The 113,848-nt window shown below is 67.5% G+C and carries 109 protein-coding genes, 2 tRNA genes and 2 pseudogenes (2 of these 113 cut by a window edge); 46 read left to right on the top strand and 67 right to left on the bottom strand.

The features are described 5' to 3' along the window. Positions 1–253, bottom strand: the 5' portion of a protein-coding gene (locus tag TY25_RS18940) for a hypothetical protein (RefSeq protein WP_146154138.1). 185 nt of this gene lie to the left of the window's left edge; 253 of the gene's 438 nt are visible here — the first part of the coding sequence; its start codon is at positions 251–253; the stop codon falls past the left edge of the window. Positions 254–356: 103 nt separating this feature from the next. Beyond that, complete coding sequence (locus tag TY25_RS18935; RefSeq protein ID WP_042258074.1) at positions 357–1,946, bottom strand: FAD-dependent monooxygenase; 1,590 nt, start codon at positions 1,944–1,946, stop codon at positions 357–359. A gap of 50 nt (positions 1,947–1,996) precedes the next feature. Here TY25_RS18935 and TY25_RS18930 point away from each other — a divergent pair, with 50 nt between their 5' ends. Continuing rightward, positions 1,997–2,713, top strand: a complete 717-nt coding sequence (locus tag TY25_RS18930; RefSeq protein ID WP_042257952.1) for a TetR/AcrR family transcriptional regulator C-terminal domain-containing protein — start codon at positions 1,997–1,999, stop codon at positions 2,711–2,713. Here the strand turns inward: TY25_RS18930 and TY25_RS18925 are convergent. Further along, positions 2,704–3,795, bottom strand: coding sequence for a hypothetical protein (locus TY25_RS18925; protein ID WP_042257950.1), 1,092 nt, complete (start codon positions 3,793–3,795; stop codon positions 2,704–2,706). The two genes, TY25_RS18930 and TY25_RS18925, sit on opposite strands and share 10 nt — an antisense overlap. A gap of 18 nt (positions 3,796–3,813) precedes the next feature. Further along, the gene (locus TY25_RS44135; RefSeq protein WP_226887173.1) at positions 3,814–4,131 is read right to left on the bottom strand and encodes a three-helix bundle dimerization domain-containing protein; all 318 of its coding nucleotides are present in this window, start codon (positions 4,129–4,131) and stop codon (positions 3,814–3,816) included. A 245-nt stretch (positions 4,132–4,376) separates the two neighbouring features. Here TY25_RS44135 and TY25_RS18915 point away from each other — a divergent pair, with 245 nt between their 5' ends. Beyond that, complete coding sequence (locus tag TY25_RS18915) at positions 4,377–5,180, top strand: SDR family oxidoreductase (protein WP_042258072.1); 804 nt, start codon at positions 4,377–4,379, stop codon at positions 5,178–5,180. Between the two features lie 10 nt (positions 5,181–5,190). On the opposite strand, the gene TY25_RS18910 is transcribed toward TY25_RS18915, so the two are convergent. Next, entirely contained in the window at positions 5,191–5,667 is a 477-nt protein-coding gene (locus tag TY25_RS18910; RefSeq protein WP_029903964.1) for a Dps family protein, read from the bottom strand. Between the two features lie 70 nt (positions 5,668–5,737). Next, a complete protein-coding gene (locus TY25_RS18905; protein WP_042257947.1) occupies positions 5,738–6,667 on the bottom strand; it encodes a LysR substrate-binding domain-containing protein in 930 nt (309 codons plus the stop codon). Between the two features lie 145 nt (positions 6,668–6,812). Here TY25_RS18905 and TY25_RS18900 point away from each other — a divergent pair, with 145 nt between their 5' ends. Continuing rightward, positions 6,813–7,817 carry a YeiH family protein gene (locus TY25_RS18900; protein ID WP_042257945.1) on the top strand — a complete coding sequence of 335 codons (1,005 nt, stop codon included), beginning with the start codon at positions 6,813–6,815 and terminating at the stop codon, positions 7,815–7,817. 53 nt (positions 7,818–7,870) lie between these two features. Here the strand turns inward: TY25_RS18900 and TY25_RS18895 are convergent, their stop codons facing one another. Beyond that, positions 7,871–9,526: a DUF885 family protein gene (locus tag TY25_RS18895; protein ID WP_042257943.1), complete on the bottom strand. Its 1,656-nt coding sequence runs from the start codon at positions 9,524–9,526 to the stop codon at positions 7,871–7,873. A 50-nt stretch (positions 9,527–9,576) separates the two neighbouring features. Next, a complete protein-coding gene (locus tag TY25_RS18890) occupies positions 9,577–10,152 on the bottom strand; it encodes a TetR/AcrR family transcriptional regulator (protein ID WP_052383059.1) in 576 nt (191 codons plus the stop codon). Between the two features lie 130 nt (positions 10,153–10,282). Here TY25_RS18890 and TY25_RS18885 point away from each other — a divergent pair, with 130 nt between their 5' ends. Beyond that, entirely contained in the window at positions 10,283–11,605 is a 1,323-nt protein-coding gene (locus TY25_RS18885; RefSeq protein ID WP_042257941.1) for a family 1 glycosylhydrolase, read from the top strand. 56 nt (positions 11,606–11,661) lie between these two features. Beyond that, entirely contained in the window at positions 11,662–12,576 is a 915-nt protein-coding gene (locus tag TY25_RS18880) for an esterase/lipase family protein (protein WP_042258069.1), read from the top strand. 63 nt (positions 12,577–12,639) lie between these two features. Here TY25_RS18880 and TY25_RS18875 read toward each other — a convergent pair whose 3' ends face one another. The 4 genes from TY25_RS18875 to TY25_RS44125 all read right to left on the bottom strand — a co-directional run bounded on the left by TY25_RS18875 (position 12,640) and on the right by TY25_RS44125 (position 16,302). Beyond that, positions 12,640–14,241, bottom strand: coding sequence for an MDR family MFS transporter (locus TY25_RS18875; protein WP_236639127.1), 1,602 nt, complete (start codon positions 14,239–14,241; stop codon positions 12,640–12,642). A gap of 35 nt (positions 14,242–14,276) precedes the next feature. Then, complete coding sequence (locus tag TY25_RS18870) at positions 14,277–14,918, bottom strand: TetR/AcrR family transcriptional regulator (RefSeq protein WP_052383058.1); 642 nt, start codon at positions 14,916–14,918, stop codon at positions 14,277–14,279. A 74-nt stretch (positions 14,919–14,992) separates the two neighbouring features. Further along, complete coding sequence (locus tag TY25_RS44130; protein WP_226887172.1) at positions 14,993–15,583, bottom strand: hypothetical protein; 591 nt, start codon at positions 15,581–15,583, stop codon at positions 14,993–14,995. Between the two features lie 2 nt (positions 15,584–15,585). Further along, entirely contained in the window at positions 15,586–16,302 is a 717-nt protein-coding gene (locus TY25_RS44125) for a serine hydrolase domain-containing protein (protein ID WP_226887171.1), read from the bottom strand. A 274-nt stretch (positions 16,303–16,576) separates the two neighbouring features. Between TY25_RS44125 and TY25_RS18860 the strand changes: the two genes are divergently transcribed. Both TY25_RS18860 and TY25_RS18855 read left to right on the top strand, forming a co-directional pair. Then, positions 16,577–16,954 carry a hypothetical protein gene (locus TY25_RS18860; protein ID WP_042257937.1) on the top strand — a complete coding sequence of 126 codons (378 nt, stop codon included), beginning with the start codon at positions 16,577–16,579 and terminating at the stop codon, positions 16,952–16,954. Positions 16,955–17,037: 83 nt separating this feature from the next. Next, complete coding sequence (locus TY25_RS18855) at positions 17,038–17,571, top strand: hypothetical protein (RefSeq protein ID WP_042257935.1); 534 nt, start codon at positions 17,038–17,040, stop codon at positions 17,569–17,571. A 9-nt stretch (positions 17,572–17,580) separates the two neighbouring features. Here the strand turns inward: TY25_RS18855 and TY25_RS18850 are convergent, their stop codons facing one another. Beyond that, the gene (locus TY25_RS18850; protein ID WP_042257934.1) at positions 17,581–18,915 is read right to left on the bottom strand and encodes an aspartate aminotransferase family protein; all 1,335 of its coding nucleotides are present in this window, start codon (positions 18,913–18,915) and stop codon (positions 17,581–17,583) included. Between the two features lie 85 nt (positions 18,916–19,000). Here TY25_RS18850 and TY25_RS18845 point away from each other — a divergent pair, with 85 nt between their 5' ends. Together TY25_RS18845 and TY25_RS41755 are read left to right on the top strand one after the other, a co-directional pair. Further along, positions 19,001–19,933, top strand: a complete 933-nt coding sequence (locus TY25_RS18845) for a LysR family transcriptional regulator (protein ID WP_042257932.1) — start codon at positions 19,001–19,003, stop codon at positions 19,931–19,933. A gap of 228 nt (positions 19,934–20,161) precedes the next feature. After that, the gene (locus TY25_RS41755; protein ID WP_081868955.1) at positions 20,162–20,890 is read left to right on the top strand and encodes a C40 family peptidase; all 729 of its coding nucleotides are present in this window, start codon (positions 20,162–20,164) and stop codon (positions 20,888–20,890) included. Between the two features lie 17 nt (positions 20,891–20,907). Here the strand turns inward: TY25_RS41755 and TY25_RS18835 are convergent, their stop codons facing one another. The 3 genes from TY25_RS18835 to TY25_RS18830 all read right to left on the bottom strand — a co-directional run bounded on the left by TY25_RS18835 (position 20,908) and on the right by TY25_RS18830 (position 22,946). After that, positions 20,908–21,774, bottom strand: coding sequence for an SDR family NAD(P)-dependent oxidoreductase (locus TY25_RS18835; protein WP_081868954.1), 867 nt, complete (start codon positions 21,772–21,774; stop codon positions 20,908–20,910). A gap of 93 nt (positions 21,775–21,867) precedes the next feature. Further along, positions 21,868–22,038, bottom strand: a complete 171-nt coding sequence (locus tag TY25_RS42755) for a hypothetical protein (RefSeq protein ID WP_156055112.1) — start codon at positions 22,036–22,038, stop codon at positions 21,868–21,870. Between the two features lie 17 nt (positions 22,039–22,055). Beyond that, positions 22,056–22,946, bottom strand: coding sequence for a LysR family transcriptional regulator (locus TY25_RS18830; protein WP_042257930.1), 891 nt, complete (start codon positions 22,944–22,946; stop codon positions 22,056–22,058). 82 nt (positions 22,947–23,028) lie between these two features. Here TY25_RS18830 and TY25_RS41750 point away from each other — a divergent pair, with 82 nt between their 5' ends. Further along, positions 23,029–24,231, top strand: coding sequence for an MFS transporter (locus tag TY25_RS41750; protein ID WP_081868953.1), 1,203 nt, complete (start codon positions 23,029–23,031; stop codon positions 24,229–24,231). 224 nt (positions 24,232–24,455) lie between these two features. Here the strand turns inward: TY25_RS41750 and TY25_RS44120 are convergent. Then, positions 24,456–25,247, bottom strand: a pseudogene (locus tag TY25_RS44120) (glycosyltransferase 87 family protein); the annotation flags it as partial. 308 nt (positions 25,248–25,555) lie between these two features. Between TY25_RS44120 and TY25_RS18810 the strand changes: the two are divergent. Both TY25_RS18810 and TY25_RS18805 read left to right on the top strand, forming a co-directional pair. After that, positions 25,556–26,383, top strand: coding sequence for a helix-turn-helix domain-containing protein (locus tag TY25_RS18810; RefSeq protein ID WP_042257925.1), 828 nt, complete (start codon positions 25,556–25,558; stop codon positions 26,381–26,383). 84 nt (positions 26,384–26,467) lie between these two features. Continuing rightward, positions 26,468–27,532 (top strand): methyltransferase, encoded by a 1,065-nt coding sequence (locus TY25_RS18805; protein ID WP_042257923.1) that lies wholly within the window; start codon positions 26,468–26,470, stop codon positions 27,530–27,532. Positions 27,533–27,539: 7 nt separating this feature from the next. Here the strand turns inward: TY25_RS18805 and TY25_RS18800 are convergent, their stop codons facing one another. Then, the gene (locus TY25_RS18800; protein WP_014988125.1) at positions 27,540–27,836 is read right to left on the bottom strand and encodes a hypothetical protein; all 297 of its coding nucleotides are present in this window, start codon (positions 27,834–27,836) and stop codon (positions 27,540–27,542) included. 247 nt (positions 27,837–28,083) lie between these two features. Then, on the bottom strand, positions 28,084–28,443 hold the full coding sequence (locus TY25_RS18795; protein ID WP_029903918.1) for a YybH family protein: 360 nt from the start codon (positions 28,441–28,443) through the stop codon (positions 28,084–28,086). A 187-nt stretch (positions 28,444–28,630) separates the two neighbouring features. Here TY25_RS18795 and TY25_RS18790 point away from each other — a divergent pair, with 187 nt between their 5' ends. Further along, positions 28,631–29,125, top strand: a complete 495-nt coding sequence (locus TY25_RS18790; RefSeq protein WP_042257920.1) for a hypothetical protein — start codon at positions 28,631–28,633, stop codon at positions 29,123–29,125. 76 nt (positions 29,126–29,201) lie between these two features. Beyond that, a complete protein-coding gene (locus TY25_RS18785) occupies positions 29,202–29,780 on the top strand; it encodes a TetR/AcrR family transcriptional regulator (RefSeq protein WP_042257918.1) in 579 nt (192 codons plus the stop codon). Here TY25_RS18785 and TY25_RS18780 read toward each other — a convergent pair. Next, positions 29,773–31,242, bottom strand: a complete 1,470-nt coding sequence (locus TY25_RS18780) for a xylulokinase (RefSeq protein ID WP_042257916.1) — start codon at positions 31,240–31,242, stop codon at positions 29,773–29,775. The two genes, TY25_RS18785 and TY25_RS18780, sit on opposite strands and share 8 nt — an antisense overlap. A gap of 206 nt (positions 31,243–31,448) precedes the next feature. On the opposite strand from TY25_RS18780, the gene TY25_RS18775 reads away from it, so the two are divergent. Next, positions 31,449–36,005 carry a cation-translocating P-type ATPase gene (locus tag TY25_RS18775; RefSeq protein WP_052383057.1) on the top strand — a complete coding sequence of 1,519 codons (4,557 nt, stop codon included), beginning with the start codon at positions 31,449–31,451 and terminating at the stop codon, positions 36,003–36,005. Positions 36,006–36,080: 75 nt separating this feature from the next. Further along, positions 36,081–36,596 carry a hypothetical protein gene (locus tag TY25_RS18770; RefSeq protein WP_042257914.1) on the top strand — a complete coding sequence of 172 codons (516 nt, stop codon included), beginning with the start codon at positions 36,081–36,083 and terminating at the stop codon, positions 36,594–36,596. A gap of 374 nt (positions 36,597–36,970) precedes the next feature. On the opposite strand, the gene TY25_RS18765 is transcribed toward TY25_RS18770, so the two are convergent. Next, positions 36,971–37,660 (bottom strand): DUF8020 domain-containing protein, encoded by a 690-nt coding sequence (locus TY25_RS18765; RefSeq protein WP_042257912.1) that lies wholly within the window; start codon positions 37,658–37,660, stop codon positions 36,971–36,973. 414 nt (positions 37,661–38,074) lie between these two features. On the opposite strand from TY25_RS18765, the gene TY25_RS18760 reads away from it, so the two are divergent. Next, on the top strand, positions 38,075–38,278 hold the full coding sequence (locus tag TY25_RS18760) for a hypothetical protein (protein WP_042258058.1): 204 nt from the start codon (positions 38,075–38,077) through the stop codon (positions 38,276–38,278). A 286-nt stretch (positions 38,279–38,564) separates the two neighbouring features. Beyond that, a complete protein-coding gene (locus TY25_RS18755) occupies positions 38,565–39,323 on the top strand; it encodes a ZIP family metal transporter (RefSeq protein WP_226887170.1) in 759 nt (252 codons plus the stop codon). Positions 39,324–39,812: 489 nt separating this feature from the next. Here the strand turns inward: TY25_RS18755 and rpmB are convergent, their stop codons facing one another. Together rpmB and TY25_RS18745 are read right to left on the bottom strand one after the other, a co-directional pair. Next, positions 39,813–40,037, bottom strand: coding sequence for a 50S ribosomal protein L28 (gene rpmB / locus TY25_RS18750; RefSeq protein ID WP_042257908.1), 225 nt, complete (start codon positions 40,035–40,037; stop codon positions 39,813–39,815). A 210-nt stretch (positions 40,038–40,247) separates the two neighbouring features. Continuing rightward, the gene (locus tag TY25_RS18745) at positions 40,248–40,853 is read right to left on the bottom strand and encodes a response regulator transcription factor (protein ID WP_042257907.1); all 606 of its coding nucleotides are present in this window, start codon (positions 40,851–40,853) and stop codon (positions 40,248–40,250) included. A 547-nt stretch (positions 40,854–41,400) separates the two neighbouring features. On the opposite strand from TY25_RS18745, the gene TY25_RS18740 reads away from it, so the two are divergent. Then, on the top strand, positions 41,401–41,688 hold the full coding sequence (locus TY25_RS18740; RefSeq protein WP_052383056.1) for a TetR/AcrR family transcriptional regulator: 288 nt from the start codon (positions 41,401–41,403) through the stop codon (positions 41,686–41,688). A gap of 50 nt (positions 41,689–41,738) precedes the next feature. Here the strand turns inward: TY25_RS18740 and TY25_RS18735 are convergent, their stop codons facing one another. Genes TY25_RS18735 through TY25_RS18715 form a run of 5 tightly spaced genes read right to left on the bottom strand, consistent with a single transcriptional unit; the run spans position 41,739 to position 44,577 of the window. Then, a complete protein-coding gene (locus TY25_RS18735; RefSeq protein WP_042257905.1) occupies positions 41,739–42,173 on the bottom strand; it encodes a YbaB/EbfC family nucleoid-associated protein in 435 nt (144 codons plus the stop codon). Further along, positions 42,170–42,646, bottom strand: a complete 477-nt coding sequence (locus TY25_RS18730; protein WP_042257902.1) for a DUF7674 family protein — start codon at positions 42,644–42,646, stop codon at positions 42,170–42,172. Before TY25_RS18730 ends, TY25_RS18735 begins: the two co-directional genes overlap by 4 nt. Before the next feature lie 9 nt (positions 42,647–42,655). After that, positions 42,656–44,080 carry a WXG100-like domain-containing protein gene (locus TY25_RS18725; protein WP_162184211.1) on the bottom strand — a complete coding sequence of 475 codons (1,425 nt, stop codon included), beginning with the start codon at positions 44,078–44,080 and terminating at the stop codon, positions 42,656–42,658. Further along, entirely contained in the window at positions 43,963–44,259 is a 297-nt protein-coding gene (locus TY25_RS18720) for a WXG100 family type VII secretion target (RefSeq protein ID WP_042257901.1), read from the bottom strand. Before TY25_RS18720 ends, TY25_RS18725 begins: the two co-directional genes overlap by 118 nt. Positions 44,260–44,262: 3 nt before the next feature. Further along, positions 44,263–44,577 (bottom strand): WXG100 family type VII secretion target, encoded by a 315-nt coding sequence (locus TY25_RS18715; protein ID WP_042257899.1) that lies wholly within the window; start codon positions 44,575–44,577, stop codon positions 44,263–44,265. Between the two features lie 466 nt (positions 44,578–45,043). Here TY25_RS18715 and TY25_RS18710 point away from each other — a divergent pair, with 466 nt between their 5' ends. Both TY25_RS18710 and TY25_RS18705 read left to right on the top strand, forming a co-directional pair. Next, entirely contained in the window at positions 45,044–45,838 is a 795-nt protein-coding gene (locus TY25_RS18710; RefSeq protein ID WP_226887169.1) for a hypothetical protein, read from the top strand. Between the two features lie 217 nt (positions 45,839–46,055). After that, positions 46,056–46,445, top strand: coding sequence for an immunity 7 family protein (locus tag TY25_RS18705; protein ID WP_042257895.1), 390 nt, complete (start codon positions 46,056–46,058; stop codon positions 46,443–46,445). A 397-nt stretch (positions 46,446–46,842) separates the two neighbouring features. Here TY25_RS18705 and TY25_RS18700 read toward each other — a convergent pair whose 3' ends face one another. The 3 genes from TY25_RS18700 to TY25_RS18690 form a co-directional block, all read right to left on the bottom strand. Then, positions 46,843–47,022 carry a hypothetical protein gene (locus TY25_RS18700; RefSeq protein ID WP_146154136.1) on the bottom strand — a complete coding sequence of 60 codons (180 nt, stop codon included), beginning with the start codon at positions 47,020–47,022 and terminating at the stop codon, positions 46,843–46,845. Positions 47,023–47,385: 363 nt separating this feature from the next. Further along, positions 47,386–48,066: a hypothetical protein gene (locus TY25_RS18695; protein WP_052383054.1), complete on the bottom strand. Its 681-nt coding sequence runs from the start codon at positions 48,064–48,066 to the stop codon at positions 47,386–47,388. Positions 48,067–48,327: 261 nt separating this feature from the next. After that, positions 48,328–48,990, bottom strand: coding sequence for a winged helix-turn-helix transcriptional regulator (locus TY25_RS18690; RefSeq protein ID WP_042257892.1), 663 nt, complete (start codon positions 48,988–48,990; stop codon positions 48,328–48,330). Between the two features lie 137 nt (positions 48,991–49,127). Between TY25_RS18690 and TY25_RS18685 the strand changes: the two genes are divergently transcribed. From TY25_RS18685 to TY25_RS18680, 3 genes and pseudogenes are all read left to right on the top strand, one after another. After that, on the top strand, positions 49,128–50,042 hold the full coding sequence (locus TY25_RS18685) for a PLP-dependent cysteine synthase family protein (RefSeq protein WP_226887168.1): 915 nt from the start codon (positions 49,128–49,130) through the stop codon (positions 50,040–50,042). Positions 50,043–50,114: 72 nt separating this feature from the next. Continuing rightward, positions 50,115–50,225: pseudogene (locus TY25_RS44680) on the top strand (integrase core domain-containing protein); the annotation flags it as partial. Positions 50,226–50,382: 157 nt separating this feature from the next. Next, a complete protein-coding gene (locus TY25_RS18680) occupies positions 50,383–51,093 on the top strand; it encodes a GAP family protein (RefSeq protein ID WP_042257889.1) in 711 nt (236 codons plus the stop codon). A gap of 118 nt (positions 51,094–51,211) precedes the next feature. Here the strand turns inward: TY25_RS18680 and TY25_RS18675 are convergent, their stop codons facing one another. Continuing rightward, positions 51,212–51,490 (bottom strand): hypothetical protein, encoded by a 279-nt coding sequence (locus tag TY25_RS18675; protein ID WP_146154135.1) that lies wholly within the window; start codon positions 51,488–51,490, stop codon positions 51,212–51,214. A gap of 551 nt (positions 51,491–52,041) precedes the next feature. Here TY25_RS18675 and TY25_RS18670 point away from each other — a divergent pair. Continuing rightward, entirely contained in the window at positions 52,042–52,497 is a 456-nt protein-coding gene (locus tag TY25_RS18670; protein WP_226887167.1) for a DUF4189 domain-containing protein, read from the top strand. 239 nt (positions 52,498–52,736) lie between these two features. Here the strand turns inward: TY25_RS18670 and TY25_RS18665 are convergent, their stop codons facing one another. Next, on the bottom strand, positions 52,737–53,222 hold the full coding sequence (locus tag TY25_RS18665; protein ID WP_146154134.1) for a hypothetical protein: 486 nt from the start codon (positions 53,220–53,222) through the stop codon (positions 52,737–52,739). A 360-nt stretch (positions 53,223–53,582) separates the two neighbouring features. On the opposite strand from TY25_RS18665, the gene TY25_RS18660 reads away from it, so the two are divergent. Together TY25_RS18660 and TY25_RS18655 are read left to right on the top strand one after the other, a co-directional pair. Further along, the gene (locus tag TY25_RS18660) at positions 53,583–53,789 is read left to right on the top strand and encodes a hypothetical protein (protein WP_042257880.1); all 207 of its coding nucleotides are present in this window, start codon (positions 53,583–53,585) and stop codon (positions 53,787–53,789) included. A 68-nt stretch (positions 53,790–53,857) separates the two neighbouring features. Further along, complete coding sequence (locus TY25_RS18655) at positions 53,858–54,424, top strand: SMI1/KNR4 family protein (RefSeq protein ID WP_052383052.1); 567 nt, start codon at positions 53,858–53,860, stop codon at positions 54,422–54,424. A 431-nt stretch (positions 54,425–54,855) separates the two neighbouring features. On the opposite strand, the gene TY25_RS18650 is transcribed toward TY25_RS18655, so the two are convergent. Further along, positions 54,856–55,461: a TetR/AcrR family transcriptional regulator gene (locus TY25_RS18650; protein ID WP_042257879.1), complete on the bottom strand. Its 606-nt coding sequence runs from the start codon at positions 55,459–55,461 to the stop codon at positions 54,856–54,858. Between the two features lie 116 nt (positions 55,462–55,577). Here TY25_RS18650 and TY25_RS18645 point away from each other — a divergent pair, with 116 nt between their 5' ends. Further along, a complete protein-coding gene (locus TY25_RS18645; protein ID WP_042257876.1) occupies positions 55,578–57,089 on the top strand; it encodes an amidase in 1,512 nt (503 codons plus the stop codon). A 32-nt stretch (positions 57,090–57,121) separates the two neighbouring features. Continuing rightward, positions 57,122–57,784 (top strand): carboxymuconolactone decarboxylase family protein, encoded by a 663-nt coding sequence (locus TY25_RS18640; protein ID WP_115347005.1) that lies wholly within the window; start codon positions 57,122–57,124, stop codon positions 57,782–57,784. 313 nt (positions 57,785–58,097) lie between these two features. Here the strand turns inward: TY25_RS18640 and TY25_RS18635 are convergent, their stop codons facing one another. The 8 genes from TY25_RS18635 to TY25_RS18595 all read right to left on the bottom strand — a co-directional run bounded on the left by TY25_RS18635 (position 58,098) and on the right by TY25_RS18595 (position 68,702). Then, positions 58,098–60,482, bottom strand: a complete 2,385-nt coding sequence (locus TY25_RS18635) for an MMPL family transporter (RefSeq protein WP_081868950.1) — start codon at positions 60,480–60,482, stop codon at positions 58,098–58,100. A gap of 259 nt (positions 60,483–60,741) precedes the next feature. After that, positions 60,742–61,005 carry an LGFP repeat-containing protein gene (locus TY25_RS40625; RefSeq protein WP_052383051.1) on the bottom strand — a complete coding sequence of 88 codons (264 nt, stop codon included), beginning with the start codon at positions 61,003–61,005 and terminating at the stop codon, positions 60,742–60,744. Positions 61,006–62,113: 1,108 nt separating this feature from the next. Then, positions 62,114–63,388: an MFS transporter gene (locus TY25_RS18620; RefSeq protein WP_146154133.1), complete on the bottom strand. Its 1,275-nt coding sequence runs from the start codon at positions 63,386–63,388 to the stop codon at positions 62,114–62,116. After that, positions 63,370–64,275, bottom strand: a complete 906-nt coding sequence (locus TY25_RS18615) for a JmjC domain-containing protein (protein WP_042257870.1) — start codon at positions 64,273–64,275, stop codon at positions 63,370–63,372. Before TY25_RS18615 ends, TY25_RS18620 begins: the two co-directional genes overlap by 19 nt. Next, entirely contained in the window at positions 64,272–65,312 is a 1,041-nt protein-coding gene (locus tag TY25_RS18610; RefSeq protein WP_042257869.1) for an ATP-grasp domain-containing protein, read from the bottom strand. The genes TY25_RS18615 and TY25_RS18610 overlap by 4 nt, the downstream gene beginning before the upstream one ends. 278 nt (positions 65,313–65,590) lie before the next feature. Further along, the gene (locus TY25_RS18605; RefSeq protein WP_146154132.1) at positions 65,591–66,757 is read right to left on the bottom strand and encodes a cupin domain-containing protein; all 1,167 of its coding nucleotides are present in this window, start codon (positions 66,755–66,757) and stop codon (positions 65,591–65,593) included. Between the two features lie 139 nt (positions 66,758–66,896). Next, on the bottom strand, positions 66,897–67,646 hold the full coding sequence (locus tag TY25_RS18600) for a class I SAM-dependent methyltransferase (protein WP_042257865.1): 750 nt from the start codon (positions 67,644–67,646) through the stop codon (positions 66,897–66,899). Between the two features lie 27 nt (positions 67,647–67,673). Further along, positions 67,674–68,702: a hypothetical protein gene (locus TY25_RS18595; protein WP_106387023.1), complete on the bottom strand. Its 1,029-nt coding sequence runs from the start codon at positions 68,700–68,702 to the stop codon at positions 67,674–67,676. Between the two features lie 554 nt (positions 68,703–69,256). Between TY25_RS18595 and TY25_RS18590 the strand changes: the two genes are divergently transcribed. The 4 genes from TY25_RS18590 to TY25_RS18575 are packed head-to-tail and all read left to right on the top strand — an operon-like array spanning position 69,257 to position 71,675. Then, complete coding sequence (locus TY25_RS18590) at positions 69,257–69,586, top strand: WXG100 family type VII secretion target (protein ID WP_042257861.1); 330 nt, start codon at positions 69,257–69,259, stop codon at positions 69,584–69,586. After that, on the top strand, positions 69,583–69,882 hold the full coding sequence (locus tag TY25_RS43240) for a WXG100 family type VII secretion target (RefSeq protein ID WP_042257860.1): 300 nt from the start codon (positions 69,583–69,585) through the stop codon (positions 69,880–69,882). The genes TY25_RS18590 and TY25_RS43240 overlap by 4 nt, the downstream gene beginning before the upstream one ends. 10 nt (positions 69,883–69,892) lie before the next feature. Beyond that, a complete protein-coding gene (locus tag TY25_RS18580) occupies positions 69,893–71,368 on the top strand; it encodes an ADP-ribosyltransferase family protein (RefSeq protein WP_042257859.1) in 1,476 nt (491 codons plus the stop codon). Positions 71,369–71,384: 16 nt separating this feature from the next. Further along, positions 71,385–71,675 carry a hypothetical protein gene (locus TY25_RS18575; RefSeq protein WP_042257858.1) on the top strand — a complete coding sequence of 97 codons (291 nt, stop codon included), beginning with the start codon at positions 71,385–71,387 and terminating at the stop codon, positions 71,673–71,675. A gap of 1,524 nt (positions 71,676–73,199) precedes the next feature. Here TY25_RS18575 and TY25_RS18565 read toward each other — a convergent pair. From TY25_RS18565 to TY25_RS18550, 4 genes are all read right to left on the bottom strand, one after another. Next, positions 73,200–73,273, bottom strand: a tRNA-Leu gene (locus tag TY25_RS18565). A 212-nt stretch (positions 73,274–73,485) separates the two neighbouring features. Continuing rightward, on the bottom strand, positions 73,486–74,403 hold the full coding sequence (locus tag TY25_RS18560; protein ID WP_042257856.1) for a ribonuclease Z: 918 nt from the start codon (positions 74,401–74,403) through the stop codon (positions 73,486–73,488). 67 nt (positions 74,404–74,470) lie between these two features. Further along, positions 74,471–75,967: an amino acid permease gene (locus tag TY25_RS18555; protein WP_081868947.1), complete on the bottom strand. Its 1,497-nt coding sequence runs from the start codon at positions 75,965–75,967 to the stop codon at positions 74,471–74,473. Positions 75,968–76,022: 55 nt separating this feature from the next. Further along, positions 76,023–77,489 (bottom strand): peptide MFS transporter, encoded by a 1,467-nt coding sequence (locus tag TY25_RS18550; protein ID WP_042257855.1) that lies wholly within the window; start codon positions 77,487–77,489, stop codon positions 76,023–76,025. Between the two features lie 277 nt (positions 77,490–77,766). On the opposite strand from TY25_RS18550, the gene TY25_RS18545 reads away from it, so the two are divergent. Continuing rightward, the gene (locus tag TY25_RS18545) at positions 77,767–78,225 is read left to right on the top strand and encodes an SRPBCC family protein (protein ID WP_042257854.1); all 459 of its coding nucleotides are present in this window, start codon (positions 77,767–77,769) and stop codon (positions 78,223–78,225) included. Positions 78,226–78,232: 7 nt separating this feature from the next. Here the strand turns inward: TY25_RS18545 and TY25_RS18540 are convergent, their stop codons facing one another. The 9 genes from TY25_RS18540 to TY25_RS18500 form a co-directional block, all read right to left on the bottom strand. Next, positions 78,233–79,180 carry a Ppx/GppA phosphatase family protein gene (locus TY25_RS18540; RefSeq protein ID WP_042257853.1) on the bottom strand — a complete coding sequence of 316 codons (948 nt, stop codon included), beginning with the start codon at positions 79,178–79,180 and terminating at the stop codon, positions 78,233–78,235. Further along, a complete protein-coding gene (locus TY25_RS18535) occupies positions 79,177–79,713 on the bottom strand; it encodes a DUF501 domain-containing protein (RefSeq protein WP_042257851.1) in 537 nt (178 codons plus the stop codon). The genes TY25_RS18540 and TY25_RS18535 overlap by 4 nt, the downstream gene beginning before the upstream one ends. Then, positions 79,710–80,378 carry an FtsB family cell division protein gene (locus tag TY25_RS18530; RefSeq protein ID WP_042257849.1) on the bottom strand — a complete coding sequence of 223 codons (669 nt, stop codon included), beginning with the start codon at positions 80,376–80,378 and terminating at the stop codon, positions 79,710–79,712. The genes TY25_RS18535 and TY25_RS18530 overlap by 4 nt, the downstream gene beginning before the upstream one ends. 17 nt (positions 80,379–80,395) lie before the next feature. Continuing rightward, a complete protein-coding gene (gene eno, locus TY25_RS18525) occupies positions 80,396–81,682 on the bottom strand; it encodes a phosphopyruvate hydratase (protein ID WP_029893876.1) in 1,287 nt (428 codons plus the stop codon). A 112-nt stretch (positions 81,683–81,794) separates the two neighbouring features. After that, entirely contained in the window at positions 81,795–82,571 is a 777-nt protein-coding gene (locus TY25_RS18520; protein WP_052383050.1) for a lytic transglycosylase domain-containing protein, read from the bottom strand. A 56-nt stretch (positions 82,572–82,627) separates the two neighbouring features. Beyond that, the gene (locus TY25_RS18515; RefSeq protein WP_052383049.1) at positions 82,628–84,250 is read right to left on the bottom strand and encodes an ABC transporter ATP-binding protein; all 1,623 of its coding nucleotides are present in this window, start codon (positions 84,248–84,250) and stop codon (positions 82,628–82,630) included. A 66-nt stretch (positions 84,251–84,316) separates the two neighbouring features. Beyond that, complete coding sequence (locus tag TY25_RS18510; protein WP_042257847.1) at positions 84,317–85,156, bottom strand: ABC transporter permease; 840 nt, start codon at positions 85,154–85,156, stop codon at positions 84,317–84,319. Then, positions 85,153–86,241: an ABC transporter permease gene (locus tag TY25_RS18505; protein ID WP_042257845.1), complete on the bottom strand. Its 1,089-nt coding sequence runs from the start codon at positions 86,239–86,241 to the stop codon at positions 85,153–85,155. The genes TY25_RS18510 and TY25_RS18505 overlap by 4 nt, the downstream gene beginning before the upstream one ends. Further along, positions 86,241–87,758, bottom strand: a complete 1,518-nt coding sequence (locus tag TY25_RS18500; protein ID WP_042257843.1) for an ABC transporter substrate-binding protein — start codon at positions 87,756–87,758, stop codon at positions 86,241–86,243. Before TY25_RS18500 ends, TY25_RS18505 begins: the two co-directional genes overlap by 1 nt. A 296-nt stretch (positions 87,759–88,054) precedes the next feature. On the opposite strand from TY25_RS18500, the gene TY25_RS18495 reads away from it, so the two are divergent. The 5 genes from TY25_RS18495 to TY25_RS18475 are packed head-to-tail and all read left to right on the top strand — an operon-like array spanning position 88,055 to position 94,052. Continuing rightward, on the top strand, positions 88,055–89,257 hold the full coding sequence (locus TY25_RS18495; RefSeq protein WP_052383048.1) for a TauD/TfdA family dioxygenase: 1,203 nt from the start codon (positions 88,055–88,057) through the stop codon (positions 89,255–89,257). 19 nt (positions 89,258–89,276) lie between these two features. After that, complete coding sequence (locus tag TY25_RS18490; RefSeq protein ID WP_042257841.1) at positions 89,277–90,239, top strand: ornithine cyclodeaminase; 963 nt, start codon at positions 89,277–89,279, stop codon at positions 90,237–90,239. Then, on the top strand, positions 90,230–91,570 hold the full coding sequence (locus tag TY25_RS18485; protein WP_042257839.1) for an alanine racemase: 1,341 nt from the start codon (positions 90,230–90,232) through the stop codon (positions 91,568–91,570). The genes TY25_RS18490 and TY25_RS18485 overlap by 10 nt, the downstream gene beginning before the upstream one ends. Before the next feature lie 35 nt (positions 91,571–91,605). Further along, a complete protein-coding gene (locus TY25_RS18480) occupies positions 91,606–92,640 on the top strand; it encodes a PLP-dependent cysteine synthase family protein (protein WP_042257837.1) in 1,035 nt (344 codons plus the stop codon). Next, complete coding sequence (locus TY25_RS18475) at positions 92,640–94,052, top strand: MATE family efflux transporter (protein WP_042257835.1); 1,413 nt, start codon at positions 92,640–92,642, stop codon at positions 94,050–94,052. Before TY25_RS18480 ends, TY25_RS18475 begins: the two co-directional genes overlap by 1 nt. Positions 94,053–94,113: 61 nt before the next feature. Here TY25_RS18475 and TY25_RS18470 read toward each other — a convergent pair whose 3' ends face one another. The 3 genes from TY25_RS18470 to TY25_RS18460 form a co-directional block, all read right to left on the bottom strand. Beyond that, positions 94,114–94,689, bottom strand: a complete 576-nt coding sequence (locus TY25_RS18470) for a TerD family protein (protein ID WP_014988179.1) — start codon at positions 94,687–94,689, stop codon at positions 94,114–94,116. A gap of 50 nt (positions 94,690–94,739) precedes the next feature. Next, on the bottom strand, positions 94,740–95,126 hold the full coding sequence (locus TY25_RS18465; protein WP_226887165.1) for a hypothetical protein: 387 nt from the start codon (positions 95,124–95,126) through the stop codon (positions 94,740–94,742). Between the two features lie 227 nt (positions 95,127–95,353). Then, the gene (locus tag TY25_RS18460) at positions 95,354–95,806 is read right to left on the bottom strand and encodes a flavodoxin domain-containing protein (RefSeq protein ID WP_042257833.1); all 453 of its coding nucleotides are present in this window, start codon (positions 95,804–95,806) and stop codon (positions 95,354–95,356) included. Positions 95,807–96,454: 648 nt separating this feature from the next. Between TY25_RS18460 and TY25_RS18455 the strand changes: the two genes are divergently transcribed. Beyond that, complete coding sequence (locus TY25_RS18455) at positions 96,455–97,909, top strand: stealth family protein (protein ID WP_370466207.1); 1,455 nt, start codon at positions 96,455–96,457, stop codon at positions 97,907–97,909. On the opposite strand, the gene TY25_RS18450 is transcribed toward TY25_RS18455, so the two are convergent. From TY25_RS18450 to TY25_RS18425, 6 genes are all read right to left on the bottom strand, one after another. Beyond that, the gene (locus tag TY25_RS18450; protein ID WP_042257831.1) at positions 97,857–98,810 is read right to left on the bottom strand and encodes a phosphodiesterase; all 954 of its coding nucleotides are present in this window, start codon (positions 98,808–98,810) and stop codon (positions 97,857–97,859) included. The genes TY25_RS18455 and TY25_RS18450 overlap by 53 nt on opposite strands. A 183-nt stretch (positions 98,811–98,993) precedes the next feature. Further along, on the bottom strand, positions 98,994–100,085 hold the full coding sequence (locus TY25_RS18445) for a glycerol dehydrogenase (RefSeq protein WP_042257829.1): 1,092 nt from the start codon (positions 100,083–100,085) through the stop codon (positions 98,994–98,996). A 131-nt stretch (positions 100,086–100,216) separates the two neighbouring features. Then, complete coding sequence (locus TY25_RS18440; protein ID WP_088607121.1) at positions 100,217–100,987, bottom strand: nucleoside triphosphate pyrophosphohydrolase; 771 nt, start codon at positions 100,985–100,987, stop codon at positions 100,217–100,219. Further along, positions 100,984–104,598 carry a transcription-repair coupling factor gene (gene mfd / locus TY25_RS18435; RefSeq protein WP_042257827.1) on the bottom strand — a complete coding sequence of 1,205 codons (3,615 nt, stop codon included), beginning with the start codon at positions 104,596–104,598 and terminating at the stop codon, positions 100,984–100,986. Before mfd ends, TY25_RS18440 begins: the two co-directional genes overlap by 4 nt. A 224-nt stretch (positions 104,599–104,822) precedes the next feature. Then, a complete protein-coding gene (locus TY25_RS18430; RefSeq protein ID WP_014988187.1) occupies positions 104,823–105,470 on the bottom strand; it encodes a TetR family transcriptional regulator in 648 nt (215 codons plus the stop codon). Positions 105,471–105,703: 233 nt separating this feature from the next. Beyond that, complete coding sequence (locus tag TY25_RS18425; RefSeq protein ID WP_042257826.1) at positions 105,704–106,318, bottom strand: TetR/AcrR family transcriptional regulator; 615 nt, start codon at positions 106,316–106,318, stop codon at positions 105,704–105,706. 329 nt (positions 106,319–106,647) lie between these two features. On the opposite strand from TY25_RS18425, the gene TY25_RS18420 reads away from it, so the two are divergent. The 6 genes from TY25_RS18420 to TY25_RS18395 all read left to right on the top strand — a co-directional run bounded on the left by TY25_RS18420 (position 106,648) and on the right by TY25_RS18395 (position 111,566). Beyond that, positions 106,648–106,718, top strand: a tRNA-Gln gene (locus TY25_RS18420). A 125-nt stretch (positions 106,719–106,843) separates the two neighbouring features. Beyond that, on the top strand, positions 106,844–108,334 hold the full coding sequence (glmU, locus tag TY25_RS18415; protein ID WP_042257824.1) for a bifunctional UDP-N-acetylglucosamine diphosphorylase/glucosamine-1-phosphate N-acetyltransferase GlmU: 1,491 nt from the start codon (positions 106,844–106,846) through the stop codon (positions 108,332–108,334). Further along, on the top strand, positions 108,331–109,311 hold the full coding sequence (locus TY25_RS18410; RefSeq protein ID WP_042257822.1) for a ribose-phosphate diphosphokinase: 981 nt from the start codon (positions 108,331–108,333) through the stop codon (positions 109,309–109,311). Before glmU ends, TY25_RS18410 begins: the two co-directional genes overlap by 4 nt. A gap of 228 nt (positions 109,312–109,539) precedes the next feature. Further along, the gene (locus TY25_RS18405) at positions 109,540–109,800 is read left to right on the top strand and encodes a hypothetical protein (RefSeq protein WP_042257819.1); all 261 of its coding nucleotides are present in this window, start codon (positions 109,540–109,542) and stop codon (positions 109,798–109,800) included. A gap of 185 nt (positions 109,801–109,985) precedes the next feature. Beyond that, positions 109,986–110,876 carry a DUF4190 domain-containing protein gene (locus TY25_RS43490; RefSeq protein WP_088607120.1) on the top strand — a complete coding sequence of 297 codons (891 nt, stop codon included), beginning with the start codon at positions 109,986–109,988 and terminating at the stop codon, positions 110,874–110,876. Between the two features lie 27 nt (positions 110,877–110,903). Next, positions 110,904–111,566: a DUF2461 domain-containing protein gene (locus TY25_RS18395; protein ID WP_042257817.1), complete on the top strand. Its 663-nt coding sequence runs from the start codon at positions 110,904–110,906 to the stop codon at positions 111,564–111,566. On the opposite strand, the gene egtD is transcribed toward TY25_RS18395, so the two are convergent. The 3 genes in view from egtD to egtB are tightly spaced (at most 31 nt apart) and all read right to left on the bottom strand, a layout consistent with a single transcriptional unit that may run on beyond the window. Further along, a complete protein-coding gene (egtD, locus tag TY25_RS18390) occupies positions 111,567–112,538 on the bottom strand; it encodes an L-histidine N(alpha)-methyltransferase (protein WP_042257815.1) in 972 nt (323 codons plus the stop codon). It abuts the gene before it with no gap. Next, the gene (egtC, locus tag TY25_RS18385; RefSeq protein WP_042257814.1) at positions 112,535–113,368 is read right to left on the bottom strand and encodes an ergothioneine biosynthesis protein EgtC; all 834 of its coding nucleotides are present in this window, start codon (positions 113,366–113,368) and stop codon (positions 112,535–112,537) included. Before egtC ends, egtD begins: the two co-directional genes overlap by 4 nt. A 31-nt stretch (positions 113,369–113,399) precedes the next feature. Continuing rightward, positions 113,400–113,848: the 3' end of an ergothioneine biosynthesis protein EgtB gene (egtB, locus tag TY25_RS18380; protein ID WP_042257812.1), read on the bottom strand. 898 nt of this gene lie beyond the right edge of the window; the window shows 449 of its 1,347 coding nt (coding positions 899–1,347); its start codon lies off the right edge, out of view; it ends in the stop codon at positions 113,400–113,402.

Raw genomic sequence — 113,848 nt, 5'->3', positions numbered from 1 at the left:
ATTGGTCGGCGGCCCTGGCGTATTCCTCCGGCTCGAGCTCCGCCTTTGTGCTCAGCTCCCGGGTGCTGCGCGACAGCTCCACTGTCGCCTGGCAGTAGTCGCCGGGCAGCGCACCCGCGGATGCCGCTGCGGCGCTGGTGGTTCCGGCGACCGTGCCGGGGCTCGCGGCGCTGCCGCTGTCGTCGGAGCAACCCGCGCCCGCCGCCAGGACGAGTGCGGCCAATGCGAGAGGGCAGAGTGTGCGGCGGTTCATGGACGGTTCCTCCGGGAGTGGACAGCGGATGCTGTCACCGATACTTCGGGCCGGACGTCTCACCGGCCTTTCACTCGCATCTCAGCAGATGCACCGTCGCGGCTCAGCACCGGTCGAGTAGCTGCCGCAGCACCGCCGCGAGGCGCTCGGCCGGTTGCACCACCAATTCCCTGCTGCGCCAGGCGATGATCTGGTCGGGACGGACGAGGACCGCGCCGGTAGCGTCGATGCCTGCCCGCGACGGCCACTCCGGCACTTCGATCACGGTGGCCGGCAACGGGATTCCCAAATCTTCCGCAGCGCGCTCGGCTGCCTGCGCCCACACCCCGCCCTCGGGGCCGGCGAGCAGCACGAAATTCGCGCCGACGAGGTCCAGCGTCGAGCGTTGTGCGCCGATCCAGAGATGCGGGAGTCGCGAACCCGGGGTGCCGTCCAGCACCAGCGCCACGTCCTCGGTGTCCGGCAGACGCGGATCGGGGTCGATCACGGCCGACGAAGCGTAGCGGTAACCGAGCTGCACCACCGGAGCGGCGGCCATGCCGACGGCGGTCCGCGCTGGTCCGGCCGTGGGGCTGGTATCCCAGTGCAATCGCGGGTGAGCCACCCGCAGCAGCGCCTGCGTCAAGGTGTCGGACGCGATCGATCGGCGCTCGGTCGCGTAGGTCGCCAGCAGGCCGGGTCCGGCTTGCCCGCGCAGCACCGCGGCCAGCTTCCATGCGAGATTGTGCGCGTCGGCCGCGCCGGTGTTCAACCCGAACGCGCCCTGCGGCGGCACCGCGTGCGCCGCATCGCCGACGAGGAAGATCCGGCCCACCTGGAACTCGTCGGCGAGTAGACCCCGTGCGCGCCAAGGTAACCGGCTCAGTAGCTCGAGTTCCAACGCCGGGTCGCCGACGGCCGTGCGGATCAGCGCCCGGCAGTGTTCCTCGGTGAAATCTTCGGCCGACTGACCGTCCTCCGGGCGGTAATCGGTATGGAAGATCCAGTCTTTCGCGCCGTCGACCGTGACGAACATGCCCGGCGCCGGACCGGTGACGTCGCAGGTGGTGAAGTGCCGACCGCGCGTGTAGGGCGCCAAATCGGCCCGGAAAAGCATGCTCATCTTCGGATTGCCCAGCGCCCCGGGGCCGGTCGTGCCGATACCGAGTGCGTCGCGGATGCCGCTGCGGACGCCGTCGGCGGCGATCAAGTACTCGGCCCGGACAGTCGTGCCGTCGTCCAGCTGTGCGGTGACGCCGGACTCGTCCTGCTCAACCGACCCCACCCGGGTCGAATACCGCAGGGCGGCGCCGTATTCCATCGCGGCGGGGGCGAGCACCGAGTCCAGCCGATCCTGCGCGCAGATGCCGCGGATCATCGCCGGACCGATCTGACCGGGGCCCCACCCGGTCCAGGTGGGCGGAGCAGCCGGGCCGTCCGGCAGTTGCACCTCGGCAAGCGTCGGACCGGAGAGCTTGCCGAGGCTGCCGCCCGACATGTCCACCGCGAGCGCGTCGACGGCATCGGCGAGCCCCGCCTGACGCAAAAACTCCATGGTGCGCGGCCCGAGCCCGGTGGCGCGGGGATGGATCGATAGTTCCGCGGCCTGCTCGACCACGAGGGCGGCGATGCCACGCTGTGCCAGGAACAACGCCGCGAACAGCCCGACCGATCCACCACCCACGATCAGCACAGGAACTCTAGTGTCAGGCATCCGCATTCCTTCTGGCTACATCGTTCTCATTATGGCTACACTGTAGCCATATGATGAATCCCCCGCCGCCGCCCGCTCTGGTCTGGACCAAGGAGCAGCGTGCCCCCAGCCGCCGCGCCCCGAGCGTGGACCGCATCGTGCACACCGCCGTCGACATCGCCGATCGCGAGGGCCTCGACGCGGTGTCCATGCGCCGGGTCGCCACCGCGCTCGCCTCCGGCACCGCGTCGCTGTACCGCTATGTGGCGGGGCGCGACGATCTGCTCGACCTGATGATCGACGCGGCGCACGGCGCGGCGCCGATGCCCGCGCTCACCGGCGACTGGCGCACCGACCTGCGCGCCGTGGCCGAGCACACCCGCGCGACCCTGATCCGGCATCCGTGGCTCGGCACCGAACTCACCGGCAGGCCCGCACTCGGCGCGAATTCGCTACGCCTGCACGACATCGCACTCACGGCGGCCGGGTCGTTCACCCGCGACATCACCCTCGCGTCGGCCGTCGTCGACACCGTCCAGGCCTACGTCTTCGGTGCGGTGGCCCAGCAGCTGGCGGAGGAAAAGGCCCAGCGCCGCACGGGACTCACCGAGGCGCAGTGGCAGCAGTCGGTCGCGCCCTATATTCGCGGTGTGCTCGACAGCGGCGACTACCCCGAGTTCGCCAGACGGGTGCGCGAGGCGGCCGATCCCGATGCGGCGCAGCGCTTCGCGTTCGGGCTGGAGTGCGTGCTGGACGGGATCGCCGCCCGCCGACCGGATCAGTTGTAGGACTTGCCGACTCCGTCGAGCAGCCGCTCCAACGTGTCGAAGGTGGGCGTGGTGATCACATCGGCCAGGTCCGGCGCGACCCGCACATTGTGCTCCGCGGCTACCGCGGCGAACTGGTCGCCGGCACCGGTACGGAAGCCGTGTTCGGCGGCCAGTCGCTGCAAGTCGGGATCGGTGGCCAGCAGGCGCCCGATCCGGTCGCCCGGCTCGCCGAAGGGCACCAGCGTGTGCCGGGACAGGATGGTCGGCGTCGGGTACAGCATCGTCATCTCGGGCTTCAGCAGCCCGCGCACCGCGGCGTCGACGAACTGCGCCTCGTACATCCAGACCAGCGGTGTCGGCCCCATCCCGGTCGCGAGATAGGTCTCGAACGGCCCCTCGCTACTGCTCTGGGTGTACCCCTGGCCGACGAAAAGCCTTGCCACCGTGGGCAAGATGTTCTCCTCGGCGGTGCTGCCCTGCACGATGGTGTTGTTGTTCGCGACGTAGCCCGCGATGGCGAGGTACATCGCGGCCGAGTTGGAGCTGCGCGGATCGGTCGTGGAGATGAGCACGTTCTTGCTCGTGGGGTAGACGTCGTTCGCGGCGAGCTGATCCCACCGCGTGTTGTTGCCGACCATCCGCAGGTAGGGACCCATGTCGAAGGTCGGTACCGGACCCTGATGCACCACACCGGATTTCGCCAGCAGGTCGGCGATCGGCGTGAACGTCGCGACGGCCAGCGGCGAGGCGAACGGGATGTACTTCGTGTTCACGTTGCGCTGCCGCTGGATTCGCTCGGCGGCCTGCTCGCTGGACGGAAAGGCGAAGTCGTACTGCGCCAGATCCACCGACGTGGCGATCTGGCGCGACCCCGCCGAATCCACCTCCGCCTTCAGTCCGTGGCGTGCGAGCGCGTCGATCACCTTCGGGTCCTGGAAGAACGACATCTTCTCCGATCCGACCACGCCGCGCACCACCGCGAGCGGGGCCGCCGGCGTGGCGGTCGTCGACGGCGAGTTCGGCTGCCGCACTGCCAATGCCACGGCGACGACGGTCACCACGACCAGCGCGGCCACCACCGCGCCGACCACGGCGGGCACGAAACGTTTACTCGCCGATTACGGTTCACGCAGGTCGCCGGATTCCCCGACCTCGGGCGAAACGGCGCGGTGCGCGGCAGTTCCCTTGCGCATCTTCACTTTTCCCGCCGACGGGGCCGGTGTCGGCGCGCCCGTCTCGGGCACCAGCTGCCGGCGCGCGAACCGCTCGACCAGAATCGGCACGAACTGGCGTACCGGATGTCCGTCGAACCGCCTCCGTCCCGCCCCGACCACGGCTTCGATGTGCTCGGCCGAGTATGTGCCACCGAAGTTTTCGACCAACCGCTCCGTCATCTGACGGATCGCCTGTTCCTCCCGAACAGTGTCGGCAACCACCACAAATCTCCTCGGCCCGTCCATCGGATCACGTCTCGCGACGGCCCGCCCGGTCTGTCGCGCCGGCCAACCCTAGCCGCAACCGCGCCATGGAAAAGGCGGCCGAACGGGCCCGCCCGCAGAAATTCAGGACAACCTCGCCGGGCCGCCATCCCCCGTTGCACTCGCGTTTGCCGAGTCGGCCCGCGCGCGAGCATGCGCCGAACGGCTATCGTCGGCAGCAGTCGCGGAACAAGGAGATGCTCATGGGTCGGACCGCAGTTGTCACCGGTGCTTCGTCCGGAATCGGGAAGGCGACCGCCGCGGCGTTGGTGACGCGCGGCTATCGCGTGATCGGGACCAGTCGCAAGCCCGAAGGGATCGAGCCCGACGCGCAGGTGCCGGGGGTGGAGTATCGCGCCCTCGACCTCACCGACAACGCCTCGATCGAGGCGTTCGTCGCGGGGCTCGGCGAGGTCGACGTCCTGGTCAACAATGCGGGCGAGAGCCAGGCGGGGCCGCTGGCCGAGCTGCCGGCGGACGCGGTGGAGCGACTGTTCCGGTTGAACGTGCTGGGGCCGGTCGCACTCACCCAGGCCGTGCTGCCCGGTATGCGCGAGCGCCGCTACGGCCGGGTGGTGATGGTCGGTTCGATGATCGCCAGCTTCCCGATGCCGTACCGCTCGTCCTACGGCGCGACCAAAGCGGCGCTGAAGGGCTTCGCGGTGGCGGCGCGCTTCGAGGAGTCACCGTTCGGCGTGTGGCTCACCACCGTCGAGCCGGGCCAGATCAACACCGGGCTGCGTGAACGACGGACCAAATACCTCGACGAGGGGTCGCCGCATACCGCCGACTTCACCCGTTTCATCGCGAAACTCGATGAGGCCCAAGGGAAAGGGATCACCGCGGACAAGGTCGCGGACACCATTGTGCGGGCGATCGAAGCCGATCGCCCGCAACCGCTCTACGCCGTGGGCAGCAACGCGCCCGTCATGTTCGGGGTCCGGCGACTGCTACCGCGCACGGTGCTGGAGCGACTGATCGCCCGCGTGCACGGCCTGTCGCGGTAACCCGCCGCGCTCAGTCCGCCAGCTGCGCCTGCCACATCCAGTGCAGTTGCTCCAGCCGGGCGGCGAAGCCGATGAACAGATCCTGGGTCACCGGGTCGGCCTTCTCGGTCGTTTCGATCCGCTCGCGCAGCCGGGTGATCACCGCCGCGAGGTTCGCCACGACCTGGTTGATGACCTCGGTGTCCTGCTGCCAGCCGTCGGGGAAGCCCGCCGCGCCCGACTCCTTGGCGACGGTCTCGGCCCGGCCGTCCGGGCTGACGCCGATCGCGGTGGCCCGCTCGGCCGCGGCGTCGGTGAAGTCGCGCGCCGCCGTCACCAATTCGTCCAGCGCCAAGTGCACCGACCGGAAGTTTCGCCCGACCACGTTCCAGTGCGCCTGCTTCGCGATCAGGGACAGATCGATCAGATCGACCACCGTGGCGCGCAGCGTCTCTCCCGTGATCTTCTGCTGTTCCGGGTCGAGGGTGCTGGTGATGGGCTGAGTCATCGTTCACGCCTTTCTTGTCGGAGCCATGTCACCGACTGCCTACCCCGATCCGCGGCGCTGAATCCCCCGTTCACCAGTGACGCGCGCCATGTGACTCGAGTCGCGCGGCGTGCTCGGCGAGGATCCCGGCCGCGCCGGCCGGTGGCGTCTGTTTGCGCCAGATCGCCCGGAACTTCCTGCTCAGCACCACCGGCCCGGCCACGCACACCTCGACGAGGGCCCCGCTGGCCAGATCACCGGCCGCGATCAACCGGCTCAGCACCGCGGGCGCGACGGCCGAGCGCGCGGCGGCGCAGATCGCGACCGCCGACCCCAGTTCCGCCGCGGGCCGGGCGGGCTGGCACTCCGCGCCGAGGATCTCCCACACCGTGTCTCTGGTGCCCGAGCCCTGTTCGCGCCACAGCAGCGGCGTCGTCGCCAGCTCGCGCAGCGTCACCGGTTTCCGGCGGCGCGCCCACGGGTGCGACTGCCCCACGACGACCACCAGTTCGTCCGCGCCGAGCACCCGGCTGCCGAGACCGGGCGGCGGATGCGGCCCCTCCACGAAGCCGATATCGGCCACCCCGTCACGAACCAGCGCCTCGACGTGCCTGGTGTTGTCCACCTCCAGCGATACCGCCACCTCGGGGCAGCTGACACGTAACGCGTTGAGCCACTGCGGAATCCGATGATCCGCGATGGTCTTCGAGGCGGCGACCCGCAAACGCGGCACCTCCGCCGCATGCAGCGCCGCCACCCCCGCGTTGAAGGACCGCGCGGCCTCCAGCACCAGCCGGGCGTGCGCCACCACCGAGCGCCCGGCCTCGGTCAGCTCCGACCCGGTGGGTCCGCGATCCAGCAGCCGCAACCGCAACCGCCGCTCCAACGCGCTGACCCGCATACTCGCCGCGGGCTGACTGATCCCGTGCTGCCGCGCCGCGGCCCCCAGACTGCCCAGTTCCGCCACGGACACCAGCAGATCCAGCACGTCCAACTCTGGTGTCCCCGGCGGTAGCCTCATAACCATCGATTATGTGTGACGACGACCACTCCGACATCCCCACAACCGCCCACACCCCCATCAGCCGCGCTTATCAGCTCCGGTTATGAGGTAGTGCCGGATCGGTGGGTACTGCGAATTCCCGGGCGGATCGAATGTTGTAGGGGTGACGCGCTTTAGACGGTTCGGGCCGGGTTTGCTGCTGGCGGCGGGGATAGCGACGGTGGCCACCCTGCTCGGCCGGCTGGTGCCGGTGATCGGCGCTCCCGTGCTCGCGCTGGTCATCGGCGCGGTGGTCAGCGCCCTCGGCCGGGAGTCGGTTTCGGATACGGGCCGGTTCGGAGCGGGCTTGATCGCGACCAGGAAGCGGCTGCTCGGGGCCGCGATCGTACTACTGGGCCTTGGGCTGCCGGTGGGATCGGTGCTGACGGTCGGGCGGGACACCGCAGTGGTCCTGATCGGTACCCTGGTGGTGGGTGCCGTGGCGGCCGCCGTCATCGGGAGAATGCTTGCGCTGGAACGGGAATCGGCGACGCTGGTGGCGGTCGGCACGACGATCTGCGGCGCTTCGGCGATCGCGGCGGCGACAGCGGTGCTGAAACCACACCGGGATCGGGTGGCGTACGCGCTCGGCACCATCTTCGTCTTCAATGTCGTTGCCGTGCTGGCCTATCCGCCGCTGGGCCGCTTGCTCGGCCTGTCCCAGGAAGCGTTCGGGCTGTGGGCGGGCACCGCGATCAACGACACCTCGTCGGTGCTGGCGGCCGGGGTGATGTTCGGACCCGCCGCCGCGCACTTCGCGGTGATCGTGAAGCTCGTCCGCAGCCTGATGATCGTGCCGATGTGCCTGGGGCTGTATTTCACCAAGCGCCGCACCGATACCGACGCGAGTGCCAAAAGCACCGTCCTGCACTCTTTTCCACTGTTCGTGCTGCTGTTCCTCGTCGCTTCCGTGGTCGCCGGACTCGGCGTGCTGCCCGGCGTGGCGGCTCCGGCGCTCGCCCACCTCAGCGCGTGGCTGATCGCCGCGGTCCTCGCCTCGATCGGCACCTCGCTCACCTGGCGGCAGCTGCGCAGCGCCGGAACACGTCCACTGCTGTTCGGCGGGCTGCTCGCGGTGATCCTCGGCGTCTCCAGCCTCGCCCTGCAACTCGCCACCGGGTGGTGGTGAGTGCGTTCGTGGACAGACATTCCGGCGCAAGGCGCCGACCTCCCGGCGAACGCCTAGCCCGCCTGCCGACCGTCCACGGCGGCAACGCTTTCGGCCAGTCGATCGGCCTCGTCGAGATGATCGCGCAGGCCGAGGTATTCCCAGCGCTGCAAGGCCAGCGGCACGTTCCCTTCACGCCACAGCCTGTCGTGGAAGGCCTTCAGCTCGAATTCATCGCCCAGCTCGCGCACCGCAGTGCTGAGCAGATCCTGGATCTGCAATTTGCCGATCTGGTAGCTGAGCGCCTGTCCCGGGAATCCGGCGAAGAACACGGCTTCGTCCCACGCGGTCTCGCGGTCCACCGGCACATCGATCGCGAGGCGGTCGGCCGTCTCCTCGATGGACAGCTCGCCCAGCGCGAGGGCGATATCCACTTCGACCCGTAAAGCCCGCAGCCGCATGGCATTCACCACGAAGATCGCGCTGGCCGGCGCCTCGTCGAACAGGCCGGACTGCAGCATCAGTTCTTCGTAGTAGAACGCGATGCCCTCGTTGGGCACCGAGTCGTAGAACCAGCGCCGAGCCGGATTGTCGTGCCGCCAGCCGAACGCGACCTGCTGCGCGTGCGCCCCCTCGTGCACGATCGCGGTGCGGGCGTCGAAGGCCGCGGCCTGATCGAAGTAAGGCAGATCCGGTGCCGGGTCGGGGATGTAGCGCAGGGCGTCCTCGTCCCGGCGGGACGGCCCGGTCAGGTCGTCGGTGACACCGAGCCAGGTGAGCGGTGCGAGATACGGCGGCAACGGGGCGAATCGATAGTGCCGCAACGACTCCGGCTGACCGAGCAGGCCAAGTCCGTCCGCGAACTCGCGCACCGCCAGTTCATCCCTGTGCTGCCGTTCGACGTGCTCGTGCGCGTCGGCGGGCAGCGGCGGACTCGGCGCATCCCGGTAGCGGGTGCGCAGCGCCGTCTCGGTCGCGACCGCCCGGTGCCATTCCTGGCGACCCATCGCCCGCAGCTGCTGCGCCGAATACGGCAGCAGCGCCACATTGTGCAGGTAGTACGCCAGCGCCGCCGGCCCGACCGGCTCGGTCTCGCCCAGCTCGGGCAGCCGCTCCGCCAGCCAATCACGATAGGCCGCAACGGCATCGGTGGCGACGCGGGTCGCGGCGGGCAGTTCGGCGGCGTACTCGGCGGGCAGGAACGGAATCAGCGCGGTCAGCGCCGCTTCGACCGAACCGGCCGACTCGTCGAGCAGGCGCACCGCGCTGCGGGCGAAGGGAGCGCTCGCATGCTCGGCGAGATTCGCTCTGGCCTGTTCGAGCACCAGCGGCACGTGCCGCAGCAACGCGCTGATCGAGGCGGCCCGCGCGCCGTCGAACGGCGGCGGCGCCAGCAGGGCCGCATAGACGGCGCCGAGACTCTGTTGTACATAGAAACCGGGATTGCGTTCCCAGCCGCGGATCAGATCCAGCTCCCAGTGCACCTTCGCCAGTGCCGAACCGAGCAGCCTGCCGTCGACCTGCACCGCGACCGGCTCGTCGGACAGGTCGAGCGCGGCATGCCTGCGGGCGAACTCGGCGAGCACCGTCCGGCGTTCCGCGACGGCCGCCGCGGACCAGTCGGGCAACCAGCCCGCGGGACGTTCCACCCGGGGCAGGTCGTCGCTCGAATCGGGCGCCGTCGCGGTCCGCCAGTTCCAGAACTCTTCGGCAAGCTTCGCTAGACCCATATCCGCACAATACAATTCGGCTCCGACAGGTGGCGCCGAAGCGGACTCCGCTACCGCGCGGCATCCCCCACATAGCGACGCCAGCACGACTCGAGCTCAGCGACCATATCGATCGTCGGGTCGATCAACCAGCGCGCCTGCAAACCGTCGGCAAGCGCGAAGAACATGGTGGCCGCGGCCTCGGTGTCGATCTCGGTGGACAGGGTGCCCGCCTGCTGCATCGCGCGCAGCGCCCCCGCGAACCCCGCGGTGCCGAAGCGGTACCGCTCGAGCATGTAGTCGTGCGCCGGGTGGCGCGGGTCCGCGGCGGCGGCCTGCATGTGGGTGAACAGCTCGATCAGACCCGGCACCTGTGTGTTCCGCCGGATCACCGCCACGAAGGCCTCCGGCGCGGCGCCGCTCATCGCCAGCAGATCGAGTTCGTCGCGCTTGCGCAACACCGCAACGAACAACTCCTCTTTCGAGCCGAAATAGTGCAGCAGGCCACCCTGGCTCAACCCGACCGCGTCGGCCAATTCGGCGACGGAGGTGGCCAGGTAGCCCCGCTCGGCGATGGTGCGCAGCGCGGCGTCGAGGATCTGCTCGCGCCGTTCGATACCTTTGCCGTAGGGGCCCCGTTTCGCCACCGAGCCAGTGTAGTCAGCCGCCGGGCAATCTTGTCATCCAAAACCGAGCGCTGTACGGTTTTCGTAACGGACCGTCCGCGACCACCGAAAAGGGCGGCGGTCACCTCTACGAACGGGAGCACACCACCCGATGCGACTCCGTCTGCGCAGCCTCGGCTTGGCCGCCGTCGCCGCCGCCACGCTCATCCAGGGACTGCCCGCCACCGCCGCCGCGCGGCCGGAGCCGCCCACGCAGGTCGCGCCGCTGGGTCCGGACTTCCTGTGGGGCGTCGCCGCCTCCGGCTACCAATCCGAAGGCCATGCGCCGGACAGCAATTGGCGCCGTTACGTGGAGGCCGGCAAAACGGAGGACCCGTACGGGAATTCGGTCGACTTCTACAACCGCTACGCCGCCGACATCGACCTGGCCGCCGATCTCGGTACCCGGGTGTTCCGGATCAGCGTGGAATGGGCCAGGGTGCAGCCGGAGCCAGGTGTGTGGTCGGCCGAGGGATTCCGCTTCTACGACAACGTGATCGCGAAGATCGAGGCGGCGGGGATGCGGCCGATGATCACCCTCGATCACTGGGTGTTCCCCGGCTGGGAGGTGGATCGCGGCGGCTGGCACAACCCGGGCATGGTCGAGGATTGGCTGGCCAACGCACGTACGGTGGTGGATCGCTACGCCGCCGCCGACCCGCTCTGGGTGACTTTCAACGAGCCGACCTTCTACGGGCTCAACGAATTACGACACGGGGGGATCCCGGCCGTCGACGTGCCGGGCATGCAGAACCGGCTGGCACAGGCGCACAACGCCATCTACGACCACATTCACCGGGTGCAGCCGGGCGCGCTGGTCACCAGCAATGTCGCCTACATTCCCGGCGGCGAGGACGCGATCAACAAGCCGTTCGTCGATCAGGTCGCCGCACGGCTCGACTACATCGGGATCGATTACTACTACGGCAGCTCGCCCGACACCGTGACCTCGATGGCGCAGAACCTCACCCGGCTCTGGCAGAACCCGCTGCAACCCGAGGGCATCTACTATGCCCTGCAGCACTATTCGCGCGCCTTCCCCGGCAAGCCGCTCTATATCGTGGAAAACGGCATGCCCACCGAGAACGGGCTGCCCCGTCCCGACGGCTATGCCCGCGGCGACGATCTGCGCGACACGATCTACTGGATCCAGCGGGCCCGGGCCGACGGCATGAACATCATGGGCTACAACTACTGGAGTCTCACCGACAACTACGAGTGGGGCAGCTACACACCGCGGTTCGGCCTCTACACCGTAGACGTGCTGACCGATCCGAGCCTCACCCGCAAGCCCACCGACGCCGTCGCCGCCTACACCCGCATCACCCGCGAGGGCGGTGTCCCGGCCGACTACCGGCCGACCCGCGCTCCCCAGCCGTGCTCGCTGGTCGATCCGCCCGCCAGCTGCACCGATCCGGTCACCGTACCGCGCTGAACGACCGCATGATTCGCCGACGAAACCGCGAAACCTATCGCACAGAGGAGATTTCGATGAAGGCGACGTGGCGCAGGGTGCTGCTGGCAGGCCTCGTGTGCGGACTCTGCGCGGCCGGCGCACCATCGGCTCAGGCCCTCGCCGATCCGGTCGGCTCGGGCAGCGCGGTGCTCGGCAAGGACCCGGACGGCAGCATCCCGCCCGCAGGGTCGGACGACTGGTCCTGCCTGCCCACCCGGGCCCATCCCCGGCCGGTCGTGCTGGTGCACGGCACCTGGGGCAATCAGAACGACTGGGACGTGCTCGCGCCGCGGCTGAAAGCCGCAGGCTACTGCGTCTTTTCGCTCAATTACGGCCGCGATACGTCGAGTGTGCTCGGGGCGCTGCCGGGAATGTACGCCACCGGCGACATTCCCGCCTCGGCCGGTGAACTCGCCACCTTCGTCGACCGGGTCCGCGCCGCCACCGGCGCGGCGCGGGTCGACCTCGTCGGTCATTCGCAGGGCGCACTCGTTTCTCGCCAATATGTGCGCTTCGGTGGCGGCGCCGACAAGGTCGCGCACCTGGTCTCGCTCGCGGGCACCAATCACGGTTCGACGATGCGCGGCGTCGCGACCCAGCTCCCGCCGGGCGTCGCGGCGGCCTTCCCCACGGTGCTGGCACCGGTCGCCGGAATCGCCGCGGCACAACAACTCGTCGGCAGCGACTTCCTGCGCACCCTCAATGCGGACGGCGACACCGAGCCGGGCATCGATTACACGGTGATTGCCAGCACCCGCGACGATGCCTCCACCCCACCGGAAGCCACCTTCTTGCAGGCGGGTCCGGGTGCGACGGTCGACAATGTCTGGGTCCAGGACTTCTGCCCCACCGACGTTTTCGACCACGGCACGCTGCCGCAGTCGCCGACCGTCGGCTATCTCGTCGAACGCGCACTCGATCCCGGCTACACCGGTGTCGCGTGCGAATAGCCCGGTGCGACAAGGACGGGCGGTAAGGCTGTCGCCTTACCGCCCGTCGCGTTTCGGCGCGCGCTAAGCGCGTTCGCGGACCAGCCGTGCGTCCGGATCCTCATCCGACGCGGCCACGGCCGTTGTCGCACCCGGCTCTGTCTCTTCCAGCACCGCCTCGCCGCGGGCGACCATGCCCGCCTCGTCGGACAGCTTCAGCTGCGGAATGAACAGGGCCAGCACGAAAATGACGATCGCGCCCGGGATGAGGTACCAGAAGCCCGGTACCAAGGCGTTCACGTAGGCGCCCACGATCGCGTCGTGCAGGTCCGCGGGCAGGTTCTTGACCACCGACGGCACCAGCCCGCTCGGGTCGAGTTTCGCCGCCAGCACCTCGGGCCCGTGCGACATGAACGCGTCGGTGAGACCCTCGGTCAATCGGCTGGTGAAGATCGAGCCGAAGATCGCGACGCCGATCGCGCCACCCATCTCGCGGAAGTAGTTGTTGGCGCTGGTCGCGGTCCCGATCTGGTCCGGCGACACCGCGTTCTGCACGACGAGCACGATGATCTGCATGATCAGGCCGAGCCCGGCGCCGATCACGAACAGCATGGCCGAGACGAGCCACATCTCGGTGTTCGCGTCCAGCCTGGTCAGCCACAGCATGCCGAGCAGCATGGTCAGCGCGCCGAGCGGCGGGTACACCCGGTACTTGCCGGTCTTGGTGATCGCGGTCATCGACCCCATCAGGGTGATCATCATGCCCGCCATCATCGGGATCAGCAGCAGGCCCGAGACCGAAGCCGAAGCGCCGGTGGCCATTTGCAGATACGTCGGGATGAACCCGATCGCCGCGAACATGACCAGACCGACCAGCAGGCCGATCGCGGAGGTCAGCACGAAGGTGCGGTTGCGGAACAGCCACAACGGCAGCATGGGTTCCTCGGCCCGGGCCTCCACCATGACGAACGCGGCCACCACGATCACCAGCGCGGCGATCATCGACACGATCGTCGCCGAGCCCCACGCGTACTGCTTGCCGCCCCAGTCGGTGATCAGGATCAGCAGCGTGGTCGCGGCCGACATCAGCAGCACACCGAGGTAGTCCGGCTTGGTCTTGGGCCGGTGGCTGGGCACGCTCAGGTAGCGGAAGGCGATGACCAGGGCCGCGATGCCGATCGGCACGTTGATCCAGAAGCACCAGCGCCAGCCGAGGGTGTCGGCGAAGAAGCCGCCGAGCAGCGGGCCGGCCACCGAGGTGATACCGAAGACGGCACCCATCGGCGCCATGTACTTGCCGCGGTCCTTGGCGGGCACCACGTCGGCGATGATGGCTTGCGCCAGAATCATCAAACCGCCACCGCCGACACCTTGCAGGCCGCGGAAGACGATGAATTCCCAGAAACTTGTCGAAGCCGCGGCGCCGACCGACGCGGCAGTGAAGGCGGTCACCGCAAACAGGAACAGCCAGCGCCTGCCGAACATGTCGCCGAATTTTCCGTAGATCGGCATCACGATGGTGGTGGCGAGCAGGTACGAGGTCGCGGTCCAGGCCATGTGCGAGACACCGCCGAGCTCGCCGACGATGGTCGGCATGGCGGTGCCGACGATCATCTGATCGAGGCTGGCCAGGAACATGCCCGCGATGAGCGCGGAGAAGATGAGCCAGATTCTCTTCTGGGTCAAAACAATCGGGGTTGGCGGCGAATCGGCCGTCGAGGTCATCGGTCGCGTCTCCTTGTTCTGTCATCAGGCTGGTCGAACAGCCGGGCGGCCATCGCACAGTGGTCTGCCACGGCCGCTTTGAACGACCGGGACGTATCGGCGGCGGCGGACAACACCGCCCGGGTGGTGATGGTGGTCATGACTCCCGCTGCGAGCGCGGCGAATTCGGGCGCCACCGGCTCGCCCGACCGGGCGGTGAGCAGGTCGCGGACCATCGCCTCCTGCTGCACACCCGCGGCCATGAAGGACGCGACCACCCGCGGCTCGGCCTTGATGATCGCGATGACCAGCGAGATGGCTTCGCGCACTTCCTCTTCCGGCTCGATCGCGGAGGAGAACAGCCAGGTCAGGTCCGCCATCAGCACACCGGTCGGCCCACCGGCGACGAACTCGGCCCGGGCCGCGGGCGTGCCGATCTCCTCGACGGGCCCGACGATCGCGTCGAGCTTCGTGTCGTAGTAGTTGAAGAACGTGCGCGGCGAGACCCCGACGGCTTTCGCGATGTCTTCGACGGTGGTCGCGTCCACCCCGTGCTCGACGGCCAGGCGCCGTGCGGCCATGCAGAGATCGAGCCTGGTCTTGCGCTTCTTCTGTTCGCGCAGGCCGAGCGGCGGTTCGGTGCTCGCGGGGGACGACATGGCCGAAAATTTAGCACAAACTGCAAAATTTCAGATAGTGCAATATTGCGTGACCTCGCTCACCCGGACCTCGCTCACCCGGCCTGGCGGATACCGGGCGTGGCCGGGTGCGGCCCGACGCAACCGAGGACGAAACAGCCGGGCGGCCAGTCCCCGAAGGGCGGCGCGAGCGGTGCGCCGAGACATTCGAGCGGGCCACAGCCCGGGTACGCGTACGGCCCGATACCGAGCGCGCCGAGAGTCGCGTCCGGATTCGAGATCATCGGATCGGCGAGACTGATATCCGGTTGTGGCACATAGGGTCCCGGGTCGGGCAGCGCCGGCGTCCGGAAGGCCGCGATGATGCCGCGGAGCACGTCGTGCGGAAAGCTCACCGCACTACCGGGGACGGTCACACCGGTCCAGGTGACCAGCAACCCGAGGCTCGGGACGATGAAGTTGTCCTGGCGCATCATCCCCGACATCTTCACCGCGTCCGGCGGCAAGCCGGGCAGTTCCGCGGTGCAGCCGGGCCCGTTGACGACAAAGAGAAATCCATAGCATTGATTGGCCGGCGTCGGCCGCGACGCCTGTTCGAGGTAGTCGGCGGAGATCACCTGATCGCCTTGCCAGGCACCGTGATTCAGCACCAGCAGGCCGAGCTTGACGAAATCGTCCGGCGGCATGATCAGATGCGCGTACCCGTAGGTGTTGCCACTGCGGTCGCGGCCCAGTGATAGTCGGTGCGACGAATGCCCAACGGATCGAACAGGTTTCGTTGCGCGTAGTCCTGGAAGTCGAGGCCGGCCGCCTGCTGCACCACAGCGACGAGCAGATCGACGGCGCGCTGACTGTAGCGCCACACCGTGCCCTGCGGACTCTCGATCGGCATCGCCATGGCCTGCGCCACCGCGTTCGGATCGAGTTGTGCCAGGCCGGTGATGCCCTCGGAGGCCACCGCGACGCGCAAGCCCGAGGTCTCGGTGAGCAGGCTCCGGACGGTGATCGCCCGGTGCGCGTCGTCACCGAGCCCGGGCGGCAGATAGCGGCCGATCGGGTCGTCGAGCCGGATGCGCCCCTGGTCCACGGCGATTCCCGCGACCAGCGACACCACGCTCTTCGTACTGCTCCACAGGTTCCACGCCACACCACCGGTCTGCTCGTTGTTCGGCCCCGCGGCGATCAGGCAGTTGTTGCGGAATACCTGAACATTGCGCCGTGTCGGGTCCGCGGCGAAGGCGACCGCTCGCCGAAGCGCGTCCGCGTCGAGCCCGACCTCCTCCGGCGTCGCGGTGGCCGGCTTCCTGCCGTCCGCGACCGCACAGTGCTTCAGCGCATCGGGTGCGGCGTACGCTGCGCCACAACCGATTTCGGCACCGGTGAGCACGGCGGCAACGACACTCACCACCAGCAGCGCACTCCGCAGCGAACAAAGCATCGCACTCCCCACCCTCCGACAGGTTCTGGTGGGCACATCGGGCAGGCGCCGGGCGTCGTTTCCGTTCGGGCTGCCCCGACTTGTCGGGGCGAGCACAGCCGAGTCCACCCAATCTACTGCTGAATTGCGTATCTGATCATGGTGTTTCTCCACACAGGGACAATCATGCTGGTCATAAGCTTGTTCTCAGCTTCTTTACCTACTGTTTAACTCAGTAGATCAGCAGAGAGGCAACGACGCCATGCAGCGACTCCCCCAGCGGTCGACCAGTAACCGGCAGCCCTTCCGACGTGCCACCGCGCTCACCCTGATCGTCGGATTCTTCGGCACCGCAACGGTGCTCACATCCGGTATCGCCACCGCGGCCGTCGACAACGCGCCGGGCCGTGACACCTCCGGCGCACACCACACCGACCCCCAGGGCTTCCACCACACCGACACCAACCCGTTGCGTCAGAACGAACACCAGCGGGCGCAACGTGAGTACTGGGACAAGCAGCGGCCCGAGACCGCACCCGGTAGCGGCGGCGGGGGCGGCACCACCACGACCTGGTCCTCCGTGCCGCGACCGGACGGCGAGGGCTGGGTGGTGTGCAAACCCACGGCCAGCTGGTGCTGAGCGACCGGAAAATGCTGTCGCGCTTGCCTTATCGACCGCAATCCAGTGACCTCGCGACCGGTCGAAGACAGAGGGAGACATCGATGAACACCACGACGACAACGAGAGCCGCTGTCCTCGGACACACCTCGATCGCACTGCTCGCGGCGGCCGCCGTCGCGGGCGGGCTGGTCGTCGGCGCGGGCAACGCCGCGGCCGGCACCGCGGGCGCGGGGGTGCACTGCCTGTGGGCGGGCACCAGCCATCCGCAGGGCGCGACCGTGGTGGCCGGAGGCCAGAGCTTCCGCTGCGAGACCGACCGCGGCGCGGCGTCCTGGTCCCGCGGCCCCGCCGACAACCGGCCGAGCACGGTCCCCAACCCGGGCGCGTACACCAGGCCCGCGGGCCTGTTCAGCCCGGGCGCGCGGCAGCCGGGCACCGAGTACAACGACTACTGCGTCGGCAGCCAGCTCATCGAGGGCAACGAGGATATCTACCAGGTCGTCGCCGCCCGCGACGGATCGCTGCAGTGGAAGGCCGCCGGCCCGATCTCGCAATGGAAATTCGACCCGGTCACCCCGCGTCCCGGCCCGTCCTCGCGATCGGTGAGCCTCTGCATCGACGGCAACCTGACCTGAGCGGACCCGCTAGAGACGGGCGGCCGCGTCGCCGATCGCCTCATCGAGGATGGACAGACCAAGGGTCAGTTCCGCCTCCGAGGCGGTCAGCGGCGGAGCGATCCGGAAAACGCCGCCCATTCCGGGCAACTGCACGATGTTCATGTGCAGGCCGAGTTCCAGGCAGCGGCGCGTGACGAGCGCACCGAGTTCGTCCGAGCCCCTTTTGGTTTCGCGATCGACGACGAGTTCGAGCCCGGCGAGCAGCCCGCGCCCGCGGATATCCCCGACGACGCTGTGCCGCTCGGCGATTCGCTCCAGGCCGCGGCGCAGGAACCCGCCGAGTTCGGCGGCGCGCTCGTCGAGCCGATCCCGGATGAGCACGTCGAGCACGGTATTGCCCACCGCGGCCACCAGCGGATCGGAAACATGCGTGGTGAAGAACAGGAACCCGCGCTCGTGCGCGGCCTGCTCGATATCGGCGCTGGTGAGCACCGCGGCCAGCGGCAGGCCCGCGCCGAGTGTCTTGGACAGGGTGATGATGTCGGGCACCACACCGTCGCGTTCGAACGCGTACCAGTTGCCGGTGCGGCACAACCCGGTCTGCGCTTCGTCGAGGATCAGCAGCATGCCGCGCTCCCGGCACAGGTCACGCAGCCGGGCGAAGTAGCCGAGCGGCGGTTCGATCACGCCGCCGGAGCTGAGAATCGGCTCGACCAGACAGGCGGCCAGGCTGCCCACCGACTGCGCGTCGATCAGGTCGAAGGCGAAGTCGAGCTGTCTGCGCCAGTCGAGTTCACCCTCGGCCGTGGTGAAATCGGGCCGGTAGGCATGCGGGGCGGGGATGGCGAAATTGCCGGGTGCGGCCGGGCCGTAGCCTTTGCGTCCCGCGCTGTAGGTCGCGCCCGCCGCGGCCTGGGTCATGCCGTGCCACGAGCGGGCGAACGAGACGATCTCGTGCTTCCCGGTGACCAGCTTGGCCATCCGGATCGCGGCCTCGTTCGATTCGGCGCCCGTGGTCAGCAGCAACGCTTTGGTCAGCGGCTCGGGCAGCGTGCCCGCCAGCCTGCGGGCCAGGTCGACGACCGGGCGACTCAGCATGCCGCTGAACAGGTGATCCAGCTCGCCCACCTGCCGCCGGACCGTCTCGACGATCTCCGGATGTGCGTGCCCGAGAATCGCGCTCATCTGACCGGACGTGAAATCCAGGATCTCCCTGCCGCTTTCGGTGTACAGGAAGCTGCCGGCGGCCCGCGTGATGATCTCCGGGCTGAAGGGGCTCGCACCCGCGTAGCGCACGAGATGACGGTCGGCATCGCGCCAGAATTCGGTCGCGGACAGTGGCGCGGCGGTGGAGGAAGCCATGCACCGACGGTAAGGCCGCCCGAGCGACACGTCCATCTCACAATTCCGGCTGTGCTGTACGGCAGCGCCGAACAACAATGGACCCATGCTCAACCCGTGGCGACTGCGCCTGCTCAGCCAGCTGGACACTCTCGGCACCGTGCGCGCGGTGGCGCAGGCGGCGAATCTGAGCCCGTCCAGCGTTTCCCAGCAACTCGCGGTGCTCGAGGCCGAGACCCGGACCCGGCTGCTGGAACGCACCGGCCGCCGGGTCCGGCTCACCCCGGCGGGACTGCTGCTCGCGCGCCGTGCCCGCGCGCTGCTCGACCACATGGGCACCGTCGAAGCCGAACTGCATGGCCTCGGCGACGAGCCGGTCGGCTTGATCCGGCTCGGCGCCTTCCAAAGCGCGATCCATTCCCGCTGCGTGCCCGCGGTGCGCCGGCTCGCGGTCTCCCATCCGCACCTCGAGGTGGAACTGCACGAGCTGGAACCGCACGAGAGCATGCGCGCGCTGCGCGTCGGCGACGCCGATATCATCATCACCACAACGGATTTCGTTGAGCAGCCACTCGGCCCGGACATCGACATCGTGCCCCTGGCGACCGATCCGATCGTGCTCGTGCTCCCGCCGGGCCGGTCCGCGCGCGGGCCCGCCGATCTCGCGGCCTATGCCGACGAACCGTGGGCCTTCGATATGCCGAAGTCGTATATGGCGAACCTGGCAACTCGGCTCTGCCGCGAATCCGGCTTCGAACCCCGCGTCGTGTGCCGCTTCAGCAACTATCTGATGACGCTGCAGCATGTCGAAGCCGGACTGTCGATCGCCCTGCTGCCCGGCCTCGCCGTCGACCCGCGTTACCGCGTCACCACCCGGGAGTTGAGCAGCCCGGTGACCCGGACGATCACGGCGGTCATCCGGCGCGGCGCGCCACCCCGATCCGCGGTGCACACCGTGCTCGCGGCCCTGCGCAGCGCCGGAGAACTGCCGGTCAGCGACGCATCCACCGAACGAGAAAACACCGCGCAAAATAGCTGATTTTCAACTCTCGAATATTTAGTTATCGTTTCGTTATTATTTTAATGTGTGTCCTTATGCACATTCGTCGATTTATGTCCAATGATGGTAAATCGGATCCGCTTGGACACAGATCACCGTGATGTTCTCGAATGTATTCGAAGACTTTGGTGCAGTCCGGTTTCGCCATCAGATGCGGCGTCGCGCGACCCGCCAGAGCCTTCGAGACGACCATCGGAGGACTTGATCATGGCATCGCAGACCGACGACGTCCGAACTACCCGCTTCCTGCGCCGAGTGCTCTGGTGGGCACTGGCCGCAGGCGTGACCCTCGCAGGCGCACTCGCCGCACTGCTGGTCACCTCCGGAACGGCAACGGCACAACCGATCACCGTGCCGGGCATCGGCACCGTGCAGGTGCCGGACGAATTACCCCTTCCCGCAGGCCTTCCCGGAGACCCGGCACCGCAGCCGCAGAGCGCGCCGATCGCAGCTCCCGCGCCGACCGAGTTCTCCGCGTTCGGCATCGAATTCACGCTGCCGGAGATCCCCGGATTCGAATACCCCAGCCTAGCAGGCGTTCCCGGCATCACCATGCCGAATCAGCCGCTGTTGCACGAGACTCCGCTGAAGTCGCCCGGCGAGGTCGCGGTGGAGGCCGCCCGCACCAAGCTCGGCGCAGACTACGGCGCGTCCGCGGGACCCGACTCGTTCGACTGCTCGGGCCTGGTCCAGTGGTCCTACGAGCAAGCCGGTGTCGACGTGCCACGCACCAGCTACGACCAGCTCGCCGCCGGAACCCCGGTCTCGCGGGACGAATTGCAGCCCGGCGATCTGGTGTCGTTCTACGGCGGCGGCCACTCCGCGCTGTACGCCGGTGACGGCAAGGTCATCCACGCCTCGACCTACGGCACCGGTGTCACCGAATCCTCGATGGACACCATGCCGTTCGCCGGTGCTTGCCGCTTCCGCGACTAGCGCACCCTGGTAACCGTTCAGCGGTTGCGCTGGACACGGGCGATGCGGCGGTCCATCACCCAGGCCAGCAGTCCGGGGGCCGCACCCGCGAGCCAGCGCGTCAGGCGGGCGGCCGGTGAGGGCACGACGGTGGCGCGACCGCGTGCCGCGCCGATCAGCAGGGCATACGCGACTTCGCCTGCGCTGATGGGTGTTCCGGCGCTGAGCGCCCGCAGCTCCGGCGGCTTGGTCGCCGCCTCGGCGGCCAGCTGTGGGGTGTCGACATCGGGCGGCAGGACGACGGTGACGGTGATGCCACGCGGTTTGAGTTCTTGGCGCAGTACCTCACACAGCCCACGCACGGCGAACTTGCTGGGACTGTATGCGCCGTAACCGAAACAGGGCAGCACGCCCGCCAGCGACGAGATGACCGTGATGCTGCCCCCGGTGCTTGCGTCGAGATCGGGCAGCGCCGCCCGGATCGCATGCAGCGCACCGAAGTAGTTGACCTCCATATGTTTGGTGAAGTCGGCATCGTCGAGCCGGTCGAAATAATCCGGCTTCGCGATACCCGCGCACACGATCACCGCGCCGATCGCACCGTGCCGCGCGCGTGCCGCGTCCACTGCGGCGCCGACCTGCTCCTTGCGCGTGACGTCGGCGGCGAACACCGCCAGTGGCCGGTCCCCGTGGTCCGCTTCATCGGAAAGTCGTCGCAGGGCACGGTCTTCGAGCGCGACGACGCTCACCTTGGCGCCCATGGCCAAGGCCAGTTCGGTCACCTCGAGTCCGATGCCGCTACTGCCGCCGGTCACCACCACGTGGCGTCCGGCCCAGTAGGCCGTCACCTCGGCGGGCAGGGCGGGGCGCACGCGGGTCGATTCGGTCGATAGCGAGATGCTCATGGCGGGCACTTCCTTTCGTCACGCCCCATGCTGCGGGGCGGACGTCAGAAGAATGCGAGGCGAGCGGCAAAGCCAGGTAAGAACTCGAGTGCCTCAGGCGTCTTCGGCAGGCTCGTCCGCAGCCCGCGGGGCCGTGCCGGACAACCGGACCACACCGGCCTCCAGATCTACGTCGACGCGGGGGCGGTGCCCTTGCCCGGCACTGTCTTCGCTGCCCTCGTCGGCCAGCTTCTGGCCCGGAAACAGTTCTCCCATGACACCCACGAATCCACGATAGCGCGTCAGCGCTGTGCGTCGGGAGTGGTCAGGGCATCGATTACAGCTGACAGGGCCCGAGTGCGGGGTTTGTCCCGGCGCAGGACCAAAGCGATGGTCCGGTGCAGGGGCGGAGTCAGCGAACGGGCCGTCAAGCGCCCGTCGTCGCGAGCGGGCAATGCCATGCGCGGCAGAATCGCGTAGCCGAGGCCGGCGGCGACCAATTCCTTGATCGCGGCCACACTGCCCAATTCCATCACCGGCTTGACGGTGTGTCCCGCGGCGGCGAACCATCGATCGACGAGTCGGCGTGTGTTACCGCCGGGATCGAACAGCACCAGCGGCCGGGACGCGAGCGCGGCGGCTGTGGTCCTGGCCGGCGGCGCGGCGGCGTCCGGGGCCGCGACCAGCACGAATTCGTCCTGCCGGACCGGGGTCACCTCGAAGGCCCGGCCGGGAATGGGCATGGTGAGCAAGCCCAGGTCGATGCGGTTCTCCGCGAGCAGGTGCAGCAGAGTGTCGGTGTTACCGGTGTGCACGATGAGGTCGAGCGCCGGGAACCGGCCCCGCAACCCGCGCAGGACCGGCGGCAGCAGGTACACGCACGCGGTCTCGCCGGTACCGAGCCGGACTCGCCCGGCAGTGCCCGCCGTGTAGTGCGCGAGGCTGTCCTCCGCGACCGACACCGCGTCTTCGATCCGTGCCGCATGCGCCAGCAGTTCGGCCCCGGCCGCGGTCGGGCGCACCTGTCGGCCCACCCGCTCCAGCAGAGTTACGCCCAAACGGTTTTCGAGTTGCCGCAGGCGCAGGCTGACGGCCGGCTGGGTGATGCCCAACCGTTGCGCCGCACGCGAAAAACTGCCGCACTCGACGACTTGCACGAACGTGCGCAGCTGATCGAGGTCCAGCGCGCCCATACCCAAGCCCCTCTTATGTCCTGTATCAGCGGCATCAGCACTGCTTATCGTCGAACCACAGTGTCATCGAGCCGGAGGGATCATGGACGCGAAGTTGCGAAAGGCGGTGCGCTGCCTCGGCATTTCCCAGCTGGTCTGCTGGGGCGTCACCTACTACCTCGTGGGCATCTTCGGCGGCAGCATCGGTGCGGATCTGGGCTGGAGCGAACCCCGGGTCCAGGGCGGGTTTTCGGTGGCGCTGCTGGTGATGGGCTGCGCTTCGCCGCTGGTCGGCCGCTGCATCGACCGGTTCGGCGGCAGGCCCGTCCTCGCGACCGGTTCGGTGCTGGCGGGGCTGGGCTGCGCGGGTGTCGCCACGACGAGCAGTGTTGGCTGGTACTACCTTTCGTGGATCGTGCTGGGCGCGGCCATGCGGTGCACGCTCTACGATGCCGCGTTCGCGACGCTGGCCCGCCTCGGCGGTGGACACGCGAAACGGCCGATGTCGCAGATCACGCTGCTGGGCGGATTGGCGTCCACGGTGTTCTGGCCGATCGGTCACGGGCTGGCCGAGGCCCTGGGCTGGCGCGGAGCGGTGCTCGTCTATGCCGGGTTCGCGCTGTCGACCTTGCCCATGCATCTCGCGATACCGCGCCACCGGCCGCTGCCGGTCGAAACCCGCGCTCCCGCAACCGCACCCGTTGCCGCCGCACGCGATGACCGCGTCGCGGCGGTCTTGTACGCGGCGATCATGACCGGAGTGGGCTTTCTGGCCTCGGGACTGTCCGCCCACCTGATCGGCATACTCACCGGCCTCGGCCTGGCGGTCGGCACCGCGGTGTGGGTGTCGACCCTGCGCGGCATCGCCCAGTCCGCGGCCCGGCTCGGTGACGTGTTGTTCGGACGCAGCTTGGCCGCACCGGATCTGAACCTGATCTCCCTTGCGCTGCTGCTGTTCTCGTTTCTCGTCGGCTTCGGCGGCGGACGCGTGCTGCTGCTCGCCGCGGCCTGCGCCGCCCTGTACGGCGCCGGAAACGGACTGGCCACCATCACCCGCGGCACGTTGCCGTTGGCCCTGTTTCCGGCGCACGGTTACGGAGCCCGCGTCGGACGGCTGCTGCTGCCCAGCTTTCTACTCTCCGCCGCCGCACCGCTGGTCTACGCCGTCGTTCTCGAAAACTACGGGGCCACCGGCGCTTTGACGCTGTCCGCGGTGCTCTCGGCCGGGATGGTGGCCGCCGGGTTCGCGCTACGACGCAGGGCCAGGGCGATGGCCGCGAACAGTGCGACGGTGAGCCAGATGTAGGCGTTGCGGTAGAACAGGACCGGATGTCCGCGTGCGGCGTAGTCGAACACGCTCACCAGCGTCGGGTCGAGAAACGCCAGTACGCCACCGGAAACGAAGAGCGCCGTCACCACGAACACCGACGGCATGATCAGACCACCGCGGCGCAACGCCAGATCACCCAGATAGATGAGCAACGGTGCGAGCCAAACCCAATGGTGCACCCAGCTGAACGGCGACACCGCCGTCATCGTGACGCCGACACACACCACCGCGGGCAATTCACGTCCGGACAGCGACAGCCGGCGCGCCAGGTACAGACAGACCGCCGCCATCGCCGCCGCCCCGGCCAGCCACAGCACCTGGTGCGCGCCCGCGACGCCGACCGAGCGGGCGATCATGCCGCGCAGGGACTCGTTCGACAGGTTGGCGGGCTCGCCGACACGGGCCGGATCGATGAACGCGCCACCCCAGAACGTCACCGAATCCTTAGGCAGCACGGCGAAACCGACCGCCACCGTGGCGAGGAAAGCGCCTGCGGCCGTCGCGGCCGCCCGGTAGCGCCGGGTGACGAGCAGGTACAGCACGAAGAAGGCGGGGGTCAGCTTGAGGCCCGCGGCGACACCGGTCAGCACGCCCTTCCAGCGCGACGTGTCGGGCAGTGCCAGGTCCGCGATGACGAGCAGCAGCAGCAGGATGTTGATCTGCCCGAACGCCATGGTCTGCCGGATCGGCTCGCACCACAGCAGCAGCCCGCCGATCGAGGTGGCCGCGACCGCGAGCCGCAGGTCGCGCCGGTAGCCGAGCAGCGACAGCGCCGCCCAGCAGGAGCCGGCCAGCATGGCGAAGTTCCCGAACCCGCCGACCAGGGTGTACAGGTCGCCGTGCAGCCAGCGCAGCGGGACGAACAGCAGGGCGGCGAACGGCGTGTAGACGAACTCCCAGACGCCGCGGGTATTGCCGAGCAGCGGACTGTCATAGACCGAGACCCCGTGACCGACCCGGTCACCGGCGATCTGGTAGACGCTCAAATCCATCAGATGCAGCATCACCTGCCGGTGCTCCAGCACCTGCACCAGGTAATAACCACCCGCGACGAACCCGGCGACGACGATCGCCCACCACACCACCGGTGCGATAGTGCGCGGCTCGTGCTGCTCGGTCCCACCCGACGTCTCGATGTTCTCGATCGTCGATGACGACAAACTCACTCCCAGCGATCGGACTCCGTTTGCGCCACCCCACGGTAGTGGTATCCCGGCGCGCATTCCACCGCGGCCGCCTGGGTATCTCCTGGGAACATTTGTTCAAGACAGGACACCGCGACATCGGCGACAGTAGAGATATGCGCAGCTACGAGGTGGGGACCGTCCCCATGGACCGTGATGTCGAGGACGGCTGGGAGGTCGTGCATCCGACCGCCGAGGCCGCCCTCGACGGCGTGCTGATGGCCGGGTTCCGCGATCGCGCGGGCGCCGGACTGGACCTGCGGGTACTGCCCCAGCCCACCGTGGTCGTCATCATCGGCATCGGCGACACCCCGGTCACGGTGCACGGCGCGGCCGAGTCCCGGGCGCTGCCGAGCTTCGTCGCCACGTTGTCGCCCGGCCCGGCACGTATCCACGGGGATCGCGTCGAATGCGTCGAGGTGCGCCTGTCGCCGCGGGCCGCCTACGGCCTGCTCGGCGTCTCGCCGCGCGAACTGAACGGGTCCGTCACCGGACTCGGGGAGCTGTGGGGAGCGCAGGAGCGGCGGCTGCGCGAGCAACTCGCCGACGCCGCGACCTGGTCGCAGCGGCTGGCACTGACGCGGGCGTTCCTCGTGCAGCGGGGCGCGACGGCGCCGCCCATGGCGCCGGAGGTAGCGACCACGTGGGACACCATCGTCGCCCACCGGGGCCAGATCCGGGTGGACGACCTCGCCGCGTCCTGCGGTTGGAGCCGAAAGCGGTTGTGGGCCAAATTCACTGATCAGATCGGCCTGTCCCCCAAACGCGCCGCCATGCTGGTCCGTTTCGATCATGCCGCTCGCGCGCTGCGCGCGGGTGCGACCGCCGGTGAGGTGGCCGTGACCTGTGGTTACGCCGATCAACCGCACCTGAACCGGGACCTGCTCGCGCTGGCCGGCTGCACGCCGGGCGCGCTGGCCGGGCGGGTGACCTCCGCGGGCTGAGCCACGTCCCGGCTCCCATCCGTATCGCTGCGCCTTCGTACTCCGTTGTGCGCGTTGCCAACCCGAGAAGACAGGAAAACAACCATGCCCGACACCGATGTCCGAGCAACCGAAATCGCCGACCGCGACCTGATCGTACGGCTCGCCTTCGGCAGTTTCGCCGCGCAAACCCTGCGCAGCGCAATCGAATTGAAGATAGTTCCACTGCTCGGCAGCACGCCGCGGCAGGCCGCCGAGGTGGCCGCGGCGGCCGGGACCGCACCCGAACCCACGCTCCGGCTGCTGCGTGCGCTGGCCGGCTTGGGACTGCTGACCGAACACGAGCCGGGTTCATTCACCTCGACTTCCGCAGGGGCGCTGCTCGATCCGGGCAACCCGGAGTCGCTGACGTCGTTCGTCCGCATGTTCACCGACCCGGCGATCGTCCGGGCCTGGGAACATCTGGACGGCAGCATCCGCACCGGTGACATCGCGTTCGACCGGGTGTTCGGCACCGATTTCTTCAGCCATCTCGCCGAACGTCCCGAGCTGTCCGCCGAATTCAATGCGGCGATGAGCCAGGCGGTCGCGGAGACGGCTGCCGCGTTGCCGACAGCGTTCGATTTCGGCCGGTTCCGTTCGGTCACCGATGTCGGCGGTGGTGACGGCACCTTGCTCGCCGCCGTACTGGCCGCGCATCCGGGGCTGCGCGGCGTCGTCTTCGATACCGAGGAGGGTTTGGCCCAAGCACCGAAAACGTTGGCGGACAACGGTGTCGGCGACCGCTGCACGCTCGCCGCCGGCGACTTCTTCCGTGCGGTGCCGACGGGCTCGGACCTCTATCTGATCAAGAGCGTGCTGCACGATTGGACCGACGAACAGGCCGTCACCATCCTGCGGCACTGTCGCGAGGCGCTGCCGCAGGACGGTCTCGTGCTGATCGTGGAACCGGTGCTGCCCGCTGTCGTCGATCCCGCCGCCGACAGCGCCGACGGCGGGATCACCTATCTCAGCGACCTCAACATGCTGGTCAATGTCGGCGGCCGGGAACGCACCCGCGCGGATTTCGCGGACCTGTGCGCGCGGGCGGGGCTGCGGCTCACCTCGGTGACACCGCTGCTCGCGGCCGCGCCCTACTCGCTGCTCGAAGCCGTGGCCGCCGACCGCTGAGGCCAGGTCAGACGCCGGCCGCGCCGCCCTGCATGGCGATGACGAAGCCGCCCTCGCCGTTGGCGTCGGTGCCGGTGTCGAGGACCTTGTCATCCAGGAAGGCGGCGGCCTGCTGGTCGAGGAAGATTCGGGAGCCGTCGGCGTTGAGGACCTGGTCCTGAGCGCCCGGCGCCGCGGCGACCTCGAGCTGCAAGGTCTCGGCGCCGTCGGTGGTGGAGATGCGCAGGCCCGCCTCCTGCGGCGTGCCGTCGGCGGAGGTGATGGTGCGGACAACCTCGATGGCGGTGGGGGTGAGCATCAACATATGTCTGGTTCCTTCCCGCTGTCGTGCGAGTCAGCCGGTGCGGCGGACTCCGGAAACGCAGGCCGACCGTCGACATGCCACAGCGGCGGTCGGCACCGGCGTTCTCTGAGGGGTAGCCATGAGCTGTGCCCCGAAACTTCGATTCTCGAGACACCCGGCATTCCGCCTGCTCGGCGCCGCACTGTGACCCTCGCCGCACCGGCCGAGCCGACGGTCAGCGACCCGGGGCGGACCGCGCGGGCGACGCTCAGTTGACCTTCGGCTGGCTGATCACACACAGCCAGCTGCCGTCGGGCTGCCGGCGCAGCACGTCCACGGTGATCTCGCCGTTGGGCCACTGATGCGCGCTCAGTGCGATATCACCCATCACCAGCGGTTGCTGTCGCGCACCGATCTCGAAAACCGGTCCGGTGGCGAGGAATTGCGCGTAGGCCTCGCGGATCGCCGGGATGCCACTGACCACCGGACCACCGGGTATCGCGAGTACGGCGTCGGGTTCGTACAGCGCGGCCAGTCCTGCCGCGTCCCCTGCCGCCACCAGTTCGACGAACACGTCGATCACGTCCTCCGGCCGCGAAATGCCCACCCGGCTCTCGATCTCACTCATGTCCGCCAGCGTCGCAGACCCGCCGCAGGCCGCGCGAAAACCCGCACAGCCCTTGTCAACTCCGCTGAGGCACGGCCCCTCCCCGATAGCCTCTGGGCCGCGACAGGAATTTCAGCTATGTTTCAGCTACCAGAAGAACTGCCCGACTCGACGCCCGAGCATCGTTTGATCCGATCGAGGAGTGTGCATGAACATCACCGCAAAGCTGGCGGGGATCGCCGTCGCGGTCGCCGCGGCACCCCTGCTGAGCACGACATCGGCGCAGGCCGTCACCCCCGACACCGTCTACTTCAGCTACGGCGACGAGGTGGACTGCGCGATCACCGCCGACGGCATCGTCGGCTGCGATGTGACACCGAATCGCGTGCCCGCCGTCGCGGTGGGCGACACCTGGTTACCGCTGCCGGTCCCGATCAATCAGGTCATCATCGACCAGCCGGAACTACCCGCCCATCCAGGCGTCACGCCCAAGGCGTTCACCCTGCCGGGCGGAAATCCCCCGATGAGCGAGGTCAAGACCGGTGCAGGCTACGCCAGTATCGAGGTCGCGCACGGCGGCGCAACCTGCGTCGCGACCGGCGGGCACTACTCGGGCCCCGGCCTTTCCTGCACCGCGAAAGGCCACGCCTTCTCGCTCTACGCCACCGGCGGCGGCTTCCGGTCCGGCGTCCTCATGAGTTGAAGCACGACGGGTCAGCTGTCACGTAACGGTTAGTGTTTCGAAACTGCTGAGATTTCGTATTTGCTAGCATCCGAAAATGACCGTGCCGCTCGGGCGTCGTGCGCGTAAGAAGGCCGCGACCCGCCAGAATATCGCCGATACCGCGCTGCGACTGTTCTCCGAGCGCGGGTACGACGCGGTCGGCATCCGGGACGTGGCGGCCGAGGCCGATGTGGCCGTCACGACCCTCTTCTCACACTTCGCCTCGAAAGAGGCCTTGGTCTTCGAGCGGGACGACGACTTCGAGCAGCGCCTGCTGCAGGCGGCCACCAACCGGCCGGCGGGCGAAACGCTCATGCACGCGCTGCGTCGCGAAATCCACGCCCTGGTGCAGCACTGCACCGGGCCGGACGTCGCGCTCATCTGGAAGATGATCGACGACTCGGCCGCCCTGCGGGAGTATGAGAAAACGATGCGGCTGCGGCACGCGGAGTCGCTGGCCACCGCCATCGCCACCGACCTCGGCCTGTCCCGGACGCCGGTGGCCTGCCGGACCATCGCCAGGTTCGTGATCGACGCCTATTCCGTGGCCCGTGAGGCGCCCGATCCGGCCGCCGCGGTGGACGAGATCTTCCAGATGATCGAGGCCGCCTGGAGCGTCGCCGAATTCAGCTGAGCCGGTGCCACAGCGCCAGTTCGGAGTGCAGGTCGCGCAGGGCGGCATGCACCGATCGGTAACTCTCGTACAGGCCACGCAACCGACCCACCGGAGCCGCCGGAGCGAACGACCGGTCCACCGCGACCGCCGCGCGCGCCGCCGCGGTCACGTCCGGGTAGATGCCCGCGCCTACGGCACCCAGCAGAGCCGCGCCCAACGCCGCGCTGTCGGGTACCCGCAATCGTTCGACCGGACGCTCCAGCACGTCGGCGTGGATCTGCCCCCATAACGCGCTGCGCGCCCCACCACCCGAGAACGTCACGCTGGGAATCTCGAATCCGCAGGCGGTCTCGACGGATTCGAGCACGTGCCGGGCGGACATCGCGACCCCGTGCAGCACCGCGAGCGACATATCCGCCGTCGTTGTCGCCGAACTCATCCCGAGAAAGCTCGCGCGAACCTCGGCGTCCCACAACGGCGCCCGTTCACCCGCCAGATAGGGCGTGAAGAGCACGCCGGGCGCGCCCGCTGCGGCCGATTCGAAGACTTCCGCCGTACTCAGCCCGGACACCTGGCTCCACCAGCGCACGGCGTCCCCGCCCGCCTGTGTCGGCCCGGCATGGACATACAGTCCGGAGCGCGGCGGGAAGGTGACGATCCCGCCCGCCGGGTGCGCCTGCGCGGCAGCCCCCGCGACGACCAATGACGTTCCGCACGAGACCATTCCGCGCCCAGGCTCGGTGGTACGGGTGCCGAACACCGCACTGTAGGCGTCCATCGTGCCCACCACCACGTCCGCGCCGTCGACCCGTCCCACCGTGGCCTCCGGAGCCAGGATCTCCGGCAACCGCTCTTCGAGTCCGTCGACGAGCGCCACCGCCTCGGCCAGATATCCGTCCGGCCCGGCCACCCGTACCGCCGCCAGCAGATCCGTCGCGACCCGCCCGGTCAGTTTCGCGGCGACGAAATCCTTGGGCCCCAGCACCCAGCGCGTCCGCGCCCACAGGTCCGGGTCGGTGCGCGCGAACCATTGCGCCCGCGCGCCGACGAACGACGCGTCGAGGGTGATCGCGGATCCCCAGATCCGCACCTTGTCCGCATCGTCGAAGCGGGCGTCGAATTCCCGGGCGATCTCGGCACAGCGCTGGTCCTGCCAGATGATCGCCGGTGCCAGCGGCGTCAGCCGATCATCCACGCACACATGGGTATTGACCTGACTGGCCAGCCCGATCGCCCGCACCGCACCCGCGGGCACCGCCGACAGCACGGCACGCATCCCGTCGACACAGCCCCGCCACCAGTCCATCGGATCCTGTTCGGCCCAGCCGGGTTTCGGCCTGCTGATCGGGTACGGCGTCGTATGCGCCGCCACCTGCGCTCCGGCCGCGGTGAACGCGACCACTTTCACCGCAGTAGTACCGATGTCGATGCCGAGCAACAACGCACCCGACGTTCCGGTCTCCGCTACCGCAGTGCTCATCCCCGCAGTCTCGCAGAGCGCGCGGATGCCGTGTGCAATCGGCAGCGCCTGCTGACCGCGGCGCGGGCGTCGATCGCGGAGGTGGGGGTCGACAAGGTCACCATAAACGGCGTGGGCGCCCGTTTATCGACAAGGCTGTTGGGTAGCTGCCCGATATGGGCTTATCGACACGTCATCTGAGTCCGAGCTGGTGGATCGAAGCGCCCATGACCGCGGTGTCCGGGGCCTTGCGGCGCAACGGATTGCAGGCGGCCGGCATGGTGGGTCAGCTCGCCGTCGCGCCGCTGCAGGCGGTGCAGACCGTGACCGACAAGGTGGCCGACACCGGCCGGCTGCGCGACGAGCTGGCGACTCTGGTCGATCCGCATCCGAAGCGCAGCCAACGACGGGTGGCGGTGCACGACGACCGCGCCACCATCGAAGTACGCGGACTGGACAGCGCCAAAGCAGGCACCGTCGCGCGGACCCTGGACCGGCAGTTGCGGGGGCTCACGGGTGTGCGCTGGTGGCAGGTGAACGCGGTGACCGGCCGCGTGGTCGCCACCCTCGCCCGCGGCGCGGCGGACCTGCCGGAACTGCTCGCCGCGGTGGAACGGGTCGAACGGGCCACCGAGGTCGCCGGCCACGACTGGGATCGCGCTCGCGACCACCCGGCGGACCGGGAACCGCTGCTGGCGGCCGGTATTCAGGTGGCGGGTGAGATATGCGCGATCGCGATCTCGATGGCGGGAGTCGCGCCGCCACTGCGCCCACCCTTGCGCGCGGCGCGCGCCCTGGCCTCGATCGCCGAGACCCAGCCCCGCGTCCGTGGCCGGCTCGAGCAATGGCTGGGGCGGACCCGAACCGATCTCGCGTTGACCCTCGTCTCGGCGGTCGGCACCGCCCTCGGCGAGCGCGCGACCGACGGGATACCCACGCTGCTGCTCGACACGGCCCAACGCGCACTGCTGCTGGCGGAAGCGATCACGCGCCGCAGCACCTGGCAGAGCTGGGAAGCCGAACTCGTCAACCGCGATCATCCCGGTGTCGCCGAGCCGTTGCCGCCGTATGCGCGCCCGGCCGACCTGCCACCGGGCCCGATCGAGCAGGTCGCCGACGAGACCGGCTCGGCGACTTTGCTCGGCGCCGCCGCCATGGCCACGCTCGGCGATACCGGTGACGCCGTCAACGCGCTCGTGCTCGGTGCGCCGAAAGCCGCGCGCGGCTGCCGCGAGGCGTACGCCGCGACGGTCACCATGCAGTTGGCCCGCGCGGGTGTATTGACGCTCGACCCGATGGCGTGGCGTCGGCTCGACCGGGTCACCGCGCTGCTCATCGAGGGCGAGACCTTGCTCACCGAACGCCGAGTGGTGCTCGATGCCGAGTCCACCGACCCGGACTGGTCGATCGTGGACGTATGGAGTGCCGCGCAGCGCTTGCTGTGGTCGCCACCGAAAGACAGCGGCCCGCCCACGCGATCCGGGTCGGCGGATTCCGCCGCGGCACGCCTGGTGCACCCGAAGAGCGGGACGCCGGATCGCGGTGCCACCGTCCGTCCGGCGCGCCGGGAGTTGCGCGTGGGCGATCGCTGTGTCGGGCGGGTACGCGTCGGCCGTGAGCCCGACCCGCAAGCGCATGCCCTGCTGAGCATGGCGCGCCGCGCCGGGCTCCGCGTGACACTCGCAGCGAACGGGGACGCGGCCGAATTGCGTTCGCTCGTAGACGAATTCGTGCCCTCCAGCGCCTCGCTGAGCAAGCGGGTGCACGAGTTGCAAGGCGACGGCCACGTGGTCGCCGTGCTCGGCTCCCACTCGTACAAGGCGCTCGCGCGGGCCGATGTGGCCATCGGGCTGCTCGACCTCGCGCATCCGCGCAACCAAGCACCCTGGACCGCGGATGCTTTGTGCCGCAACCTGAGTCAAGTCCAGCGGGTGGTGGCGACCATCCCGCCCGCCCGTCAGGTCAGCGCGCGCGGCCGATCGCTGGCACTGTCGGCGTCGGCACTCAGCGGGCTGCTGCTGGCGGTGTCGCCCCGATCGCGCACCTCCCCCATGGCGGGCGCGCATTTCCTCGGTCTCGTGCACGGCTCGTTCACCGCGGTCCGCGCACTGCGCACACCGGTGCCGCCGTCCCCGCCGGTCCTGTTGCCCTGGCACGCACTGCAACCCGAAGAGGCACTGGCCAGGTTGCCGCACCCGACACCGGTGGCCGACCGCGCACCGGCCGCACCCGGTGCGCCGGCCGGCGGCGTGGCCCGCACGACCACCTTTCTGCGGCATCTGCGCACCGAACTGGCCGACCCGTTGACCCCGATCCTCAGCGTGGGCGCCGTCGCCACGGCAATCCTCGGTTCACCGTCCGACGCGATACTGCTCTCCTCGGTGCTCGCGGTGAATGCCGTCGTGTCCGCGCGGCAGCGGCAACGCGCGGAGTCAGCGCTGCATACCCTGCTCGATTCGGAAAGCCTCACCGCCCGGGTGCTCGACCGGGACGAGGCGCGCGCCGCGGCAGTCGGCGAAACCCGTTTGCTCGCCGGGCAACTCGAGGTCGGCGATGTACTCGTCCTCCGCGCGGGCGAGGTGGTGCCCGCCGATGCGCGGCTGCTCGAGGTCGACGATCTCGAAATGGACGAGTCCGGGCTCACCGGTGAATCGGTCACGGTGCAGAAGCAACGGACGGCCACGCCGGGCGCGGCGCCGGGCGACCGGGCCTGCATGGTCTACGAAGGCAGCACGGTGGTGAACGGTGCCGGGCGCGCCGTCGTCGTCGCGGTCGGCGCCAACACCCAGGTCGGCCGGGCGAGTGCGGGTGTGCAAGCACCCGAAAAAGGCGGTGTACAAGCGCAATTGCGCGAACTGACCGACCGGGCGCTGCCACTCACCTTGACCGGCGGGGCCATTGTCAGCGCGCTCGGCGGGATCCGCGGCCGCACGCTGCGGGGCGCGATCGCGGACGGGGTGGCCGTGGCCGTCTCGGCGGTACCGGAAGGACTTCCGCTGGTGGCCACCGTCGCGCAATTGGCGGCCGCGCGGCGGCTTTCACGCTACGGGGTGCTGGTGCGGGCGAGCCGCACCGTCGAAGCGCTCGGGCGGGTGGACACCCTCTGCTTCGACAAGACCGGCACCCTGACCGAGGGTCGTTTGCGCTTGACCAAGCTCGCCGATCTCCAAGCACTATGGGATGCCGGGTCCGAAGCCGAGGCCGCCCGCCGGCTGTTGCGCGCCGCGGCCCGGGCCTGTCCTGATGCGAGCGCGGGGCCGGTCACCCATGCGACCGACCGCGCGGTCCTGGCGGCCGCGGCAGCCATCGACGACGGCAGCTGGCAGCCGATCGATGAGATCCCGTTCGACTCGAACCGCGGTTATGCCGCGGCGCTCGGAAACACCACGCGCCGTTTGCGATTGGTGGTCAAAGGCGCGCCCGAGGTGGTGCTGCCGCGCTGCACTCGGGTGCATGCGGACCAGAGCAGGCCGTTCTCCGGAGAGCTGCGGGCGCAGGCCGACGCGGCGGTACGCGATCTCGCCGAGCAGGGGTTGCGGGTCCTGGCCGTCGCCCACCGCGACCTGTCCGCCGCACCCGACGAGGTCGAGGACGCGGTCGGCGAACTCACCCTGCTCGGGTTCCTCGGCATCGCCGACACCCCGCGTCCGCAGGCGCGCCCACTGGTCACCGCCTTGCAGGACAACGAGATCAGCGTCCGGATGATCACCGGTGACCATCCGGTGACCGCCGTTGCCGCGGCGCGGCAGCTGGGCATCGCCGTCGAAACCGTGGTCACCGGCGCGGATCTGGACCGTTGCGACGAGACCGCGCGAGCGGAATTGATCGAGCGCAGCACCGTTTTCGCCAGAGTCGACCCGGAGCAGAAGGTCCGGATCGTCACCGCGCTGCGCCGCAACGGCCACGTCGTCGGCATGACCGGCGACGGCAGCAACGACGCCGCCGCGATCCGCAGCGCCGACATCGGAATCGGTTTGGCCGCACAGGGTTCCACCGCCGCCCGCAATGCCGCCGACCTGGTGCTGACCGACCCGGACCCGACCGCGATACTGCACGCGATGGTGGAAGGGCGCGGGATGTGGCGGCGCATCACCGACGCCGTCGGTGTACTGGTCGGCGGCAACGCGGGCGAAGTCGCGTTCACCCTCTTCGGTACCGCCGTCGGCGGCCGCGGTCCGCTCGGCACGCGCCAATTCCTGCTGGTCAACATGCTCACCGACATGTTCCCCGCGCTGGCCCTCGCGCTGGCGCCGGACCACCGCGACGTCGACCCTGACGACACCAGCGCCGCGGTGCGGACCCGGTCGGCACAGCTCGCCGAAATCCCCAGGGCCAGTATCGGTGACGATCTGACCCGGATGATCGCGACCCGCGGCATCGCCACGGCCAGTGGCGCCTCGCTCGCGTGGACGATCGGCCGCTACACCCCGGGCAGCGAACGCCGGGCCGCCACCATCGGACTGGTCGCGCTCATCGGCACACAGCTCGGGCAGACACTGGTCTCCGGGTACCACAGCCCCCTGGTCTGGTTGACCACTGCCGCCAGCGCGGGCGTCCTCGGCGCCGTCGTGATGACGCCAGGCCTCTGCACCTACTTCGGCTGTACGCCGCTGGGACCGTTCGGCTGGACCATCGCGACCGGCTCCGCCGCCGCGGCGACCCTGGGCGCAACCCTGCTACCTGCGCTGTTACCCGGCGCGGACCGCCGCTGCGCCGCGGCCAACGAGAACGACGATGTTGCGGCGACGGCTCGACCGCGGTTTCGGACCCACCCCTCCGGGTAACGACTACTCGCCGCGGCGCTGCCGCGGTGAACCACTCCATCGAGATCGACGACGATCAAAAAGGAGAGGATCCACATGTCTTTACCGAAGCTCGGTATTTTCGCTGCCAGCGCAGCCGTACTCATCGCACCGCTGGTCGTGGCGCAACCAGCCACGGCGCAACCGATCGGCGGCTGGTGCCCGGCGAGCACGATGACCTTCGACATCAATCCGCTCGGTATGAACACCGTGCCGGCGCGGGCCGGTTTCAACGCCGATATCGGCGGTTGCACCGGCACACCCAGCTCCGACGTCGCCTTCCGCAGCCAGTTCACCGGCAACGCCAGTTGCAACGACGCTCTCGGTCACCTCGAAGGCACCTTGCAGTGGGCCAACGGGGAAACCAGCCGTGTCGCGGGACAGTGGCATGTGCCGGGCGGTAACCCCGCGGCCGCCGCCACCAACGTCCTCAACATCATGGACGGACCGGGCGCGGGCGGGCGATTGCACGTAGACCAGGGGCCGGTGGACAGTCAGCCGCTGGTCGGCGCGTGCCTGAACGGGACGATGCAGAACGGTCGCATCCCGGTCAGCAGTTTGCATTTCAATTGATTTACGATCCAGAAAGCGATGTCGTTGAAATGCGAGCCGGTCGGGTCGGCTAGGCGCGCACCGACTCCCGCGCCGACCGGTACGTCGTAGACCGGGCGCATTATCGACGCCCCGCGTCCGACCGCGCGGTCGACGGCCTGCTGCGCGTCCGGCACCGAATCAGCCGTTGCACCTGCGCGATCTTTCCGACGACGGCTCGACCAACAGGGTGACGTATCACCCAGGAAATCATCGAGCGCGGCGTCTGATCCGCGGAAACGCCGGACGCCGGGTCGAAACCGCTGGGGAGCGGAATCGACCCGGCGTCCGGGTGGGGCGAGTGTCAGGTCGCCGACTCGAGGGCGGCGGCGGCCTTCACTGCGAATCGCCGATTATCAGGGCAGCACCTGCGGGATCACGGCCGGTGCGACGGCACCGAGGATCGCGCCGATCACCGCGGCGAACACCACGTAGCTGATGCCGCTGGCAACGATGCAGGCGAAGTAGCCGATGACGAAGACGATGATGGCGGGAATGCACAAGATCGCGGCGATGCCGAGACCGGTGAGCGCGCCGGCCGCGAGACCGTTGGCAACCGGGTCGTGGTTCTGCGCATCCGGGTTGGTCGCGATGGGCTTCAGGTCGCCGGCGGCGACCGTCTTCACCTCACCCTCGACCTCCTTGGTCACCTGCGGGGTGACGACCAGGGTCTTCCCGTCCGGGGAGATCTGCGGCGCCAGCGAAATCGTGTTGCCCGCAGCCGTCTTCATCGTCATCGGGAACTCGGTGACCTTCGCACCCGACGCGGATTCCACGTTCACCGCCGACGAATCCGCGGTCAAGGTGAACTTGCCGCTGTTCAGCTCGGTGGAGATGGACTTGAGGTCAGGGGCCGTCGTGGTCTTGAACTCGACACCCTGCTCGTTGCCGGTCGCCGTCAGGCTGTCGGCCCACCGCGTCTGCTGCGCGGTGTAGTCGGTCGCCGACGCGGTACCCGCGCTGGCGAGCGTAGCCACTACCGCGAAGGGCAGGACCGCAGCGGCAAGAACCTGGCGACCCGCGCGCGTGACACTCTTATAGAACATGTATTTCTCTCCCGCCCCCGATCACCACGGAACGCCCTGTCCCCCAGTCGAATCGAAGCGTTGATCTAGATCGAACGAGTTATTCATATCCGACGATCCGCACAAAACCGAAAAATGTGACGAGCGCCACGTTTGAGCCCTCTCGCGGCCCCCTACTTTCCGGGGCACGGCCCGTCGAATGGGCCGCTATGAGCGTGGTCGAAGGCCCCCCACAAGCCCGCCCCGCACCCGACGCGAATCATGCACCTTGAGCCACGCACAACGAGTACTTGCAGCTGAAATCCGAAGACCCCGGCCCACCGGACCACATGCCCACTGCAGTGCCGGGGAATGGTTTCGCCGGCGTGTTCTGCGGTATGCGAGGAGTGCTGCACGATTCCGTCGGGAGTTGTGCGTGGATTCAAGGAGGATGTCGTGGCTGACAAGAACTATCGCTCAGCAGAGACGGGCGAATACGTCACCGAGGAGACCGCGGCCGAGAATCCCAGGACAACCCTGGGTGAGAACGAACCGCACGAAGGCAGTAACCGCCGGGATCGTTCGGCGATCACGGGGAACTTCGTCGAGCCGGAGACAAGTAGACGGCATCCAGACACCACCGTCACCGAAAACGGCTGATCCATTCAGTACCGAGTTGGCTCCTTGGAACCGGGCTGGGCGGTGGCAACACCTGTTTTCGGGCGTGGCGGTTGATCGGAGCCGATTTGTCAGCGCAGTCGCCGGCATCCCGGCTCGGGATGCTCGACGTATCACGCTGACTGCGGAATTTCGCCCGCTTCTGTGCTCTATCTCTCTGCGGCGCAGGTGTGTTCGAACGAACGCGCCCGAACTGTCTGATTGGTCTGCGGTCCGAAGGGAAATCCGGGAGCAGTTGTTCGAGCGAGGTGGTCGGTGAGGAGTTGCGGTGTCAGCTGGTGTGCTGGAAGCGGGTGGGTGGGGGCTGCTGGCCGGCTCAGCTCTGTTGATCGGAGCGGTCGTTGGCTACCTCGGCCGCATCCCCACCCGCATGGTCGCCGCGATCATGGCTTTCGGCAGCGGCGTGCTGCTCTCGGCGGTGTCGTTCGAATTGATCGCCGAAGCCCACGACCAGGGCGGCATGGTGCCCACCGCCCTTGGTGCCGTGAGCGGCGCAGTCATCTATACCGGCGCGAACCTCGTCCTGGCGGCCCGCGGCGCGCGGCATCGCAAGCGCTCGGGTGGCCAGCAACCGTCGGAAACCGACCAGGCCGGTTCCGGTACCGCGATCGCCTTGGGCGCTTTACTCGACGGGATTCCCGAGTCGATCGTGATCGGGACCAGTCTGCTCGGCGGTGGCACGGTCAGCGCCGTCACTGTCGCCGCGGTATTCATCAGCAATGTCCCCGAAGGACTTTCGAGCGCCTCCGGAATGCGCCGTGCTCGACGCGGCCGCACCTACGTCTTCGGGCTCTGGGGAGCGATCGCACTCGTCAGCGCAGTCGCGGCCATGCTCGGCTACGGACTGCTCGGCGGGGCACCACCCGCACTCCTGGCCGCGATCACCGCCCTCGCCGGCGGCGCCATCCTGACCATGATCGCCGACACGATGATTCCCGAGGCCTTCGAGGACGCACAGCTGTGGATCGGACCCATCACCGTGGCCGGATTCCTGACCGCGTTCGCGCTGTCTCATCTCGGGCATTGACGCTGCCCGCATTTGGAGCAGCGGGCTCCGTGAACGGTTTCATGTGTACCCGAAATGGCTTGCACAACCGCCAAGAAACCTTTGCCGTCCAGGGTGGCTTCGCGAAATATGAACTGCGTCGGAGTCATTGAGTGCTTTCGTGAGCTGTGGTCTGCGACGGTCGCAGGCGGTTGCGTAGCCGCGGACTGTGGTTTCCGTAGTCGGGGTCGTTGAGTGGCGCGGTCAGGAAGTCGGCGGGGTGGAGTCGGCGCCCCAGTCGTGATTCGAGGCAGCCGATACACGCGATGCTTTCTGCACCCAGCGCGCCGGCCTGCCAGACGGCGTCGTGCACGGTGTACCACTCGTCGGGCCCGTCGCATGGCGCGGTCGGCAATCCGCAGTCGTGGCAAGGGAACTCGTCGCGACGGCGGTGTGGCAGAACAGCGAAGCCGCTCGGCCACAACCTTCGCCAGCTCTTGATCTGCGAGACCAGCTGGGCCGCAGTGCTGGTCACGCGCTGACGCGCCGGCGTACCGCGCCCTTCTTGATGCAGGAGGTGCACACCTTCAACCGCACGGGCGTGCCGTCCTGCACCGCGCGCACGGGCTGGATGTTGGGGTTGAAGCGGCGGCTCGTGCGGCCCTTGACGTAGCGCTGTTGGGCTCGCCGTCCCGCGCGCGCCACCTTCTTGCCGAAGCTCGGCTTCTTGCCGCAGACGTCGCACTGGGCTGACATGCTCTCTCCTGTTCTCCGACAGCGATTCTCGCGCCGCCGGTGGGATCTCGTTTCGGTTGATGGACAGTGTCGGCGAGCAATCGCGAACACTGCGAAGCGTTTTGACCGCCTTGTTGCCGAGGCCCTGGCCATTGACCTGCGGGAATCACACCCTCTGGCCTGATGCGATCGGTGCAGATCGCACGGCGGAGCGTGCAGGTTGCACGATGTTCAGATCCATCCGTGGCGGGCTGCGGTGCGCAGGGTCTCGATGCGGTTGCGGGTACCCAGCTTGCGGTTGATGGCGGCCAGGTTGTTGCGCACCGTGCCCGCCGAAAGATGCAGTGCCGCAGCGATTTCGTCGGGCCTGTGCCCCTGGGAGATCAAGCGAAGGATGTCGATGTCCCGGGTGCTCAGCGGGTTGGCAGGGCCGCGCAAAGCCGCCGCGACCGCCTGCGGTTCCAGCACCGATTCACCGTGCGCCACCCGGCGCACGGTATCGGTCAACGCAGCGATCGAAGCGCCGGTGCTGAGCAGCCCCTCCACCCGCGCGTCCAATGCGGAACGGAGCAGGTCGGGCCGATGCGGTGCCATCACGATGACGACGCGGCAGTCGGGCAGCGCCGCTTTCAATTGTGTTGCGGCGGAAATCCCGTCCACCCCGGCGAGATTCGCATCCAGCAGGGCCAGGTTCGGGCGGGCGCGCAGGGCACTGGGCACCACATCGGCGCCCAGCGACACCTGCGCGACCACCTCCACGCCGGACTCGCCGGCCAGGATGGTGGCCAGCGCTTCCCGGGGCAGCCGAAGGCTCCCGGCGATCAGCACTCGAATCATTGATTCGTTCCTCTTCGAAGAGCGCCGAACAGGTTGAGTGTGTTGATGTTTCGCGCGCCACGTCGTCACGCCGAGTGCGACGACGTCAGCCTCGCATCTGCCGACGAGGCAGCTCAGCGGTCAGCACGACGAGCGCGACGAGCATGGCCCGCCGCGCCGATAAAACCGCGAGCGGTGTCGAGTCTCCGCGGACACGGAAAACCTCCTGTTCTGACAGTTGGGTATGGCGACTCGGACAGGCCGGGGCCACGTACGCAACTGCGCACAGGAGTGGAAAGGTACGACAAAGCCCAGGCCAACTGGAAAAGCCGTCCACGACACGACCGGAGCACACATGAGCGGCTCACGGGGTCAGTGCCGGAACAAGCGGCTACTCGGCCTGGGGGATAAGTCATCACCTCGGAACTCGATCGGTACGAAACGCGCCACGCGTCCCGTAGAACTTCGCAGAACTATTGCGTCCGGGCCGAATGGGCCGCCCACGCATAGTCCTGCTGTCATCAGGCTAGGTATATTCGTACCTCACGACAAGCTCATTTTCGGGGGCGTGAGCCACGACCAGACCGCCGAGGCGCTGGCGGGCTGCTTCACCACCGAACGATCCGTGACCACCGTCCAGCTCGAGCTATATGTGGCCGCCATCCGCCGACAGGCACTGCGCTCGATCGCGAACCGCTTCACCGCGGCCACCCGCGCAATGTACACCTACTACACCGGCCCCGCCGAACTGCTCACCGACGCCGCCCAAGGCATGACATTGCGCGGCATCGCGTCAGACTTTCCACCCACCCGAGACCGAATCAGAACACAGCTCTTGCGATGCCTGCTGCGATGAATCAGGTTCGACCCGAAGCAGTTTGATCGCCCAGGGCTAACCCGTTGCGATCAGCGCTCATTCGCCCAACCTTGATTGATCCGCTCGAAGTAGGCATCATCGGCGGCCTGGATCTCCTCCTCGGACATCGACCGCTTGGGTTCTTCGGACGTAGTCTCCGCCGTACCCAGTAATTCCTGGAGTGGGCCGCGGAGGCGAGGATCGGCTGTCCGGGTGATCTTTTCGGTTGCCGCCTTGACGTCGGCTCGCGCCTGCTGGTGGCAGTCGAGCAGAGCGGCGGCAAGTTGAGTGCTGGTCCAACGCATCGCAGCGGGCGCGATCTGCAAGTCAGTGATGTCGCCCTGGGCGTTGACCTCGACAGTGATGCCGCGGACTGCACCGCGTCCGACAACCCTAGCGGCGGACGTCGCGAGTTTGTCTGCGCTGCGGCGAATCTCGGCGAGTTCTTGCCGCAGTTGCTGTTCCCATTTCTGCAGATCCGTCATGACCAACCCAACTTCTTGCGTATCTGCTGCACGATCTCGGGTACCGGTCGACGTTGGTCGTTGCGAGGCTTCTCCTGGCCTGTGTACACGCGGTGGTAGTGGGCGAGGTTTGGTCCTAGGAGCTGGACGATCGCGGGATTGTCGTAGACGTTTTCGACGAACGACACCGCGATCAGTTCCGATACCGGACCTCCATTGTCCTCCCAAGCCGCTTCGAGTCGTGCGAAGAACGGCGCCAGGCGCGATCGCGGATTGGGGCTGTCACGCACGACCTGCCCTACCCAGCGCGCGATATCGCCCATCAGTACGGTCGGGAGAAGCTCGTCATTGTCACGGATGTGCTCGGCGATAAGTGGCTGGATCTCGGGTTCCAGAGCAGCAAGCTCGTCGATAAAGCGAGCTTGCGCAGGCACCAATGTCCTCGTCCACGTGTAGAGCATGTCCAGTATTTCTTTGTCGGTCCGGTCATCCATGATTAGCCATCACTTTCCCGCCAATGCGTCCATGAGGTTCGTCAGTTCCCGGATCGCGACAGCCCGATCCGCAGGGTCGGTGTTCGCCTTGTTCATCAACCAGTTCGCGAGTCCTCGTTGCACTTCCATCGCCTTCTGCAGATGCCATTTGCCTTCGGTGGGAACCAAGTTTCGGAACTCGTTGCGGACGGCATCCGCTGTGGTGCCATCGCCCACCCGGTCCGGGTTGTTCGCCCCCTTGTAGAGGTCGTCGAGGAAGTTCTGCAGCTTTCGGTCGTTCACGGTCGGTTTGACTGCAGCTGGTTTGGGCGGCAGTTCAGGCAGCCCTCCACCGGAATCGGACCTCCACCACTTGGTTTTGGCCTTCTCCAGCCATTCCCCCAGCTTGGTCAATATCGGTTTCAGCTTGCCGGTGACCGCCGATCCGATACGGCTGGCGATGGCGGCGACCTTGGTCACGAGACGGTCGATGATCCGGCCGATACGGGCGGCATAGACGCCGATGCGAGCGATGACCGCGCCGTTGCCGAGTTCGGACAGTCCGCCGGTGAACGGAACCAGAACGGCCATGCCCGCTTCCACCGCAGCGGTCTCGATGAGCATCTTCTTCAGCTCATCGAGGATCTCGCTGTGCGCGTCGTCGAGGTGCTGGGCATAGTCCGCGCACGAATCACCGATCTCGCGGTACGCCGCCTGCAGCTCCATGAAGTTGTAGGAAGTCTCGCTGCAGGCGGCGACCGCGGCGGGGATCTCGGCCGACTGCTGGTTCTCCAGCAAGCCGACCGTATTGGGGAACCGGCCGGTGGCGGTGTCCAATGCCTCCGCCGCGGCGTACCAGACATCTTTGGCCGCGCGCAGTTGGTCTTGGTGGCCGTTCGGCCACACCAGACCCGAAACCGATTTGATCAATGACCAGCCGAACGGCTCCGGCCCGCCACCGCCACCCGCCGAGGGGACCCGGATCGCCAGGCATGGATCGAACCCGACAGCGGGTGTCGGGGGCGGCTCGACACCGTTGGCCGCCGCTTCGGCCACAGCGTGGTTGTGAGCACCGGCCGCGATCAGATCGCTGGTGCGGGCGCAGGTCGACACCAGCTTCGACGAGGTCTGCAACGCGGCATCGACAGCCTCGTCATAAGACTTGGCCCACTGCTCGCCGGCAGTATCGCTGCCGCCCATGCCGCCGTACCCGGCCAACGTGGTCAGCAGCGCACTGTGTACTTCGCTGGCGTCGTCGCGAATGAATCCCATGCCTTCGCTGGCCGATCGGTAGTCCTCGCCGCGACAGACGATGATCGGGAAACTTGCCGGAGGGCTCATGGCCACATCTCGGCATTGGTTTGCACAGCGCCGGTGTAGTTGGTGTGCGCTTTGCGTGCGACGTCGCGCAGTTCGTCGAGATTCTCTCGCATCTCCGCCGCACCCGCCAGCCACCGGTCGTGGGCAACGCGCTGCGCCTGTGCCGCCTGACTCGACCAGGACAGATGCAGTTCAGCGACGAGTTGATCGACTTCCCGCAGCCATCCTTCGACATCGGCACCGAATTTCGCCATTGCCGTGACCGCTTCGTCGAGCTGCGCCAGATTCACCCGGTAGCTGTAGTCGTCCACCATCGGCTACACCTGCTCGCCTGCACGAGTGATCGCGTCACGGTTGTCCCGGTCACGCGTTTCGTATCGGTGCGCGGCGTCGACCAGATTCGCCGCCGCACTTTCGAGAGCCGAGACGATGTCGTCGGCGCCTTGCTTCCACTCCACCCACGATTCGTCGTAGGCCGAAGCAGCCCTGCCCTGCCAACCATCGACCAGTAGTTCCTTACCGACCGTTGTGTCGAGCCGGGCCACCCCGTCCCGGATTGTTTGCGCCTTCTCCATGATGACTCGCGCCACACCACGGAGCCGATCCGGCTCCACCTGAAGCTCATCCGACATGCAGTCTCCCCTCACCGCGCAGTCAACCGGTGTATTGCGTAACTATAAGACGCGTGAAGGTCAGCGCGGCTTAGATAGGTGTCGCGCCTTGCGGGTCTACCCGCCTGTCGACCCAGCCGATTGATGGCACAGGGGGCACGAGCGAATTCGTTGGCTCATGCGTGGGATATCGCTCGACCCCGAGATCGGACTGGAGGGAAGCTTCCCTCGACGTCGAAGCCCGGCAACAGCTACATCCCGGTCGATCCAACGAACAACGGATCCGGGAAGGACTGCGCCCAGGGCTTTGAGATGGTAGCCGCATCCGCGGTGCGGACATTCGTGTTTGCCCGCCACCGTCATATGTTGGGCAGGAACCACAAGCCTTGTGCCTGGCAGGATTTCCCACCGAGCGCGCCAAGTTCCACAGAGGGCGAAAATCTAAGGCATGACTGGGCTCTCACTGACGACTGAGCGACGTACGGAGTTGACCGCGCTGCTGGACGACGAGCAGCGGTTGCGGCGGGAGTATCCGAAAGTTTCGGAGTACTTGGAGACGGCACCGATGTTGGCGGGGACAGGCGACCCGACTGCGGATGCGGCGTTCGACCTGAGGCTCGTGCACTACATGACAGGCGGCCCGTCGGCGTCGAGAAATCCGTACTGGGACATCGTTGCGCCTTCCATTTCCGAGGACGCTGAGCGTCAGGTGGTGAACGGCGGACGGGAGAAGGGCAGTGCCCGTTTGGCTTTCGCGCAGACGATCTTACAGGCCGCGTACGCGTATGCGGTGCCGTCGCCGGCGACGATCGAGTGGATCGGGCAGTTCAGTGGCGGTCGGAAGGTGCTGGAGCTGGGTGCCGGGCGGGGCTACTGGGCGGGACAGCTGGCTGCCGGTGGCGTCGATGTGGCGGCTTTCGATGTGGAACCGCCGGACAGCACGTCGAACGTGTCGTTTCCTGGCGCGGCTGGGCAGTTGGATGTGTGGCATCCGGTTGGTGGTTCAGCGGAGTTCGATTCAGCACTCGAGGGTGAGTCGGTGTTGTTCCTGTGCTGGCCGCCGGGGTGGGGTGATTCGATGGCGTCGACGGCCTTGCGGGAGTTCGAGCGCCGCGGCGGAACTCGCTTGGTATTTATAGGCGAGCCGAAGGGCGGCAAGACTGGTGATGATGCCTTCTTCGACCGACTGACGGAGGGCTGGGAGCTGGAATCGCAAGATGCGCACTATGTCTCGTGGTGGAACTTGGGCGACGTCGCGCAGGGCTGGGTTTTGCGGGGATAACTGTCCTCTTCGGCCTGGCCGGTCACGTCCTGCTCGACCGGGAACGACTCGAGGTTGGCGAACGCAATGAACTGCCGTGCCGGCGCGGACCTCACCTAATGATTTCTACTGCACGACAGCTGATCTCATCCAATGCCGATTCGAAGCAACTCAGCACGGTACGGTGTCGAGGTTGTCATCGACACTACGCCGTTCTGACCAGCGACCAGGAGGTCGAGTGTTCGAGTACCACGGCTGGCTCACCGTTCAATACGACGTCGAGGACGACAACCACGCCCAAATCGAATCGACATACCAGGACGTGGAAGCTCGACTCGACGCCTTCGATACCGGTAGCGGTCTCGTCGACCTCCGGCGCGTCAATGGGAAAATTCAACTTCATTTCGCTGGATACACGAACCACCCGCACTGGAGCGTACTGGACGGCTTCAAAGAAATCGGCAGCATAGCGCCAGGATCTTTCGGCACCCTTTGGCTGAGAAATGATGAAGACCCGAAACTCTACAACGAGTTCCAGATTTTTGTCATGTGCCGCGGGCAAACATCAACGCGGAACGACACCCTGCTGTCTCCCTGCGTTCCACTGATCGAGAACCAAGACGAATAAATCTGGCGCGCCGTTACCTGCAACTCGAGGGTTCGATTTCCTTCGATGCCCCGTGGCCATTGAGCGAAGGAGTTCTCTTGCGCGGACGTTGGTGAACGGGTGGTTGTCGGGCCGGAGCCGGGTAGTTGATGGCGAGCCAGGAGAGGCCTCCCGCCCGCCGAGCAGCGTTGCCGAATCGGTTGATGGAGGTCGATTCCGAGAGGTCTTCCTCTTTACGAAGCGACCGATCGACCCCACGACCGGGTGTGAGGAGTTCGCGTGCCACTCACGCAGCCATTCTCCACTACGCGATCCGGGCCAACGAGATCCTGCTGCTGGGAGGACGACTCGGTCCGCCAACCGAAAACCTCCGACCGAGCCTCACGCCAATGGCCATTGAGCGATCGACACCACGTCTTCACCACAGCAGAAAGATCGCCGCCATACCCGCGACGTAGCCGACGATCACCGCAGCTACCCCACCGAGCACCACCACAAGCCAAGACTTGCCGCGCCACCAGAGCGTCACCATTACGAGGATGGTGAGGACGAGGATTCCGATGAGCAAAGCGACGGCAGGGGCATGATCAGAGTGCATAGCGTAGCCAGGCGCGTGATTGATCTCCACGCTGGTCGACATCGACCCTCCGGTGGCCGATGTTTCACCGAGCGCGCCGGCGCGGCACAGATCGACTCGATACCCTGCACAAGACCACTGCTTTCGCGGCAGCCTCGGCGTTCGGTGATGAATGATCGCCCCGACCCGCGAACCGCCATCGACCTGAAAGGATCTGGATTTCGCTGGGCGCATCGGCCGACGTTCGGGCTAGTTCGGCAACGGATCCCTGAGGGTGCTCACTGCCGAGTAAGCGCGATATGCGGCATGAGCGCGCGGTCCCGCTCTCAGCTCGACATCAGGTGCTCCAGCGACTGAAAGGCCGCCCTCGAACGGTCCGCCGCGTCACCGAAACTCAGCAGCTGCGCGCACACCGCGGTCGACATCACAGTGCGCGGCAACTGGACCGAAAGCGGCGCGCAGGTGCCCGGCAGTCAAATGACGGCCAGCCGTCCACAAAGCCTCGAGGGCTGCGTCATCGGGCTCGAAATCCTCGAGAGCCGCCCGGTCGGGTTCGAGTCCCTCGTCATCCTCGTCGAGGACGCTCTGTGCGGCATCCATAAGGATTTCTCGGACAAAATCCCCAACATCCGGCATCGCCCCGGCGAACCCGTCGTCGACATCGTAATCAACACGACGCCAATGGCTTCCATCGAACCCGTAGGTGAAGGATATGACCGGTGCCCAACTTGCCGGGTCGTTGTCGAGATCATCGATCACGCTCCGCCACCAGTCCGGCACCCCTGCGAGCACATCGATCTCCTCGACACCGTCCATGCTTTCGCGAAAGTAAGTCCGGGAGAACTCGAGGTCACGCCCGCACAACACCGCTCGGTTTTCCGGCAGCAGCACCAGTTCCGCCCAGTTACCGCCGCCGTCGTCATAGTGGGCGAACCGGTACCGCGCCCTCAGCTCCTTTACCTCTACCGAGCTTCCGTCGCGAGCTGCACTATCGACAGCCGCGCAGACCGCCCAGTCATCCCACAGCAGCTGTGGGTCCGGCAGGTCGACAGTCGTGAATCCCACAATGCTCCAATCGATAAGCAAGACAGCCCTCGATTCGGGAGACTAGCCGCACATACCGACAGTGCATGCCCCTCCCGAGTAGACAGGCCATCCTCCAGCGTCGTGAGCCGCTGCAAGCCTTCCATGAATCGCGTGATAGCTGTGCACATCGGCGGCCGAGACGCTCGACTGAGACCGCCTGACACGGTGGACCGACGGTGATCCGAAGCACGAGTTCACCAACAACCGCCTCGCGCGAAATCACCTCGATGTCATGACACCTCAGGTCGAGTTTGCTCCGAGGGAATCGGGGGTGAATACATAGCGGGTGAACCAGCGCGGTATCTGACGTTGCAGTGCCAGGTCACCGTGCACCTGGACTCCGGGCTGTCGAAGCAGTTGCGACCAGGAGAGATTCCCGAGCCACCATTCGGTTGTCGCTCGGGTGGGTGTGGTGAGCCAGATGTCGATAGGCGCGCCGGTGTCGTCTCGGCACAGGTCCACGCCGGCCCGATCCAGATGTAGCCAGAACCTGCGGTCGGAGGCCGGTCTGTCGGTGAATTCGATGGCGACCACGACTCGGCGGTCGGGCAGCGCGGCGGTATCGACGCGTCGGCGCATGTCCCAGGTGAGGGCGGCGGTGTCGAGATCGTCCTCGGTCAAGGCGGCGCTGTCGGTCGTGATCGCCCATCTGGCCAACTCGCGGACCACCGGGGCGAGCGCGGCGCCGGCGTCGGTGAGGCGATAACCCTCGACGACTCCGGCGGCGCGCAGCGTCCGCAGCCGCGCCGACAGGGTTGCCCGGGGAATCCGCGGCAGCCCTCGGGACAGGTCACCGAAGCTCGACGCGCCGAGCAGCAGTTCACGAACGATCAACAGCGTCCAACGCTCACCGAGCACATCCAGTGCCCGCGCCACGGCGCAGAACTGTCCGTAACCACCCATACCCGCAGCGTACGTGCCGCATGGCGGCGTGCACGGTTCAAGAATTGAACTTCCGGCGCCGCGGCGATGCGCCGATGATCGACAACGTCGGTGTACGCCTCGGGAAGGGCGAGTAATCCATGGAAATCGGCTCCAGTGTGCTGACGGCGATCGGCCGCACACCGCTTGTGCGACTGCAGCGGGTGGTGCCCGCGGACTGCGCGACCATTCTGGTGAAGGTCGAAGGACACAACCCGACCGGCAGCATGAAAGACCGGATGGCACAGGCCATGATTGCCGCTGCCGAGGCCGATGGCCGGCTACAGCCTGGCGGCACCGTCGTCGAATACACCGGCGGCAGTACCGGTGCCGCGCTGGCCCTGGTCTGCGCGGTGCGCGGATACCGGCTGCGGATCGTCAGTTCGGCAGTGTTCAGCGAGGACAAGCTGATCCAGATGGCCGCGCTGGATGCCGAACTCACCCTGATTCCGAGTGCGAACGGACAGATCACCAAGCAGCTGATCCACGAAATGATCGATACCGCAGCCGAATTCGGCCGCCGACCCGATACCCACTGGACCGATCAGCTCACCAACACGGCCAGCATCGCTGGTTATCACTCCTTGGGCGAAGAGATTTGGGAACAAACGGCTGGCCGCGTCGACGGCTTCGTCCAAGCAGTCGGCACCGCAGCATCGCTGCGCGGGGCGACCACACCGCTGCGACAACACAATCCGCGCCTGCAGGTGGTCGCGGTCGAGCCGGCCGAATCGGCGGTGCTCTCCGGCGGGAACCCCGGCGCGCATCTCATCGAAGGCATCGGCATCGGTTATGAACCCCCGATGTGGGATCCCGACCTCCCTGATGAGATCAGCCCCGTGCCAACCGCTGAGGCCGAAGCCATGGCACGGCGACTCGCGAAGGAAGAAGCGCTTTTCACCGGAACGTCCTCCGGCGCAAACATTGTCGCGGCGATCGAACTCGGCCGTCGACTCGGTCCCGACGCCACCATCGCTGTGGACTCCGGCCTGAAATACCTGAGCACCACTGTGTTCCGGGCGAGCCGACCCTGAAACACTCGACCCAGCGCTGCGGCACGTCCGCGCCGGGGCACGTTCCCCGCAGACCAACGGGGTGATCGAGCGGTTCTTCGGGACTACAACACCCTTCGACCTCATCAAGCGCTCGGAGACCGGACTCCAAGATCGCCTATCTCGACGATCAATCTGGCTGAGACCACACGATATGCGGCATGAGCGTGCACTCAGTTGTGCGAGCCGACTGCCCGAATGCCTCGAACGGTGACCACGGGTGAACTGCAGTTGATATGCGACCCCCGCTCGTCCTTTAGGAGGACGGGGACACAAGGTCGGCTCCACGACGATGGGACAGAAGTCGAACCGAGAGGAACCGATGACTGTCACCCTTGTTGCGGCGTTGGTCGCACTGGCGCTTGTCGACAGCACCAGTTTCGGCACGCTGCTCATCCCGATCTGGTTGCTATTGGCTCCAGGACGGCTGCGGGCCGGGCGAATCGCGGTCTACCTCGCAACGGTCGCGACGTTCTACCTCGGTGTCGGAATCCTGCTGGTGCTCGGCGCGGACGCGGCGCTGGAGGCGGTGGGTAGCATCGACATTCCGCCAGTGCCGCTTCGGATCGGGCAGCTGGTCCTCGGCGCACTCGTCATCGCGCTGAGCTATCGGCTCGAGGCCAGGGCCGCACAGCGCGCCGGCCGTCCCGGCAACATCCAACTCTGGCGGTCCAGGACGATGTCGGGCACCGGCAGTGCGGGAAGCCTCATGAAACTCGCGCTCGTCGCGGCCGCGCTGGAAGTCGCCACCATGCTGCCCTACCTCGCCGCGGTCGGCCTGCTCGCCAACGCCGATCTCGCCTGGCACCTGATCGGTATCACGCTGGCCGGCTACTGCATCGTCATGACCCTGCCCGCCATCGCCTTAGCCCTGGCCCGTTTCGCCCTGCACCAGCGGGTCGATCCATTCCTGCAACGAATCAACGAATGGCTGAGCCGCAACAGCGCCAAAGCTCTCGGATGGACCGTGGGCGGTATCGGTATCGGCATCATTCTCAATGCCGCGATCGCCCTGGTCGTTGCTCCGACATGATCTGGCCTTCCCCTCGAACAAGGAAGCGAGAACTCCCGGCCAGATATCCTCAATTCGGCATTTCGGTGCTACTTCGCCTTCGACGGACAGGATCGCATCCACGAGCCCCTTCCCCGGCTCATCTCTCTCGAGACAAACTCCAGCCAGCGCGTGTCAAGGCAGTTCCGATCGCGATCCCGAGAGCCAACGGCGCAGCGAGCAACAGTAAATACAGCCAACTGCCGACAACCGGGTAGTAGACATCGGTGACGACACCCGACGACTGAGACGAGCCATAGAAGTCCGCACCGACTTCGACTTCTACCCGCGGACGCGACAGCATCCACCAAAGCTGAAACGTCGCTACGGCAATCATCCCGCTGAACAGTCCGAGAGCGCCGAACATCTTGACCACCATCAAACACCCACCCGCGTTGACCCGCCGCAAGATCCACAGCGAATGTACTTCACTCAGTGGGAGTCAGCCTGGGCAGCGGCGCCGATCCGTAACCAGCATTACAGGATGCTTCGGTCAGCGTGTGTCCCAGGTTTTTCTTGAAACCGAGCTTACGTAGCCAATCACCAAAGACGTGCTCCTCGGTCAGTCGACCGGGCATGTCACAAAATATGCAGGTCTTCTTGTCAGCTGCTGTCTGACGACGAGAAGGCTGCGGTCGGTGGTCCATTGACGAGCAAAGGTAGTCGAACGCACCCCAACAGTCATCAGCTTTGATGGCTGACCGCTTGCTCTATGGCACCTTCACGGGCAGCGGTGGACCGAGGACTCCGTCCCGAGCGTAATTCTGATAGCCCGGCACCACCCGCGTCGCAACTCGGTAGACGAGTGTGTTCGGCAAAGCGACTAGATCGGTTTCGGCAGAGCCGTCACGAATACCGCAGTCCGGGACGGTTTTTGCTGTGCCCCCAAGACTTGGGGCGATCTCGCGTGCATGTGCTGCGGTATCTTCCATGCGATCGCCGCACCCTGGTCGGCGCGCAGAGGAAGCACGCCACATGTTCAGCAAATTCTTTGCGGCCGCAGCGCTTTCGGTGAGTGCCGCCGTCGTTTTTGCGGCGCCGCCCGCCGCCGCCGACCCGGTCAACTGGGGCGCCGGTTCCCTCAGTGTGTGGGGCAACGTCTACGCGTTTTCGGTCAACCACCCGACCGAAGCCGACGCCATCCGAGCCGCCGACCGTGCGTGCAAGGGTCAAGGCATCATCGACTGCCGGATGATGGTGACGTTCGCGAACGGCTGTGGTGCAGTCGTGACGAGTCCGCTCTCGATCGTCGCGGGGTTCCCGATCGTGGGCTTCGGTAAGGGGGCGACGCCGGGTGAGGCATTCGCAGACGCCACCCGCAACCTGCCCACCGGCACCGGAAGCGTCGGCGCGTTCAATCGCGAACATGCCTGCACCCAGCCGTGATCTGGTTCCAGTACGGTCCTCGGCAAGAGCGGATACTCGTACGCTGAGATGCTGTTGTGGTGTGATCCGGCCTGGGCGTGCACTATTCGCTCTAACGAGGGGAAACCCCCTGGGATCAGCCGAAAGTGCACGCCCGGACCAGGGCTACTCCTGACCGGTTCGAACAGCGCGGCACGCGTCTCACACCGGCAACCCACTGCCGCGTCGGCGCACGCTTGGCCTGAGCCGGTGCCTGCGGTCTACTCGGTCGGCGCTGGACGGGCTGGTTTCGGCGCGGGGACTCGGCCACCGATCGTTGTGTAGACGGACACGGCGCCGGACAGAGCGAGGAAGCCGAGGGCCAGGCCGACCATGCCGAACCCATGGGCGTACTGCAAGTATTGCGGGGAATGGCGGCCGGAGTCGTCCACGCCGAGTAGGCGGCCGGCCGGAGACTGCCAGCTGCGGAATGCGTCGCCGTCTCCGGCGAACCAGCAGAAGAGCGTCAAGCCCAGAGCGTACGCCCACAGCAGCAGCAAGATGCCGACTCGGGTGAATTGCCTCGCTTCGGCGAAAGTACTTGTGGGGGAGAGCATTCCGCGTGCCATCCAGGCCAGCAGGCCGAAGTTCAGCAGCCACACCGGGGCGCCGAGGACGAAGACGAAGGCGAATATCCAGCCGCGCCCTGTCAGGAACCGGGCAAGGATGTCCACCGCCTGGATCACCGGGATCGCGACCGTGGTCACGACGACCCACCTTCTCATTCGATCCATCACCGCAGCCCTCTCGGATTTCGACTCGCGGTGTTGAGTGTTCATCGGATCGAGGTGCGGATCATGAGTATTCCTACCCGGAAGACCGCAGTGGTTCCACGGCAGCCGCGCGGGGCGTTTCGGGCGGTGCCTGTCGGACGCGATCCGCCCGGCTTCCGGCCGCGATGGTCGAGTCCGCAGAAGGCGACCGGCCCGTGCCGCGTAGCGGCGTAAGCCGCTGTGCCGCCCCCGCTTTCGGGGGCAGGCATTTCGAGGTCTGTCGGGCGGAACGGTCGTCTCGGTAGCTTCGCTGCGCTGGCCGATCCCCTCCCCGGCCGCCGAAAAGGAATTGTGATGCGCACCAAGCTTCGTATCGGTCTGCTCGCCGGTGTACTCCTGATGGCACCCTTGGCGACCGCGATCCCGGCCTCCGCCGCCGGACTGCCGCTGCAGTCCACCGAGCAGGCGGATCAGGTGGCCTCCCCCGGCTGCCCCGGTGGCGCGGCGCACTGGAGTTGTCTGCTGGAATCGCTGTCCGCCAGCGGCTCCAAGGGCAAGTAGCACCTGCCACGCGGCCGTCGTACGCGAGCTCACCTGGCACCCAACACTGTTTCGACGAACGGATTGCCGTGGAAGACCAGAAGGACATCGTCGCACTCACAAAAATCCTGCCGCGAGGTCTAGGTGCGGACGAGGAGATCGACTGGTCTGCCGCTGAGTTGCGATGGGGCACACGGTTCCCAGGTGACTATATGGCGTTCATGTCCGTCTATGGCGCCGGCGAGCTCGTCACTGCCGACGAGTTCGCCGGTCTGGCTATCCTCATGCCTTTGCCCAAGAAGAGCCGATTTCTGGACGATCAAACATTCGAGGCCGAGACCGAGAACGCCCGTGACACTTGGGAAATGCTGGGCGGCCAGGATGGCCTCGACATCGACCCGCAGGACATTCTCGCCTGGGGTGTCACATCGGGTCCCGATATCCTGTGCTGGCTGACGACCGACCCCGACCCCGACCGGTGGCCGGTTCTGGTCTGCGGGCGGCACACCGACACAAGCTTCACCCTCTTCCCCTGCAACATGGTCGAATTCCTCCGCAGGCTGATCCTCGACGAGCACGACCTCTACCCCCTCAGCACCGATATGCGAGGCCGTTCGCTGCGCTACCTGCACAGGCTGGAAAGGGAACAACGTTGAGGCCGCGCACCGGCATGCGCGCGACGGTGGAGTACACGCCCACGAAGTGCCTTGGCCGACCGAGCCGCTATCGCTTACCCGCGCGAACCCAGAAACGACAACGGAGCGCTGCAGACACACACGGTGAGCATCTGCTCGGTGCCCCCAGCACCGCGAATCGCGACCTCACTGCACCAGTCTGATTCCGGTACGGCAGTACCCAACCGGCCCGCCACACGGCCGGGTTTGTCAGCAGTCATCGTGACGGATCGTCGCGTTGCCATTCGGAGAACCCGACCAGCAGGATTGGAACGCGTTCTCGCATTGCTTGGCGAGCAGTTCGCGTTCTGCGGGTGGGGATTCGTCGAAACGCCGGCAACCCCGGTCAAGGTCTTTGAGGCAGACGTCACGAACGGTCCACCGCCGTTAAGCCGATCGTTACCGGGCGTGGGTCAGATCAAGTCGACGCGTGCGTGTTCGATCAGGGCGAGCATCAACTCGAAGGCTCCGTCCGCCCGGTCGCGGTCGCCGGTGGTCATCAGGTCGATCTGTAACCCGCGAATCTGGGCCAGCACGAATGTCGCAAGTTCAGGCGCGATTTCGGGGGGACATCCGAAACGGATCAGGGGTTGCGCGATGAGCGTGATCCAGTTCGTGATCAGCGTCTCGGGCAAGGTGGTGTCGCGAGTGTCCGAATAGCCCACGGCGGCAGCCAATTCGAACAGCACCCGGAATTGCCGCATCTCCCGCGGCTGGCACAGGCGGCGCCAGATCCCGCGCAGCACCTCGATTCCCGACGCATCGCCGCTCAGTTCCACTGAGAGCAAGCGCGTTTCGAAATCCGCCCGAATGCAGCCCAGCACTTCGGCGATGAGCGCCTCTTTCGTCTGAAAGTGCCGGATCAGCGTCCCATGACTGACCCCAAGCGCGGTCGCCAGCGGGCGCAACGACAGATCTGCGACACCGTGGTCGAGCACATACTCCGTCGCCGCAGTCAGCAACTCGGGACGACGATGCTGGTAGCGGAGCTTGCGGCCGTCGATTCGAGGTTCGCTCATCGCCAGTCATCGTAGCTGGTCAACCGCCGATTCCCGGATAGGCGGACCGGTCGGTTGCGTAACCGACTGGACCTGCTATCGTCGAGCTACCTGCTGATCACGCTCTAGGAGCGCCTATGCGGTACGACGAATATCGAGCCCACGACGCGATCGGCCTCGCGCACCTCGTCGCCGACAAACAGCTCCACCCCACGGATCTACTCGCGGCCGCACTCGCCCGCTGTGAACAGGTCGACCCGGCCCTGAACGCGGTGAGCCTGCTCATGGCCGAGGTCGGCCGTGCTACCGCGGCGAATCCGATCGAGGGCGCTTTCGCCGGGGTCCCGTTCCTCATCAAAGATTTGTCGCAGGATTACGCCGGCTATCCGACGGCTTCGGGAACCCGCGCGCTACAGAAATTTCCGGCCGGCAACCACAGCATCATGGTGCGCCGCTGGATCGAGGCCGGACTGGTGATCTTCGGCAAGACCACCGTTCCCGAGCTAGGGATCAAGCCCGTCACCGAGACCTCGGCCTACGGCGCCACCCGCAACCCGTGGGACCTGCACCGCTCTCCCGGCGGCTCGTCGGGTGGCTCGGCCACCGCGGTAGCCGCGGGCATCGTGCCCGTAGCAGGCGGCAACGACGGCGGCGGCTCGATCCGGATCCCGGCCGCCTGGACCGGACTGTTCGGGCTCAAACCCGGCCGCGGGCTGCTGCCGTGCGGTACCAAGGGAGGCGATTACCTGCACGGCCTCGCGACCGAGGGAGTCCTGTCCCGCAGCGTCCGCGACACCGCCGCCATGCTCGACATTCTCGCCGGACCGGATCCCGGTGCCCGGTACCGCCACGACGGCCCCGGCTGTGTCTTCGCCGACGCGGTGACCGAACCACCCCGCCGACTGCGCATCGGCGTCGCATCCGAATCCCCGATCGGCACCACGGTGCACAGCGAAGCGGTACGCGCGACCGAACACACCGCAGCCCTGCTGGAATCACTGGGGCACCACATCGACTACACGGCACCCGAATTCGACGGCCGAGCGCTGGCGGCCGACTTCACCACGATCTGGAGCGCACACGTCGCCGCCGATGTCGCCCAGATTCGCCGGCGCACCGGCGCGGCCGAACGAGACTTCGCCTTCGACACACGCGTATTGGCCGCCGCCGGGCGAACCACCCCGGCCCACGAGCTGGTCGCCGCCTACGAACGCTGGAACGACTACACCCGAGCCCTCGCCGATTTCCACGAGAAATACGACCTGCTCCTCACCCCCACCGTCGCCGAACCCGCACCACGGATCGGCCAACTCGAGACCCCGCCAGCGCTCAAGCTCATCGCCGCCCCACTGCTGACAGTCGGCGCCGGCCGCCCGATCACCCACAACAAGATCTTCCGCGACCACGTGATCGCCAACCTCGCGGTCGTCCCGTTCACCCAGTTGGCCAATATCACCGGCCGGCCCGCCATGAACGTCCCCCTCTACCGCACCCCCGACGGGCTCCCGCTCGGCACCCAACTCATCGGCGGCCCCGGTAGCGAATACCTACTCCTGCAACTCGCCGCCCAACTGGAAATCGCAAGTCCCTGGGCGCATCTCGAACCGCCGGAGCCCGTACTCGACACACCCGCAGCATCTGCCAGGTGACATCACCGAGCAACCAGCACAAGGAGAATCGGATGTCTTCGTCGAACAAACAGCTCACGCCGGGCCCGGCGGTATTCCGCAAACGCTTCTACACCCTGCCTCGACTCCTCGCCGACGTACGGGTTCTGCTCAGCCGCCGCGCCGACGCACGCGCGATCTTCGGCGAGCAACGCCTGGACCCACAGTTGTGTGAAGAGGTGATGCTGGCAGTGTCCACAGCCAACGCCTGCGCCTTCTGCACCTACATTCATCAAGAGACCGCCCTGGCCGCCGGAACCGGAATCCGTGAACTGGCCGAGTTCGCGGGCATGGATCCCGACACCATCGACGAAGACCACGCGATCGCCGTCATGTGGGCGCAGAGTCGCGCCGAGGCCGGGCTCGGCACCGCGGGCGAGCATCTCGAACGAACCCTGGCGACCCGGTTCACCGATCAGCAACGCCGCGACCTGGACACCGTTATCCGCACGACTACGTTGTCGAATCTGGCAGGCAACACCCTCGAGGCCCTCATCCGCCGCCGTCAAGGCCGAAAAGTCCCCGGCAGCAGGCTATTCGACGAACTCATCATCGGCAGCGCGTACATCCTGGGATCGATCGCTCCAGGCCTACGCACCGCACGGATGCGGGGCAAGTCGGTGTGCCAGGCAGCGCGGGAAGCCACCACGGCGATTCGCATGAGCGCGGCAGCATGAGTTGACGGCTATGGTCATACACCCGCGCCGCCGCCCTGCATCCACCCGCCTCGGCCCGCATCGGGTTCATCGGATCGGCGCTGCGAGGTCGAGTGCCGGGTTTCGGTCGAAGAAGCCCGATGTGAGCGACGCCGCCGACCTCGGCCACTATACGAATACACGGACAACAGTCCCGACGCCTCGACCACCACTAGTCGAGGCAGTCCCGCAGCAGATCGCAACAGGTGTGGTGCCGGTGGTTTCAGGATCTGGCGCACTTTTCGCGACGAAAGATGTTGTGCCGCAGCGCCGCAGGCCTGCCGGTGTCCGGGGGTCATTTGCCGATCGGGCGAGTGGGTGCTTCGGAGTCGTCGGTGTGAAAGGTTCGAGGTGGCCGCGGGAGTCGGTGCCCACGAGGTTGTCCGATCCTCGGTAGAGAGTTGTGGGAGATCGGTTTACTCATCGTTGGTCGCACGTCGCCGACTGTGGTGAGTTGTTCGGTGACTGGATCGGTGATGGGGGTGGTTTCGACCAGGTCGACGACTTCGCCGCCGGGATGTTCGTGTTCGAGGATGGGTTCACCGAGGCCGATCTTCTGTTGGATCTTCTTCAGCCAGGGAGGTGCCCACCAGCAGTCGTCGCCGAGCAGCTTCATCGTGGCCGGCACGAGCAGCATGCGCAGGATGGTGGCGTCGATGAACAGTGCGGCGATCATGCCGTAGGCCATGTACTGCATCATCACCAGATCGGAGAATGCGAACGCACCGGTCACGACGAGCAGGATCAGCGCGGCTGCGGTGATGATGCGCCCGGTATGGGCGGTCCCGATGCGCACCGCCTCGGTGGTGGAAGCGCCTTGTGCTCGTGCTTCGACCATTCTCGACAGCAGGAAGACCTCGTAGTCGGTGGACAAGCCGTAGATGATCGCGATGATCAGTACCAGTACTGGTGCCATGATCGGTTGCGGGGTGAAGTTGAGCAGTCCTGCGCCGTGCCCGTCGATGAAGATCCAGGTCAAAATGCCCAGCGTCGAACCCAATCCGAGCGCGCTCATCAAAGCAGCCTTGATAGGGAGCACCAGGGAGCCGAAAGTCAGGAACATCAACAGGGTGGTGACGAATAGGACGAGCACCACCATGAACGGTATGCGAACCAGCAGGGCATCGATGCTGTCTTTCTGCATCGCGGGCAGCCCTCCGACCAGCATCCTCACCCCGTCCGGCAGTTCGAGGGACCGTAGGTAGTCGATCGTCTTGCCTGCGTCGTTGATGTCGACCACGCTTGCTTTGGTGCGGTAGACCTCAGGTCGATCGTTGGCGCGTGACGGTACTTCGAAGGGGGTGGTGAGCCCGGGCGCTTGGTTGGCTTGTTTCCACGCTGCCCCCACCGCGTTGCTGTCACCGGAGACGAAGACGAGCTCGAGCGGGTCGGATCTGCGCATCGGGAAGTAGGTATCGATCTGTTCTTTGGCCTGGCGGACCTCATCGTCAGGGGGCAGATACTTTTCGCTGAGCCCACCGAAGAGCAGATTCTGCACCGGCAGGATCAGCAGAACCAGTGCGATGCAGATCGAGATGGTGATCTTTATCGGGTGCTTCATCACCCAGACCGTCATACGGCCCCAGAAGCTGTTCTCGATCTCCTCGGCGGTCTTGGTCCTGCGGAACCGTTTGAGCCCCAATGCGTCTACTCGTTTACCGAGGACAGCGAGGATCGCGGGCAGCACGGTGATTGCGGTGAGCGCGGCCAGTGTCACTGTGGTGATAGCGCCGTAGGCCATGGATTTGAGGAAGCCCTGGGGGAACAGCAGCATGCCGCCGAGGCTGGCGATGATCATCGTCGCCGAGAACACCACGGTGCGGCCCGCGGTCATCACCGAGCGGCGGACCGCTGCGCTCGTGTCATAGCCTTCGGCGATCTCTTCGCGGAATCTGCTCACGATGAACAGCCCGTAGTCGATCGCGAGACCCAGCCCGATCAGCGTCACGACCGAGGATACGAAGGAGTTGACCTCGGTGAAGTTGGTGAAGATCCGCATGATGCCCATCGAGCCGATCATCGTCAGGACGCCGATGGTCAAGGGCAAGGCTGCGGCGACGATCCCGCCGAAGATGAAGAACAGCAACAACCCCACCGCAGGCAGCGCGATGACTTCCATCCGGCGGATATCGTCGGACATCCGATCGTTCAAAGTTCCTGCGATCGCTTGTATCCCGCTGACCTGCACCTCGACACCAGGGATAGCGAAGACGTCTTTCACCTTGCGATAGTTGCGCACCATCTCGGTGTCGGTATCGCCGCGAATGGCGATCAACGCGATCGCATGCCTGCGGTCCTTGGTCGCCGCGACCGAGCCGCTGGCCTTGCCGGTCTCGGTCCGCCAATACGCGGCGTTGATCCCAGTGATCTGGTCGGGATAGTCGCGCGGCAGGCTATTGAGATGATCGGTGACCGTGCCGGCGAACTCCGGATCATCGACCGTCTTACCCTCCGGCGCGGTAAAAAGCAGCGCCACGTCGACGTCATGGTTGCGACCGAACGCCTCATCGGCTAGTCGCCCGGCTTGCGAGGACTCCGATCCGGGGTCGAACAGACCACCGGAGGCCAGATGATCCTCCAACCCGAATCCGTATGCACCCAACGCCAACAGCCCCGCTACCGCGACACCGATGACCCCGAACCGCAGCCGATAAACCAGATCCCCCCACCACGTGAACAACCTAAGCCGCCTCCGGTCTGGACTCGCACTCGGTCACGGGAGTGTCAAACATGCACGCGCACAACCGAATCACATCCAGTCGAAGACCGGCCAGCGGTATCGGCGGCTCATCTGCGCACCGGGCCGATCCCCTCGATTGTTCGCCAGTACCCGATGTCATCATTGGACCCCTTCACCTCGTCCCCGCTCGATGTGACTACGAATCAAACGTACCGACCCGTTACGATCCCCCAAGAGCGGAAAGATCGAGACCGCACATTCATCGTGGTGCAACCCCGTCGGGGTTGGTCAGCTCGTTGGAGGTCGGATACAGCAGAAACGAGCTCGGGCCACCCAGTTCGTTGTACTTGTCGCGGATCGCGCCACACACCTCATACGGCGCAGGCCAATACACCTGGCACCCCTCCGCGGCACGCGCCGTACGTTGCTGCGGGCGAGCCGCGAGCGCCGCCTCCATCGTCTCGGCCTTATCAGCTTGTGCCTTGGTGAATCCGTCCGGGATCTGCTGGCAGTCCGAGCGCATCCGCCCTGGCACCACAGTTGACTGCGGATTGCTGGTCGGCTCCCACTTCTCCGGCGCCTGCACCCGGGTACCCGGAGTACACCCCGAGCTCGCCGGCGAGGTGTTCGACGGCGGGGGTGTGGTCGTGACTGCAGGCGCCGACGTCGTCGGCGAGGGTAAAGGTGTTGTGGGCGAGGACGGTTGCGGCGCGCGGGTAGTCGGCAGCGGGGTCTTTCCCGGTGATGACGAAGGTGTTGCCGGTGTGCTGCTCGGCGGCGTTGACGACGATGATGGAGGCGGCGGGCTGGCGGTAGGGTCCGCGGTCCCGGATTGCGCCCCCGCCATCAGTAGAAGCACCGCGACGCCAGCCATCCCAGCACGCAACGGAATTCGATGACCTAGTCGTTGCTGCCAACGACTAGACACACATGAACGCCTCACAACTGCCCCCTCCGCAATCGAATAGCCAGTTCATTGCTGATGTGGGATCAGAGTCTCACACCGTTCCGTCGCTGTCACCAGGTGATCGCAACTGGGGATCTAACTCGGACCTCGCCTCTACAAACCCAGCGTGGACCTGCCGAACGACCTACCGATCCGCCCTGATGGACGAGCGGGATGGCCTACAAAGATCCTCAAGGGCATCGCCACGGGCGAGCACACCGAGCGCAGCCTGATCCTGGACCTGGCACTCGCGCTGGCCGAGGACCGGCGCCGCGACATCTCCCGCAAGACCCGCGACGGCCTGGAATCCGCGCGCCGCCAAGGCCGCACTGGCGGGCGGCCCCGGGTCGTTGACGACGACAACGCCGCGCCATCCTCGCCGGCCGCACCGAAGGCCAGTCCCTGCGTGAGATCTCCCGCGGCGTCGGCGTCAGCCTCGCCGTCGTCCACGGAGAGGTCACCGCCGCCCAGCTCGGACCCAGTGACCACTGACCCCGGGGGGCCACACCGGGCCGACGCCCGAGCGTCCGACGTTGCCTCGAACGTTCGTTGGGTTCTATCCGCCATCCGGTGGCGCTGATGGGTATGAATATGGTGGGAGCTGCCTGCGGGCTCGGGTTTCGTATTCAGGGGTGCGGGATTTGGGCGGAGGCGATCCACCAGACAGCCTCCGGTCCGCTCATGCTCAGTGGGTGACATCCGAACCTGGACGCTGCAGGCTTGGATCGGTGTCCGAGGGCGCGAAGCTTTGCCGCCGTGGGGCCACAAGGAATGCCGCGGCGGCCGCGCAGGTCATGCCGAGGATGATCGCCCGGAAGGGCGCGGCGGCGACGAGCCCGGAACCGATGGCGATGAACAGGGTTTGGGGCAGCATCATGAGCATGTTCGCCGCAGCCATCACCCGCCCACGCTGCGCTGACGGTGCCACGTCCTGCAGGTAGGTCATGACGCTGACGGACAGCAGCGCGAACGCCCCACCGAGTGCGATGCAGGCGAACACGACGACCGGTGTCGAGGGGACCGCGAACAGGATGGTGGATGCCGCGCAGCCAGCGGCGGCCATTTTCATCGCCGCCAGGGGTCCCAGGCGGCCGACGAGGCGGCCGGTGAGCGCGCCCAGCACCGCGGCGCCGATGCCTTGGGTGAATAGCAGGACGCTGACGAACGCGGCGGGCTTGTCCAGCCCTAGGGTAACGACCTGGAAGATGACCGGCTCGAATACACCGATCGCCGCAAACAAGATCGCCAGCGCGAGGGAGGTCCGCAGCATCACAGTTGTGGACAGCAGGAACCGCAGGCCCGCAAGCGATTCGGTGAACAGATTCTGGCTGGGCGGAGCCTCGCGGTCGGGTTCGGGCAGAAACCACAGCAGCGCCGCGGAAAGCGCGAAGCTGGCGATGTCGATGAGGATGACGGTGGTGGCGCCGTGCCAGGAGTACAGGCCTGCACCGATCAGCGGGCCGATGATCGTCATCACCTGGCCGCTGCTGACGATGATCGCGTTGGCGCGCGGGCGGACCGGCGCAGGCAACATGTCGGCGAGCAGAGCGCCGCGGGCGGCGTTGAACACCGCACCGCCAGCGCCGTAGCAGATGGTGACGGCGAACACGATCCACACCTGGCTTGCCGAGCCGACCAGCAGCAGCGGCAACAGGTAGACCGCGCCGGCGGCTTGGGCGGTGATGCTGACAGTGCGGCGAGAGAACCGGTCGACCAGCCACCCGGTCAGCGGGGCGGCCAGGACGGGGAGTCCGTAGGCAAAGAACACCAGCCCAGCCAGGGCCGAGCTGCCGGTGAGTTCCTTGACCCAGATGCCGAGCACCAACGCCAGCACTCGGTCACCGAACAGCGACACCAACTGCCCGCCGAGCAGCAGCCGGAACTCCACCAGCCGCCACGGCGACATCGCCGCAGCGGATTCGTTGTTCGCATCGAGTGCATTCATGCAGTCGTTCGCCAATCGGAGACGGTCAGCAGAGCCTGGTCGGGGTCGATGTTCGCGCGGAGCGTGTGCGGGCGGGAATCGGCTGTACGGCTTGCCATCCTCTGCGCTAGCCGCGCGAGGAGGGTCGCGTCGTCGTCATCGCTCGACGGTAACCCAATCTCGGTGAGTGCTCGGTCGATGACGAGGTCGAAATGGCGCTTCACCGAGACGGTGTCGAGGCGGTTCACCCCGAGGGTCAGGTGCAGGGAGTGGTGGTCGGTTCCGGCGGAGGCCCGGTGCGCGGCGCCGCGGGGCAGGTACAGGAATTCACCGGCGCGCAGGGTGTGCGGGTGCAGCGGCTGCGCGAGGGAATCGGCGGCGCCTTCGGTCCATGCCCCGGCGGGAGTACGCTGTTCGGTTTCCCAGCTCTTGGTGCCCTCGAGCTGGAGGATCAGCAGGTCCTGGCAATCGCGGTGCAGCGGCAACGCTTGCGCGCCCGGGGGAGAGAGGAAAGCTCCCGCCTCCACGTACGTGGCGTCGAAGGACTGGCTGACCTGGTGGCACAGCCGCGCGACGGGCGGATACCACTCTTCCAGGCGGTTGAGCACGATCGTGGCGCCCTGCCGGTAGAGCTCGGCGGTGCGTGCGGGGTCGATGAAGCCGGGGACCGGGGTGGTGCCGGCGTCGCGGGATCGGATGTAGCTGCCGACCGGGATCGTCGTGCCTGTGCGGCTGAGTTTGATGTAGGGGAACCGGACCGCGCTGCACAGCAGTATCTGTTCGATGTCGCGGGTGGTGAGCACGGTGGCAGTGCGCGGATCGGCGATGGTTCCGGTGGCGCGTTCCTGCTGCCAGTGCGCCGATCGGAACGTGTCGGGGTCGGTGACGATCGTCGCGAGCCCGTGGTCGATCGTGTCGGTCATGTGGCACTCCCGGGCAGATAGGGTGCACGTCGGCGGATCACGCGCTCGGTGATCGCGGTGACGATGTGCATGCTGACGGTTTTCTGGTCGGCGCGCGCCTCATACCACATCCAATTGAAGACCGGGTTGACCTCGAGGAACACGGCCCGGTCCTCGTCGAGGAAGGCGTCGATGGCGCACAAGTCAAGCCCGCATGCCGAGGCCAGCGCGAGAAACTTCTCCTGATGGCGAGGCGGTAGATCGTAGGAGGTCACGCGCACGGTGGAGGGGGCGCGCCAGCGATCGCCGCTATCGGAGTGCGACACGCGATAGGCGACAACGGCGTCATCGACCACGTACACGCGGACCTCGGTGCTCGAGCGGACGCGAGCCTGCGCCACGACCGGTGCCAGCTGTTGTGGCAGCGGGCGGTGGTCGAGTTCGAGGGTCACCGGACTGACCGTGTAGAGCGTTCCCGGGGCAGGCTCGATATTGTGTGTCGACACCGTTTTTATAATTGTCGACCCGCAGACGTTATCGAATGTATTCGTGATCCGAGTCGCGGGGATTTCGAACCCACATCGCTTGGCGGTCAGCAATTGCGTGACGGCGTCGATACTCTCCGGTGTCGCACCAGAGTTCAATATTTTACCGTCGAAAACGACGCGTAGAATATCGATGAAGGCGCGCCATTCATTGCGCACGAATTCATGCGTCACCGCATCGTCGGCGATGCCGGTGGCTGCCGGTGAGAAGTACCGCAGGAGCACGACGTGCGGGTCGACCGGCTGGCCGTCGAGCAGGAGCGCGGGTCTTGCGTCAGCGAGGCTGACCTCCAGAGCGGGAGGGTGGTCGATCTCGACACGATGGACCGCGACGCCGACCGCGCGCAGTGCCATGACGAGGAAGTCCGCCTCCCGATCGGCGGCCCGGGTCAGGATGAGGACGTCGACCCGGCCCGGTAGAGGCTCTGCAGCGGCATGTCGTGTGCGGGTGGTCGCCGGTGCGTGTGCGGTGAGCTCCTGGTCGAGCAGGCGTAGTTCGTGGCTGACGGTCATGGTTCGACCTGGATGGGAAGGAGGTGGGTGCGACCAGCCGGCCGCATCCCACCTCTCCGATCCCAGGTGCTTAGAAGCCGAACTTCGGATCGGGGCCCAGGAAGTCCTCGAGGGCCAGGAATTCGTCGAGCATTCCGAGAACGACTTTATCCGACTGAATGGACATTGCATTTCCTTTCATTTGGGTTACCATTTCATGGACGGAGAGCGTGTTCGAGACGAACGACGACGTTCGCTCTTTTACGCGCTCCAGCAAGGGGCCTCGAGCAGACGCACTGCTATTTCGCGCCGGAGAACAGCGGTTGCAATATCGTGTTGCCGGTGATGTCCGACAGTTCAGGGTGATCGCCTTTCGGGGTGTCTCCGGACAGGATGTTGCGGAGGTGATCTCGCGACTCGAGGCGGATGTGGGGGAGATGACCCGCCGCGGACAGATCGACCAGCAGTCGTGTCGCGGCGTCGGCGGGTGTCTCGGTCTCGAACTCCCGGCCCAGATGCGTCAAGATGTCCTCGGACCGCGACAGGTTCAGCATCAAGGCGACGAAGAACTGCTGGTCGTTCGAGGTGACCTTGGGCAGCAGCAATCGTGTCTTCAACCGTCGCAGCTCTTCTCGTGACACTGCGGCCAGGTCCTCGGCGAACTCCGGATGCAGTTCCGCGGCCCGGGCGAGGGATCGTTCGTACAGATCGGGGTCACGCACCACGGCCGGCATCTTCAGGAAATCCAGGGTTTCGGCCACACTCGGGTGGGCTGGCCACAGCGATTCCACTCCTTGGCGCAGCAGATGCGGGGATCCGGTGCGTGCCAGCACTTCGACCAGGCGGCGCTGGCGTGTGCGCCGATCGCGATCCAGTGTGGGATCCACCGCGACGCAGGGGGGAAGGTAGTTCAACTGCGCACCGCTGTCTCGATCCTGGTGGGTGCGGATCACCATGGTCACGGTCGGGTGCGTGATGTGGAAGTTGGCATGGATGAAGCGAGGGCCGGCGTGGATCCGCCGTACAGCGCCCTCCTCGAGGATCTCTGAGCCGCGCAGCCGCAGATCGCCGATCAGCAGCTCGTCCTGCACCGCGGTGCGCGGCGCGAATTCATACTCGACGTGGACGCTGCGACCACGAAGCACTGCGAATGCGCCGCTGAAGGAGTGCTGGTGGATGCTCGTGGAGCCGCCGAGCCACACCAGGACTTCGATGCGGAAGCGGTCGTTGGAGAAGATCCGTACGTCGAAGTCGGAGAACTTGTAGGACAGGTCGAGATATTGGTGGTGGCGGATCAGCAGATCGCTGAGGTCCATCGCGGGTGCCCGTGCGGCGGCGGCCTCGGCGATCTCGGGGAAGACCTCCGGGTCGTAGTTGCGTCGCTGCCAGGCGTCGTCGATCTGGTCGCCGATCCGTGAGAACGTGCTCGCGTAGTCCGCGACGGCGGTCACTGCGGTGCTATTCAAGGCCCCACCCTTCCGCTTGCTGGGAACGGCATCGCGCCGGGTAGGGACTATCGTCCGGCGGCGGCACTCGACGTGGTGAGCGTCGCGACCGATCTCGGTGGAGCCTCTTGCATGCTGGGTGGGTCCTCTGGTATAAGGCTCAGTCGAGCCGGGCTTCGACCAGCAGGAACAGCGGGCGCTGGAACCGCTTCCGCCACGCCGGATCCTCGGCCAGCTGCGCCGATGTCGGCCGCGGCTCCCGCATCCCGGTGATCACGAACCCGGCCGCGGTGACCATGCCGATGTACTGCTCGAGGGAATAGAGCTTCTGCACCGAGGCCGCGGGGGAGACCTTGGACGCCACGTCGAAATGCTGCTCCACGATCCGCCCGTGGAAGTAGTCCTCGACCGGCACCGCGCCGGTCGAGGAAGGGCTTCGTTCGGCGCGAGCACTGTAGAAGCATGGGTGCTGTCCGAGCAGGATCAACCGGCCCCGGCGGCGCAACAGACGCGCGAACTCGTGGTAGCGCGCGCCGGCATCGGTCAGGGCGTGCGGGAGCCGGTTCGCGACGACGACATCGACGCTGGCGTCGGGCAGCGGGACCCGGGCGACGTCGGCGTGTATGAAGCGGCATCGCGGCGTTGCGGCCTGCTCGGCGGCGTCGACGAAAGCACGGCAGGTGTCAACGCCCACCACACTGCTGGCCCCCAGATCGCTCAACCTGCGCGCCAGATACCCTTCCCCGCACCCGGCATCCAGCACGTCCAGGCCGGTGACCGGCGCGACGGCGTCCAGGAGCGCGGGATCGGTGATCTGGGTCTGATAGGGGTCGGCCTCCGCGCGGATCATCGAGATCCAGTACTCGGCGTTGAGGTCGTAGGCTCGCGTAATCGGCCCGTCACCGAGCATGCGAAGACGTCCTTTCTCCCTGGGCGCTCAGCCCTTGAGTCGTCGGTACAGTGCGCCGGCGTCATCGCGCAGCCTAGGATCCTCGATCCCTGCCGACAAACGCTCCTTGAAGACGGTGGCCAGGCGCGATCGCATCGCGGGTGATGGCGGCTGGATCGCCGCCAGTGTTGGCAGAGCGGTGGTGATCAGGTAACCAAGATAGGCGTCGTTGAGGGTGGCGGCGTCGTGGACCAGCGCCGCGTAGATCCGGGGTGTTACCGCGGGCAGGGAGAAGTCGGCCGGCAATCGTTGGCCGCTGTCGAAGGTGAGCAACGACCAGCCTTCGTTGCGCACCACCGTCGGGTTGGCCTGGACCTCATGGTGATATCGGTGGACCACGTCGAGATCGTCGTCACGAAGTACGGCGCCGATGGTCAAGCTGCGGCGGACGAAGGCCGCGCGGATGTCTCGCGGTGGCCCCTCCGTCGCCCCGGTATCGGCCGCACCGTACTTGGCGATCTTATGAGCGAGGACGCCATGACCGACCATGTCCGCCACCGAGGTTGTCGACGGCTGCTCGGCCAGCCACATCCCGCAGGCATCGACGAGCATCGTCCCGCCAGCCTCGGCCAACGCATCGGGGCCGGTCGCGAACACCGCATCGATGAACCGGTCGTGGCCCAGACTCCACCCCAGGGCCAAACGCCGCCGCAGATCGGCCGCGTGTCCGTTGACCACTGCGGCGGCCACACCGAGCGCATTGCTCAACGCGGCGACATCCGGACCATCGACACGCGCAGGCAAACGAACAGAGACTCCCGAAGTGGCGAGCACACGCAAGTGCTGCTCGACTCGCGAGGTGAACCCCCGACCCTCCACGTACACCGACAACGCCGGCACGACATCGAGTAACAGCTGCAGCGTCGCGCCCGTCGACCGCGTCACCCAGGACGGGTCCTTCCATAACCGGTTGAGCGTCGTCGACGGGATCTCTGTCAACGCCACGACATCCGAGAAACCCAACCCCGCACGTTGAGCAAGGTCACGCAGTGCGACCGGCTCCACCGGAAACAGCAACCTCGCTTCCGATGAGCCTCGCTCGACTATCGGTCCGCGCGGACTGTGGTGAGGTCCATGCTCCTGCATAGTGCCCCCGAACGTTTGCAGTGTCGTCCACTGCCGAGTCGACCTGATTACAAGGCAGTCGGCAACTCATGCGCATCGAAAGGTGCTGTAGTTCATGTCACAGTCAGCCGAACTGCTGGTGCCGACAAAGGTTGTGGAAGGCGATTCCGGGCACAGGCGACCGTGCGGCAACGCATCGGCGCCTGCAATCCCCGACCCACGCGAAAACGATGAGGACTCTGCCGCTCCTCGGTCACTTCATCGAACCCTGACCACCTTCCCCAACGCAGAGGCACCGCGCGCAGGCGATTTCGGCCTGGGTCGGTTCCAGCGCGGTTGGTGACCACGACACCACCGGCGGTGAGGAGCCGAACTTTCCAGCCGGGCCATCGAACGATGCTCGCTGGGCTTGTCGGTGGCTTTCTGCGACCATGTGCTCGTGGCGCTGGAGGCTGAGTATCGTTGAGGCAGTTTGGGGATGGCGAGGACTACGCGGGGGTTCAGGGATGACAGACAAGTCCACAGCCGAGATTGGGCTGGTGCCGGCCGATGTCACCGACGCGGGGCAGTACGTCCAACAGACCGCTCAGGCGCTCATCGATGGTGTCCGCTCGGCTGATACGGAAGTTGCCGGGCTGATGTCGAGTTGGTCGGGTGCGGCCGCCGACGCCTATCTGGCGGGGTGGGAGGAGACCCGCACTGGCGCGCTCGAGGTGCTCCGGGCACTGCACGATGTCGGCGCGCTGCTGGGAGTCTACGTCGCCGAGATCGATGCCAGCGACACTCGCCGCGCGGAAACTCTTGCCGTGCAATCGAGTTCGCTGGATCTGCCGTGAGCGGCGGGCAGAGTTACACGGTGGACCTGGTCCACCTGGACGCGGTGACCGCTCGTATTGCCGGTCTGCAGGGGTTCGTCGAGGACTCGCTGAACGGCGTCGATCAGCGAGTCGCCGCCATACACCGCGAGTGGAGTGGCGCCGCGGCGACCGCACACGCCGAAGCGCACGCGAAATGGCAGACCGGGGCCACCGACGTGCGTGAGGGTATCGCCGCCATGCGTGCGGCCGCGGCGACAGCGCACACCGCTTACAGCGACGGTATTGCCGCGAACTTGCGCATGTTCGGGCGGTGAACGACCCCTCATGACCCAGCTGAAAATCGAGACCGACGTCTACTATCAAGCCGCCACCGCGCTGGCGGGCGGGGCACAGGCGTGGTTTGCGGCGATCGAGTCCCAGTGGAAGACCTCGCTGTGGAACTGCGCCAACATGTGCGGTTCCTACGAGGAGGCCCGCGCCTGGGCCACCACGTACGACTCCCGCACCGGTGAGGTGCTGCGGCTGGCGACCGACGTCGCCGAGGCGGCCCTGAACTACGCGCGTCTGCTTCAGGAGGCCGGATACATCTACGCGGTGGCCGAGCACACCGCCACCAAGGACGCCGGGCCCGTGCCCGCCCGCCCACCCGCCATCCCCGCGTGGGTGGGTGCATGCCCATTCCCGCTGCCCTCCGCCGGTGGCGACGGTCAAGGGCTGGTCGCCTCCGGGCTGGGACTGGTGGAGAAGATAGGGCTGACCGTGCCCGACGGCGACACCACCAAGCTGCAGAACGCCGCCAACGGCTGGGCCGCGGTCGCGGCCGCTGGCGACATCGCGGGATTTCCCGATCTGCTGCGCCGCGTCGCAGGCGAATTCGACAACCAGATCACCGCGCCCGAGGTCGCCTTCATCGCTCACGATCTCGACATCCTGGCCGGGTCGTCGGCGAACACGATCGCCGCGTGTGCAGAGTTGTCGCGTTCGTGCACCGAGCACCGGGCCGGACTCGACGATCTACGCCGCGAGCTGAGCGACACGCTCGCCGAGTTGCGCGACGAACTACTCAAAGAACTCGCGATCACCGCCGGGATATCCATCGTGGCCTCAGCGGTGACCTTCGGTGCCGGTGCCGCGCTCGGTGCGGCGCGGGCCGCGCAGATCGCCGCGAAGTTCTCCGCGCCACTGCGCGCGATCATCGTGCTGTGGAAGACCAAGCGCATGGCGCGCTCGGTCAAAACCGAAACCTCCCTGGCCCAGCATGCCAAGGAACTGCGCCGCATCAAGGAAATGGGCACCGATGCCGCGAAAGCCCCTGCCGCGGCGCCTCGGGCACTGAATCAGGTCGACCGCGACGCGATCGCCGACTACACCGGCTCCGCGCATCAGCAACTCAACGGGTGGTTACGCCACGGTGACGACCTCCCGCCAGTGGTGCAAGACCGTGTGCGGGAACTGAATTCGGCGCTGGACAAACTGCCCGACCACCAAGGGCCGGTCACTCGGATCACCGACCTGCCTCCTGACGTGCTCGCCCGCTATCGGCCGGGTACACCGCAGAATCCGGTCACGGTCACCGAGGACGCGTTCACCAGCTCCACACCGCGGGGATTCCCCACCGAGCGCGACGGCGCGGTCGAGATGCGCATCCTGTCCCAGACCGGCAAGGACATCACCCCCTATTCCGCACCCGGCAATGCTGAGGTGGTGTTCAAGTCCGGCACCAAATTCGACGTAATCGACCGCGTCGACGACTTCGTGTCCGGGCGCACGATTATCACGATGGTCGAGCGCGTCTCCTAATCGAAAGGCATTCCTTGTGAGCGGCGACAATGACAACGAAACACCGGTCCGTATCGCCGGTAAGACCTTCACCCGAGGGCTCCCGCCCCTAGACCCCGACCTGATCGCACAGGCCATGGCCATGTCCGCCGAGATGGACCGCGAGCGAGCCGCGATGCCAGCCGGTCCGGCACCCTCCGAGCCTGGCACGGCACTGCCGGAGCGGTTCCACGACGACTGCCTCGGTACCGAATACGAGCCGTGGTACCGCGACCTCCAAGCCAAGCGCGCCCGGGAGCGCCAGCAGCACAACGACTCCGGAGAGTAGCCCCGACCTACCACCACCACGGCGAAACACGAAGGGAACCGGATGCTCCGTCGGTGAGGTCGGCGGACCGGGCAGGTGTCGGGGTGGGTGCCGCGGCCGACGGCGACCTCGCGGGCTCCGGTCTTGCCGTACCAGATGGTGACCACGATGCCCTCGTCCTCGGTAGTGAGGTCGCCGACGTCGAGGTGGGCGAGTTCGGGGTCGCCGTAGTATCGGCCGAATTTCGGGCGGATATGGCATAACCCGCTGGTAGAGGGCGGGTTCTGCGCGCTGGGTGCTGGTCAGGCCGGGGGATTATTGGGTGATGCGGTCGCGGTAGATCCGGTATGCCTTGCGGTCGGCGGCCGCGGTGCTGCGTGCGAGGGGTTCGGCGGCGGCCAGCAGTGCCTGGTGGATGTGTGGTGGTGCGGTGACGTGCAGGCTGTAGCCCTGGCCTCGCCGTATCTGCCGGCCGTCGCGTAGGGCGTGGCGTGGCGAAGTCTTTCCGCCACCCCAATCCCACCAAAGCTACGAAAGGGCACACCAAGACTCGGCTGGAGCCCGATGGGACACGAGCTGGAACCGTGACTCAGATCGCGCTCTGGCGATACCACGAGGGTTTGGGCTACGAAACGATTGCCGAACGCTTGAACACCGATCCAACCAGGTATCCACCACCAGAGCCCCCTGGCAAGGAACGTTGTACGACGAGCTGGCGGCTCGCCGGCAATCCCGACGCGGTTCTCGTGAGGGCCATGAGAAGAACACCCACCCAAAAACCAAGCGGACCTACGTGTTCCGGGGCATGCTCTTGCACGGATGCAACAGGCGGATGTTCGGCACCACACGCCACGGTGACACTTACTACCTCTGCTGGCCGACCGGCAACAATCGAGGACGTCCCGACAAGTACGCGGGACACCCGAAAACGGTGTACATCCGTGAGGATGCCGTTCTTGACGCCGTTTCCAAATTCTTCGCCGACCGCGTCTTCGGCGAACAACGCCGCGACCTTCTAGCAGCCGATCTCACTGAAGTCGACGACCGTGCAGCACGACAACGACATACCGAGCAACAAAGGCTCCAGCGCATCATCGAGGACATCGCACGACGCCAGGACGCCGTGCTACGGCAAGCTCAGGACGGCGAGCCAGACGACGCCTTCACGAAGGCCCTGCGCGGCACCTTCAACGACCTGGAGACCCAAAAGGCCAACGCCGTAGCCACCATTGCCCTACTCGACACCACCGACCCCGCCACGCCACATCGAGCCGCCCCCGCAGACACCGCGCTGCTCGATGCACTGCCCTACCTGACCCTCAACCTCGTCAAAGCCCCAGAGCCGCTGCTGCGAAGGCTGTTCGAAGTCACGCAACTCAACATCCGCCTCCACGACGACGGCGACCGCGTCACCATCACCATCAAGCTGCCCGAAGACGGGCTGCCCCAGGTCGCAGGAGCGGTGGCGGCTATAGCCAACGAGAACACCGAGCAGGAGCCACCTCCGCAGGCCACGGGCAGCAGTAATTGTGTCGATGCTGTCTGTGCCCCCAGTCGGACTCGAACCGACACTGGGCGGATTTTAAGTCCGCTGCCTCTGCCAATTGGGCTATGGGGGCCGTCCGGGACAGACTACCGAGTCGTACGGTTGTACCGGAATTCTGAGGGTTGAAGATGGGCAAATTGTCGAGTATGGGGACGGAGAAGTCGGGCAGTTGACCAAGGGCGTGCCGACCGGTTGCTCTGAAAAGGCATGGTTGCGAACCGGTTTGGGGGGGCGGCACGAAAGCGGGTCAGCGGGGTCGGTGCGGGCGGGTGCTGTCCAGTGGGCTTACCGACGCGCCGGTAAGGGGATGCGGGCGAGGTCGGTGGCGATGTGGATCAGGCCGGAGAAGTGGGCTCGGGCCTCGGCCAGATGGACGGACAGGTCACGGTAGCGCTGGGAGAAGTGGGTGAGCACCAGGGTGTGCGCGCCCGCCGCGGCGGCGACCCGGGCGGCCTGGCCTGCGGTGAGGTGGCCGTATTCGGCGGCGAGCCGCGCGTCGGCGTCGAGGAAGGTGGCCTCGATGACGAGCATGTCGGTGTCGGCGGCGAGCTCGTAGACGCCGTCGCAGAGCCCGGTGTCCATCACGAAGGCGAAGCTCTGACCCCGGCGCGGCTCGCTGGCCTCGTCGAGAGTCACGGTGCGCCCGGCCGATTCGATGCTGCCCTGCTGTTGCAGCCGCGCGATGACGGGTCCGCGCAGCCCGAGGTGCTGGAGTCGAGCGGGCAGAATGCGCCGGCCGTCCGGCTCGGTGAGCCGATAGCCGAAGGTGTCGACGGGGTGCGCGAGCGGCACCGCCGTGACCGCGAAGGGCGCGCCGGGAAAGTCGACGGCACCGGCCCGTTCGATCGGACGCGGCCGCAACTCGGCCCGGTGATAGTAGGAGGTGGCGTTGACGAGACGGTCGTAATACTCGGTCCCGGAGGCAGGGAAGCACACGTCCACCGGATGCGGCACCCGGTCGAGATTGATTCGCTGCACCACCCCGGCCAGCCCGAGGCTGTGATCACCGTGGAAGTGCGTGATCGCGATCCGGGTGAGGTCGGTGGCCGAGACACCGGCGTAGGTCATCTGCCGCTGCGTCCCCTCGCCCGGGTCGAACAGCACCCCTTCGTCGTCCCAGCGCAGCAGATACCCGTTGTGATTGCGCTGCTTCGTCGGCACCTGGCTGGCGGTACCGAGCACTACGAGCTCCCGCTGCGACACCCGTGTCACGCTACTTGTTCGCCAGTCGTGGAGTGGCACGGGCGCGGCGCCCGTGCCACTCGGCGGACTATTCGGCAGGCGGGTTGCCGAGCAGGGAGTGCCTGCGGCTGTAGGCGAAATAGATGACGAAGCCCAGCGCCATCCAGACGAGGAACCGCAGCCAGGTCTCCACGGACAGGTTCAGCATCAGCCACAGGCAGGCCAGCACGGCGAGCACCGGGATCACCGGAACCAGCGGGACGCGGAAGCCGCGCGGCAGGTCGGGCCGGGTGCGCCGCAGCACGAGCACGCCGATCGAGACCAGCACGAACGCGAACAGCGTGCCGATGTTGACCATTTCCTCGAGTGTGCCGAAGTCGACGAAGCCGGCCAGCACCGCGCAGACCACGCCGACGATCGCGGTGATCCGCACCGGCGTGCCCTTGCTGCCGGTGTGCGCCAGCTTGCGCGGCATCAGTCCGTCGCGCGACATCGCGAACAGCACGCGGGTCTGCCCGAGGAACATCACCATGACCACGGTGGTGAGCCCGGCGAGGGCGCCGACGGAGATGATGTTCTTCACCCAGGTATCGCCGTGGATCGCGAAAGCCGTTGCCAGGGTGGCGTTCTCACCGGACAGCTCGGTGTAGGACACCATGCCGGTGAGCACCAGCGAGACCGCGACGTAGAGGATGGTGACGATGAGCAGCGAGCCGAGGATGCCGCGCGGCACCGCCTTCTGCGGGTTCTTGGTTTCTTCGGCGGTGGTCGCGACGACGTCGAAACCGATGAACGCGAAGAACACCAGGCTGGCCGCGGCGAGCAGGCCGTACCAGCCGAACGTGCTGTGCCCGGCGCCGGTCAGGAAGGAGAACAGCGACTGGCGCAGGCCCTCGCCCTCCGCCCCCGGCTGGGACGGCGGCACGTAAGGCGTCAGGTTCTCCGACTTGAAGTAGGTGACGCCGACGATCAGCACCAGCGCGATCACGCTCAGCTTGATCGCGACCGCCACGGCCGACACCCGGGACGAGACCTTGGTCCCGGTGGCGAGCAGCACGCCGAGCACCGCGATCAGCAGCACGGCGCCCCAGTCGAACGACACCGAACCGAGGTGCACGATCGGCGTCGTGCCCATTACCTCGCCGAGGTACTGCGACCAGCCCTTGGCCACCACCGAGGTGGCGAGCGCGAACTCGAGGATCAGGTCCCAGCCGATGATCCATGCGACGAGTTCACCGAAGGTGGCGTAGGAGAAGGTGTACGCGCTGCCCGCCACCGGCACCGTCGAGGCGAACTCGGCGTAGCAGAGCGCGGTGAGACCGCAGGCGATCGCCGCGAAGACGAACGCCAGCGACACCGACGGTCCGGCGACGTTGCCCGCGGTCCGCGCGGTGAGGGTGAAGATGCCCGCGCCGATCACCACCGCCACGCCGAAGACGGTGAGGTCCCATGCGGTCAGGTCCTTGCGGAGCTTGGAGTCGGGCTCGTCGGTGTCCTTGATCGATTGCTCGACGGATTTGGTCCGGAACAGGCCACCCCATCTGGCCTGCTGTCCGATTGCGCCGTCCGGCTTGCGGATCGCCACACGTTCTCCTCTACCTCTGGTCTTACTGTCTAGCTGGTTCTATGCCCGCTCGGGGCTAGTGCACGCCTGCCATGTGCCGACTGATCCGCGGCGCGATGGCGGCCACGATGACTCCGGCGCACACCGCGACGGCGCCGATGATGCCGAAGTAGGCGACTTCGTGGTCTTGGTCATAGAACCGAGCCAAAGTACCCGACATGGATGTACCGATGCCAACCGAGAAAAAGTACAGCGCCATCATCTGGGCCCGGAAAGCTTCCGGTGCGAGCTGGGTGGTGACCGCAAGTCCGATCGGTGAGAGCAGCAGCTCCGAGACGGCGAAGCCGCCCATGACGACGAGCACGAGCAGCGCGGGCACCGTCGCGCCGCTGAAACCGGCCAGCGGCACGAACAACAGGAACGCCAGGCCCATGCCGATCACGCCGAGCGCGAACTTGCGCGGCGTGCTCGGGGCGCGGGAACCGAGCTTGGTCCACAGGATGGCGAACAGCGGCGACAGGGTGATGATCCAGACCGGCTCGACCGAACCGATCCAGTTCGAGGGAGCGGTCCAGCCGAAGATGCTCCAGTTCATCCGTTCGTCGGAGTACACCGCGAGCACCGTGAAGATCTGCTGGAACAGCGACCAGAACACCGCGTTGGCGATGAACAGCGGAATGAACGCGCGCACCCGGCTGCGCTCGACCGGTGTCACCTTGGCGTGGGTCAGCATGACCACGAAGTAGACGACCGAGGCCACGGCGATCACGATGGTGGTCGCGTCGGGCAGGTTGTCCAGCGTCACCAGGCCGGTCGCCCACACCACCGCGACGATCACCGCGGCGCCGGCCACCGCACCGAGTACCGGGGCGATCGCGTTGCGCGGCAACGGGTTCGGCACCTCACGGCCGTGCGTGCCGAGGTTGCGCCGGAACACCACGTACTGGACCAGACCCAGGGTCATGCCGATCGCGGCGGCGCCGAATCCGTAGTGGAAACCCAGGCGGGTCTGCAGCACACCGGTGAGCAGCGGGCCGATGAACGCGCCGAGGTTGATGCCGAGGTAGAACAGCGTGAATCCGCCGTCCGCGCGGGCATCACCCTTCGGATACAGCGTGCCGAGCAGCGAGGACGCGTTGGCTTTCAGCGCGCCGCTGCCCAGCGCGACCAGCACCAGGCCCACACCGACGCCGGTCAGTCCCGGCAGCACCGCCAGCGCGAGATGCCCCGCGACCACCACGACGCCGCCGTAGAAGACCGTCCGCTCCATGCCCAGTACCCGGTCGGCGATCCAGCCGCCCAGCACGGTGGACAGATAGACCAGCCCGCCGTAGGCGCCGACGATGCCGACTCCGGTGCTCTTCGCGAGCCCGAGCCCGCCTTCGGTCGTGGAGTAGTACAGGTAGTAGCCGAGGATGGTGACCATCCCGTAGTAGGAGAATCGCTCCCAGAGCTCCACGCCGAACAAGTTCGTCAAGCCGATCGGGTGACCGAAGACTGTTCGTCCCGGGGTCACCTGTTCGGCGGTTGTTGCTTCCGACATCCTCCGACCATCCCATGTTTGAGGCGAATTGTGGGCATCCACACACGAAATTCACCATCCCCAGTCGAACATCGAGGTGTCGTCGCCGTGTTATGCCGAATTTGTATCGCTCAATCCTGCAATGATCAGAATCGAAGCGCATTCTGATAGTAGATCCCACGAAGACGCGGGCCCGCCCCGCCGTCGTTTTCCGCCGCCGCCACTGGGCATGCCGGAACCAGCGGGGCACGATGGCGAGTAGCGCCCGGCCCGCCCCGACGACGAAAGTGACGTGCAGATGGAACCTGTCGAGATCACAGTGTCCGCCTCGGCCGAGGACACGTTCGCGGTACTGGCCGACGGCTGGCTGTACGCACTCTGGGTGGTCGGCGCCTCGCATATCCGCAATGTCGATCCGGGGTGGCCCGCGGTCGGCACCCGCATACATCACAGCGTCGGCCCCTGGCCGCTGACCATGTCCGACACCACCAAGGTCCGCGACGTCGATCCGCCGCGGATGATCGAGCTCGAGGCGAGGCTGTGGCCGGCCGGCTCGGCCTGGATTCGGTTGGAACTGACCGAGATCGGCCCCGACCGCACCCGGATCAGCATGGCCGAACGGGCGATCAGCGGCCCGGCCGCGTTGATTCCCGGCGCCGTCCAGGCGCTGGGACTGGTTCCGCGCAACAAGGAATCGCTGTCCCGGCTCGCCGACCTCGTGGTCGGCCGGGCACGCGAAAACGACCGGAAGACCTAGACCTGGCTCAGGCGATCGAGAGGGCGATCCCGTCGAGGATGTCGTGCTCGCTCACGACGAGCTCGGAAATGCTTGCGCGACGGGACAGTTCGTCGGCCAGGACCTCGGCGATGACGGCACCGCCGCCGATCACGTCGACCCGGCCCGGATGCATGGGGCCCAAGGCGGCGCGCTCGTCGTGTGTCATCCCGATCAGCCGATCACACACGGCGCGTAGGTCATTCAGTTCGAGGCGGGTGAGATGCACTCGCTCCGAATCGTATTCGGGGAGGTCTAGCGCCACGGCGGCGATCGTGGTCATGGTGCCCGCCACGCCCACCCAGGTGTGCGCACCCTCGATCGGCACCCGGGCGAAGGCTTCCGCCAACCGTTCGGCCGCGAATTCCCGTGCCGCGCCGACCTGTTCGGCGGTGGGCGGATTGCCGGGCAGACAGCGTTCGGTGATCCGGACACAGCCGATATCGGCCGAGAACGCCGCCTGCACCCCCGCGCTGTCGCCGAACACCAGCTCGGTCGAACCGCCGCCGAGATCGACGACCACGAACGGCCCTGCGGCGCTGGAGAGCTCGCCGATGGCGCCGCGGAACGAAAGGCGGGCCTCCTCGTCGCCGGTGATCACCTCGGCCTCCGCGCCGGGCACCACGGTGCCGAGTTCGGCTCGGGCCATGGCGAAGAAGTCTTCCCGGTTCGCCGCGTCCCTGGTGGCGGAGGTGGCCACCATCCGCACCCGGCCGACGCCCGCCTCGCGCATCAACGTCGCGTAGTCCGCGAGCGCGACCCGGGTTCGCTCGATCGCCTCCGGTGCCAGCGCACCGGTCGCGTCGACGCCCTGCCCCAGCCGCACGATGCGCATCTCGCGGTGCACATCGGCCAGCCGTCCGTCGCCGAGTACATCGGCGATCAACAGTCGGATGGAGTTGGTGCCGCAATCGACAGCGGCTACCCGATCGGTCATGCTCGCGCCCCGTCTTCCTGGCTGCCCGCGCGCTCGTACTTCGGCCAGTCGGCCGGAATCGCGGTGCCGCGCAATCCGTTGTCGGCGGCCAGCGCCACCGCCTCGTCGCCGAACGGGTTCACGCCCGGCCCCTTGGCCAGCGCGTGCGCGATCAGCACGTGCAAGCATTTCACTCGCTCCGGCATCCCGCCGCCGGTGAAATCGGTACCGAGCGACTCGATCTCGTCGCGCTCGGCCAGATAGCTCTCGTGTGCGGCGCGGTAGGCGGCGGCCAGCGCCGGGTCGGTGCCGAGGCGCTCGGTCATCTCCCGCATCACGCCCGCGGATTCCTGCCTGCTCGCCTCCGCGGTGAGCCGCGGGTCGGTCAGGTAGTAGAGGGTCGGAAACGGCGTGCCGTCGGGCAGCCGCGGCGCGGTTTTCACGACGGCCGGGATCCCGTCCGGGGTGCGATAGGCCACGGCGAGCACGCCGCGTGGTTCGCGGCCGAGCTGGCGGGCGATGATCGCGAGATCCTGGTCGTTCGGTGCTGTCACCTGGGTCCTTCCGGTCCTGGCGGGGGCGCGGCGGGCGGTCCCGGCGGCGGCGCCGGAGCGGCCTCGGGAACGGGTTGCGGTTCGGAAATGCTGTGCCACAGTTCGGTGTACCAGGGATCAGGTTCCTTGGACTTGGTCACCGCGGTGGGCGGGGCCGCGGCTTCCATGCCGGGCACCTGCACGATGTAGGGGGTTTCGCCGGGCAGTACCAGCCGCAGCCGGTCGCGGGCCTCGGACCGGATGTAGGCCGGATCCTGTTGCTGCGCACGGCGATCGCGCAGTCGCGCCAGATCGGCCTCCAATTCCCTGCGCTGCTGCGCCAATTGGGCGGCCTCGGCCCGCTGGGTGAAGTACGTGCGCATCGGCACGGCCAGGGTCAGCGCCAGCGCGCACACCACGATCGCCAGCACCACCGCTTTGCCGGTGGATAGGCCGAGGATGGTGCGTTCATGCTTGTCCGCGCCGTGTTCGGCGGCGCGGGCCGCCACCTTCTTCGGCTTCGCCGACTTGTCGTCGGAGCGCCGGCGCGCGGCCCGTTTGGCCGCGGCAGGCCGGGCCGCCGTTTCGGTGTCGGACCCGGCCTTGGGCCGCGAGCGGGCGGCACGCGACGTGCGGCGGTCCCCACGCCCGGCTGGACTGGTTCCACGCGCACGTCGCTCCGTCATAGCGAACCCCTGTGTGACTAACCCTCGAAGGCGAAACGCGGGAACGCGGCGTCCCCGGCGTAGCGGGCCGAATCGCCCAGCGCATCCTCGATGCGCAGCAGCTGGTTGTACTTGGCGACCCGCTCGCTGCGCGCCGGGGCACCGGTCTTGATCTGGCCGCTGCCGACCGCGACCGCGAGGTCGGCGATGGTGGTGTCCTCGGTCTCGCCGGACCGGTGGCTCATCATCGTCTTGTAGTTGTTGCGGTGCGCGAGCTCCACCGCGTCCAATGTCTCGGTGAGCGTGCCGATCTGGTTCACCTTCACCAGCAGCGCGTTCGCGGCGCCGCGGGCGATGCCCTCTTCGAGGCGCTCCGGGTTGGTGACGAACAGGTCGTCGCCGACGATCTGGATCTTGTCGCCGATCTCGTCGGTGAGCGCGACCCAGCCGTCCCAATCGTCTTCCGACAGCGGGTCTTCGATGGAGACCAGCGGGTAGGCGCCGAGCAGTTCGGCGTAGAACGCGGTCATCTCCGCGGCGCTGCGTACGCTGCCCTCGAACTTGTAACCGCTACCCGCGGTGTAGAACTCGGTGGCGGCGACATCGAGCGCCAGCGCCACATCGGTGCCGAGCTTCAGGCCGGTCTTGCCGATGGCGGAGCTGATCAGGTCGAGCGCCTCACGGGTGCCCGCCACGTCGGGCGCGAAGCCGCCCTCGTCGCCGAGGCCGGTGGCCAGGCCCTTGGCCTTCAGTTCGGCCTTCAGCGCGTGGTACACCTCGGCACCCCAGCGCAGCGCCTCCTTGAAGGTGGGCGCGCCGATCGGGGCGACCATGAATTCCTGGACGTCGACGCTGGTGTCGGCGTGCGCGCCACCGTTGAGGATGTTCATCATCGGCACGGGGAGCACATGCGCGTTCGGGCCACCGAGGTAGCGGAACAGCTCCAGGCCCGAGGACTCGGCGGCGGCACGGGCCACCGCCAGCGAGACGCCGAGCAGCGCGTTCGCACCGAGACGGGACTTGTCCGGGGTGCCGTCCAGGTCGAGCAGGACCTGGTCCACGGTGCGCTGCTCGACCGCGTCCAGGCCGATCACGGCCGGCGCGATCTCGTCGAGCACACCCTCGACCGCCTTGCGCACGCCCTTGCCGCCGTAGCGGTCACCACCGTCACGCAGTTCCACGGCCTCGTGTTCGCCGGTGGACGCGCCGGAGGGCACCGCCGCCCGGGTCAAGGTGCCGTCGTCGAGGGCGATCTCGACCTCGACAGTGGGGTTTCCGCGAGAATCCAGGATCTCACGAGCTCCGACCTGTTCGATGATGGCCACGAAAACGACACTCCTTCGGCTACAGGCACGGTAGGTCTCAGGGGAATTGCCGTGCGCTGCGAGCCTAGCGTCCGGCGCGCTGGGCGGGTAACCGGCACTCCGATGGACCAGGTCACACCCGCCGGCCGACGCTGTAGGCCGCGGCCCGGTCGCGCACGGTGAGCAGATAACTGGTGGACTGGTTGTAGGTGAGCAGCGCTTGCTGCCAGCCGTGCTCGGAGGTGAGATCGCCGCCGCTGGCGCACAGGTAGCGGGCTGCGGTGAGCGCCGCGTCGTCGATGTTCTGCGGATCGGCCACTCCGTCGCCGTTGGCGTCGACACCCCAGCGCTTCCAGGTTTCCGGAATGAACTGCAGCGGGCCGATCGCGCGATCGAACTCCGGATCGCCGTCCATCTTGCCGCCGTCGGTGTCCTTGACCAGGGCGACGCCGGGCGCACCGTCCAGCGGGATGCCGATGATCGGCGGCCGGACCACGCCATCGGCGTCGATGCGCGAACCGCGATGGGTGCCGTGCTTGCTCTCCACACTCGCGATGCCCGCGAGGGTGGTCCAGGCGATGCCGCACTCCGGCTTCGACCGCGCGAGCACCGCCGCGGCATAGCCGTACGCCTCCAGCGCCACCGGCGGGATCGCCATCCGGTCCGCCTGCTCCTCGGCCCACCCGCGCAGTTGTAGCGCGGTGCGGCCGGGGCCGTCGATATCGATCAGCGGCAGCGGTGTGCCGGGGCCGGGCGGAATGCCCTCGGGGATCGGGGTGAGATCACGATCGATCCCACAACCGGCGAGCACGAGGGTCACCATGGCGGCGACCACAGCGCCGGTCTTCTTCAGGAGCACCCCATCCATCATCCAGATCTGGCGGAGCAAGTCGAGGAATCGCCTGGTCATCGAGTTTCTGCGCCGACGCTTCCGTGCGGTGCACACAGACCGGGCCGGGAGCGCGGTCAGCGCAGCAGGTCTCGGGTGGCCTGATGGGCCGGGGCGCCCAGGACCGTCGCCGTCTCGCCGGACTCGACTATCCGGCCGTGGTCGAGCACCACCAGGCGCGGGCAGTGCGCGGTGACCAACGCCATGTCGTGACTGATCACCAACAGCCCCATGGCGCGCTCGGCCCGGATCCGATCCAGCAGCGCCATGAGTGCGGCCGCGGTCGCGTGATCCAGCGCCGAGGTGATCTCGTCGCAGAGCAGCACCGCGGGTTCGGCGGCGAGCGCCCGGGCCACCGCGACCCGTTGGCGCTGGCCGCCGGAGAGCTGGTGTGGATAGCGTTGCGCCAGTTCCGGTGCCAGTTCGACCGCGGCCAGCAGCTCCGTGACATGCTGCGCCACTTGACGTCTCGGCACCCGGCCGATCCGACGCAGCGGCCTGCCCAGGGTTTGCGCGACCGTGCGCCGCGGATTCAGCGCGGATCGCGGATTCTGCGTGACCAGCTGAATGCCCTTGCTGCCGAGTGATTTCCGCGCGCCGTGGGCGAGCGGCAGTGACTCGCCGTGCAGCTCGAGCGTGCCTGTCGCCGTCCGATGCAGCCCCGCGATCACCCGTGCCAGCGTGGTCTTCCCGGCCCCCGAGGCCCCGACGACCGCCAGCGCCGCACCGGTCGCCAACTCGACATCGATGCCCGTCAGCACCTCCCGTCCGGCTATCGCGGCGGTGATTTCGTTGCCGCGCAACAACAACGGCTTCGAACCAGGCCCAACGCGATCCGGTGCGGGCACTTCGAGTACCTCGGCCGGCTCTGGGGTTGTGCTGGGAGAGAACAGGACTTCCGTGACGGGACGGTCCGGGCTACCGAAGGTGGTGACGACGCTGCCGAGTTCGATCACCTGGTCGGCGACGGCATGGATGGTGGCGGTGTCGTGACCGGAGAGCAGGACGGCGACGGAGCGGTCGGCGGCGACCTCGGTCAGCAGCCGGGCGATGTCGGTGCGCAGGGCGCCGTGCAGGCCGGCGAGCGGTTCGTCGAGGATCAGCACGTCGGTGTGCCGGATCAGAGCGCGGGCCAAGGCAACTCGGCGTTGCTGACCGCCGGAGAGTTCGGCCGCCCTGCGCCGCAGGTGTTCCGGGGACAGGCCGACGAGTTCCAGCGTTTCGACCAGGTAGTCGCGCGTGGCGTGCGGGGCTACCTCGTGCAGCAGCCCGTGTACGCGCATCAGCGGGTTGAGCGCGGATCCCGGATCCTGCCCGACGTAGGCCACGTGCGTCCGCCGGAACCGCTGCAATGCCGCGGCAGGCAGGGCGAACACCTCGTGACCGGCCACCACGACCGAGCCGGATCGCCAGGCACCGCGTGGCAGATCCCCGAGCAGAGCGCGCATCAATGTGGTCTTGCCCGCGCCGGAAGGTCCGGTCAGCGCCGCTACGCTGCCCGCCTCGATCCGGAAGTCCAGTGGTCCGAACAACTCCTGGCCGTTCGGGCCGTGCACCGCCAAACCCTCGACCAGCACCGGGCAGCTCGGCACCGCAGGACGGTCGGTCGACTCCGCCGCGCTACGGCTGTCGCCATCGACTCCGAGACCACCGTCGAGCACCGAATCCCGCACGGCGGCTTTATGTCCCCGCTCAGCCATGAGTCCGCCCCTTCCAGTACGCATCGGCGCGCGGTTCCGTGGCACCACAGTTCCACCGGCAAGCGCTCATGTGTCCTGACCTTTCCCGAACGCCGAAACGGCGAGGTTCACGCTCACCGCGAGGATGGCGATCGCGAGACTCGGCGCGAGGACGGACCAGGGATTCAGCAGCATGCCCGCGGCGTTCTCGCGCACCATCACCGACCAGTTGCTCGCGCCGAGGGTGGTGGGAAGCTGCAGGAAGGAGGCGGTGCTGACGAGGTAGACGGCTTCGACGAAACGCAGGCCGAGCTGTGCCGCGATCACTTCCCGCAGGTTGGGCAGCACCTCCCGGAAAACCAAGTGCCCCAGAGTTTCTCCGCTGGCCTGCGCGACTTCGACATAGCCGGAAGCGGCGACCCCGGCGGCCGCGGCGGCGAAAACCCTTGCGCAGTACGGCGTGCCGAACAGCAGAGCGACGACGAGCAGGCCGTAGGCCCCCGCGTCCGGCCACGAGGTGAGCACGAGCAGGGTGCCGAGCACGGCGGGCAGCAGCATGACGAAATCGGTCGCGCGTTCGATCAGCGTGCCGATCCCCGGCCGCAGGGCTGCCACCGTGCCGAGCACACAGGACAGCGCGGTCACCGCTACCGCGATCACCGCGGCGAGCAGCAGCAGACCCCAACCGCCATAGAGCAATTGGCTCAGCACGTCGCGGCCGATCCGATCGGTGCCGAGCCAGGCGTCCCCGGACGGATCGCCGAACGGAATACCCACCGGCGCTTGCGCGGCGTGCGGCGCGAACGCCGGACCCAGTACCGCGAGCACCGACACCAGCACCGCGGGCAGCACGGTGAGCAGCCGCAGCAGCTTCGCCCGGCGGGGGCTGCGGCCGGTGGAAATCCCTGAGGTGGACGGCTCTTTCATCGACTCCCCCGCAACGACCACGCGCGGATCCCGTCGGCCACCGCGAGCACGCACATGATGACCACGCCGGACAACGCCACCACCGCGGCGACCATCGACACGTCCCGGTCGGCGACCGAGCCGGCGAGCACCGCGCCGAGACCCGGGTAGTTGAAGATGGTCTCGACCACCAGCGCGCCGCCGAGCACCATGCCGACGGTGGTCGCGAAGCTCGCCACGATCGTCGGCAGGGCGAACGGCAGCACGTGGCGCAGCAGCACCGCCCGGGTGCCGATCCCGTCCAGCACCGCGCTTTCCACGTGCGGTGCCCGCGCGGCCTCGACCAGCGCGGCCCGCACGACCCGGGTGTTCCAGCCGATCTGCGGGATCGCCAGCGCGAGCACCGGCAGCACCAGCATGTCGGCCCGCACCGGAAATCCGGACCGGCCCGTGACGGTCACGGCGGGCAACCAGCCGAGGGCCAGCGCGAAGATCAGGATCAACAGTGTCGCGAGGACGAACTCCGGTATCGCGGCCGCCGTCGTGGTGGCGGGCTGCAGTGCGCGTACGAAGGTCCGCCGTGCCAGCTCCGCACAGTGCCGAAGCAATACAGCGCACCTTCCGATCAGCCCGCCGCGGCGGGTCGAGGCGGCATTTCCGTGCCGTTCCGGCGTATCGGTCGCCGCCCCAGGACCGGCCGCCGGCCCGAACGCGCTCGGGCGCAACGGGTTCAGGGCAGCACTCTGCCGCGTCGCCCACCACGCGCCGAGCAGCAGTGACACGATCACCGTGGCCACCAGCGCGAGCCCGCCGAGCAGCAGCGTCGGCGGAAACTTGTCGGCGAGCAGCTCGTTGATCGAGCGGCCGCGCGCGGTATGGCCGAAATCGCCGGTGGCGACACCGACGATCCAGTCCCAGAAACGGGCTGGCAGTGGCCGATCCAGTCCCAGTTCGTGTTCCTTCGCCGCGACCAGCTCCGGTGTCGCGTCCCGGCCGAGCACCGCCCGTGCCGTGTTGCCGGGCAGCAGGTCTACCACCACGAAAACCGTGGCGAGCAGTGCGACCAACAGGACGATCCGGCGCACGAACAGGCGGGCGAACGACATCACCCTGCCAGCCAGGCTCGTTCCAGCTGTACCCGGGCATAGCCGCCGAGCGTGGGCAGGTCGTTGACCCGGGCGGCGGCGATATCGATGCCATCGGCCATCCCCCAGACCAGGTAGCCGCCGCGGTCGTACTCGATCTGCTGGAGCTCACGGCTGGCCCGCGCGTACTCCGAGTCACTCGGCGCGGCCAAGGCTTTCGCGGTGGCGGCGTCGAACGCGGCGTCCTTGAAGTCGGTTTCGTTGCGATTGGAACCGCTGGACATCAATTGCTTCGCGAAGAACAACGCGGAATCGTTGGTACCCCAGGACACGGTGTACAGCGGCGCCTTCAGCCAGGTCTGGTCGTAGAAGGCATTCGACTCCTGCGTGACCACGTCGAGGCGGACGCCGATCTCGGCCAGCTGGGTCGCGATCACCTTCGCCGACTCCACTTCACCGGGCGCCTCGGCCTTGGTCACCAGCGGATAGGTACGGCCGGTGTCGAACGCGGCCTCGCGCAGCAGCGTCTTCGCCCGTTCGATGTCCCGGCCGCGCTGCGCGATCGACTTGTCGTACACCGGGTCGGCGGTGCCGAGAATGTCGTTGGCGACCGTGCCGTAGCCCGAATGCACCTGCGTCACCAGCGCATTGCGGTCCACCCCGAGCCGCAGCGCGGTCCGCACCCGCGCGTCGGCGAACGGACCGTCCGAGCAGCGCATCGCCACACCGAGCATGGTGTCGTTCGCGCGCCGCACCACTTTCAGGTCACCGCGGCCCTCGGCGGTCCGGCCCGCGATCGCGCCGACATTGGACGCGAGATCGATCTGGCCGCCGAGCACCGCGTTGCCCAGCGCCGTCACGCTTTCGAACATGGTGACCTCGATGGCGTCGAGCAGCGGTGCGGGGCCGTGCCAGCGCTCGTTGCGCACCAGGCGGGCGTTGCCGTTCTGGTAGGACTCCAGCCGGAACGGCCCGGTGCCAACGGCATTGGTGAAGTCGGTGGTGTTCTTCTTGACCGTGAACGTCATCAACCGGACGAGCAGCGGCAGCTGGGTGTTCGGCTCGGGAACGGCGAGCACCACCCGGTTGGGGCCGTCGGCAGTGATATCCGCCACGGCGACAGGCATTTTCGAGGCGCCGCCGACCGTGCGCAGCCGTTGCAACGACCACACCACATCGTCGGCGGTGACCGGTGTGCCGTCGTGGAAGGTGGCGCCGTCGGCGACAGTGAACGTCCAGCGACGACGTTCCGCGTCGGATTCCCACTTGGTGGCCAACCGTGGCAACACATTCGGATCGCGGCCCGGCACGGTCAGCGCGTCGTACACCAGCGAGGTGATGAGGAAGTCGCTGTCGTTGCTGAGGTTGGCGTGCGGGTCGCGCTGGATCCGCGCCGCGACGCCCAGGGCGCCGACCCGTAGGGTGCCGCCACGCTGCACCGATCCGGTTCCGCCACGATCGTCCGAGCACGCAGCGACGAGCAGTACCGCGCCCACCCCGAGTCCCGACCTGATCAGCTGCCTGCGGTTCAATCCCATTGCGCTGCCTTCTTCCTCGTGATCCCCGTGCCCTAGCACAAAATGCGGACACAGGCGAGGACAGGCTAGCCTAAACGTCGCCACCCCTCATCGGTACCCGGCCGCAGTGGCAGCGAATCGGCCGATCGATCACCGGCTTCGAATCAGCAAACGCAATCTCCCGACGGAGCCATAGACTTTTGCTATCTTTCTACAACTCGCTTAGGTAAGCCTTGCTTAACGGAGTGCGAGCGGCTAGCTTCGCAGGGCGACGTCAGTTCTGCTCTTTTCAACGATGCGAAGAAGGGATTCCCTCGGTGAAAGGCGTTCTCTCCGAACGTAAGACGCTTCACCCGCAGGATATCGAACGCCGCGAGTTCCCCGCCGCCGCAGGGCGTGCGGTGCGCGAGCTTGCGCGAGAGATATCTACCACACTCGACGCGGCCCGCACCAGCCCCGCCGCGACGGCCCGCACGCTGACCGATCCGGCGCTCATCGCGCAGATCGACGCGCGGGTCGGCGAGTTACCCACCGAGGTTCGACAGGCCATGCGACCGCCCGCGACGGCCGCGGGCGCGACCATCGTGAGCAGGCTGCCCCTGACCGACGACGAACTCGGCCCCACGCCGCCGAGCTGGCGCGAGGCCGCGGAGTGGAGCGGTTCGGCGGCACGGCGCGCGCATTCCTTCGAACTCGATCTCGCGATGCTGCTGCTGGCCCGGGCCGCGGGCGAGCCGTTCGGCTGGCACGGTCAGCAGGGCGGACGGCTGGTCAACAACATCCTGCCCTCCCCCGGTCACGAGCACGAGCAGTCGGGCGCGAGCAGTAAGACACTGCTCAGCCCGCATTCCGAGGACGCCTTCCACCCGGGGCGCGCCAACCTGCTGATGCTCGGCTGCCTGCGCAATCCCGACCTGGTGGGCACCACGGTGTCCTCGGTGCGCCGGGTCGAACTCAGCGCCGCGCAGCGGCGACTGCTCAGCGCGCCGGTGCTGCCGATCCTGCCCGACGTCTCCTATGGCACGGGGCACGAACGGTATTCGGCTCCGCCCCTGCCCACGCTCTGGAGCAGCGCGGGCCCGGACGAGACCACACTGCGTTACGACCCGGCTTACACCCCGCTCGACGACGCCGACCCGGCGTTCCGCGCCGCCTATGCCAGGCTCACCGCAGAGTTGGAGCGGGTCTGCGTCACGGCCGCGCTCTCGCCCGGTGAGCTGCTGCTGGTGGACAACGATGTCGCCGTGCACGGCCGGGTTCCGTTCACCGCGCGCTACGACGGCACCGACCGGTGGCTCAAGCGGGTGAACGTTCGCCTGCCGGAACGACCGCGCCGACCCGAAGAGACCGACGAGAATGGTTATGGGCAACGGATCGTCGCCCCGTTCCGAGCAGCAGGCAGTCCCGCGTTCGTGTCCGGTGGCCACGCGCCGGCCCGTACGGACGGATGCCGGGCGCAGAACCCGGCGGGCACAGAGCGGGATGCAGCACATGATCGAGGATCCGTTGAACACACGTGACCGCAGCACACCCTTACGGGTGTTGAGCCGCAGCGACCTGGCCGGCGTGCCGATCACGCCCGGCGAGGTGGTGCGCGCGGTGGAGGACGCGTATCTCGCGTTCGCCGCGGGCGATTCGGACAATCCGCGCAAGCTGAGTGTGGCCAACCCGGACGGCTGGTCGGTGTCGTACGCGATGCTCGGCCGCGACGGCCGCCGCCGGGTGGTCGCCATGAAGACGTCCTACAAGTTCGATCCGGGACACGACCGCAGCACCAAGCGCTACTACACCACCATCACGCTCTACGACGACAGCACCGGCGCGCCGATCGCGCTGATGGACTGCTCCCGGGTCGGCGCGCTGCGCACCCCGGCGGTCTCGGCGCTGCTCGTCCGTGAGACCGTGCGCCGCGGCGCGGAGAGCGTGCTGCTGATCGGCACCGGAACCCAGGGCCGAAACGCCCTGCCGCACTTGCTCGCCGCGAATCCGCAGCTGCGCAAGCTGATGCTGTACGGCACCCATCCGGAGGGACTCGACGCGGTGCACCGGCACCTCGCCGAGTACTACCCGCACGCACTGCTGGAAACGGTCGAGGATCCGCGGGTGGCCGCGGCCACCGCCGACGTGGTGCTGGCCACCGCGGGCCCCGGCACCGAGGTCGCGCTCGAATCCGCCGATCTGGCACCGGGTTCGACGGTGGTTCTGGTCGGCTACGGACTGGCGCCCTCGACGCTGATCGAGGCCGATCGGGTGGTCGCCACCAGCGCCGAGCAGATGGCGTTGACCGGAACCGACATGGTCGGTCCGGACGGCAGGCTGCGCTCGGTGGACGCCGAACTGCCGCAGATCTTGAGCCGCCGCGCGGTCGGGCGCCGCTCCGACGACGAGCGCATCTTCGTCTACAACAGCGGACTGGTGCTCACCGATATCGCGGTCGCGCATGCCCTCGCGGAGCGTGCCATCGAGGAAGGCCGGGGCACGGAGGTACCGCTGTGGGATTGACGGTCGTGCCGACGCACAGCGCGACGCCGCTGCCCGCGCACTCGGACCCCTGGGAGCGTCGCGCGCTCGCCGATCCGAACCTGCTCGGCGACATCGCCTTTGCCGTCGGCGGCCCGTTCCACGTCATGTATCCGCCGCGCGTCGCCCGCAATATCGCGAGCTTCCGCGCGGCCTTCACCCGGGCCGGGGTCGACGGCGTCGTCTACTACGGCAAGAAGGCGAACAAGTCCGCCGCGGTGGTCCGCGCCTGCGCCGAACACGGTGCGGGCGTGGATGTCGCCAGCGTCGGTGAGCTGACCGCCGCACTGGCACAGGGCGTTCGCGGTGACGAGCTGATGGTGACCGGGCCCGCGAAGGCCGACGAGCTGCTCTGGCTCGCCACCCGGCACGGCGCGCTGATCGCCGTCGACGATCTCGGTGAGCTCGATCGCCTTGCCGCACTGGGCAGCTCGGCACTGCCCGCCCGGATCCTGCTGCGCGTGCTCCCGCCCGCGTCGTCCAGCCGATTCGGCCTGACCGATGCCGAAATCACCACCGCGCTCGCCGTTCTCGACGGCTGCGGCACAGTGCGACTGGAAGGCTTCAGCTTTCATCTCTCCGGCTACGACGCGGTCGCGCGGGCGGAGCTGGCGACGACGACGATCGCCCGCTGCCTGCACGCGCGCTCGCTCGGCCACCCCGCCACCACGCTGTCGATCGGCGGCGGATTCGGCGTCGACTACGTCCCGGCGGCGCAGTGGGCCGAGTTCAGCGACCGGGCCGACCGTTCGTGGTTCCACTCCGGCAAGACATTCGATTCGTACTACCCGTATCACTTCCCCGTGCCGGGCGCGGACATGCTCACGGCGATCCTGGCGCACGACGGGCTAGCGCAACGACTGCGCGACAACGCGATTCGCCTCGCCGTCGAACCCGGCCGGGCGCTGCTGGCCCATGCCGGTTTCACCGTCTTCCGCGTGCAGGGCAGCAAGACCAGGTACACCGATGGCGCGCCGTATCGGCTGCTCACGGTAGACGGCACCAGCCTCAGCCTGTCCGAGCAGTGGTTCGACAGCGAATACCTGCCCGACCCGGTGCTGTGGCCGGAACTGCCCGGCATGCCGACGCCGACCAGCGTCGGCGCGGCCACCTGCCTCGATTCGGACATGCTCAGCTGGCGGCGGATTCCGCTGCCGCGCGCCGCCGAGGTCGGTGATCTCTTGATCTACCCGAACACCGCCGGGTATCAAATGGACTCGAACGAGTCCGCCTTTCACGACCTGCCGATACCGCCCAAGGTCGTGCTGCACGACGCGCCCGGCGACCGGTTCCGCTGGACGCTCGACGGCTGACCCCATTACCCAGACCCGAACGAGGAGAACATCCCATGCCGCTCGTCACGCGCGTGACGGATCTGATCGGCCGCACACCGCTGTTCGAACTGGCGGCGACCTCGACCGGCACCCGGCTGCTGCTCAAACTCGAACAGTTCAATCCGACCGGCGCGGCGAAGATCAGAATGGCGCGCGAGATGGTGCTCGATGCCGAGCGTCGCGGGTTGCTGGCCAGTGGCGGGCATATCATCGAGTCGACATCCGGGAATACCGGGCTCGGCCTCGCGGTAGTTGCTGCCGAACGTGGGTATCGCTTCACCGCAGTGGTCGATCATCACGCATGTAAGGACAAGCTGCGCGCTATGCGAGCAATGGGTGCGGAACTGGTGTACGTCGCCGACGACGGCGACGACAATTTGGCCACCTCGGCGCGAGAGGACCTCGCCGAGGCGATGGCGGCCGAGCGGCCGGACGCGTACTTCACCGAACAGCACAACAACGACGCCAACGCGGTCGGCTACTACGCGGTCGCCGAAGAATTGCTGGAGGATGTCGAGCGGGTCGACATCCTGCTCTCCTCGGTGGGCACCGGCGGTTCGCTGTTCGGCACCGCGACCCGGCTGCGCCAACTCGGCAGGCCCGCCCATGTGATCGGCGTCGAGCCGGTCGGATCGATCGCCTTCGGCGGCGAAGGCGGCCCGTACTGGCAGTCCGGCACCGGGACCCCGCCCGGCGCCACGATCGGTACCGCGGTGGACTATTCGCAGTTGGACGAGGGCGTCAAGGTCACCGATGTGGCGGCCTTCGCGACCGCGCGGGCCGTCGCGGCCGAGCTGGGCCTGATGATCGGCGGCTCGGCGGGCGGCTCGGTGCACGCCGCGCTCACCCGGCTCGAGGAGTTCCCCGCGGGCTCGACCGTCGTCACCATCGTGTGCGACGGCGGCGAGAAGTACCTGGACACCGTGTTCGACGACGCCTGGATGGCCGAGCGCGACCTGCTCGATCCCGCCGCCGAAACCGAAGTGCGCCGACTGTTGCACCGCTACACCCCGGCGTCGCGGCGCACCGAACTGGTCGAGGCGCGGTGATGCTGCTGTCGGGCTACCGGGCCGACAGTCGTCGGCTCACCGCTCTCGCCACGCCGATCGCGATGACGCAGCTGGCGCAGATCGCGGTGTCCACCACCAACATCGCGCTGATGGGCACGCTCGGCGTGCAGGCCGTCGCCGCGGGCGGACTGGCCTTCGCGCTGTTCAACCAGATCCGCACCATGTGCGTCGGGCTGATCACCGCCAGCGGCAACCAGATCGCGACCGCGGTGAGCGCGGCGGGCAAGCGCGGCGAATCCCCCGATCGCGAGATCAGGGACGTGCTGCGGTCGAGCTTCCTGATCGCGACCATCGCCGGAATCGCCGGTGGCGCGGTGCTGATCGGACTCGGCTGGGCGTTGCAGTGGCTCGGTCAGGATGCCGGCGTGCTCGCGGATGCCCGGCCCCTGATGGTGGCGCTGGCCCCGGGCCTGTTGCCCTGCCTGTGGTTTCAAGCCTTGCGCCAATACACGGTCGGCATGCAACGCCCGCAGGCGCTGCTGCTGGTGACCCTCGGTTCGGTGGTGCTGAACCTGGTCCTCGCGCTCGGCTTCATCCACGGCCGCGCCGGGCTGCCCCAGCTGGGCATCACCGGTATCGGGGTGGCCACGTCGCTGGTCTTCCTGATCACCTTCGGCGTGTTCTGGGCGATGGTCCGCCGCGACGCGAAACTCGGTGCCACGCTGCCACTTCGGCCGTGGCCGGTGCGGCGCTCGACCGTGCTGGCCGAGCTGAAGCTCGGCGCGCCGATCGCGCTCACCTACGGCTCGGAGGCGGGCATGTTCTCCGTGCTCGCCCTGGTGATGGGCAGCATCGGACCGGCGGCGCTGGCCGCGCACAACGTCGTGTACCAGATCATCTACATCGTGTTCCAGGTCGCCATCGGTGTCTCGCATGGCGCCTCGATCCTGGTCAGCCACGCCGTAACGCGGGACGAGTACCCGCACGCGCGCGCCCTGGCCTGGCTCGCGCTGCGTCACGTCGCGGTCGTCGCGGTGCTCACCGGCGCGGTCTACGTGATCGCGCCCGACTTCGTGCTGCGGCCCTTCCTGAGTTCCGAGGACACCAGCACCGTGCAGATCGCGCACACGCTGCTGCTGATCGGCATCGTGCTGCAGTTCTTCGACGCGGCACAGAACATCGGCACCGGGCTGCTCCGCGGACTCAAGGAGACCAACGCGGGCTTCCGGCTCTCGCTGATCGGCTACTGGGGCGTAGGCCTGCCGGTGGCGCTGCTGCTGGCCTACCCGGCCGGGCTCGGCGCCGCAGGCGTCTGGTGGGGCCTCACCGCGGGTCTGGCCACCACCGCGATCCTGATGCTGCGCCGCTATTTCGCCCTGCTCGACGGGCGCGAGCGCGACCGTCGTCAGGTGGTGCCGGAGGCCACCGAACGGCTCATCAGCCCTAGCTGAGACACGACTCGGACCCGGTGCCCGCGGCAGGCCGCGCCGCGCACCGGGTCCGAGCGCAACGTCAGATATTGACGCCGTAGTCGCGGGCGATACCCGCGAGGCCAGAGGCGTATCCCTGGCCGATGGCGCGGAACTTCCATTCGTTGCCGTGGCGGTACAGCTCGCCGAAGACCATCGCGGTCTCGGTCGAGGCGTCCTCGGTCAGGTCGTAGCGCGCGAGTTCGATACCGGTCGCCGCGTCCACCACGCGGATGAACGCGTTGCGGATCTGACCGAACGACTGGCCACGCGCGTCGGCGTCGTGGATCGACACCGGGAAGAAGATATTGGTGATGGTCGGCGGGGTCGCGCTCAGATCGACGTTGATCACCTCGTCGTCGCCCTCGCCCTCGCCGGTGAGGTTGTCGCCGGTGTGCTCGATCGAGCCCTCCGGCGAGCGCAGGTTGTTGTAGAACACGAAGTGCTGATCGGACAGCACCTTCAGATTCTGCCCGGTGGCCAGCGCGCTCGCGTCCAGGTCGTAATCCGCACCGGTGGTGGTGCGCACGTCCCACCCCAGACCCACGGCTACCTTGCTGAGGTTGGCTGCCTGCTTGGACAGCGAAACGTTGCCGCCCTTCGCCAGTGTGACGCTCATTCAACCGCCTTCGTTCTCGACTGTGGATACCCCGAACCGGTTGGGCCGGTTCAGTTCTGGTGGTCCGCCCAGGCGCGCAGCGTGGACACCCGGCCCTCCAGGGCATGCAGTTCGCTCGGATCGAGCACGTTGCGCTGGATGCCCTTGTCGACCTCGAAGGCCGACTGCCGATGGTCGTCGATCGCGTCGACGTCGATACGCACCGCCGCGTAGTCCGCGGCATCGGGCATCTGCTCCGCGACCACCTTCGCGGTGCCCCTGGCACACAGCGCGACATTACCGCCGCCGAGGATCAGCAGCGCCACCTGCGGGCGTTCCCGCAGCCGGGCCAGCGACCCGCGATCGAACTTGAGGCTGATCAGAATTCGCCGATCGCCCGCGCGGACCGGCCAGGACACGGGGATCGCGTGCGGCGCCGGATCGGTGGTCACCAGCACGGCGATAGTTTCTCTCGGCCACTGGGGTAGCACGTCCAACTCGGGATGATCAGCGTGATCTGTCGAGTGGTCTTGACGTTGCGCAGGGCTCGCTCCGGCCGCCATCTTCGTCACCTCATGGATCGTCACGCGCGACGGGCTGTGCCGCGCTTGCCTAGCCAGTCTAAAGTGCTGGGCCACTTGCTCGCTGGCGCTGCCCCCGATGTCCGGCGGATCTCAGCGGACTATCAGGCCGAGGTGAGGGTAGGTATCGCTAACCCGGACGCCCATGCGCGCGCCATCTCCTTCGCCCGGATATCGGTGGACGCGTCGTGGCGCGCGTGCTCACCGAACTGGGTCGCGCCACGCGCGATCAGCCGCTGCGCGGCGATCTCACCGCCGCGGTTGAAGGTGTCGCCGTAGACGCTGTCGCCGAGGCCGAACACCGCGAAGCGCAGGCCGGTCAGATCCGGCGCACTCGCGTCGAGCTGGTCGAAGAACGGTTCCGCGCCGGTCGGCAGATCGCCGTCGCCATAGGTGGAGCACACGATGATGTGCACATCGCGCGCATCCAGATCCTCGACGGCGAATTCGGCCATGTCGTAGACGGACACGTCGTACGACGAGAGCTCGTCGGCGACGCTGTCCGCGACGGCCTCGGCCGTGCCCATCTCGGATCCGAACAGAATGACGACGCGCACCGGCCGTGCTCCCTTCTCACAGGTTCCCAAGGTTGGTGAGGCTATCCTAATTAAGCTCGGCTACAGTCGCCAGCCTTTCGCCACCCGAGCCGGACCGACATGACGACGATCACGGTGAGCGCACCCCGGCAGCCACCGGAAATCGAGCTGCCCGCGCGAAACCGGCACCTACGCCGCAACACTGCGGCAGCGCGGGCGGTCAGTGGCAGCGGAGCGGCAGCAGGTGGGACGGGATGTCCCGATTGACGAAATGTCACCTTGGATGCATCATTCGTACAGCTCCCATTGTTGTCTGGGACATCTTTCTTCGCCGGCCGATGACTGTCCGGCCCAGCGTGCTGAATCCCGTGCGCACGCTCGGTCGTTCTCGCCGCAGCGGCACGGATCCAGCGCATCCATCTGTGACGCTTTGCGTTCTGCCGTGAGTGAGGTGAAAACGAAATGGTTTACCGCTCGTCTACATACCGCGTGATCAATTCGTCCCTGCGCTACGGCCTGGTCCCCCACTTCTGAATGCGACCGCGCCCGGGCGCGGTACTCCCCCAGCCGAAGTCACGATTTCGGTGGGGACGCCGCTCGGCTCCGGCGCGGTGCCTAGATATCGAACTCAGGCAGTGCAGCAAGAAGTGGAGAAAACTGATGATGGACATGGGGGCAGTGAATTCCGGAGCGATCGAGATGGCGACCCTGCCGTCGGCGGGCAATCTCGTCGTATCCGAGGCGATGATCGAGGATCTGGGCTACCTGCGCTCGGAACTCGCGGCGGCCGAGGTGCCGTTCCTGCTGATCCGCGATCGCGGACACCGGCTGATCCTGGCCGCGGACGCGGCGCACCACCTGATGGTGCGCCGGGTGACGGCGGCCGCGATGGCCGCCGGGTTCGCCTGTGCCGAGTTGCGGCACAACGTTTTCCGGCTCGGTCGCGACGGCGACCCGGCCCATCACGTCGAACTGGAGCTGTGGGACTACCACGGTGACACGGTCGAGTGCCCGCGTCCGAACGCGTTGACCCGCAACGTCTTCGACCTCGCCGATGTCGAGCAGACCCAGGTGCTGCTGTTCGACCGCACCTGGCCGACCCTGGTCGACATGTTCGCCGCGCAGGCGGACGACGTGAATTTCGACATCGACCTGGTGTTCTCCTGGGTCGACGGCTCCGACCCGGAGTTCCGGGCCCGGCGCGCGGGCCTGCTCGCGCAGGTCGTCGTCGGCGAGGGCGACGACGCGGACGCGCGGATCCGCCAGATCGACGAGCTGAAATACGCACTGCGGTCGGTATACAAGAACGCGCCGTGGATCCGGCGGATCTTCATCGCCACCGATTCCGCTGTGCCGCAATGGCTGAGCGACCACCCGAAGGTGACGATTGTCCGTGCGCTGGACCACTTTTCGGACACCAGCGCGCTGCCCGTCTTCAATTCCCATGCGGTGGAATGCCAGTTGCAGCACATCGAGGGGCTCAGCGAGCATTTCCTGTACTCCAACGACGACATGTTCTTCGCGCGTCCGGTCCGGCCGTCGATGTTCTTCACCGCGGGCGGGGTGAGCCGATTCATCGAGGCGGACACCAGGATCGGGCCCGGCCGCAACAACGAGCGGCGCAGCGGTTTCGAGAATGCCGCACGGGTGAACCGGGAACTGCTCGCGGCCCGCTTCGGCCACGTGATCACCCGGCACCTGGAACACACACCGGTTCCGTTGCGGCGCAGCGTATTACTGGAAATGGAAGCGGAGTTCGGCGCGGATTTCGCGCGCACCAGGGCCAGCCGGTTCCGCGCCGCCACCGATATCTCGGTGACCAACTCGCTCTACCACTACTACGCGCTGCTCACCGGGCGCGCGGTGCCGCAGGAAACGGCGCGGATGCGCTACGTCGACACCACCAGCCACCAGGGACTCGCCCTGCTGGACGGGATCGAACGCCGACGCGATGTCGACTTCTTCTGCCTCAACGACGGCAGCTTCCCCGAGATCAGCGAGGCCGAGCGGGTGCGTGCGGTATCGGAATTCCTGAACCGGTACTTCCCGGAGCCCGCGCCGTGGGAGCGGCTCAGCGCACCGTCTCGTCATCCGATTCCGGAGTCGTCGCCCGGCGCCGCATGACATGCGGGATGCGCGCGGCGGGCGGAATCACGATGCCCTGCGCCGCGAGCCGCGCGCCGGCCTCGTCCGCGCTCGACGGTGACCCCACCGTCGGGCCGCGGTCGATCGGCACCACCGAGTGCACCACGGTGTCCGGGTAGATGTGCACGTAGTTGAAGGCCTGCGCGCCGTCGCGACCACGCAGGCCGCCCTGCTCCACGCCCAGGTCCTGGCTGTAGCAGGTGGCCGATGCCACCGAGACCGGGATGCCCGCGAACGTGGCGCTGGTGGAGAAGTGCAGGTGCCCGGCCAGGATCGCGCGCACGTCGCTGCCGTCCAGCACGTCGGCCAGCCGGCGCTGATCGCGCAGCTCCACGGTGACGGCGAGATCGAGCACGCACGGGACAGGCGGGTGGTGCATCGCCAGGATGGTGCCGAACGGCGCGGGCTCGGCCAGCACCGAACGCAGCCAGGCCAGCTGGTCGTCGGTGATCTCGCCGTAGTGGTGCCCCGGCACCGAGGTGTCCAGGGCGATGATGCGCAGGCCGTCGATCAGGTGCACGCGGTCCAGCGGAGCGGTGGAAGGTCGTTCCCCCAGCAGCTTGCGGCGCAGCGTGCCGCGGTCGTCGTGGTTGCCGGTCACCCACACGATGGGCGCGGGCAAACTCCGCGCGAACGGCTCGACCAACGCCTTGAGCTTGTCGTACGCGCCGGGTTCGCCGCGATCGGTGAGGTCGCCGGTGAACACGATCGCGGTCGGCCGGATCCGGCTGGCCGCGGCCTGCTCGAGCAGCTGGCGTAACCGCACGTCGGCGTCGACGTCGCCGTACAAATCGCCGTCACCGGCGATCAAATGGGTGTCGCTGAAATGGAACAACACATGATCGGGTCGCGGGTGCTCCGCGACTCTGCTGATGTGCACCGGACCGAACGTCCTCCCCGGCGGTTAGCCCGCCATTGGCTTCGGATTCCACCGCCACAATAGCGAATGACTACCGACAGGTTTCCCGCCGGACGGTGACGACATGCTTGCGGGAAGGTGAGAATTTCATGTCGAATCCCGTCGCAGGCGCCTACCAACCATTCGCGGACGAAGGGGCGCGCGTTATCGCCGGCCGAGCGCGTCGGCGGCGCGCATGGCGTCCAGGACCATCGCGGCATCGACCTCGAACGGCTCGTTGTGCATCGTCTCGCCGGGGGCCGTGGCCCGCGTCGCGATCGCGGACAGCGTGCTCGGCTGGGCGTCGGCCAAACCGACCGCGGCCAGGGTGGTCGGCAGGCCGACAGCGGCGCAGAAATCGAGCACCGTGTCGATCTCGCCGCTCGGCGCGCCCTCCAGCACCAGCTGGGTGAGCACGCCGAAGGCGACCTTCTCACCGTGCAGGTACGCGTGGGTCTGCGGGGCTGCGGTCAACCCGTTGTGCACCGCATGGGCCGCGGCCAGTCCCGAGGACTCGAAACCCAGACCGGACAACAAGGTATTGGCCTCGACGATCCGTTCCAGCGCCGGCGTGACGGCCTGCTCGCGCACCGCCGCCAGGGCTTGGCGGCCCTCGGCGAGCAGCGTGCGGTAGCAGAGCTCGGCCAGCGCGGTGGCGCTGCGGGTGGACGCACCCCCGCGCATGTTGCGCACCCGAGCTGCGGTACAGGTCCGGGCCTCGAACCAGGTGGCGAGCGCGTCGCCCATGCCGGCGGCGAGCAGCCGCGCCGGCGCCTGCGCGATGACCGAGGTGTCCACCAGCACCAGTGCCGGATTGCGCCGCACCAGCTGGTACGTCTCGACTTCGCCTGCGGCGGTGTAGATCACCGACAGCGCGCTGCACGGCGCGTCACTCGAGGCGGTGGTGGGGCAGCTGATCATCGGCAGGCGCAGGTCGTCGGCCACGGCCCGCGCCGAATCCAGCACCTTGCCGCCGCCGGCCCCGAGCACGACGGTGCAGCCGCTCGCCCGCACCGCCGCGGTGATCTGCGCGATCTCCGCCCTGGTGCAGTCACCGCTCGAAACATGCACGGAATAGCCGATTTTCGCGTCCTTCAGCGATTGTTCCCAGGTGTCGGCCAGCAGGCGCCGCGCACTGCCGCCCGCCACGATCAGCACCGGCCCGTCGAGCCCCAGCCTCGTCATCTCCGCTCCCAGGGCGGCGGTCGCGTCGCGCCCCTGCACGTAGTGCCCGGGTGAAGAGAACACACTCAGCATCTGTCGACCTCCCGTTCACCGGGCACACCGCCCTCCTGCGGGACCCGCTGGGCCAACGCTACGCCGAATCCCGGCTGGATCCCCGCGGCCGATACACCGGCAGCGAGACCGCTGTCCCGGCTGCCTGGCAGCTAACCGGTCCAGTACTTCCGCCAGTCGGCCGCCGCGAGCGGGGCGCGTTCGTCGCGGGCGAGTTCGGCCGCGTCCTCGGTGGCGCGGATGGCGGCGGCGAAGTCGAGGGTGGCTTTGCGCAGGCGCTCTTCGGCGCTGTCGGGGCCGCCCAGCTGCACGACGGTGAGCTCGGCCGGGACGAGGTCTTCGGGCAGACCGGCTTTGGTGCTGCGCCCGCGCACCTTCTCGGCCAGCGCGAGGGCGGGCTGGGCCAGCGCGATGCCGTCGAGGCAGGAGCGCCGGGCCTTCTCCGCGGACTTGCGCTCCTCCCACGCCGATTCCTGGGCGGCGATCTTCTCTTCGAGCGTGGTGCCGGCGGCGAACTCGGGCTCACGCAGCGAGGGGCTGCGATGGACGAGCTTGGCGACCAGCGCCGCGGCCACGTCGTCGACCGTGAATTCGCCTGCGGCCTCGGCGATCCGGGAGTGGAACAGCACCTGGAGCAGCAGGTCGCCCAGCTCCTCCTTGATGGTCTCGGCGTCGCCGTGCTGGATGGCGTCGAGGAGTTCGTAGGTCTCCTCGAGCAGGTACGGACGCAGCGAATCGTGGGTCTGGGTTACCTCCCAGCCACCGAAATGCCAGAGCCGGTCCATCACCTCGACCGCGCCGGACAAGCCCGCGGCGATCACCTCGGTGTCCTCGCGCGGGATCCCGTCCGGGTCGCTGCCGGGCGACCTGCTGGCGGCGGCATGCCGCGCGGCCCGCAGCACGGCCTCGTCGCGGTCGGTCATCGGGCGGCCGTCGCCTCGGTGGCGGTGGTGAGATCGACCGCGCCCTGGGCCTTTCCGTCCAAGGCGAGCAGCAGGTCGGCGACGTACTGCAGCAGCACGACATCGCGCACCCGTTCGGCGCCGACACTGTCCTCGACCCGCGGCAGCGGTAGCGAGATCACGCCGCTCGCCGCGCGATACCCGGCGCTCGGGTAGATCCGCTTGAGGCGCATCTGCTTGGAATCGGGCAGATGCAGCGGCGAGATCTTCAAGGTCGTTCCGGTGACCGCGATTTCGGTGACCTCGTACTCGCGGGCCAGCAGCCGCAGCTTCGCCACCGAGACCAGGCGCCCGACCTCCACCGGCAGCGGGCCGTACCGGTCGACGAGTTCCTCGACGACCGAGGCCAGGGTCGAATCATCCTGTGCCGAGGCGAGTTTGCGGTACGCCTCGAGCCGCAGGCGGTCGCTGGCGATGTAGTCCGGCGGAATGTGCGCGTCGACGGGCAGGTCGATCCGGACTTCCTTCGGCTCCTCGGTGACGATCGGCTTACCGTCCGCGGCGGCCCGGTACGCCTCGACCGCCTCGCCGACCAGGCGGACGTACAGGTCGAAGCCGACGCCCGCGACGTGACCCGACTGCTCGGCGCCGAGCACGTTGCCAGCGCCCCGGATCTCCAGGTCCTTCATCGCCACCGCCATGCCCGCGCCGAGGTCGGAATTCTGCGCGATGGTGGCCAGCCGGTCGTAGGCGGTTTCGGTGAGCGGCTTCTCCGGCGGGTACAGGAAGTAGGCGTAGCCGCGCTCCCGGCTGCGCCCGACCCGGCCGCGCAGCTGATGCAGCTGCGAAAGGCCCAGTGCGTCGGCGCGTTCCACGATCAGGGTGTTGGCGTTGGAGATGTCCAGGCCGGTCTCGATGATGGTGGTGCAGATGAGCACGTCGAATTCGCGCTCCCAGAAACCGGCGACGGTGGATTCGAGCGCGTCCTCGTTCATCTGACCGTGTGCGACCGCGACCCGCGCCTCCGGCACCAGATCCCGAATCCGCTTGGCCGCCTTGTCGATCGAGGACACGCGGTTGTGCACGTAGAAGACCTGACCGTCCCGCAGCAGCTCGCGCCGGATCGCCGCGGTCACCTGCTTGTCGTTGTACCCGCCGACATAGGTGAGCACCGGATGCCGTTCCTCGGGCGGGGTGAGGATGGTCGACATCTCCCGGATGCCCGCCAGGCTCATCTCCAGGGTGCGCGGAATCGGCGTCGCCGACATGGTGAGCACGTCGACGTGGGTGCGCAGGGCCTTGATGTGCTCCTTGTGCTCGACGCCGAACCGCTGTTCCTCGTCGACCACCACCAGCCCGAGGTCCTTCCAGCGCACGCCGGTCTGGAGCAAGCGGTGCGTACCCACCACGATGTCGACGCTGCCGTCGGCCATACCCTCCATGACCGCGCGCGCATCGGCCGGGTCGGTGAAGCGGGACAGGCCCTTCACGGTGATCGGGAAACCCGCGACGCGCTCGGTGAAGGTTTGCAGATGTTGTTGCGCCAGCAGCGTTGTCGGCACCAGCACGACCACCTGCTTGCCGTCCTGCACCGCCTTGAACGCGGCACGCACCGCGATCTCGGTTTTGCCGTAGCCGACGTCGCCGCACACCACCCGGTCCATCGGAACCGGCTTCTCCATATCGGATTTGACCTCGGCGATGGCGGTCATCTGATCGACGGTCTCGGTGAACGCGAACGCGTCCTCCATCTCCTGCTGCCACGGGGTGTCCGGCCCGAAGGCGTGCCCCGGCGCGGCCTGGCGGGCCGCGTAGAGCTGCACCAGCTCACCGGCGATCTCGCGAACCGCCTTGCGCGCCTTGCGTTTCGTGTTCGCCCAGTCCGAGCCGCCCAGCTTGGACAGGCTCGGCATCTCACCGCCGACATAGCGGGAGAGCTGATCGAGCGACTCCATCGGCACGAACAACCGGTCGCCCGGCTGACCGCGCTTGCCCGGCGCGTACTCGATGACGAGGTACTCCCGCCGGGCGCCGCCGACGGTGCGTTCGATCATCTCGACGAACCGGCCGATTCCGTGCTGGTCGTGCACCACCATGTCGCCCGCGTTCAACGCCAGCGGGTCGACCTGGTTGCGCCGCTTGGCGGGCAGTCGCTTGCCTTCGCCGGGTGCGGTGACCCGATTGCCGGTGAGATCGGACTCGGCCACCACGACGAGTCCGGCGTCGTCGAAGATCAGGCCGTCGTGCAACGAACCACACAGCACGCCGACCAGCCCCGGCGCGGGCTCGGCACCGGGGTCCAGCGCCGCGGCGGGCACGTCGGCGTCGGCGAGGCGTTCCAGAATGCGTTGCGCCGTACCGTGTCCGGCCACCACTACCACCGCGCGGCCGCCGGTGGACACGTGCGCGCGCAACGAGGCGAAGATGGTCGCGACGAGTTCGTCGGAACCGCGCGCGGCGGGCCCGGCCAGCACCGGCAGCACCACCTCGGCGGGGTCGCCGGAGGTGAGCGGGGTGAGCGTCCACCACGGCAGCTCCTGCTGATCGGCGCTCTCGTGCACGGTGGACAGCGGGCGGTAACCGGAGGCGGCCAGATCGAGGCCGTGCGCGCCCAGCGGCGCGGCCGCCCCGAACGACGCCGCGGTCCACGACGCTTCCAGGAACTCCTCGCCGGTGCGCACCAGATCGGCGGCGCGGGTGCGGATCTTCTCCGGATCACACAGCAGGACATGGGTACCCGCGGGCAGCACCTCGGTGAGCAGGCAAAGCTCACCGGGTTGCAGCACCGGGAGCAGCGCCTCCATGCCGTCCACCGGGACGCCCTGGGCCAGCTTCTCGAGCATTTCGACCAGGGCGGCGTCGGCCGCGTTGGCGACCGCGACCTCGGCCGCCCGCGCGCGCACCGCGTCGGTGAGCAGCAGTTCGCGGCACGGCGGCGCGACGACGACCTCGACCGGCACCTCGCTCAGCGAGCGCTGGTCGGCGACCGCGAACGGGCGCAGCTCGGTGATCTCATCGCCCCAGAACTCCACGCGCACCGGATGATCCGCGGTCGGTGGGAAGAGATCGAGGATGCCGCCGCGCACCGCGAACTCGCCGCGCTTGCCGACCATGTCGACCCGGCTGTACGCGAATTCGACCAGGCGCGTGAGCAATTCGTCGAAGTCCAGTTCGGCGCCGACGCGCAGCACGACCGGTTCGATATCGCCGAGCCCGCCGGCCATCGGCTGCATCAGCGAGCGCACGGTGGTCACCACCACGCGCAGCGGCTCGGGGAAGATCGGGTCGTCGGGGTGGGCCAGCCTGCGCAGCACCTCGAGCCTGCGCCCGACCGTATCCGCGCCCGGCGAGAGCCGCTCGTGCGGCAGGGTTTCCCAGGAGGGGAACTGCGCGACCGTATCGCCCAGCATCTCGGCCAGCTCCACGGTCAGATCATCGGCCTCGCGCCCGTTCGCCGTGACCACCACCAGCGGCCGCTTCGCCGCGATCGTCGCGGCGACGAACGGGCGTACCGCGGACGGGGCCACCAGCTCGACCGACGACTTGCCGACCAGCTCGGTGACGGTCTGCAACGCGGCATCCGCACCGGCGACCGCCGCCAGTCCGGCCAGCGGTGGACGATGGGTCGACATGAACAACTCCTGAGCTCAAGCTGCGGTTTCGAGCGGCCAGGGCAAAGTTTAGCTGCCCGCCTCTCCGCGAATTCAGGCCAGACCCAGGTGCTACGACCGCGGCGCCGGCGGCCGGCGGCCGGTTGGTCGCCGAGTCAGCCCGTACCCGACGAGTTACCGATGTACGCGGCAGATCAGTCGTCCTGACGGCAAGTCAGTCGTGCAACGGGCAAACCGTCGAAGGTTCAGGGCACGTAGCGGCGCAGGCGCCGGGCGGCGAACTCGCGGAAGTAGGCGAGCTTTTCGGCCGGGACGATCGAGGGGAGCAGGAAGTACCAGACGCGTTCCATGCGGGTCGCCATCTGGTCGATGGACTCGGTGCCGACGGCGATGATGTGCACGCCCGCGGTCATCTCCTGCAACAGCATGCCGATCACCTCGGCATCGAGCTCCGGCTGCAAATCGCCCTGGGCGATAGCTCTTTCGGAGAGGACGCGGTAGGTGTCGCCCCAGGTCTTGGCGATGTTGTCGCCCTGGGCGCCGCGGTAGTCGCCGATCTGATGGGTCAGCTTGAGCATCGCGCCGACCATCGGATCGTTCATCGACAGATCCGCGACCACGTAGGTGATCCCGATGCACGCCTCCAACGCGGGCACCCGGGGGTCGAAGAAACCCTGGCACGAGCTGACCAGCCGCTCGTTGCCCTGATCGACCACCGCGCGCGCCAGCTCTTCCTTCGAGCCGAAGTGAAAGTACAAGGCGCCCTTGGTCACATTGGACTGCGCGATGATCTCGCTCAGACTCGCGTTCGCGTAACCCAAGCGCAGAAAGACATCGGCAGCGCCCGCAAGAACGGAGTCGCGGGTGATCTCCGCGCGCGCTTGCCTAGCCATCAGATCCGCCTGTCATCCTAAAAACCAGCCATCCTGAAGTAGACCGACATCACGAAGTAGACCGACTTACCGCCCGAACAGCACCCAAAGGATGGGTGAACCGTACCACCAGCCGGGCCCTCGGCAGTCAATTCGAGCATTCGACCGGACCCGCTTCGCAATTCGCTGGTTAACAACCTGCGCTCACCCGCCCCGCAGGCTCCGCAAGCTCCACCTGCTGCCATCCCCGTGAGTCACTCCTCGACACCGGTGCGCCACTCCGAGCTGAGATGCGGGTCGGCCTCCAGATGGCTCAGCCCGTTCCAGCACAGATTCACCAGATGTACGGCGACAACCTCTTTCGAGGGTTTGCGCTCGTCCAGCCACCAGGTTGCGGCGGTGGCCACCTGCCCGACCAGCGCCTGGGCGTAGAGCGTGGCCAGGCTGGTGTCGAAACCGCGGCGCTCGAAATCTCCGGCGAGGATGTGCGCCACCTGGTTCACCGCCTCGTTGAGCAGGCTGGAGTAGCGACCCTCGGCATTGCCCGCGGGCTGATCGCGCACCAGGATCCGGAAACCGTCGGTACGTTCCTCGATATAGGTCAGCAGCGCGAGCGCGACCTGTTCGAGGCGGACCCGGGACCGGTTCTGGGTGAGCGAGGACACGATCATGTCCAGCAGCATGGACATCTCACGATCCACCACGACGGCGTACAACCCCTCTTTGCCGCCGAAGTGTTCGTACACCACGGGTTTGGAGACCTGTGCGCGCTGCGCGATCTCCTCGATCGAGGTGGCGTCGTAACCGCGTTCGGCGAACAGCGCGCGACCGATCTCGATCAGCTGCTGCCTGCGCTGGGTACCTGTCATCCGCGGACGCGGCGCCCGCTGCGTCTCGCTCCCCGACATCGCCACTCCGCCTCCCTTCGCTGCCGAACTCCGGTGACCTAACTGTTCCAGACAGCTCGCCGCTTCGCCCGCTCTCCCCCGCAACTGCGCGTTTTCCGTGCCCGCTCGAGCTGAATGTGCCTGGTGGGTAACCTCGATCCGGAGCAGCTCGCCGGCCGCGCCGGGTGATCGCCGCCCGACTCGGCGTCCGGCGTCGAACTCGGCATTCGCCGAGATGCGGAACAATATGCGAGGATCTTCCTCGTGCCGTGGTACAGCGGCGGGTGTTTCCCGATCCGCCGATGTGACAATCCGCCGTGGTGTAATGGCAGCACCTCTGATTTTGGTTCAGATAGTTCAGGTTCGAGTCCTGGCGGCGGAGCTCGGCAGCACGATGACTATCGTTGGCCCCGCCCATCAGCGCCCAGCGCAGCAGATCCCAGCACGATGAGCGCCCTAGCACGATGAGCAGAGCCCAGCACGATGACAGGCAGCGTAGGGAGATCCATGCCACAGCAGACCGCCGTCGTCGTTCTCGCAGCCGGTGCCGGGACACGAATGCGGTCGAAGACCCCCAAGGTGCTGCATTCGCTGGCCGGTCGGAGCATGCTCGCGCACGCGCTGCATGCGGCGAACGAGATCGACCCCGCATACCTGATCACCGTGGTCGGCCACGACCGTGAACAGGTGGGCGCCGCGGTGGCCGCGGTCGCCGACGATCTCGGTCGCGAGATCACCCCCGCCATCCAGGAGCAGCAGCTCGGCACCGGGCACGCGGTGCAGTGCGCACTGGCCGCGCTGCCCGTCGGCTTCACCGGCGACCTGCTCGTCACCTCCGCCGACGTGCCGCTGCTGGACGGGCACACCCTGTCCGCGCTGCTCGACGAGCACCGCAGCTACGCCGAGCGTTCCGCGGTCACCGTGCTGACCTTCGTGCCGGACGATCCGAACGGCTACGGCCGCATCGTCCGGGACAGCAACGGTCAGGTCGTCGAGATCGTCGAGCACGCCGACGCCACCCCCGAGCAGGCCGCGATCACCGAGGTCAACTCCGGCATCTACGCCTTCGACGCGGCAGTGCTGCGCACCATGATCAGCCGGTTGTCCACCGCGAACGCCCAGCACGAGCTCTACCTGACCGACGTGCTGCGGCTGGCCCGCGAGGCCGGTCATCCGGTGCACGGCGCCCGCCTGGTCGACGCCGCCAAGGTGACCGGCGTCAACGACCGGGTCCAGCTGGCAGGTGCGACGAGCACGCTCAACCGCTACATCCTGGAGCGGCACATGCGCGCCGGCGTCACCATCGTCGATCCCAACTCGACCTGGGTGGACGCGAACGTGCGGATCGGCCGCGACGCCATCCTGCGTCCCGGCGTGCAACTGCTCGGCGACACCGTGATCGGTGAAGACGCCGAGATCGGCCCGGACAGCACGCTCACCGATGTGGTGGTGGGCGACGGCGCGCGGGTCGTGCGCACGCACGGGGAGGGCGCGATGATCGGCCCGGGTGCGGCCATCGGCCCGTTCAGTTACCTGCGCCCGGGCACCGTGGTGGGCAATGCGGGCAAGCTCGGCGCCTTCGTGGAGACCAAGAACGCCTCGATCGGCGCGCACTCGAAGGTGCCGCATCTGACCTACGTCGGGGACGCCACCATCGGGGAACACAGCAACATCGGCGCGTCCAGTGTGTTCGTGAACTACGACGGAGTGAGCAAGCATCACACCACCGTCGGGTCGCATGTGCGAACGGGAAGTGACACGATGTTCGTCGCCCCGGTAACGGTGGGTGACGGGGCGTATACGGCGGCGGGTACTGTACTGCGCAGAAGCGTTCCGCCCGGCGCACTCGCGATATCCGGCGGGCCGCAGAAGAACATCGAGGGCTGGGTGCAACGGCACCGTCCCGGGACGGCCGCGGCGCGCGCGGCGGCAGAAGCCAACGCCGCCACAGAGAATTCCGGTCAGGCAATCGAGCAAAAGGATGGCAAACAGCAGTGACCGCGTCATGGATCGACAACCAGAAGAACCTGATGCTCTTCTCGGGACGCGCTCATCCTGAGCTGGCCGAGCAGGTCGCCAAGGAACTCGACGTCCACGTCACCCCGCAGACCGCCCGCGACTTCGCCAATGGTGAGATCTTCGTCCGCTTCGAGGAGTCGGTGCGCGGCTCCGACGCGTTCGTGCTGCAGAGCTTCCCCGCGCCGCTCAACCAGTGGTTGATGGAACAGCTCATCATGATCGACGCGCTCAAGCGCGGTTCGGCCAAGCGGATCACCGCGGTACTGCCGTTCTACCCGTACGCCCGCCAGGACAAGAAGCACCGCGGCCGCGAACCGATCTCGGCTCGCCTGGTCGCCGACCTGCTCAAGACCGCGGGCGCGGACCGGATCATCACCGTCGACCTGCACACCGACCAGATCCAGGGCTTCTTCGACGGCCCGGTCGATCACATGCACGCGCAGCTGCAGCTCGCCGAGTACGTGCGCACGAACTACTCGCTCGACAACATCACCGTGGTCTCGCCCGACTCCGGCCGTGTCCGCGTCGCGGAGAAGTGGGCCGACTCGCTCGGCGGCTCGCCGCTGGCGTTCATCCACAAGACCCGCGACCCGCTGGTGCCGAACCAGGTGAAGTCGAACCGTGTGGTCGGTGAGGTCGAAGGCCGCACCTGCATCCTGATCGACGACATGATCGACACCGGTGGCACCATCGCGGGCGCGGTGAAGGTGCTCAAGGATGCGGGCGCCGGTGACGTCGTCATCGCCGCGACGCACGGCGTGCTGAGCAACCCGGCCGCCGAGCGCCTCGCCGCCTGCGGTGCCAAGGAAGTCGTGGTCACCAACACGCTGCCGATCACCGAAGAGAAGAAGTTCCCGCAGCTGACCGTGCTGTCCATCGCCCCGCTGCTGGCCCGCACCATCCGTGAGGTCTTCGAAAACGGCTCGGTAACGGGCCTTTTCAACGGAAACGCTTGACCGCCTCTCCGCGTATTCAGGCCAGATCCAGGCGCTGCCTCGGTTTCAATCGGCGACCGGCGGTGATGTGGTCGATTCGTTGGCCCGTGCCCGACGAGTTACCCATGTACACCCGAGATCAGGCAGCACGGAAGTAGGTCGAAAAGGTGGCCCCGGTCGATGTCCCCGGGGCCACCTTTTGTGTCCTGCTTCAGGGTCTGAACCCGATCCGCGAGGATACTGGTTGGTATGGACCGTGAACCGCTGGATACCGATATGGGCGATGACGATCAGGCCGACGAGATCCGCGAGTACGAGCGCAATATCGAGGATCCGCCGGACGAGCTGCGGATTCGCTACCGCGAGAACGACGACGACGGCAGGCTCGGGATCGGCGACGAGCTGAGCCAGGAGTGGACCGCGCGCGGGCAGCGCGCCGAGGACGCGGCTGAAGACGACCGGCCCGGCGAGGTAGCGGCCGTGGAAATCGTCGACGACGCCGACCTCTGACCGGCGAGCACGGGACCGAGCGGTCCGCGACGCGCGGCACCGCTCGGCGCAATCGGCGATGACCGTCGGTCGGTCGTGGTACGCATAACGGAGTATTCGGACCAACCGGCCCGCTGACCGCGCGTAGCCGCCGCGTTGACGACGGCACGCGAAAGGCGGCGACCGGACGTCACGAGGAGGGCGCGATGAGCACGCCACACGATCCGAAACCGACCGGCGCCGCCCCGGAACCGGCCGATTCCTCGCCCGACGCGTCCGCGTCGAACGCGACGGGTCCGTCCGCGGCGAGTGCCGTCCCGCCGACCGACGCCGGCCCGACGCCATCATCGAGCGGTGCGTCTTCCCCGAGTTTGTCGAAAGACGTTGGCACGCCGGAACCTTCGGCACAGCCGTACACCCCGCCGGAATCCCCGCCCGGTGCATGGTGGCAACCGACCGACGCGCCCGCCGGGCCTCTGGGCGGGCAACCCGGTGGATCGGTACCAGCCGATCCACCGTCCTGGGGCGGCGGCCCGTCCCAGGATCAACCCGCGTGGGGTTCGGCACAACCGTCCTGGAGCGGCAACCAACCGCCGACCGGTGGTGGGCAGCAACCCGCCTGGGGCACGGCACCCGGCACGCCGTCCGGCGGGCAATCGTGGAACCCACCGCAGAGCGAGCAGCAGCCCTGGAGCGCGCAGCAGCAGCCGTATCCGGCGTATCCGGGGAGCGGACCACCGCAGGACGCGACGGGCGGCCCGCCGCAGTACCCGCAGGGCGGCATCTACAACTACCCGCAACCCGGCGGGCCACAGCCGGGCGGCTACGGCAATTACCCGCAGCAGGGTTACCAGCCCTACGGCACCCCGCCGCCGCGGTCCGGGTCGCAGGTGTTCTCCATCGTCGGGTTCGTCTGCGCAGTCATCTCGGTGTTGTTCTGCCCCATCCTGTTCGGACCGGCGGGCATCATTCTCGGCATCATCGGTCACACCAAGGGCGAGCCGCTGGGCAAATGGGCGGCGATCGCGGCGGGCGTCGGCATGGTCATCGGCTTCCTGGTGGGGTTCCTGCTCTTCAACGGAGACCTGACCACGTAAATTGCTCTGCATGAGCGAGGCGCGGTCATGAGCGGGTTCGGCGGGTTCCCTTTGGCGGGCCTGGATTTCTACGAGGACCTGGAGGCCGATAATTCCAAGGCCTTCTGGAATGCGCACAAAGAGGTGTACGAGACGTCGGTGAAGGCGCCGATGCTGGCGCTGACCACCGAACTGGAGCCGGCCTTCGGGGCGGCCAAGATCTTCCGGCCCTACCGGGACGTGCGCTTCGCCAAGGACAAGACCCCGTACAAGAACCACCAGGGCGCGTATGTGTCCGTGGCGCCGAGCACCGGCTGGTACGTGCAGATCGGCGCCGCGGGACTGTACGTCGCGGGCGGCTTCTACGGCGGCTCGTCCGAGCAGGTCGCCCAGTTGCGCAGCACGATCGATCACGAGGTCCGCGGACCAGAGCTGGAGAAGATCCTGGCGAAGCTGGTCAAGGCGGGTTACACGATCGGCGGCGAGCAGCTCAAGACCAAGCCGAAGGGCTACGACGCCGACCATCCGCGCATCGGCCTGCTCCGGCACAAAGCCCTGATCTGCCACCGCGAGTTCGGCGCGCCGCCGTGGCTGGACAAGCCGCGCGCGGCCAAGGAGATCCGCACCGCCTGGGAGACGATGCGGCCCCTGGTCGACTGGCTCGGCGCGGTGGTGTCCGGCGCGACTACCCGGTCCCCGTTGCTGTCCTGATCACTCGCGGGCCGCGAGGAACAGCGCGAAGCGATCGTCCGGATCGGTCCACACCTGTTCGGTGGCGAACCCGGCGCTGCCCAGTTCCGCGGTGAGCCCGTCGATGCGGAACTTCGCCGAGATCTCGGTGCGCAACTGCTCGCCGGCGGCGAAGCGGAGGGTGAGATCCAGGTCGCGGACCGTGACCGTCATGTCTTCGGTAGCGGCCAAACGCATTTCGATCCATTCGTGTTCGGCATCCCACAGCGCGATGTGCTCGAACTTCTCCGGTGCGAAGTCGGCATCGAGCCGGGAGTTCAAGACGTGCAGCACGTTCCGATTGAATTCGGCGGTGACACCGGCCGCGTCGTCGTAGGCCGGGACCAGCACGGCCGGATCGATGACCAGTCCGGCGCCGAGCAGCAACTGCTCCCCCGGTTCGAGCACCTCGTAGATGCTGCGGAGGAATTCGGCACGCTCGGCCGGGACCAGGTTACCGATGGTGCCGCCGAGGAAGGCGATCATCCGGCGGCCACCGCCGGGCAGGTTGTGCAGCGTATCGGTGAAATCGCTGACCACACCGTGCACGGCGAGGCCGGGGAAATCCGCCGCGATCTCGTCCGCCGCCCCGCGCAGCGCCGCAGCCGAGACATCCTGTGGCACATACGTCTTCAGCGGACTCCCGGTGGTCAACGCGGTGAGCAGCAGCCGGGTCTTGGCGGCCGAGCCCGCGCCCAGTTCGACGAGCACCTCGGCCTGGGCCACCCTGGCGATTTCGCCGACCACCCGCTCCAGCAGCGCGCGTTCGGTCCGCGTCGGGTAGTACTCCGGCAGTTCGGTGATCTGCTCGAACAGCTCACTGCCGCGCGCGTCGTAGAACCACTTGGGCGGCAACCACTTCGGGTCGGCGGTGAGCCCGAGGCGGGCATCGGTGCGCAACGCGGTGGTGAGGTCGTCGTCGGATAGGTGGATCTCCAGCGTCGGTGCGGTCATCGCGAAAGGCCTTTCGTGCCGTCGAGCAGGGGGGTGATGGACAGGTGGCCCGGGCGCGCGGTCACCAGGCTGTGGTCGGGGATCGACTGCCACCGCGGGTCGTCGTCGTACGGTTCGGAGGACAGCACCGCCGCGGTGTCGGTCACCAGGGCGGACAGGGAGTGGTAGACCGTGCTGGCCCACAGGGTTTCGCCGTCGGAGAGCAACAGGTTGAGCCGGGCGTCCGGCACGTGCTTGCGCACCGCGGTCACCAGCAGGCCGAGCGCCGCTGCCGGCGTCTCGGCGAATCCACCGGGCTGGGTCCCGGCGAGCAACTGCTGCAACAACACCCAGAGCGTCGCCGCATCGGTGGGCGCTTCCGCGTCGAGCAAGCGGATCGTCTCGAACAGCCGGGTCGCGCCGAATTGCGTGGCAGCGACGTCCAGATCGGACGACACCGCGGTGAGCGCGCGCCGCCAGTCCGGCACTTTGCCGTTGTGGCTGAACGCCCACCGGTCCCAGGTGAACGGCGCGCAAGCCGCCCGCTCGATCGGCATGCCGACCGTCGCGGACCGGATCGAGCCGAGCACCGCTGTCGAATACAGTTGCGGCAGCACCTCTTCCACGGCGGGGTCGGTCCAGATCGGCGCGGCATTGCGGTACCGGCTGACGGCCGGCGCCCCGTTTTCGGCGGCCCGCCACCACGCGACACCGAACCCGTCGGCGTTGATCGCACCGCCACCGCGCATCTCGCGCGGGGCCCACGCCTGCGTGCGCAGCGAATGGCTACCGCGCGTGAGCATTTCGCCGACGCTGACCGCCGGGCCGAGGTAACCGAGGTGCCGGCACATCAGCGACCACCGTCCGCCGGCCGTGCCGCGCTCACGCGCCTTCCCCGGCGCGCAGATCGCGGGCCAGCCGGAAACCGGCGAAGATCTGCCGCCGGATCGGGTGGTCCCAGTTGCGGAAAGTGCTGCGGCAGGCCACCGGATCGGTGCCGAACGAGCCGCCGCGCAGCACCCGGTAGTCACCGCCGAAGAAGACCTCGGAGTACTCCCGATAGGGGAACGCGCGGAACCCCGGATACAGGTCGAAACCCGAGGACGTCCATTCCCAGACGTCACCGATCAGCTGATGCACCCCGGCGGGCGTCGCGCCCGCGGGGTAGGCGCCGACGTCGGCCGGTTCCAGGTGGCGCTGACCGAGATTCGCGGTGTGCTCGTCGGGTTCGGTATCGCCCCAGGGGAATCGGCGTTCGGTGCCGGTGGCCGGGTCGTACCGGGCGGCCTTCTCCCATTCCGCCTCGGTCGGCAGGCGTTTGCCCGCCCAGT

This window comes from Nocardia brasiliensis NBRC 14402 (genome assembly GCF_000308475.2).
GTDB classification, from domain to species: domain Bacteria; phylum Actinomycetota; class Actinomycetes; order Mycobacteriales; family Mycobacteriaceae; genus Nocardia; species Nocardia brasiliensis.
The sequence above is the reverse complement of the archived record's forward strand: the minus strand, read 5'-3'. Positions and strand labels throughout refer to the sequence as shown.

What these genes read in the sequence shown, in the direction of transcription:
- TY25_RS18935 (WP_042258074.1), bottom strand. Translation starts at nt 1,946, where the DNA reads ATGCCTGACACTAGAGTTCCTGTGCTGATCGTGGGTGGTGGATCGGTC.
- TY25_RS18930 (WP_042257952.1), top strand. Translation starts at nt 1,997, where the DNA reads ATGATGAATCCCCCGCCGCCGCCCGCTCTGGTCTGGACCAAGGAGCAG.
- TY25_RS18915 (WP_042258072.1), top strand. Translation starts at nt 4,377, where the DNA reads ATGGGTCGGACCGCAGTTGTCACCGGTGCTTCGTCCGGAATCGGGAAG.
- TY25_RS18910 (WP_029903964.1), bottom strand. Translation starts at nt 5,667, where the DNA reads ATGACTCAGCCCATCACCAGCACCCTCGACCCGGAACAGCAGAAGATC.
- TY25_RS18905 (WP_042257947.1), bottom strand. Translation starts at nt 6,667, where the DNA reads ATGAGGCTACCGCCGGGGACACCAGAGTTGGACGTGCTGGATCTGCTG.
- TY25_RS18895 (WP_042257943.1), bottom strand. Translation starts at nt 9,526, where the DNA reads ATGGGTCTAGCGAAGCTTGCCGAAGAGTTCTGGAACTGGCGGACCGCG.
- TY25_RS18885 (WP_042257941.1), top strand. Translation starts at nt 10,283, where the DNA reads ATGCGACTCCGTCTGCGCAGCCTCGGCTTGGCCGCCGTCGCCGCCGCC.
- TY25_RS18880 (WP_042258069.1), top strand. Translation starts at nt 11,662, where the DNA reads ATGAAGGCGACGTGGCGCAGGGTGCTGCTGGCAGGCCTCGTGTGCGGA.
- TY25_RS18870 (WP_052383058.1), bottom strand. Translation starts at nt 14,918, where the DNA reads ATGTCGTCCCCCGCGAGCACCGAACCGCCGCTCGGCCTGCGCGAACAG.
- TY25_RS44130 (WP_226887172.1), bottom strand. Translation starts at nt 15,583, where the DNA reads ATGCCGCCGGACGATTTCGTCAAGCTCGGCCTGCTGGTGCTGAATCAC.
- TY25_RS18860 (WP_042257937.1), top strand. Translation starts at nt 16,577, where the DNA reads ATGCAGCGACTCCCCCAGCGGTCGACCAGTAACCGGCAGCCCTTCCGA.
- TY25_RS18855 (WP_042257935.1), top strand. Translation starts at nt 17,038, where the DNA reads ATGAACACCACGACGACAACGAGAGCCGCTGTCCTCGGACACACCTCG.
- TY25_RS18850 (WP_042257934.1), bottom strand. Translation starts at nt 18,915, where the DNA reads ATGGCTTCCTCCACCGCCGCGCCACTGTCCGCGACCGAATTCTGGCGC.
- TY25_RS18845 (WP_042257932.1), top strand. Translation starts at nt 19,001, where the DNA reads ATGCTCAACCCGTGGCGACTGCGCCTGCTCAGCCAGCTGGACACTCTC.
- TY25_RS41755 (WP_081868955.1), top strand. Translation starts at nt 20,162, where the DNA reads ATGGCATCGCAGACCGACGACGTCCGAACTACCCGCTTCCTGCGCCGA.
- TY25_RS18835 (WP_081868954.1), bottom strand. Translation starts at nt 21,774, where the DNA reads ATGAGCATCTCGCTATCGACCGAATCGACCCGCGTGCGCCCCGCCCTG.
- TY25_RS18830 (WP_042257930.1), bottom strand. Translation starts at nt 22,946, where the DNA reads ATGGGCGCGCTGGACCTCGATCAGCTGCGCACGTTCGTGCAAGTCGTC.
- TY25_RS41750 (WP_081868953.1), top strand. Translation starts at nt 23,029, where the DNA reads ATGGACGCGAAGTTGCGAAAGGCGGTGCGCTGCCTCGGCATTTCCCAG.
- TY25_RS18810 (WP_042257925.1), top strand. Translation starts at nt 25,556, where the DNA reads ATGCGCAGCTACGAGGTGGGGACCGTCCCCATGGACCGTGATGTCGAG.
- TY25_RS18805 (WP_042257923.1), top strand. Translation starts at nt 26,468, where the DNA reads ATGCCCGACACCGATGTCCGAGCAACCGAAATCGCCGACCGCGACCTG.
- TY25_RS18800 (WP_014988125.1), bottom strand. Translation starts at nt 27,836, where the DNA reads ATGTTGATGCTCACCCCCACCGCCATCGAGGTTGTCCGCACCATCACC.
- TY25_RS18795 (WP_029903918.1), bottom strand. Translation starts at nt 28,443, where the DNA reads ATGAGTGAGATCGAGAGCCGGGTGGGCATTTCGCGGCCGGAGGACGTG.
- TY25_RS18790 (WP_042257920.1), top strand. Translation starts at nt 28,631, where the DNA reads ATGAACATCACCGCAAAGCTGGCGGGGATCGCCGTCGCGGTCGCCGCG.
- TY25_RS18785 (WP_042257918.1), top strand. Translation starts at nt 29,202, where the DNA reads ATGACCGTGCCGCTCGGGCGTCGTGCGCGTAAGAAGGCCGCGACCCGC.
- TY25_RS18780 (WP_042257916.1), bottom strand. Translation starts at nt 31,242, where the DNA reads ATGAGCACTGCGGTAGCGGAGACCGGAACGTCGGGTGCGTTGTTGCTC.
- TY25_RS18775 (WP_052383057.1), top strand. Translation starts at nt 31,449, where the DNA reads ATGACCGCGGTGTCCGGGGCCTTGCGGCGCAACGGATTGCAGGCGGCC.
- TY25_RS18770 (WP_042257914.1), top strand. Translation starts at nt 36,081, where the DNA reads ATGTCTTTACCGAAGCTCGGTATTTTCGCTGCCAGCGCAGCCGTACTC.
- TY25_RS18765 (WP_042257912.1), bottom strand. Translation starts at nt 37,660, where the DNA reads ATGTTCTATAAGAGTGTCACGCGCGCGGGTCGCCAGGTTCTTGCCGCT.
- rpmB (WP_042257908.1), bottom strand. Translation starts at nt 40,037, where the DNA reads ATGTCAGCCCAGTGCGACGTCTGCGGCAAGAAGCCGAGCTTCGGCAAG.
- TY25_RS18745 (WP_042257907.1), bottom strand. Translation starts at nt 40,853, where the DNA reads ATGATTCGAGTGCTGATCGCCGGGAGCCTTCGGCTGCCCCGGGAAGCG.
- TY25_RS18735 (WP_042257905.1), bottom strand. Translation starts at nt 42,173, where the DNA reads ATGACGGATCTGCAGAAATGGGAACAGCAACTGCGGCAAGAACTCGCC.
- TY25_RS18730 (WP_042257902.1), bottom strand. Translation starts at nt 42,646, where the DNA reads ATGGATGACCGGACCGACAAAGAAATACTGGACATGCTCTACACGTGG.
- TY25_RS18720 (WP_042257901.1), bottom strand. Translation starts at nt 44,259, where the DNA reads ATGGTGGACGACTACAGCTACCGGGTGAATCTGGCGCAGCTCGACGAA.
- TY25_RS18715 (WP_042257899.1), bottom strand. Translation starts at nt 44,577, where the DNA reads ATGTCGGATGAGCTTCAGGTGGAGCCGGATCGGCTCCGTGGTGTGGCG.
- TY25_RS18700 (WP_146154136.1), bottom strand. Translation starts at nt 47,022, where the DNA reads ATGCACTCTGATCATGCCCCTGCCGTCGCTTTGCTCATCGGAATCCTC.
- TY25_RS18690 (WP_042257892.1), bottom strand. Translation starts at nt 48,990, where the DNA reads ATGGGTGGTTACGGACAGTTCTGCGCCGTGGCGCGGGCACTGGATGTG.
- TY25_RS18680 (WP_042257889.1), top strand. Translation starts at nt 50,383, where the DNA reads ATGACTGTCACCCTTGTTGCGGCGTTGGTCGCACTGGCGCTTGTCGAC.
- TY25_RS18675 (WP_146154135.1), bottom strand. Translation starts at nt 51,490, where the DNA reads ATGGTGGTCAAGATGTTCGGCGCTCTCGGACTGTTCAGCGGGATGATT.
- TY25_RS18670 (WP_226887167.1), top strand. Translation starts at nt 52,042, where the DNA reads ATGCGATCGCCGCACCCTGGTCGGCGCGCAGAGGAAGCACGCCACATG.
- TY25_RS18660 (WP_042257880.1), top strand. Translation starts at nt 53,583, where the DNA reads ATGCGCACCAAGCTTCGTATCGGTCTGCTCGCCGGTGTACTCCTGATG.
- TY25_RS18650 (WP_042257879.1), bottom strand. Translation starts at nt 55,461, where the DNA reads ATGAGCGAACCTCGAATCGACGGCCGCAAGCTCCGCTACCAGCATCGT.
- TY25_RS18645 (WP_042257876.1), top strand. Translation starts at nt 55,578, where the DNA reads ATGCGGTACGACGAATATCGAGCCCACGACGCGATCGGCCTCGCGCAC.
- TY25_RS18640 (WP_115347005.1), top strand. Translation starts at nt 57,122, where the DNA reads ATGTCTTCGTCGAACAAACAGCTCACGCCGGGCCCGGCGGTATTCCGC.
- TY25_RS40625 (WP_052383051.1), bottom strand. Translation starts at nt 61,005, where the DNA reads ATGCGCTCGGACTGCCAGCAGATCCCGGACGGATTCACCAAGGCACAA.
- TY25_RS18615 (WP_042257870.1), bottom strand. Translation starts at nt 64,275, where the DNA reads ATGACCGACACGATCGACCACGGGCTCGCGACGATCGTCACCGACCCC.
- TY25_RS18610 (WP_042257869.1), bottom strand. Translation starts at nt 65,312, where the DNA reads ATGACCGTCAGCCACGAACTACGCCTGCTCGACCAGGAGCTCACCGCA.
- TY25_RS18600 (WP_042257865.1), bottom strand. Translation starts at nt 67,646, where the DNA reads ATGCTCGGTGACGGGCCGATTACGCGAGCCTACGACCTCAACGCCGAG.
- TY25_RS18590 (WP_042257861.1), top strand. Translation starts at nt 69,257, where the DNA reads ATGACAGACAAGTCCACAGCCGAGATTGGGCTGGTGCCGGCCGATGTC.
- TY25_RS18580 (WP_042257859.1), top strand. Translation starts at nt 69,893, where the DNA reads ATGACCCAGCTGAAAATCGAGACCGACGTCTACTATCAAGCCGCCACC.
- TY25_RS18550 (WP_042257855.1), bottom strand. Translation starts at nt 77,489, where the DNA reads ATGTCGGAAGCAACAACCGCCGAACAGGTGACCCCGGGACGAACAGTC.
- TY25_RS18545 (WP_042257854.1), top strand. Translation starts at nt 77,767, where the DNA reads ATGGAACCTGTCGAGATCACAGTGTCCGCCTCGGCCGAGGACACGTTC.
- TY25_RS18540 (WP_042257853.1), bottom strand. Translation starts at nt 79,180, where the DNA reads ATGACCGATCGGGTAGCCGCTGTCGATTGCGGCACCAACTCCATCCGA.
- TY25_RS18530 (WP_042257849.1), bottom strand. Translation starts at nt 80,378, where the DNA reads ATGACGGAGCGACGTGCGCGTGGAACCAGTCCAGCCGGGCGTGGGGAC.
- TY25_RS18520 (WP_052383050.1), bottom strand. Translation starts at nt 82,571, where the DNA reads ATGACCAGGCGATTCCTCGACTTGCTCCGCCAGATCTGGATGATGGAT.
- TY25_RS18515 (WP_052383049.1), bottom strand. Translation starts at nt 84,250, where the DNA reads ATGGCTGAGCGGGGACATAAAGCCGCCGTGCGGGATTCGGTGCTCGAC.
- TY25_RS18510 (WP_042257847.1), bottom strand. Translation starts at nt 85,156, where the DNA reads ATGAAAGAGCCGTCCACCTCAGGGATTTCCACCGGCCGCAGCCCCCGC.
- TY25_RS18505 (WP_042257845.1), bottom strand. Translation starts at nt 86,241, where the DNA reads ATGTCGTTCGCCCGCCTGTTCGTGCGCCGGATCGTCCTGTTGGTCGCA.
- TY25_RS18500 (WP_042257843.1), bottom strand. Translation starts at nt 87,758, where the DNA reads ATGGGATTGAACCGCAGGCAGCTGATCAGGTCGGGACTCGGGGTGGGC.
- TY25_RS18480 (WP_042257837.1), top strand. Translation starts at nt 91,606, where the DNA reads ATGCCGCTCGTCACGCGCGTGACGGATCTGATCGGCCGCACACCGCTG.
- TY25_RS18475 (WP_042257835.1), top strand. Translation starts at nt 92,640, where the DNA reads ATGCTGCTGTCGGGCTACCGGGCCGACAGTCGTCGGCTCACCGCTCTC.
- TY25_RS18470 (WP_014988179.1), bottom strand. Translation starts at nt 94,689, where the DNA reads ATGAGCGTCACACTGGCGAAGGGCGGCAACGTTTCGCTGTCCAAGCAG.
- TY25_RS18455 (WP_370466207.1), top strand. Translation starts at nt 96,455, where the DNA reads ATGGGGGCAGTGAATTCCGGAGCGATCGAGATGGCGACCCTGCCGTCG.
- TY25_RS18445 (WP_042257829.1), bottom strand. Translation starts at nt 100,085, where the DNA reads ATGCTGAGTGTGTTCTCTTCACCCGGGCACTACGTGCAGGGGCGCGAC.
- TY25_RS18440 (WP_088607121.1), bottom strand. Translation starts at nt 100,987, where the DNA reads ATGACCGACCGCGACGAGGCCGTGCTGCGGGCCGCGCGGCATGCCGCC.
- mfd (WP_042257827.1), bottom strand. Translation starts at nt 104,598, where the DNA reads ATGTCGACCCATCGTCCACCGCTGGCCGGACTGGCGGCGGTCGCCGGT.
- TY25_RS18430 (WP_014988187.1), bottom strand. Translation starts at nt 105,470, where the DNA reads ATGGCTAGGCAAGCGCGCGCGGAGATCACCCGCGACTCCGTTCTTGCG.
- TY25_RS18425 (WP_042257826.1), bottom strand. Translation starts at nt 106,318, where the DNA reads ATGACAGGTACCCAGCGCAGGCAGCAGCTGATCGAGATCGGTCGCGCG.
- glmU (WP_042257824.1), top strand. Translation starts at nt 106,844, where the DNA reads ATGCCACAGCAGACCGCCGTCGTCGTTCTCGCAGCCGGTGCCGGGACA.
- TY25_RS18405 (WP_042257819.1), top strand. Translation starts at nt 109,540, where the DNA reads ATGGACCGTGAACCGCTGGATACCGATATGGGCGATGACGATCAGGCC.
- TY25_RS43490 (WP_088607120.1), top strand. Translation starts at nt 109,986, where the DNA reads ATGAGCACGCCACACGATCCGAAACCGACCGGCGCCGCCCCGGAACCG.
- TY25_RS18395 (WP_042257817.1), top strand. Translation starts at nt 110,904, where the DNA reads ATGAGCGGGTTCGGCGGGTTCCCTTTGGCGGGCCTGGATTTCTACGAG.
- egtD (WP_042257815.1), bottom strand. Translation starts at nt 112,538, where the DNA reads ATGACCGCACCGACGCTGGAGATCCACCTATCCGACGACGACCTCACC.
- egtC (WP_042257814.1), bottom strand. Translation starts at nt 113,368, where the DNA reads ATGTGCCGGCACCTCGGTTACCTCGGCCCGGCGGTCAGCGTCGGCGAA.